We start from the raw sequence: 112,260 nt of genomic DNA on the forward strand, positions 1-112,260 counted from the left end.
ACAACGATTACGCGGAACTGCTGCTGGAGATCAACGACGCCATTGAGGCGGCGGCGCACAGGAAGGCAAAGGCCGTCATCATCCGGCGCGTCAAGCGGGCCCTGGAGGAGAAGTCCCAGGGCTGACGCCCGCCAGTCCGCCGTCCCCGCTCCCAGGTTTCCAATAGATTGGGGTCAAGGTGTTGGGACAACGTCTCCCTCAATCTTTGCTTTGGGTCTCCAGCCAGCCTATTCTGTATTCGGGAGGGGACAGTGCTTCATCACATCACGCTTCATCTTGCCCGCTGCAAGGAGTTCCCGGAGGGGAGCGCCCGACACGGCTATGAGATCACCGCGCCCCTGGATGGGCAGGGACGGCTGGATCAGGAGGAATGGGCACGCCAGCGGACCCACTGCCGGGTTCGGCGCTTCTGGCCGAATGAAGCGGACCGGCAGGGCGTCCTGGTGCACCGGCCGGGCGGGGCCGGTGGGGCCACCTGGATGATGGACTACAACCAGGACCGTCCCGGCGACGAGGAGGCGGGCTATCGGCTCAACCAGCATCGCTTCGTGGAAGGCGAGTACGTCACGATCCAGGACGAAGACGAGAAGCCCCATACGTTCGAGGTCGTCGCGGTCCGGCCGGCCGGTCATCCCGTCACAGCGAAGGAGAAATGATCATGGGGCGTTTGGCTCTTCTGTGCAGCGCCCTGCTGCTGAGCCCGTTGGCTGCCTTGGGGCAGGAGGGGTGGGTGCAGCGCGGGATGACCTTCGCGCAGACGAATTGCGCCCAATGCCATGCCATCGGCCGGTTCGGCGACAGTCCCATCCCCGAGGCGCCGCCCTTCCGGACCCTGCATACCCGCTATCCGGTGGAGGACTTGGCCGAGGCGTTCGCGGAGGGCATCACCACGGGTCATCCCTCGATGCCTCAGTTCCAGCTCGACCCGGCACAGATCAACGATCTCATCGCCTATCTGCAGTCGGTTCAGCGCTAGGGGGAACACCTGAAGTTCCTGAAGCTGACCTGGACGATGCGTCCACCGCCGATGCCAAATAGCTTGAGAGGCGAAAATTCAAAGGGAGAGAGACGTGTCGAGATTCCCAGGAGGGCGCCGCCCCAGCGATCCTTTGAAGGCGGCCGAGGCTGCCTTCAAGAAGGTGACGACCAAGCCGGTTGAGGCGCCTTCCAAAACTCCGGCCATCCCGGGTGTGAAGGAGACCGTCACCCTGCGGATTGACCAGGATGTGCTCGAATATTTTCAGCAGGATGGTCCGGGATGGCAGGACCGGATCAATGCGGCTTTGCGCAAGGCGGCCGGCAAGTGAGGGACTGGACTGTGAGCAGAGCAACCCCGGTCCCCGGCAAAATAACCATGATGGCACTCTTGCTGGCGGGCGCTGCAGCGGGAGCGGCCGCCCAAGAGATCAAACCTGTTCACTACACCTGTGCGGATGGGACCAAGCTCCAGGCCATGTTTTCTCCCCCGAGCACCTCACTGGGATCAGTCAAGCTGATCGATGCTGGGTCCTCGACGGAGACGACACTCCCGCAGGCTCTCTCTGCGGATGGAGGTCGATACACCCAGGGCGAGGTCGAGTTCTGGATCAAGGGGAACGGCGCCACTCTGACCCGAGCCGGAAAACCGACAACCTGCCAGACTCGCGGTTAACCGAACCCTCCGCACCAGCCGGATCAGCGTCCGTACATGGGCGGTGAGCAGAGCCTTGCACGACCGCGCCCGCAGACAGAGTTTGCCACTTTCCCCGACTTTCGGGATCACCGGCTCGATCATTCGGCAATCTCGTTGAGACTGACAGGAGGCTGACAAAATACAACAGCGGGAGGTCAGGGGACATGCACCATTCTCCAGGTCGATCCGGCGCCGATGAGGCGCGGAGAGACAGGAGACAACACCATGCGCACCATCACCATGATCGTCGCTGCCCTTGCTGCCCTTGGCAGCGTGTCCGCCGCCCAGGCGAGCAGCCTCGGGCGGCCCTGCACCACGGCGCCCCAGAGCCAGTGGCTCTCGGTCGAGGCCCTCAAGGCCAAGGCCGAAGCCCAGGGCTACAAGGTCCAGAAGGCCAAGATCGCGAAAGCCTGCGGCGAGATCTACGCTCTCGACCGGAACAACGCCCGCACGGAGCTGTTCGTCGACCCCACCTCCGGCGAGATCGTCGCCAAGGAGTGACGCCATGACCGCGAGCAAACATGCGGTCGAGTCCGCCGGCGCAATGCCGGCGGTTGCCGCCTCCTCAGCCCAGGCGAAGACCGTCCGTGTTTGGGATCCGTTCGTCCGCATCTTCCATTGGAGCATCGTGGTCCTGTTCGCCGCCGCCTTCGCGACCGGGGACGAGATCGAGTGGCTGCACATCCGCATCGGCTATGCCATCGCGGCTCTCGTGGCGCTGCGGATCGTCTGGGGCTTCGTTGGAACCCGCCACGCCCGCTTCGGCGACTTCGTCCGTTCGCCGGGCGAGATCGCGACCTATTCGGGTCAGGCGCTTCGGTTCAGGGCACCGCGCCATCTCGGCCACAATCCGGCGGGCGGCGCCATGGTCGTGGCCCTGCTCGTCCTGGTCGCCGGCATCGCGGCTACCGGGTTCGCCATGATTACAGATGCATTCTGGGGCTCTCAATGGCTCGAGGACCTGCACGAGGGGCTCGGCTACACCACCATGGGGCTCATCGCCCTTCACGTGGCGGGCGTGGTCTTCTCCAGCCTTGAGCATGGCGAGAACCTCGTGAGGGCGATGATCACGGGCCGCAAGCGGGCTTCGTGAGCCGCTTGCCTTACGACGGGCTCGGCAGCCGGATCTCCGCGAGAAGGCCGCCGAGCGCCGAGCGCCGCAATGCCAACGAGCCGCCATAGGCCTCGACCAGATCACCGACGATGGCAAGTCCGAGCCCGGTGCCCGGACGGGTCTCGTCCAGGCGCCCTCCGCGGGCGAGCACGGTACCAATCTGATCCTCCGGCACGCCAGGTCCGTCGTCCTCGACCAGCAGCGTTACGGCATTGGCTTCGCGTCGGCCCTCGATCCGCACCGTGCCGATAGCCCAGGTCGCCGCGTTCTCGGCGAGATTGCCGAGGATCTCCGTCAGGTCCTGAGCATCCATCCGGATCCCGAGATCGTCCGTGATCCTGATCTCCCACGACAGTCTCTGCCCCTGCGGGGTTCGCCGGAGCACGCCGACCACCTGCTCGATGACAGGACGCACCGGCTGCACCGGCCCCGATCGCCCGCGAAGGCCAATCCGCGCCCGCACCAGCTCCCGTTCGACGTGGCGGCGCATGCCGGCGACGATGGTCGCGATCTCGTCGGCAAGGCGGGTGTCGCCACGGGCCCGCAGTTCCTCCGCATCGGCGCTGAGAACCGTCAGAGGCGTCTTCAGGCCATGCGCCAGGTCGGCCGCCCGCGCCCGGGCCTGGGCGATGGCCTTCTCCTGCGCGTCGAGCAGGTGGTCGACCTCGGCGGCGAGCGGCCGGACCTCGTCCGGAAAGGCCGTGCCGAGCCGGGCTGCCGTGCCCGAGCGCACCTGCGCCAAGCGACGGCGCACCATGTCGAGCGGACGCAGGCCGACACCGACCTGAATCCAGGCGGCAGCAATCAGCACCGCAGCCAGAAGCGCCAGGGAGGGAACGAGGTCGGAGGCAAAGGCACGGCCGGCGGCATGAACCTCCGCGCGGTCGAGGGCCACCGCGACGCGGATCGTTCCGCCCCCGAGGCTTGCCGGCAGGGCAATCCGGCGCTCGACCGCCAGCAGGGAGGCGCCGGCGGGACCGGGGATCGTGTGCTCGTGGATCTCCGCCGCGGCGGGCATGTCGGGCGGCAGGGTCAGGGTGGCATCCCAGAGCGAGCGGGAGCGCAGCACCGTTCCCTGGGGTTCCTCCGTGATCTGCCAGTAGAGGCCGCTGAGGGGCTGGGCGAACCGCGGCTCGGCCGGCGGGGCGCTGGCCTCGAGCGTGCCGTTCGCGGCCCGGGCGAGGCTGCTCACGAGCTGGTTGAGGTGCGAGCCGAGCTCGGCCGTCATGCGCCGCTCCACATGCCACTCGAACAGCAGCAGCAGGCCGAAGCCGGCAATCGCCAAGGCGAGGACGATGGAGACCGCGCCGGCGGCGAGCAACCGCAGCCTGAGGGAACCCTGTTTCACGAGGCGTCCTGCTCCGGCACGAGATAGCCGAAGCCGCGGCGGGTCTCGATCAGGTCCACGCCGAGCTTACGGCGCAGGCGGCCGACGAGCACCTCCAGGGCGTTCGGGTCGCGGTCGTGGTCATGGGCGTAGAGGTGCTCCATCAGTTCCGTGGGTGGGATCACCCGTCCGGCATGGTGCATCAGGTAGCTCAGGCAGCGGTATTCCAGCGGCGACAGGTTGAGGGGAACGTCGTCGACCGTGACGCGCATCCTGCGGGTGTCGAGCGCGACCGGGCCCGACACGAAGACCGGGGTGGATCGGCCGGCAGCCCGGCGCAGGAGCGCCCGCACGCGGGCCAGCAGTTCCTCCATAGCGAACGGCTTGGCGAGGTAGTCGTCGGCGCCGGCATCGATGCCCTCGACCCGCTCGGCCCAGGCGCCGCGCGCGGTGAGGATCAGCACCGGCAGGGCACGCCCGGCGGCACGCCACTTCTTGAGCACGGCAAGGCCATCCATCTTCGGCAAGCCAAGGTCGAGCACGGCGAGGGCATAGTCCTCCGTGTCGCCCCGGAACCAGGCCTCCTCGCCGTCGGCAACACGCTCGACCGCATAGCCCGCCTCCGCTAGAACCGCTTCCACCTTGCGGGCGATGCGGGGATCGTCCTCGACGAGCAGGATGCGCATCAGTGGCCCTCCCGCTTGAGGATCGCGGCGGTGGCGGCGTCGACATAGACCTCCCACAGGCGTCCGTCCGGATCGATCACCTTGAATTCATAGACCCAGCGCTCGCGCTTGCGCTCGAACTCCACCCCGACCACCTCGCCGCCGAGGTCGGCCCGCACCCGCGTCAGGATCTCGGCGAGGGCGAGCGCCTCGCCGCGCTCGACGGCCCGGCGGGCCTGGTCGGAGTCGCGCTCGCGATCCGCCAGGGCTGCAGCCGGCAGAAGGGTTGCGGCTGCGAGGGCGAGGATCATGTCGCGGCGGGTCTTGCTCATGAGACGAGAATGCCCCGGTGAACCTGACAACTCGCTGACATGGATCAACAGGAGGCCGAAAGCCGCGCCTCGCTAGTCTCCGCTTCATCGATCCGGACACTCCGTTCGGATCAGGACCACAGGAGACCGACATGCGCACGATCATCATGGCATCGACCCTTCTCGCAGCAGGGCTCGCCGTTCCAGCATTGGCCGACGGATCCGGCAGCCGCTGTACTCCCGGTCCTGATGGCCGCATCGTCGCCGCGAGCGAGGTGAGCAAGAGGCTCGAAGATCTCGGCTACCGCGTCGACCGGATCAAGGCCGAACACGGCTGCTACGAGGTCCGCGCGGTGAACGACAGCGGCTTCCCGATCAACGCTGTCTATGCCTGGGCCACGGGCGAACTCGTCCAAGCGCGGCTTCACTGAACGGAGACACATAGAGAGCATTCGAATGACACAACAGGAGATCCAATCATGGTCATGAACACATCCCTTGTCGCCGCGGTGGTGGCACTCGGCCTCGCAGCGGGCTTCTCCGGGGCCGTTTCCGCGGCTGCTCCGCACGGGCACGTCGTGGAGCTGACGCTCAACAATGGCCACAAGTGGCAGACGGATGAGGCCCTGCGGATGGGAATGACCCGGATCCGTGAGGCATTGGACGCCGCGCTGCCGATGATCCACGCGGGCCGGTACAGCGCGGCCGAATTTTCCGCGCTCGGCGACCAGGTTCAGGAGCAGGTTGACTACATCGTGGCGAACTGCAAGCTGCCCGAAGAGGCCGACCTCCAGCTTCATGTGGCGCTGACCCAGGTTCTGGATGGCGTTAACGCCATGAAGGAGGAGAGCGGGCAGGAGCAAGGCGTTGTCGCTATCATGCAGTCCCTGAACGCCTATGGCGACCATTTCGATCACCCAGAATGGAAGCCGCTGGGGCATTGAAGACGGGTAAGGGGCCTGATTGTATCAGCCCCGGTCCCTTCGTCCGACGCATGGCTGGTCACCCCGGACTGCACCGGCCCTCAGACCTGCCACGTGCCGTGGTAACGCGCGAAGGTGCTCTGGCCTGAAGGTCCGAAGAGGACGACCTCATAGGTGTCGGGGTCTGCTCCTGGAACCTCCATGCCCGGCGAACCGACCGGCATGCCAGGAACGGCAAGGCCCTTGGCCTGCGGCTTCTCAGCCAGGAGGCGCTTGATCGCGCCGGCCGGCACGTGGCCCTCGATGACGTAGCCGCCGATCTCAGCGGTGTGGCATGAGGCGAGGTCTTGGGGCACCCCCAGGCGGACTTTCAACCGGTTGATCTCGGATGTCTCGACCACGTCCGCGGTGAAGCCCGCCTTGCGCAGATGCCCGACCCAGCCGGTGCAGCAGCCGCAGTTCGGATCCTTGGTGACGGTCATCCTCGGCAGCCCTTCCGCCGCCGCGGAAAAGGCGGCGGGAGCGATGGCAAGGCCGGCAAGGAGCGCCCTCCGGCTGATCGTTCGATGGGTCTTCATGGTGTTCACCCTATTCGATTCGGAAACAGACGGGGCGGCGTGTCACCGCCCCGATGCTTTCACTGCTTCGCATTCTCGGCGAGCCAGGCCCGCATCATGGCGATCTCGTCTTCCTGCGCCTTGATGACGGTCTCGGCGAGCTCGCGGATCTTCGGATCCTTGCCGAACGCCATCTGGATCTTGGCCATGTCAACGGCACCCTGATGGTGGGCGATCATGTTCCGGACAAAGTCGGCATCGACGTTGCCGGTGTACTCCATCGCCATCTCGCGGTGCATGCGCTCGTTGACTGCGTTCATGGCCAGCGAGGCGACGCCCTGGTCGCCGCGGGGGCTGCCCATCTGCATCGAGCCGGCTCCGCGGCCCGCCATGCCCGCCATGCCGCCCTGCATCATCGGGCAGTTCATCATCATGTTCTGATCCATGCCGGACATCATGCCTCCCGGGCGCGGGCCGCCCTGACCCATCATCCCACCCAGCATGCCTGGCATCATGCCGCTCGGACGCTGACCGTCCGGCGCGGTTGAGCCGCCTTGCCCGCCGGACGTTCCGCCCTCTGGTGCGGGCATGGCGCCCATCGGGGCCTGGGAACTGCCCGTCGGTGGGGCCATCTGGGCCTGCTCGGGATGGTGTGCGTTGTGGTCCGCGTCGGAGGGGACGGGCTGCTGGGCCAAGGCCGGCGCCGAAAGGCTGGCGGCAACGACAAGAGCGAGAATGGACGATTTCATGATGGTTCTCCTCAAGGAGATCGAGCTTGAACGACGGTCGGACGGGGCCATGCCAGTCAGGATCGGGGCGGAGGGGAGCTGGTCTCAGGAACAACGCCCTCCGGGAACACCACCAGGGTCCTCCACGGAAGCGCTTGGTGACCTGTGGGGATGCTCGCATCCGCCGATGCAGGAAGCCCGGTCGGGCTGCACGAAGCCAGTGCGCAGATGAGACGGCAATTCCCATCAGGAAGGGTCGGCTCCGGCTCGCAGCAATCATGCGGCGCTACCGTCACGCTGATGGCAACGCCGTCCATGTTCAGGTGGTCGCCGGCGGCCATGGAGGTCGCGCCCATTGAGCCCGCGACCAGGACTGCCGCGAGCAGGCAGCGGACAAGAAGTGAGGCCGTGAGCCGAATGGCGATCATGCGCGTCAGCCTATCGTCTCCGTTCCATCAGGCCTTGCTCCAGATCAATCCTTCCGAACCGGAAGGCGTTCCGCCTGCGGCCTCCGGTCCAACGCTGCCCGCCCCGGCGACCGCGGTTTCACAGCTGCACCGTCCGCAGCCGGATCGCGTTGCCGATCACGCTGACCGACGACAAGGCCATCGCGGCCGCCGCAATGATTGGCGAGAGCAGGATGCCGAAGAACGGGTAGAGCACGCCTGCCGCCACCGGCACGCCGAGCGCGTTGTAGATGAAGGCGAAGAACAGGTTCTGGCGGATGTTGCGCATCGTGGCATGGGACAGCCGCCGCGCCCGCACGATGCCGGTGAGATCCCCTTTCAGCAGGGTCACGCCCGCGCTCTCCATCGCCACGTCAGTGCCAGTGCCCATGGCAATGCCGACATCCGCCGCCGCGAGTGCCGGGGCGTCATTGACGCCGTCGCCCGCCATGGCCACGACCCGGCCCTCGCGCTTGAACTTCTCGACCACGGCGCTCTTCTGCTCCGGCAGCACCTCCGCCTCGACCTCGTCGATCCCGAGCCGACGGGCCACGGCCTTGGCGGTCGTCCAGTTGTCGCCGGTCAGCATCACGACCCGGATGCCCTCTGCCTTCAGGCCGGCCAGCGCCTCGGGCGTTGTCGCCTTTACCGGGTCGGCGATGGCGATGGCGCCCGCCACCTTGCCGTCAACGCCGGCGAAGATCGCCGTCGCGCCGTCCTCACGCAGCCGGTCGGCCTGTTCCGCCAAGGGAGCCACATCGATGCCATGCTCCGCCAGGAACTTGGCGCTACCGAGCACGATGCGTCGGCCCTCGACCGTGCCGTAGGCGCCCTTGCCGGTGGGCGAGTCGAAGTCCGAGACCGGAGCCGTCGTGATGCCTAGCTTTTCGGCCGCCTCGACGATGGCGATGGCGAGCGGGTGTTCGCTCGGCCGTTCGGCGCTGGCCGACAGGCGCAGCACCTCTGCCTCCGTGAAGCCCTGAGCCGGGACGATGGCCGTCACGGCAGGCCTGCCCTCGGTCAGGGTTCCGGTCTTGTCGACCACGAGCGTATCAACCTTCTCCATGTGCTCCAGCGCCTCGGCATTCTTGATCAGCACGCCGGCCTGGGCACCGCGCCCGACGCCGACCATGATCGACATCGGCGTGGCAAGTCCCAGAGCGCAGGGGCAGGCGATGATCAGGACCGCCACGGCGGCCACGAGGCCGTAGGAGAACTGCGGCTCCGGCCCCCAGATCGCCCAGGCGATGAAGGCCAATGCCGCCACGCCGATCACGGCGGGCACGAAATAGCCCGAGACCTGGTCGGCCAGTCGCTGGATCGGGGCGCGACTGCGCTGGGCCTCTGCGACCAGCTGGACGATCTGCGCCAGCATGGTGTCGTGGCCGACCCTCTGCGCCTCGATGACGAGGCCGCCGGACTGGTTTATCGTGCCGCCGATGGCCTTGGCGCCGACGTCCTTGGTCACCGGCATCGACTCGCCCGTGACCATCGACTCGTCGACCGAACTGCGCCCCTCGACGACGATGCCATCGACCGGGACCTTCTCGCCGGGCCGCACCCGCAGACGGTCGCCGACCTGAACGGTGTCGAGCTGGACCTCCTGCTCCGAGCCGTCCGGGAGGATCTTGCGGGCCGTCTTCGGAGCCAGATCGAGCAGGGCACGGATGGCGCCACTGGTGCTCTCTCGGGCACGCAGTTCCAGCACCTGCCCAAGTAGGACTAGCACCGTGATCACCGCCGCAGCCTCGAAGTAGACCGCGACCGAGCCGTCATGGCCACGGAACGCCGCCGGGAAGATGTCGGGCGCCAGCGTCGCGACCATGCTGTAGATCCATGCCACTCCGGTGCCCATGGCGATCAGCGTGAACATGTTGAGGCTGCGGTTCTTCAGCGACTGCCAGCCGCGCACGAAGAACGGCCACCCGGCCCAGAGCACCACCGGGGTCGCGAACAGCATCTGGATCCAGTTCGAGGTCTGCTGGCCGACGTAGTGGCTGAGCCCCGTCAGGTGGCCGCCCATCTCCAGGATGAACACGGGAAGGGTCAGGACCAGGCCGATCCAGAACCGGCGCGTCATGTCGACGAGCTCATGGCTCGGGCCCGCCTCGGCGGTGGCCACGACGGGTTCGAGCGCCATGCCGCAGATCGGGCACGAACCAGGACCGACCTGCCGGATCTCGGGGTGCATGGGGCAGGTGTAGATCGTGCCCTCCGGCACGGCTTCCGCCTTCCGGTCTGCTGCCGGTTCGACGTATTTCGCGGGGTCGGCCGTGAACTTCGAGTGGCAGCCGGAGGAGCAGAAGTAGTACGGCTTGCCCTCGTATTGGGCCCGGTGGGTGGTCGTGTGCGGATCCACCATCATCCCGCAGACCGGATCCTTCACCTTTGCCGCATCGGCCCCTGGTTGAGGGTGATGATGGTGTTCTGAATGGTCGTGGTGGGCATGGCCTGGATGGCCATTTGCTTTGGTGTCGCTCATGACGGCTCTCTGCTTGCTTCTCGATCCCGACAGGGAATCCTGAGGGTTCCCATCGTGGCAAGGTCAAGTCGGTGTGTCTAACCTAGCGGCCTGCTTGGCATTGAGGTGGATCAAGCCAGGTCCCGCGCCGCCCGGGCGATCGGAAGCTCCTCGTTGGCCGGGATCACGAAGGCGTCCACCTTCGACGGGGCATCACTGATCCGCACCTCGGACCGCGCGTTGCAGCCATGATCGAGGGTCAGACCCGTCCAGGCCAACCCTTGGGCGATGCGGTCCCGGAGGCCGGCCGAGTGCTCGCCGACGCCGGCCGTGAACACGAGGACGTCAAGCCCGCCCAGGGCAGCGACGAGCGAGCCAATCTCACGGACGACGCGGTAGGCGAACAGGTCGAGAGCCTCGGCCGCACGTGGGTCATCACTGGCTTCGAGGATGCGGACATCGTCGCTGATCCCGGACACGCCGAGGAGACCGGAACGGGCATACAGGAGGTCGGCCACTTCGTCGGTTGCCATGCCCCTGGCTTGGATCAGATGCAGGATGATGCCCGGGTCTATGGCGCCGGAGCGGGTTCCCATCATGATCCCGTCGAGCGCCGTAAAGCCCATGCTGGTTGCGATGCTTCGGCGGTTCCGCATTCCGCACAGGCTCGCGCCATGGCCGAGATGCGCCACGACCACGCGGCCGTTGGCGCGCTCACCCGCATGGTCCGGCAGGACATCGGCGATGTATTCGTAGGAGAGGCCGTGGAAGCCATAGCGAACCATCCCCCCGTCAACGAGGTCACGCGGAAGGGGATAGAGCTGCGCCAGACGGGGCATGGTCCGGTGAAACGCCGTGTCGAAGCACGCAACCTGCGGAAGCCCGGGCCAGGCTCTCGCGACCGCGTCAACGGCAGCGAGATTGTGGGGCTGGTGCCCGGGAGCGAGCGGGATGAGGTCCCTGAATTCCGCAAGAACGGTGGCGTTGATGACCGTGGGCGAGCTGAACCGCGAGCCGCCATGGACGACACGGTGGCCCACCGCCACGAGGTGAAGATCGCGGATCTCACCAACAAGGCCCAGAAGCCACGACGTGGCCGCTTCGTGATTTGCGTGCGCCGGAGGCCGCTGTCCTCCGAGGAGAGCCTGTTCAGGGCCGGTGACCTTCAGGTCGGTTTCGCCGCCGATCGCCGCGATCGTGCCACGGCAGAGGAGCGCGAGCTCGCCCGGCTCATACAACGCGAACTTGAGGCTGGACGAGCCTGCGTTCAGGACCAGGATGGCTGCGGTCATGGCGCTGGATCCTCGGCTATGAGAACCATCGTGGTGCGAGGCTCGAGAACGAGTTCGCCATGTCCGACCTTCACGGTGCCCGGGTAGGATGCAGCCGTATCGACGGCGACATGCCAGATGTCGCTTTGCCCCTAAAGGCGAGATAAGGAACTCAACAAAATCAAGGGCAAGCCTTTGCCGGTAAATGTGAGATTTTGCCGATAAAATCGAGATTTTTCCCCCTAAAAGTGAGACAGCGTTTACAGGGGTGTGCGGCTGGCTGCGATGGAGATGAAACGGGACCTGACAGAGTTCGCCAAGATCGCCTTGCTCCGGACCTATCACAAGGAAGCCCGTTGGCTCGCCACCGTCGATCGTATCGCGCCAGATACAGCACCGCTTTCACACGCAGGATCAAAGAGCACCGAACAAACCTGATCGGCATCTCGTCTTTAAGGGCAAAGAATCTTGCTTTTCGGCACCCAACGCGGCGAATCTCAAAGTTAAAGGCAAAGTGACAGCTACACTCGATTGGTTCAAGCGATGACACGCCCTAGCACCATTGACCTTAACCCGAGGCTTAGCCGCTTGCTGGGATATCTCCAGGGGTGACGGTTCATCACGATTTTTTCGTGCTCTAGGCAATGTCTGATCCACCCCTGGCGGAGTTTTGCAAGAGCCTGGGATCATCCGTATCTGGGTTGGGCGGGAGCATTCTTCTTCCGCCCTATACCATGATGTCTGGTTCTATGAACGCCTTCTCCAAAATTAATGTGGAGAGCTTCGGGTCCACTCGACCTAGACTTGAGCATGTAGTTCAAAGCCATCAGATACCCATCGACCACGATCGCCAGAGTCATCTGATCTGGCCTGAAATCTCAATGCAGTTTCGGTTAGAGTGTAAAGTCCGGCGGTGAAAGTCGCCTCAGGCGATGGCTTTTGACTGGTCGGGGGAAGCTGCGTCGATCGAACGGACAAGGCAAGTTCCAGAAATTAATGGCAATGCAATTAGCCACAGCCATAGGGCTCTCGGCGTTGAAGTGAGCGCATGGTATGAACTGCCTCAGACCCATCATCCTATCTGCAGATCTATCGGCAGGTGCCGAATAAACGCCTGCAATCGGCACCCCTGCCGAATAAAAGGGTATTTGAAATCATATGCTTATAAATAAGCCGTAAGAAAATCGGGAGGCGGCACCCTGCTTAAACGGGTGCAACTTTACCTGCGACTGATGTAGCGCCGCAATTCGAGCTTGGATTTGCGGGTCTATCCAAAAGAGCGAACCCAGCGGGCCGCTGAACTTGATGTCTGCATTATCTTGGATGTGAGGAATAATGACAGGTCTTCATGCATGACGAGCATCGAACCTCGATCAAGACCATTGGGTCCTGCTCCAGATCGCTCGTGGGCAGGGCATCCGGCGCGTCTACTTGCTGACAAACGAGCGGGATCTGTAAGTCTGCTATAAGACTTTTATCGGCACGCAAGGGTTCAGGTTGCGACGACAGCATCTAGCGATCCGGCATCCATTCCCGTGGTCAATTGTGTTCGCCATTACTTCGCAATGGCTTCGGTAACGGGAAACCGTGACTCATGTTACATCTCGGAAGTAAGTCGAATGTCAGCCATCCTGAGGTGAGCAGACGTTCATTCCGTCTGCTCAATTTCCCGGTTTGATCTATAGCTGACCCTAGTGATCTCACGAAAAAAGCTTGGTGTGATTCAGTTGGTTTTTTCAAAAACCCTACTCAGGAAGTGATCTCGTGCGGCTGGTTTGCATTTGTTGAACAACCAGCAAAGCAACCTGTCGAAAGGATCGAATGGCGGGTGTGTCCTTGCCACGTTGCCATCCGAGCGCAACATGGACTGGTTCCGGCTCATCCAATATCTGCAGGAAGCGGACACCTCTCGGACGAAGGTTTTTAGCGGTTTCCGGCACAACGGCGATTCCAATACCGGCCCCAACTGACGATTTGCATTTCATGATGGGACTGGCGGCCTCTGACAGATCAACGACTTAGCTGAGACTGGAGTGCAACGGACTGCATTTCATTTGAGACTATTCGCATTTCATGTGAGACTGCCTGACCAGTTCGTTGACTCCATCTGTCCGCATGAATGGATCTCGCATCATTGACCCGGACGACACGCGCTGGCTGGAGGCAGAGCGCCGCGATATGTTGTTGCGCGACCTTCTCAAAGCCTCCGGATGGAAGGTGACAGGTGAGGTTGTCAGGGCTGCGCGCGAACAACTCGGCATTCCCCGATCAACGCTCTTCCGCCTCGTCGCCCGCTTCCGTCAGACCAAGCGCGCCACGAGTTTACTGCCCCACTCGGCTGGAACTCCTGTGGGCGCGAAGCGGATCGACCCAAGAGTCGAGAAGCTGATTGCAGAGCAGATCGAGCGCTTCTGGCTCAGACGGGAGCGCCCGACCATGAGCGCTTTGATTGAGCGTGTACACGATGCATGCCGCGTCGAGGGCATGCGACCACCAGACCGCAGAACAATTCAGCGCCGCGTCAACGAACTTGACCTGCAGAAGACCGCGCGCAGGCGAGGGGAGGGGGATGTTCTCGCGAAGGTCACTCCCAGCCCAGGCTCCTATACCGCTGACCGTCCAAACGAAGTCTGGCAGATCGATCATACTGTGGTGGACGTGATTGTCGTGGATGAAGAACACCGCCGGCCGATTGGGCGACCTGTGCTCACAGTTGCGATCGATGTGTGCACCCGAATGGTGGCCGGCTTCTATCTCTCGCTCGACCCTCCTTCGGCCTCCTCCGTTGGTTTGTGCCTGCTGCATGCCGTTTACAACAAAAGCGCTTGGCTCAATGAGCGAGGCCTTGATCTGGACTGGCCCGTCGCAGGCCTGCCCCAAGTTCTTCACTGTGATAATGGCGCGGAGTTTCACTCGCGGGCCTTGAAGGCAGCCTGCCGCGAATACGGCATCAAGCTGCAGTACCGGCCACCCGCGGCCCCGCGCTTTGGCGGCCATATCGAGCGGCTCATCGGAACCATGATGGGCGCCGTGCACCTGCTGCCGGGCACCACCTTCTCAAACATCAAATTACGTGGCGATTACGATGCTGAGGGACGCGCCATCTTTACGCTGCGCGAGCTTGAGGTCTGGCTCGCGATTGAGATTGCCGGAAAGTACCATCAACGGATCCACACGGCGCTGCTGCGACCACCGATTGCCGTCTGGCGTGACCATCAGGGCGCGGTCGATTTCGACCTGCCGCCGGATCGCATGGCGTTCTGGACCGCCTTCCTCCCCGAGACCCGTCGCAGGCTCTCGAAGGATGGCATTCATCTGGAGAAGATCCGCTACTGGTCGGATGCTCTGTCCCGGGATGTCGGACGGGGGGCTGAATTACTGGTCAAGTACGACCCGCGGGACCTCTCCCGGATCTTTGTGCGCCAGCCAGGCGGGCGCTTTGTCGAGGCACGCTATCGCAACCTGGCCCATCCGCCGGTGACCTGGTGGGAGTGGAGGAATACGAAGAAGCGCCTCTACGAGCAGGGCCGGCGGGACCTGAGCGAAGAAGCTCTCTTTGCCTCTCTTGCCCACCAGCGGCAGATTGAGGATGCGGCGGCCTTGGCAAGCGCTGCGGCGCGCCGCCGGGTTGCGCGCAGACCTCCGAAGCGGGCGCCCGACGAGGTCCCGCCAACGCCGCTCAAGGGGATCGACACCGCGACTATGCGCGAGGGTGACGACGACATGGAGTTTTGGGGATGACAGTCGAGCAGCCTTCGCCGCCCCATCTCGCGCCTGGAGCTGCGGCCCTACTCGACCGTCCTGAGGACATCCGCATCAGAGCCATCCGAACGGAACGCTGGGTAGGCTTCGCGAGAGCCCGGCGCGTCCTCGAACTGATGCAAGGTTTGTGTGACCATCCGCCTTCGACCCGGCCACCAGGACTTGCCATCTTTGCCCATAGCGGTATGGGCAAGACGATGCTCGTCGAGAAATTCCGGCGAGATAATCCACCGATCGTTCACCCAGTCCATGGATTGGAGACGATCCCGGTTCTTGGAATTACGCTAACATCACGACCAAGTGAGCGTCGGATCTACGCACAGCTCTTGAGGGCGCTGGATGGTGGCCTCGAACAACGCGCGGTGTCCTTGGCCGAACTGGAGACGAGAGCGCTTAAATTGCTGAAGCAAGCCGATGTCCGTGTGCTCGTCTTCGATGAGGTGCACAACCTGCTTGCCGGCAGCCCACGCGAGCAGCGTGTCATCCTCCAGCTGTTTCGATTCCTCAGCAACGAGCTGAAGGCCTCGCTCGTGTGCCTGGGCATTGCCGACGCAAGAGAAGCCATTGCCGGCGACACGCAGCTGGTGCGCCGCCTCGACCAGCTTGCGCTTCCCCGCTGGCGGGCCGACGAGGAGTTCCAAGCCCTCGTGACAGCCGTCTTGCGGAGCGTACCGCTTCGACGCCCCTCGACCCTGTCCGCGCAGAGCCTACGGCACCTCGCCCGCATCACGGATGGGATCACGGCCCAGGTCTTCTCCACGTTGAACGAGCTTGCCATCGAGGCCGTTCGAACCGGAGCAGAGCGGATCACCGACGAGGCCGTTGAGGCGTGGCGGCCAGCTGTCGATAAGGAGGCTGCCTTCTCATGACGGGTGGCACTTCATGTGAGACTGAGAACGGCGTCAGTCTCACATGAAGTGCACAAATCGGCTTCCAAATCGACCGGTCCCAACATGAAGTCCAAATCGACAGTGTGGGTCTGCGTGAATCCGTTGCTGTTGCATAAGCGCACCTCAAGGGCATGCCAGCGCCTATGCTCCCTGCGCGGCTCAGAATCCAGCATGCGAAAGCATCTGATCTTGGGGGCTCAACGCGCCACACCGCGGTTTCATCCCGAAGCCCCTGAACCTACCTCAGCAATAGCGCGTCCAGAGAGTGCGATGCCCGCCCCTTGCAGAATAGTTTCGGCTTACCGATTCATGTGCCGGACTGCGGCGAGCAACGCACAGACGGCGACGACACCGCCAAGGATCTCATGGCTCCAGAACGCACTCCACTGCATGCCCAGGATCCAGGGGGCAAGCTCCATCCAGGCGGCCACGCCTGCCAGAGCCACGCTCATCTGCAGGCTCGACAGGATCGGTGCAATGATCGAAAGGAGCAGGATGACCAGGGTGCTGATCCACAGGCTCCATGTGGGCACCGGAAGGCTTGTGAAGCCGAGAACAACCGGCGCAAGCAGCGAGCACCCAGCTGCCGCCACCATCAAGAGGCGAATGCGCATTGTGATCGCGTGCGGAGCGGGATCCCCGCCCGAGCGGTCCATGTCTGCGTATTCTGACTTCGGCTTCATGCTCCCCTCCGAAGAATACCTCTTCATCCCGGGATGGTGCTCCCGTCGCTCACCTATCGATCGTCCTCGTCTCACTTGTCCAAGCCCGGCGGCGCCACAGAAGCAGTCGCTACAAGCGTGAGAAGCGTGGAGCAGGCCATCGCAACAGCTGCCGCTGCGAGCGACACGCTGCCGAGAAAGTGGCCAAAAGCTGCGGTGAGAATAACCCCGAGCAGGATAAGTCCCAAGGTCGGCGCACCAATGAAGAGCAGAAAGTCCTTGTTGGCGATGATCCAGGGCAGCGACCTCACCGTCGCGATCGTCTCGCGAGAGAGTTCCGCCATCCACCTCAGTTCCTCCCGCAACCGCGAATCCTGCGGCGGCACCGGCGTGATTGGCATCGGCTCCGTCTCTACGGAAGAGAGGGGCGGCACACGCCGGGCGGGATCGATGTGACGCGGGAGGGCTTCGATCCGCTCGCCCAGCTGACGGATCTGCTGGGCCTCGTCGCGCTGAGAGGGGGTAGACAACCCCACACGATCCGCCGTCACCCGGTCGGGACTGGCACTGCTTAGATCAACGGACATTGCTTTGTTCCCTTTCCTAACGCAGCTTCAGGTGATCGATGGAACTTAATTCTATGCCGAGCCGGCTCACACCCTGCTTGCCGCCCATGACGACGGCACACCAACGAGGCGCGATCCCACGACATTACCGGCTCGGGTGTTTTCCGTCGACCGTATAGTCCACCTTGATGACGTCCGAGGCGCGATGAGGGCGCAGCTGACGGATGTTGCGATCGTCGGTCAGCCAATCAAACCCGATGAACCATGGTTCGGACTAGTCGTGTCTGGCCTCCTGAACCGGTGATCGCCTTGCCAGCGTACGGCGGGGGGAATAGGTCCATCCTTGATCCCCGATGCGCGATCAGCCGTTCGATATCCGTCTCGAGCCGGGAACGGCTGATGCCCAAGAGAGCGGGCTGGCGTCTCGACAACTGGTCGAATGTGGTTTCGATGTGATCGACATCACGGTCGTAGCGCCACTCCTCATAACGATCTCGTACTTGGTGCCATAGTTGCAAGAAGCGGGATCGCACGTCGGCGTCTCGCCCTGAAAGCATCGTGGTACAATCCTGAGACGTCATCGCCATGATGGACATCGATTCCTCCATGCTCTTTCAACACATACGCTCGGGCCGAGCGTACTCCGGAGCCTTGTGTATCAGTTTGACGTGCTCGGCACCGATCAGGAATGGGAGGGCGGCATGAATCGCGAGCGCTGCCTCCCGGCTGCCGCTCCAGCCGACCACAATCCGTCTCCCCAGGGCCACCGTGTACGTTTGGCCATAAAGAGCTGGCAGGGCCTCTTCGCCGGAGACATCGTTCGCATGTGGAAGGATCAACACAGGTCAACCGGACTTGAGCAGGGCCATTTCGGGGACATCGAAGCCAATCTCATCGGTTCCCGGATCGCTTCGGGAGATGATCACAAGGTCCTGGAAGTGCGTGGCCCGGGCAATAATCGCCGCGGCATCGCCTTCGCAGACCTGCCAGTGCGCGTCAGGGACGCCCTCCTGCGCACGTAGGTCCTCGAACCAGCGCCGCATCGCAGCCGCACGGGAGAACTCCTCGGACGAAGCCTTCGCATAGACCGGGGACTGCTTCCCGAAGTACGCCTCCATCATCATGAGGCGGCGGATGGTATAGACCACATCGAGGCGAGCCTTGAACCTCCTCGCTAGAGCAAGGCCGGCGCTGATGGTCGCCAAGCCATCGGAGCGGGAAAGGTCTGCATCCCCCGGCTTGACATGCGCAAGGATGTGACGGACCGGGTGCTGTCCCACCGGCTGGTGTTCATCGACGGCGGGCATCTCGCGCCTCGCCCGGTAGGCCTTCATCCCGGCGGTGGAGATGGCAGGTCGACCGTCCCAAGTTGTGAGCAGGCGGCAGCAAACTCTAAGCTCGACATTGAGGTTCTCAATGCCGATTGTTCAAAGACAGATCCGAGCCGGAGTTAAGCCCCATGCCGACGCCTCTGCCACCGTTTGACCTCGACGTGCTCCGTACCTTTGTGGCTATCGTGGACCATGGCGGGTTTACCCGGGCCGCAGAGCGGGTGGGACGAACCCAGTCAACCATCAGCCTCTAGGTCAAGAAGCTGGAAGACGGGCTCGGCCACCGCGTCTTCGAACGGGAGCCGGGACGTGAGCTTCAGCTCACGCCGGACGGCGAGATCCTGCTGACCTATGCCCGCCAGATCCTTCGGCTCAGCGATGAGGCTCGTACCCGTTTGATGGATTCCGACGTCGCCGGAACAGTACGGCTTGGCACGCCGGAGGATTTCGCAACCGCGCATCTGCAGGACGTGCTGGCCTGCTTTGCGCGCGCCTATCCGCGCGTGGCGTTGGAGGTAAACTGTGACTTCACCGTCAATCTGCTCAGCGGGTTTTTGAAAGGCCAGTACGACCTCATCCTGTTCAAGCGCGAGCCGCAGGGGCCCGTAGGAGGTGTCGGGGTCTGGCGAGAGGTCCTGGTCTGGGTTACGTCGCCACGGCTCGTCCTCGACCCAGGCGCCCCCTGCCGCTCGTCCTCGCACCGGTTCCGGATGTTTACCGCAAGCGAGCGCTTGCAACCCTCGACGGGATCAAGCGGTCCTGGCGGATCGTCTACACGAGCCCGAGCTTGAACGGGTTGCAGGCTGCCGTGAGAGCAGGGCTCGGCGTAACCGTCTTGCCGAAGGAGATGGTTCCAGCCGGCCTTGTGCTTGTCGGGGCGGAGCACGAGCTGCCTCCGCTGCCAGATACGGAAATCGCTCTTTATCGCGCACCCGGCGTGCTGCCGCGAGCGGCGGAACTCCTCGGGGAGCACATCGTGCATTCGCTGGAGAGCGTGGCGGCGCCAGGCGGGATCGAGTCAGCGGAAGACGGCAAAGCATATCCTCGTTGACCGGTCCCGAAGCGGATGAGATAGCTCGACGGGAAAAGCACTGGATCCTTCACGTGGACATCATCTTCTTCCTGGGCGGGCTCGTCCTGCTGGTCGTCGGGGCCGAGATCCTGGTGAAAGGCGCCTCCCGCCTGGCGCTATCGCTGGGGCTGTCGCCGCTGGTGGTCGGCCTCACAGTCGTGGCCTTCGGCACTTCGGCGCCGGAGGTTGCCGTCTCGGTCGGGGCGGTTCTGGGTGGGCAGACCGACATCGCCATCGGCAACGTGGTAGGCAGCAACATCTTCAATGTACTGTTCATTCTGGGGGTGAGCGCGCTGGTCACCCCCCTGATCGTAAACCGGCAGGTGATCCGCCAGGAGGTTCCGATCATGATCGGCGTGAGCACGCTCCTCCTCGTAATGCTGCGCGACCGCGTGATCAGCACGGCCGAGGCCGCGCTGCTGTTGGCCCTGCTCGTCGGCTATACCGCCTTTCTCGTAGTCCAGTCGTGGCGGGCGAACCGGCGCGTGCCGGACGAAGGGCTAGAAGGCACAGTCGTGGACGGTTCCTCCGGGAGCGGGTCGCGGCTGGCGCAGGCGGCCATGATCCTTGTCGGGCTCGCCTGCCTCGTGGCCGGCTCGCGGCTGCTCGTCGCTGCCGCCGTGTCCTTCGCCATAGCCTTGGGGGTTAGCGACCTGATCGTTGGCCTGACCATCGTGGCGGCGGGCACGTCGCTGCCCGAGGTGGCCACCTCGATCACCGCCGCCGTCCGGGGCAACCGCGACATCGCGGTCGGCAATGTCGTGGGCAGCAACGTCTTCAACATTCTGGGCTGCCTCGGCCTGTCGGGCTTGGCCGCGGGGGGCGCGGGGATTACCGTGGCGCCGTCGATCCTCGCCTTTGACGCCTGGGTGATGCTGGCCACCGCCGTCGCCTGCCTGCCGATCCTCCTGACCGGCCGCGAGATTGCCCGCTGGGAAGGCGTGGTCTTCTTGGCCTATTACGTCTTTTACGTCGGCTACCTCATCCTTGCGGCCGAACAGCACGATGCCCTGGAAACCTACACCAGGGCGATGACGACGTTCGTGGTGCCGCTGACCCTACTGACCGCCGGCGTGATCTATGCGGGCTCCCGGAAACTGCGGCGGGGATGATCGGTTCGGACCGTCCCGCGCATCAGCCCAGGAAGGCCGCCAGAAGCGCACCCATGACAACGAGCAGGAAAACGGCGAGGGAGGTCCGGTCCCTCACCGTGACCTCCACCTTAGCGAGATTGTCTCTCCAAGCGGTTCCAGACCGCTCCGGGGAGCTGCGCATTGACGCGGAACCGGCTCGGACAGCGGCCTGGAAGGCGGTATGCGCTGCAGCCGCCGATCGCCGCATCGGATCCAGAAGATCCCCTTCCGGCAGGGAGGGGGGCTTCAGGCCGAGCGCAACGGCGCCGATCACGAGAAGCCCCGCGAGCGCTAGCGGCCACGTGCTTTCCAGCAGGCCGAGCAGCGTCGTCGCGGCGAACGGCGTCTTACCTGCGACGGTGGGATGCAGGACCATCGGCAGAACAAGCGCCGCGCTGGCGAGCGCCAGTACCGGCAGGGCAAGCAGGAGGGGCGGACGATCGTTGCCGGCCCGGGCGGCGGGAAGGAGCGCGAGGAAGCGCGCCAGCACCAGCGCCGAGGTCAGGGCGGACAGACCAATGAGCGTGGCGCCGAACGGCCCGGCGGGTCCCTTGATCGCTGACTTGGCGAGCGCGCCCGCCGTGAAGGGCAGTCCGGCGATGGACAGCGCCAGCACGAGGACGAGGGCGAGAAGCCCCCAGCGCCAGCCCTTGGCGCACCACGGCGCGAGGCCATAGGAAAGGAACAGCCCTCCCTTTGCCAGCCCGTGGCTCAGCGCGTAAAGCGCCACGGCCGGCAGGACCACCGCCGCGGGCACGCCAGCCGCAAGCGCCGCACCCAGGGCGCCCATCACCAGCCCCATCTGGCTGACCGTGGAATAGGCAAGCACTGCCTTGCCCCCCGGCTGGGCGAGCCCGAGCAGCGCGCCGCCGAACAGCCCTCCAAAGCCCAGTAGCGCCAGTGTCGTGCCTTCCACGGGGGCGGACACGCCGAAGGGCAGAAACGTCAGCAGGCCGAAGATGCCTGCCTTTACAATGGCGCCGGACAGGACGGCCGAGGCCGGTACCGGCGCGGCGGGGTGGGCCACGGGAAGCCAGACATGCAGCGGCATCAGCCCCGCCTTGATTCCGAATCCCAGGATCAGAAGCCACAGGATCGCTGGAGAGGACCCGGGCAGGCCAAAGCCGGCGCGGACGTCCCCGATCCATAGCGACCCGCCCGCCCCGTGCGAAGCCAGCATGAATGCGGCCAGAAGGGCCGTCTCGCCGATCACCGCAAGAACGACATATGCGGTCCCGGCCCGCAGTGAGGCGGGCTTCCGGTCGTGGATGACGAGGGGGTAGGCCATTAGCGAGACAAGGGCGAAGAAGACGTAGAAGCTGACGATGTCGGCGGCGATGAACACCCCCAGATTGCCGACCAGGACGACGTTCCAGAACAGTGCGAAGGCGGCCGGCCGCGAGTCCGATCCCATGGAGCGCACCGCATAGGCCCCCGCGCAGATCCACAGGACGGCCGCGCCGCCCAGAAACACGGCGCCCGTGTCGCTCAGCGCCAGGCCTCCGTCCAGCAGGATACCGGGGGTCCGGACGACTTGGTCGCGCGGCGCCAGAATCGCCGCGCACAGCGCCGGCACGGGAGCGAGGGGTAGCAGCGCGATCATGCGCGAGCCCCAGGCCGGCACTAGGCAGAACACCGCCAGGACGAGCGGCCAGACCGCCGCCAGCGGCAGGAGAAGCGCGAGATCCGCCGTCATTTCAGATACCCCATCTCGGCGATGAGCTTGGCCCAGGTCAGGGGGCTGAACGAAGAGGAGGCGAAGACGCCGGCTGCCAGGGAAGCCGCCGCGGTCACAACCGCCGGCAGCACCAGCATCCGGTCGCTGGCCGTACCCAGTTCCCGGAACGCCGCCTGTTCCGGCGGGGGAAGAAGCCAGGCGCGATAGAGCATCGGCAGGAAATAGGCGGCGTTGAGCAGAGACGATCCTGCTAAAACGGCCACGACCCAGGAGGCGTCCGACTGCAGCCCGCCAATTCCCAGATACCACTTGGAGATGAAACCAGCCACCGGCGGCACCCCGATCATCCCGAGCGCACCGATCGAGAAGGCCGCCATGGTCACCGGCATTCGCCGCCCTGCGCCGTCGAGATCGGCGACGGCCTTGATCCCCAGGCGGTTCGACAACGCGCCCGCGCACAGGAAGAGCGTGATCTTCATGATCCCCTGGTGCACCAGGTGGACCAAGCCCCCGATGACCGCGAAAGGCCCCACAAGGCTGGCGCCCAGCACAATGTAGCTGACCTGACTGACGGTCGAATAGGCCAGGCGCTTCTTGATCTCGGTCTGCATGACCGCGCGCAGCGAGCCGTAGAGGATCGTAAACGAGGCAAGGGCAGCCAGAGGCGGGCCGAGCCCGAGCTCGGCCACGGTCCCGATGCCGTAGACGTCATAGATCATCCGCACGATGCCGAATGCGCCCGCCTTCACGACTGCGACCGCGTGCAGAAGGGCGCTGACCGGCGCCGGCGCCGCCATGGCCGCAGGAAGCCAGCCGTGAAAGGGGACGAGCGCGGCCTTCACCCCCAGCCCGCCCACACACAGCACGAAGATCAGCGTCAGGGTCAGGGGCGGGACCGCGGAAAGGTCGGGCGGCGCAGTGAACTCGATCGACCCGACCAGCGTCTTCAGCCACAAGATGCCGACCAGGAACGCGGCGCTGCCCGCCAGCGTGTAGGCCAAGTAGATGCGGCCCGCACGCAGGGATTTCTCGTCCCCGTTGTGGACGACCAGCGGCCAGGTGGCCAGCGTGAGAAGTTCGTAGAACAGGAAGAAGGTGACGGCCGTCCCCGAGAGTGCCACCCCGGTGGCCGCAAGGACGCAGAGATTGAAGAAGCCGAAGAACCGGGCGAGGTTCGGCCCGCGCCCGAAATAGCCGATGGCATAGATGGTGGTGACGAGCCACAGAAAGACCGACAGGCTCACGAACAGCAGCGCCAGCGTGTCCACCCGCAGCAGGAAGTCGTGGCCCGGCAGGATGGTGTAGCGCCATTCCAGATCGACGCCGCTGCGGACCTGCCGCAGAAGATCGGCGACGATCAGGACCTTGATCAACGCGACGAACAGGTTCGCGGCATTGCGCCAGCCCGCCAGGCGTTCGGGCAGCGCGAAGCTGATGATCGCCGGGATCAGCGGCAGAAGCACGAGCGCGAGGGGCACGGCCGTCATCATCGGCCAGGCTCAGCGGGAAGGGGACCTGCGGCCGCGGGCGGAGCCGACAGAGAAGATAGCTCGATCAGCATCATGCCGGCAAATCCCAAGGCAACGGCCAGCGCCGCCAGCGCCAGCGGCGCCGCGACCCGCAGGGGCGCCTCGGCCTTGACGACCGGCGCGGCGCTTCCGCTGCACGCCACCGAGAGCGGCCTGAACAGGTAGACGGCCCCGAGCAGGCCGCCGATCACGAGAACGGCCGCGTAGACCACACTGCCCTGTTCGATAGCGGCGTGCAGCAGAAGGAACTTCGCGGTGAACCCGCCCGACGGGGGCAGCCCCGTGAGCGAGATCGCCGCCAGCGCGAAGGCGGTGACCGACAGGGGCATCGCGCGGGCGAGGCCCGCCAGGTCGCTGATGCGCTCGCCCGCGACGGCCTTGAGCATCAACCCCGCGGCCAAGAACATGGCGGCCTTGGCGAGCATGTGGGCGACCGCGTGCACCAGCACCGCGGCCCAGGGCTCGGCGGGATTAGGGGCATTCGAGATCAGGGGAAAGGCCAGGAACAGATAACCTAGCTGCGCCACCGTCGAATAGGCCACTAAGGACTTCAGCCGCTCTTGCCGGATCGCCTGGATCGAGCCGTAAAGGATCGCAAGCGCGCCCATGCCCCCCAGAAGATGCATCGCCGCTGGGCGGACGACCTCGGCGAAGGCCTCGAACCAGAGCCGCAGGATGATCACGAAGCCCAGCTTGACGACGACCGCGGACAGCAGAGCGCTGGCTGGGGCAGGGGCGGCGGCATGGGCGGGGGGCAGCCAGCCGTGCAGCGGAAACAGCGCCGTTTTGACCAGAAGTCCCGCGGTCATGACGGTGATCGCCAGCAGGGTTGGCAGATCGGGCCGCGCGTGGATCGCCAGCAGGGTGGCATCCACCGTGTCATAGTGGGCTGCCAGCAGCGCGACCCCCAGCAAATAGGCCAGCGAGCCGACGAGCGCGATCAGGAAATACTGCAGCCCGGCTGCGAGCGAGCCCATCGCGGCCATCGCAACGGCGGCCAAGCTGACCATCTCGATCGTCACATACAGGTTGAACAGATCCGTCGTCAGATAGCCCGCGTTCGAGCCGCCCCACATCAGATAGAGCAAGGGCCAGAAGGTGTGGGCGCGCGCCGTCTCGCGCCCCGATTTCGGCGAGAATTCATGCCATGCGTAGAGCCCGACCGCCACGAAACAGAGGGATGTGGCGGGCACCAGAAGCCGCGCGACGCCGTCAGCGCGCAGCAGGATGCCGAGCGGAAGCTCCCAGTCGCCGACCAGGTGGGCCGCGTCGGGGGGAAGGGCCACGAGCCAGGCCGACAGAGCCAGCATCGCCGGGCTGGCGGCCAGGATCAGCCAGCGTCCGCCCCGCCCAACGACGAGCGAGGCCACCATGAAGGCCAACGGCGCGGCCACAAGCAGGTCGAGCGGGCTCATGGACCCTGGTCTTTCGGCTGGTCCGATGCGGTTCCCGCGGCGCGGCGCTCCTCGGCCAGGCGCGTGATCATCGCGGCCCCCACTGCGGTCAGGGCGACCGACACCACGATGCCTGTGATGACAAGCGCCTGCGGATAGGGATCGGTGACGCCCTCGCCCCGCCCCAATCCCCCTAGGATTAGGAAGATGCCGGCGCCGATAACGTTGACGGCCAGAAGCTGCCGAAGAGGATGGCGCAGGCTAATGAAGCCGAAAAGCCCCAACCCGACCAGCGCGGCCCCTGTCAGCGGGAACAGATGGCCAAGCGACGTGGATATCGTCACAAGCCTGTCTCCGTCGTAGCGGGGGGGCCGGCGACGAGCAGCGCTAACGTCACTCCGATCGAGAGCGCCAGGGAATATTCGATGGTCACGATCAAAGCCTTGGCCGTGCCCTCCGGGTAGGCAAGGAACCGCCCCAGTGCCGCGCCTGCTAGACCGATGGCCAGGAACACGAGCGGCCCCGCCACCAGGGACCAGCGAAGCGCCGAATTGTCGCTGCGCGGCAGCCCGATGGCGCCTCCCATAGCTGCGAACAGGAACCCGCCGGCCAGCACCGTGCCCCCCTGGAAGGCCCCGCCCGGATCGTCGGAACCAACCCAGACGAGATAGGCGGCCATCACAAGTGCGACCGGAAGCAGGAGCCGGCCGAATGATCCCGCCACGTTGAGCGCGGCAGGGTCAGTCATCCGCAGGGCTGCCGGGGCACGCGGCCAGGCGGCCGGGGCCGCCAGCGACCAGATGGCGACCAAGGCGCCCAGCAGGACAAAGGATTCGAGCAGAGTGTCATAGGCGCGAAAGGCCAGCAGAACTCCCGTCACCGGGTTTTCCACCCCGATTAGCGGCATGAGCCCGTCGATGACCGGGGCTAGGCCATCATCCGGCGCGATCGAGAGGACCGCCGCGGCCAAGACGGCCGTGAAGACGGAACAAGCCGCGGCCGCCCCTAGCCTCAGCCAGGGCTTCGCCGGGCCGCAAGATATCTCCTCGCCAAGCGCAAGCAACCGGCTTCGAGACAGAACAAGCAGCACGCCCGTGACCCCGGCGCCGATCGCGATCTCGGCCAGCGCGACATTCACCGCCCCCAGCGTCAACCAGGCCAATCCCATCAGGTTACCGAAGACGACGAAGAAGGCAACCGCCGCCAGGAAGTCGCGCATGAACAGCGCGACGCAGGCCGTTCCGAGGATCATGAGGCAGAGAATGAGCTCGAAGGCGGAGGTCATGATCCGTCGCGGTCCTCCTGCTTGGCCATGCGAGCCATCAGTTGCGCACTTGTGCCAGCGGCCAAAATAGCGAACAGCCAAACCGCGGCGATCTTAGCGGCGACGGCAACCGAGCCCCATTGCAGCGCCGCCGCCAGGGCGACGAAGCCCAGCCCGACATTGTCGGCTTTGGTCAGCGCGTGCAGGCGCGAGGCTGCGTCGGGAAAGCGCAGAAGCCCAATCGTTCCGGCCGCGTAGAAGAAGAGCCCCAAGAACAGCAGCAGACGGACGGCCAAGTCGGTCCAGGTCACGAGGACTCCTCCGTCCCCTGCGCACGGTCGGGTCGTTCGGGCCGCGCCCCGGCCGACGGGCTGCCGCGCACGAAAGCGGATACGAGGACCGCCGCCAGAAGCGTTCCCGTCAGCGCGGCGTCCAGCATCGCCGGGTCCCGTCGGGCCGTCCCCAGCGCGACGGCTATCCCAATCACGCCGGTGCCCACCAGCTGGGCTGCCATGATCCGGTCCACGCGCGCCGGACCTTTCCAGCAGCGCACCAGCGCCGCCGCCACGGTCACCAGCAGGATCACCGCGGCGAAGGTGAACGCGTCATGCATTAGGGGTCCCAGCCAGTTCAATTCGCCGGTCGAAGAGACCGAGCACGCGACGCTGATCCCTCTCGAATTCGAGGGGATCGAAGCTGGGACCATGAAGAAGGTGGAGATCCATCACGCCGTTGGCCGGACCGGCCGCCAGTGACCCGGGAAGGACGCTGATCATTCCGCCCAGAAGGGAGTTCGCCGCCGCATGGTCGATGGTCAGCCGAAGCTTTGTCCAGACCGGCTCGACCGGCAGGCGCGGATGGATCGCGCGCCACGCGACGTCGAGCCCGCCCCGGAGCCCCTGGACGCAGAGCCAGCCGAGAAGCGGAACGAGGCGCCACGCACGAATCCCTGCCTGGTCGACGGGATAGAGCGTCAGGCTGAGGAAAGTCGCTGCCACCGCTGCGATTGCCCCGAAGACGAGCGAGGCCGGATTGGCTTCGACAAGCACCCACCACAGGACAAGAAGTAAGCCGACCCGAGAGAAGAACTTGTAAACACGCATCAATTCTCCTGTCGCTGGGGTCGGCTAAGAATCAGGCACCTTTTCCAGGATACTCACGCTGTTCGGAAACTCCAAACCTCCATCGAACTGAACCCGTCCGCCGGGGCGGGATCTCGCCTGCCGGCACCCGCTGCCCACGCTGGTCATGGCCGCCGCTGCTGTAGGTGGTCTAGTGGTCTGCTAAGGCCGCCGAGGCCCTGATGCGTTCCTCCAAGGCCTCGAGCTGCCGGACATACGGCTTCCGCCGCTCCTCGTGCCGCAGTTGCAGCTTCCGGATCGTGGCCTGCTTTAGCGCCTCCTCCGAGGGAGTGTTCCTGACCGCCTCGATGTCGCGTTGATGCATGAAGTCGACGTCGGCTAGGTCAGCCAGGGACGATTGCAGCAGGGACTGGAGTTCCGCAGGGTAAATGCGTACGGCAGGGAGCCCGGCAAGGGTGGCCATGTGTCTTCTCCTGTGTCTGCGTGGTGTCGAGATGCTGGAGCCGATGAAGCCAGCCCGGGTACCATCCAGCCCATAAGGGCAGCGTTTAATGGGCCTCTCCTCGGCTCATTCGGGTTCTTGGGTGCTCGGGGGTCCTTCCGCACACGAGCGTGATCTGGAAGAAAGCGCGAAGTTCGTTCGCCCTGAGCTCGCGCCGCAGCCGCCTGTAGGACATGGCGACTCCACCCCGCTTCATGTCCATGACCAACCGGCCTAGGATGTCCTCGTCCCCGGGCTGCTCGAAATCGGCAAAATGCAAGCTCCAGGCGTATGCGGCATGGTTCTCGACGGGCAGCCTGAGAACTCTCGCCGCCCACAAGCCCGTCAGGATGTTGCGGCGGGCGATGAGGTCCGTTTCCGTGTCGCGGTCGACGCAGAGAGGACGACCGCATTTTGCAATCTCGCGCTGGTTGGGGCGCATCGGCTGTCTCCTTTCGTTGATCCGGTGTGCACGGCCTGCCGATCGGTCCTGGTCCTGCCTCCGCCGGCAGGCCGTGCGTTCCGGGGCGGTTGGGAACTTCTCGAGTGGGCTCCTATGCCGCCACGGACGTGTCATCCTTGCTGCTCTGCCACCCGATTGCCGTAGCCAGGGCCGCGAGGCCGAGGCTGGCGGCGACATGCGCCCAGAAGGCCATGACGGAAGCGGTGAAGCCGAGCATCCAAGGCGCCACGAAGAGCCAGGCGACCAGGGCGAGGAGCGCCCATGCCGCCTGCCGTCTTGCCACCAGGACCGCGTAGGCTCCGCAAGCTGCCGTCAGAGCGGCGACCGCCCACAGGCTCCAGGCCGGGACGGCTTCGGCCGAGAGGCCTGGAGCCCAAGGCACGACGAAGAGGAGGGCGGCCGCACCGAGAACCGAGTACCCGATGACCGGAATCTTCGGAGGAGGTGAAATTCGCATCGTCGTGCTCCATGTCGACCTGCCACATCCACATCGGTGCGGGTGATGGCAGAGCCAATATAGCAATGGCGCAGCAGCAGATTGATGAGTTCTGCCAATATCCTGCATCGGAAAGCCGGAGGAGGGCGGCGTCCGCCACGATACTGGTGCAGCACGATAGGGGTAGTCTCCAACTCAGCCGGCTTTTGATCAGGATTGCCCATCGGCGCACGGATGGTGATGTGAACGGTCATGCCAACGCCTCCGCCGCTCATTGCCCTCGGCGTCCCGCACACCTTCGTGGCCGAGCTGCTGGCGGAGCACATCGTTCGCTCCGCTGGGTATCCGGGGCCTTAGGCCGCCACCGGGACGGAGTCTCGACCTATTGCCGAATATGGCGAATGATCGAGGCCCATGACGCCGGCGCGTCCGAAGGAGAGGTACGATGTGGGAGGATGTGATGCTCTTCGCCGCCGTCGGCTTCGCGGCGCAGGTCATCGACGGCGCCCTGGGCATGGCCTACGGCGTGACGGCGACGGCCGTGCTCCTGAGCCTGGGCGTCACGCCTTCGGTCGCCAGCGCCAGCGTCCATGCCGCCGAGGTGTTCACGACCGGCGCGTCGGGTGCCGCCCATTGGCGGCTCGGCAACGTCGACCGGGCGCTGTTCCGCCGTCTGGCGACCGCCGGGGTGTGCGGCGGCATCCTGGGAGCTTACCTGCTTACCTTCCTGCCCGGCGCCGTGGTCCGACCCCTGGTCAGCGGATACCTCCTGATCATGGGCGGGCTCATCCTCTGGCGGGCATTGCGAGGGCGATCCGAGGGACCGGAGGATGCACCCTTGAAGCCGCCCCTGAGGCATGTCGGTCCCCTTGGCCTCGGCGGCGGGTTCCTGGATGCGATCGGAGGCGGCGGCTGGGGCGCCATGGTGACCTCCACTCTGATCGGGCATGGCGTGGCGCCGCGCCTGGCGATTGGGTCCGCCAACCTCGCCGAGTTCTTCGTCACAAGCGTCATCACAGCCACCTTCGTCGTGACGATCGGGCTGGAGCTCTGGCCGACGATCGCCGGCTTGGTGCTGGGCGGCGTCCTGGCGGCGCCGTTCGCGGCGCTGGTCACGCGCAAGGTTCCCGACCGTCCGCTCATGCTCCTGGTCGGAGCTGTCATCGTCTTTCTCAGCCTGCGGGGCCTGCTGCAGGCGTTGCGGTGAAGCGGAAGCCGACGGCCTGTCGGCAACATTCGCTCGAGACCATTGATTTTCCCGATGGAGATCATCGTCGCCGGGGAGCTTGAAGCGCTCCCCACCCGATCCCCAACTGCTCGGAGCGGGACGGACTTCGCGGCATCGAGAAGGGGGCACGCTCTGTCAGTCTTCATCGTGCCCGCGCCTGATCCCTCAGGACCGTCTTCTGCGACCACGTCCCACTGGAGGAGCTACCATGGCTTACATCGATCTGAATGAAATGACGCGTCCTGAAGCTGTCCTGGCCGACTACGATACGCGGCATGGGGTGACCGCCCGCCGCAATATGCTGGTGGGGCTGTGGGCTGCCGAGTGTCTCGGACTGTCCGGGGTCGAGGCCGAGGATTACGCCTGGAGCGTTCACTTCGCTGATCTGCAGCACCCCGGCGTCGACGATGTCGTCGCCAAGATCGCTGCGGACTTTTCCACCCGCGGCGTTGCGATGAAGGAGCGCAGCATCCGTGAGCAGTTGCGCGAGCTGGAACGCCGTGCGGAGCTGCAGATCGCAGCCGGCCTCCATCGCTTCTGATCGTCAGGAAAGGATCCGATCGATGAACGCGTTTTCTCCTCTCGATGCAACTTGGACAGGCCAGGCACACCTGGGGATGGACTGGTGCCCTGACGAGGACACCCGGGACAACGTCGTTGCGCGCCGCAATGTGCTCGCGGGGCTATGGGCCGGATCCCTCATGGGCCTGAGCGGGCCCGAGCTGACGGCCTACGTGTTTGCGGTGCACGCCGCCGACCACCAGGTGGCCGGCGATGAGGACATCGTGGCGAAGCTTACGGCCGATCTGCACCGCTCCGGATTGCCGGATCATGCGGCGCAGGTGCGTCCGCGTCTGGGCGCCTTCCATCGTGATGCGTTGAGACAGACGATGACGACGGACTGAACGGTCGCCCGCCTCGTCGACGGTGGCTCACGGGGAAAGGGGGGCATGGGCTCCATCCCGGGCTTTGCGCGTTAATCCTCCGGTTCCAAGAGCCCATGTCGGCAATCCGCCCCTGTGAGGCATCGCGATGGACAAAGCTAAGAGCTTCAACACTTGGTATTGGGTTGCCGCTTTTCTCGGCATCCTGGTGATCCAGTACGTCTTCAGCACCGCTCAGCAGATCGCGCCGATCCCCTACAGCCAGTTCCAGCAACTGCTCAGGGACGGCAAGGTGGCCGAGATCGGCATCTCCGACCGCTTCATCCAAGGGCGGCTGAAGGAGCCGCTTCCCGGCGGCCAGAGCCAGTTCGCCACCACCCGCGTCGATCCGGACCTCGCACAGGAGCTGCAGCAGTACGGCGTCGCCTTTACAGGCCAGATCGAGAGCACGCTGCTCCGGGATATCCTGTCCTGGGTGCTGCCCGTGCTGGTCTTCTTCGGCCTTTGGGCCTTTCTGATGCGCCGGATGGTCGGGAAAAGCGGCTTGGGCGGCGGGCTGATGCAGATCGGCAAGAGCAAGGCCAAGATCTACGTCGAGGCCGACACGGGCGTACGCTTCGACGATGTCGCTGGCGTCGATGAGGCCAAGGATGAGCTGCGCGAGGTCGTCGAGTTCCTAAGGAACCCGGACGAGTACGGCCGCCTGGGCGGGCGCATGCCCAAAGGCGTGCTGCTGGTGGGCCCACCGGGAACCGGTAAGACGCTGCTTGCCAAGGCGGTGGCGGGCGAGGCCAAGGTTCCGTTCTTCTCCATCTCCGGCTCGGAGTTCGTGGAGATGTTCGTCGGCGTCGGCGCGGCGCGGGTTCGCGACCTCTTCCAGCAGGCCCGCGAGAAGGCGCCGGCCATCATCTTCATCGACGAGCTCGATGCCCTCGGCCGTGCCCGCGGCATCGGTGGGTTGGCGGGCGGGCATGATGAGAAGGAGCAGACCCTCAACCAGCTCCTCGTGGAGCTCGACGGCTTCGACTCGCGCGCTGGCCTCGTGCTGCTCGGAGCCACGAACCGGCCCGAGATCCTCGACCCGGCCCTGCTGCGTGCCGGGCGCTTCGACCGGCAGGTGCTGGTGGACAGGCCGGACAAAAAGGGCCGCGTCCAGATCCTTGAGGTTCACATGCGCAAGGCGAAACTGGCGCGCGATGTCGATCCCGAGAAGGTGGCGGCGCTCACGCCGGGTTTCACCGGCGCAGATCTCGCCAACCTCGTCAACGAGGCGGCGCTGCTGGCTACCCGCCGCAGTGCCGATGCCGTCACCATGGCCGACTTCAACAATGCGGTCGAGCGGATCGTCGCCGGCCTTGAAAAGCGAAACCGCCTCCTGAACCCGCGGGAGCGCGAGGTCGTGGCCTATCATGAGATGGGCCATGCGCTCGTCGCCATGGCCCTGCCCGGGGTCGATCCGGTGCACAAGGTGTCGATCATCCCGCGCGGCGTCGGCGCTCTTGGCTACACGATCCAGCGGCCGACCGAAGATCGTTTCCTCATGACCCGTGAGGAGCTGGAGAACAAGATGGCGGTCCTGCTCGGCGGACGCGCCGCCGAGCTGCTTGTCTTCGGCCATCTGTCGACTGGAGCGGCGGACGATCTAGCGCGCGTGACGGACATCGCCCGCGCGATGGTGACCCGTTATGGCATGTCGGATAAGCTCGGGAATGTAGCGCTGGAGAAGGACGAGCGCTCTTACTTGAGCCCGAATCCGCTCGCCAGCGGGGCGCGCGAGCGCTCCTACTCGGACGCGACCGCAGCTGCGGTCGACGAGGAGGTGAGGGCGAATGTCGACCGGGTCTTCGACCGGACGGTCGCTCTCCTGCAGGATCGCCGCGAGCTTCTGGAGCGGACGGCGCGCCGTCTGCTGGAGAAGGAAACCCTCGACGAAGCCGAACTGAAACAGCTGGCCGGCCCGGCACAGGTCCAGCCAGTGGGATCAGTCGTCGAAATCGAGCGGAACCAGCGTGCGCGAGGCGGACGGGCCACGCCGGGGTCGGATCACGCATGACCGTGGTTACGGATAGATCCTAGAGGCAAAGGCTGCCTGTCTGATAGACACGAAGGTGAGTGGATTCTCTCAAGTCCGCGCTCGTGCGCCGACGTATGGGGAATGCTGCGGCTCACGGACCGTCAGAGGGGACATCAATGTGCTCCGTTCGTCCCCAATTGCACCACCGCCGGCACTGCGGCGTCCGAGGGCGTCCCGACAGCTACGAGGCGCTCGGAAGGATATTCATTCGGGCACTGACCGAGACTTGAAAGCCAGGAACGTCCTTCCCACCTCTTGGTCACCGGGGTCCGGGCCCCTCTGGCAGCCTTCCCGAGGCTGCGATGTCGGACTCTCTCACCTGAGGAGCAGCATGGTGCATGCTCCGCATCTGGGAGACGACTGTGACGTCCTACACCTATACTTCACCCTTCAGCGATGCCTCATTCCGCGTGGATGAGACCCGCGCGCGCCTTGATGCGCTGGCGCGGTTGCTCGATAGCGCCGTCCGTGTGCCGGGGACGAACGTTCGCCTCGGCGCAGACGCGCTCCTGAACCTCATTCCGGGTGTCGGCACGCTGACGTCGAAGGGCGTGTCGGCCTACCTGATCTGGGAGGCGCGTCGCCTCGGCGTGCCGACGGGCACGCTCCTGCGCATGTGCCGGAACGTCGGGGTCGACTTCGTGATCAGCGCAATCCCGCTTGTGGGCTGGGTCGGCGATGTGTTCTACCGCTCGAATCTGCGCAACATGGCGCTCCTGCGCGAGCATCTCGATCGCACGCACCCGTCGCAGCCGGTCGACGGCACCGTTTTCCGGCCCGGCTCATGAGCCGGGTTCGCGTAGCCGGGCGGCCGTTGCAGTTGCCCGGCATTGACGAGTGAACTTGAACACGACCGATAGATCGAGGCGAAACGACCTCCAAGACAATGACCCTTCTTCTCACAGGCCTTGAAATCGCCGCCATGGTGGCTGCCCTCGTGGCGGCGTTCCTCTGGTGGCAGTCCTGCCGCCGCACGGTGCGGCGCGTCAGCCGCTACGAGGAGCTGGACGCCGCCGACCTCAACCGCCTCGTCGTGGCGATCAACCGCAACCAGCTCCTGAACGGGCGGGCGGCACTCGCCTCGGCCGTCGCTGCCTTCCTGGCCGCCTCGTCCTTCGCCGCTGCCGCCATCCTCCCGTAAGGGGGGCGGCAGCTCACCATCCCCGCAACAGGATCGGACACGGTCTTGTCCGACCGGTCCCTGGATCAAAGTGATGTCCGTCTCATGCCCTGGGGCCGATCAAGATCCTACGCATGATTTCGCGGCAGTGGCTCCTCTCGCCCTTCTGACAGCTGAGGGCCGGATGCGTCACGTAGGGGTCGAGATCGAGTTCATGGGCCTGACCGCCAATGCCGCCGCGGATGCCCTTGCGCGTGATCTCGGAGGATCGATCTCCTCCGAGGATCCGCACGCGTTCAGGATCAATGGAACCCGGATTGGCAATCTGTTGGTTGAGACCGACCTGCGGTACGCTCATCCGGCGCGCTATCCCAACCTCCGCCTGAGGCTGCCTCCGAGGGCCGCTGCCTGGCTCGGAACCCTTGTCGAGCCCTTCGTCCCGCGCGAGTTGATTACAGTCCCTCTACCCGTCGCCCGATTGCCGGAGGTCGACGCGGCCGTCGCAAGCCTGCAGGCGGCCGGAGCCCGCGGGCGCGGCGTGGTGCTGTGGGATGCGCTCGGGCTGCACTTCAACATCGATCCGCCGTCCCTCGATGCCGAGACGGTGACGGCCTACCTAAAAGCCTTCCTCCTCCTTAGCGACCACTTCCGGGGCGCCATCGCCCGCGGAAGGCGGCGGCTCGCCCTGATCCTCCCTCCCGACTATCCTCACGACTACAAGCGTCTTGTCCTGCATCCGGACTACCGCCCCAGCGTCGCGGATCTGACCAGGGACTACCTGGCCGCGAACCCGACCCGCCGGCGGGCGCTCGACCTGCTGCCGCTCCTCGCTCATTTCGACCGGGAGCGGGTGCGCTCCCTGCTGCCGCACGAGAAGATCGGTCCCCGGCCCGTGTTTCATTACCGCCTGCCGCTGGCTTATCCGGGCGATCCCGCCTGGAGCATCTTGCCGGACTGGAGCCGCTGGCTGGACGTGGAGCGCCTGGCGTCGGACACTGAAAGGCTGGCCGCGATGGCACGCGACGCCTTGAGCCGTTCAGCACGGTTCCCTCCACCTATCTGACCGGATGGCTCGAAGGGGCCTCGGTTGCATACGCGCGACGATCCTCACCTCGTCCCCGACACGCATCCCCAATACTCAATTGAAAGCGCACGTCCTCAGGGTCGTACTGTCTGGTGGACGCGAGCGCATCCTGCATATGGCCGGCCCGTCGAGCGGTATCGGCCGCTGTTGGGCCCTCAACCAGACCACTGCCGCTAGCTGTGTTCGCGATCCGCAAGCCAAGCTCAGACATAGGGCGATCCATTGTCCGACGAGGGGTATTCAGGGTATCGAGCGTCGCGACTTGATCCTGCTCCGTCAGGGGGATCCGCCCGCGATAGCAGCCGTACAGTTTGCTGCCAGCCGACACTAAACCTCCTGCTCCTGCCTCTCGTTAGGCTCTCAGTGCCATTCCGAATGGGATGCTGAGGCGGGTTGAATGAAATGTCTCGTCTCTGGTGGCATCTCACACAAGGCTTGTCTCTGCTTTTGGCCTCTAAATGGGCTCCATTGAAGAGGCTCATGGTAAAAGTCATCAAAATGCCAAGGTCTCCGCTCGTGATCTCGGTATGAGCAAAGAGCCGAAGCAACCACGTCAACGTGGCAACACCAAACCGCAGAAAGATGAGGGTGCAGCAGCGCGCTCAGACACTGCCCGTAAGCCTCGTGTTGCTTCGAAGCGGAAAGCTGAGATGGCTCTGGACGTCCTGAGCGGCGGGGGATCCAGCGGTGTGATGATAGCGGCAGAAGGCGATGATGTCTCCACTCGTCCGTTAATCCAAGGTGAAACTCCCGCAAGAGCCCGCAGCCTCATCATGGAAGGCTCTCCGAACGCGGTGGATCAGCAAGCACCCTGTAGCGAGTGTGGAAAGGAACCCCTGCCACCCGTGCAAACGGTTGCATTTGCGGATGCCCCTGCCTCCGGGAAAGCCGATCAGGACCCTTTCGATAATCCACCTCTGCCCAATGGGAGTGCGGAGATGCGTGCCGCCCTAAAGCAAGAACCAACCCAGCATCAGCCAATAGCCCACGAGCTTAAGTCGGATCGCCGAGAGGATAGCAGAAGCTCCTTCCGTGCCGGCCTCGAAGATACGGCTCAACAAGCTATCAGAGTGTGGGCCCCACGCTTTCAGGCTGCGTCAGAACGGGCGAGAGGTGCCTCGGGACGTGTGAAGGTCTGGGCCCAAGAGAGAGCAGCGCGCAGGACACGTAAGAGCGATGAGGCTCAGGGATCGACGAATCCAGTCTACCTCCTTGCCGCCATCACCCTTGGTATTCCGGCTTTGCTGCTGATCCCGCTGGTAGGGCTGAACCCAGGCGTCCAGGAAGGAACCTTCGCGACTGTTGTGGCGATCCTCGTCGGCTCTGCCTTTGTCACGGCTGCGGTGTTCGAGATCAAAAGGCTTGCTGATCAATCCTCGGACGAAGAGGAACACTGAAACGCAGGGCAACCCTCCTTCCAGACTGAAATGGCGGTAGGCCGGAGCACATGTCTCCGGCCTACCGTTAGCGTCAGGCAGTCTGAGGGTTGGGCGTGGCCGCGCTCAGGGCGGCGATGCGGTCCTTCAGCGCCAGCTTCATCTTCTTCAGCCGCACGACCTCACTCCTGTTAGGCAAACGGGACTTGAGTTCGCGGATGAGCTGAAGATCCACTTTTTCATGGAGATTCTTGAGACGCTGGATGGTACGGGACTGCATAGGGCTCTCCTCTTGTGAGTTGTTCTCACGAGAGCGCTCGCAGCCGTGGCGATGGAACTGGCCCTTGGCACCGAGCGCGCTCGGTGCGGCCCGACATCACGACCGGCATTGCTGATCGTCAGAGGGGCCCGGTCCGCACGGATTCGAGAGTAGGGAGCCAGAGTTCAGGCTTCAAGAGGGCTTGCGTTGCATTTTCCCTGAGTTCCTCCGGCCCGCCCATCAGCGGGCTGTGGGTGACGTCGTCCCACAAGCCTCCACCCGGCCCGGGGTTGAGGACGGACCCGGCTCATTCAGCCTTCGCTTCAACTGGGTGGACGACGGCCAGCGTTGTGTGATGCAGGCGCACGCAGTTTCGACCCGCGGCCTTAGCTTGGTACAGGGCGTTGTCGGCAGCCTCGAGCAGGGTATCTGCAGGCGTTGAGAGCGAAGGCCGCGCCGAGGCGATGCCGATGCTGACGGTAGCCAAGCCATGGGAGTTGCGCTTGTGCTCGATGCCCATCAACATAATGGCCTCGCGGATCTCCTCGGCGATCATCCGGGCGCCAGACGGATCCGTGTCCGGCAGCAGGACGGTGAACTCCTCCCCACCATACCGCGCGGCCAGATCGCGCGGACGCTCCACGTGTTCCTTAAGCGTGCTCGCAATCGCGCAAAGAAGATCGTCGCCTTTGCCATGGCCATAGTGGTCGTTGTAGGCCTTGAAGAAGTCGGCGTCGACGTAGAGCAGCGACAGCCAGGACCCGGTGCGGATCGCCTGGCGGCGCTCCCTTTCGAAGAACTCCCGAAACGTGCGGCGGTTGGCCAATCCGGTGAGGTCGTCTGTGCTGGCCAACTGTACGAGCTTCGCCTCGGCGCTCGTGCGGCGGCGCAACTCGCGCTGGAACAGGTAGGTCAGGCCCATCACGGCGGCGCAGAGCAGGAGCGTGAGCCCGCTCTGGATGAGGGCCTTCTGCCTCCAGGGAGCTAGGAACTCGTCCACGCCCTTCGAGACGGTCAAGAACAGGGGAAGCCCGTCGATGCGCTTGAAGGTGTAGAGTCGACGGACTCCGTCGAGCGCCGCCGTTCCGTCGAAGGTGCCCGAGCTCTCCCGGATGAAGCGCTGCACGTTTGGGGTGTCGCTTAGGTCCTGATTGATCTGGCGTTCAAGATACGGCTGCCGGACCAGCACGATGCCATCGTCGCGAAACAGGGTGATCGATCCGTCCCGACCCATGTCCAACCCCTTCAGCCGGTCGTGGATCTTGGACAGGGATATCCCGCTGACCACCACGCCTCCGAAGCTGCCATCGGGCTGCGACAACCGCAGGCTGAGAGCGATGGAGAGTTCATTGCCCCTGAGCCTGCTTGCAAACGGGGGTCAGCACAAGATCTGTTCCTGATTATACGCCGGCATTATCAACCAAACACAGCTTTTCCTTTGCAGCGAAACTTTTGCGTGAGATTCTGATCACGTTATCGACGGGAGGTCGCGATGGAAGTGTCTGTGCGTGAGGTACTGGCGAGGATCACCACCGTGCCGGACATGGTCCGAGCCTTCCGGAACGAGGACCATTGCCGGCGATTGCTCGAGGCGATGGTCTGGCCCAATGGGAGGATTTGCCCCGCCTGCGGCTATCGCCGCTCCATTGCCCTGATGGGCCGGGAGAATGGGAAGCGTGCACGGCCCGGGCTGTATCAGTGCTCGGACGTCACCTGCCGGTTTCAGTTCACCGTCACCACCCGCACGCCCCTGCACGCGACGAAGCTTCCCCTTCGGGTCTGGCTGTCCGGCCTGTGGCTGATGCTGCAGTCGGACAAGGGCATCTCGTCAATCCGCTTGGCGGAAGCGCTCGGCGTCAGCCAGCCGACCGCCTGGCGCATGGGACATGCCCTGCGCCTAATGGTTGGGCGCGAGCAGGCCCTGGATGGTGTCGTTGAGATCGACGGGCTCTATGTGGGTAGCAAGCCGCGGCGGGAGAAGAACTATTCTCCACCCGGGCGTGGACGCAAAGGCCAGCCGAAAACCTTGAAAACACCGGCGCTTGTGGCCGTGCAGCGGCCGCCGGATGTAAGCGTCGGTGCGCCGTCTGGGGAGGTTCGAGCAGCGGTGATCGAGGATCTCTCAGAGTCCGAAGCCGATCGGGTTCTCACGGAAGCCGTCGATCCTAGCGCCCATCTGATGAGTGATGAATGGAAAGCCTTCGTGTCCTTGGGCAGTGCCTTTGCAGCTCATGACACGGTTCACCATAAGGCTCGCGAGTACGCGCGTGGTCCGGTTCACATCAACTCAGCCGAGGGCTTCAACGACCGGATCCGTCGCACGGTCTCTGGCGTGTTCCATCACATCAGCCCGCATCACGCGGATCTCTACTTCAATGAAATCGGCTTTCGGTGGTCACAGCGTGTGGTCACCGGACAAGCGCCACGACGAACGCGCAAGGGACGGCCGGTGACCAGAACCCTGTGGGCGAGAATACCGCCTGCCCTGCAGCTCCCAGCGGTGTTTCGCTTCGCCATCGGACGGGAGATGCGCCGAACGAAGGCTGGCGGGATCGACCTTCTCTCGAAAGTAGCTGTCTTTGGTTGATAATGCCGGCGCTCAATCAGGAACACATCTTGCGCTGACCCCAGAGAAGACCAGAACATTTCCCGCAATCATTGCCCGGATTGACAATTGGTTAGGCCAATTCAGACAATGCTTGCCAAGTGCTGCGTGTTCGTCTAGCTTTTTGGTATAACCAATAAGAACAGCATAACAATTCAATGGAGGAGACAAGAATGCTGAAGTCGATGATTCGTGGCTTGGCCACAGCCGCCGTGATGATCGCTGCGACCGCAGCAAGCGCTCAGACCAACTTTACCCTTTCGACGCCTGATCCGGACAATTCCGAGATCACTCTGGCAGCCAACAAATTTGCCGAGCTCGTGTCGCAGAAGACAGGCGGCAAGGTCACGGTCAAAGTGTTCCCGAACGGCCAGCTCTATGGCGGCGATCCTTCAGCGGCGGTGAAGCAGCTCGCGGGCGGATCGCTCGATATGCTGCTTCTCTCGACCTCGCTCTATGCCAATTTCAACCCGAAGTTTACGGCGATTTCAGTTCCGTACCTCTTCACCGACACTGCCCAGCTCCGCTCCTACCTCTCGGGGCCGATGGGGCAGGAGCTTGTTGCCGACTTGAACAAGATCGGCATTCAGGGGCTTGGCCTGTGGCCGCGGCCGTTCCGGCAGATGACCAATTCCCGCAAGCCGATCACGAGCCCGCAGGACTTGGCCGGTCTGAAGTTCCGTGTGCCGAACAATCCTCTCTGGGTCGAGTTCTTCAAAAAGATGGGGGCGGCTCCGACTCCCATGGCCTTTGCTGAGGTTTACAACGCTCTGCAGCTGAAGGTCATCGACGGGCAGGAGAACCCGATCAACATTCCGGTCACGGCTAAGTTCTACGAGGTCCAATCCTACGCCACCATGAGCAACCACATGGCGGATGGTTGGGTGCTCGGCATCAACCCCGCCAAGTATAAGGCGCTTCCTGAGGACCAGAAGGCGGCTATCAAGCAGGCCGCTGTCGAGGCCGAGGCCTGGAAGGTTGAGAACGATGCCGCCGATGAAGGCAAGTCAATCGCGACACTGACCGAAAAGGGCATGAAGGTCGAGCGCCTCACGCCCGAGCAGCAGAAAGCCTTCGCAGCTGTTGCCAAGGAGTTGTTCCCCACCTTCGCACAGTTAGTGAAGGATCAGGCTTTCTTCGACCGCACCATTGCGGCTGTCGGCAAGCAATAAAAATCGACTTCATCCAAGAGCGCTGGCCGCACTTGCGGCCGGCGCCGATTAGGGAGTTGGTGCCATGGCTCATCAACCGTCACTTCTTGGCAAGTTTGTTAAACTCACAGCCGATTTCGCGGCTGGAGCGACGGCCGCTGGCATCTTGATCGTGGTGCTGGTGCAGGTTGTGAGCCGCCTGATTGGCAGTCCCGTTTCCTGGTCAGAAGAGGCCACCCGCTATCTCTTTGTCTGGATGGTTTTCCTTGGGCTGGCGGCAGGTTTCCGGACCGTCGAAAGCGCGAGGGTCGTGGTGTTCATCGCCGCAATCCCAGGTGTGTTCCGGCGACTCGCTGTCCCGATCTATGTCATTTCTTCGATTTTGTTCTTTGTTCTCATGGGATGGACTGGGCTCAGCCTTGTCAATCTACAGATCATGATGAACGAAGAGACGGCGACTTTGCCCATTCCGATGTGGGTGATTGGGCTGATCATGCCGATCTCGGCCATTCTGGCCATTCTGGCCATTTTTGAATCGCTGAAGACGAACCGGGATCTCATCGCGCTTCCGGAAGTCGGTGTCCCTCCGCAGGTTGACCTTGAGGAGCCTGACGTTTACGTTTCGAAAGGGCATTCGTCATGAGCATTGCGCTTCTTCTTCTCTTTCTCGGATTGTCAGCCCTCGGTGTTCCTTTGGCGGTGGCGCTTGGTCTTGCCAGCGCCGCGGTCATCATGATGTTCACCTCAACGCCGATCGATCTGCTGTCGCAGAGCATGTTCTCGGCGATGAACTCCTTCCTGCTCGTGGCGGTGCCGCTCTTCATCCTCGTCGGACACTTCATGGAGCGGGGACGCGTGGCTGAGCGCATCTTTGACTTCGCCGAAGCGATGGTCGGCTGGATGCCTGGCGGCCTGGGTCACGTGAACGTGGTCTCCTCCGTGATCTTCGGCGGTATCTCTGGATCGTCTGTCGCTGATATTGCATCGGTGGGTGCTATCGAAATCAAGGCCATGGAGCGGCATGGTTTTCCGAAGGGCTATGCGGTCGGCATGACCCTGGTCACTTCAACGCTATCCTCCATCATCCCCCCATCCATCTTGGTGGTGATCGCAGGCTCAATCGCTAACGTGTCGATCGGAACGTTGCTGGTGGCTGGCTTGATCCCTGGCCTGTTCATCGCCTTCGTGTTCATGGTATTTAACCATTTCTACGCGGTGCATTACGGCTACAACCCGCCTTCGCCGTTTAATTTCCGCCTCGTTGTAACAACAGGGCTTCGCGCCATCCTGCCGATGCTCACGCCTGTCATCCTGCTCGGCGGCATCGTCAACGGGTTCTTCACACCGACCGAAGCTGCCGCTATCGCGGTTGTATATACGATGCTGCTGTCGGTGATCGTTTATCGCACGATCCCTCCCCTCGAGATCTGGAATATCCTCGTTGAGACTGCTCGCGCGTCCGGTACGATCCTGTTCATCGCAGCAACTGCAAAACTCGCAGCCTGGGTGTTCGCCTTCGACGGGTTGCCGGTTCAAGTCGCCGAGTTCCTGGCCGGTATCAGCACCGGTCCGACGATGGCGTTGTTCCTGATCTTCTTGTTCCTGATCGTGGTTGGAATGTTCATGGATGCGATTGCGGCCATGTTCATCCTCATTCCGGTGTTGCTGCCCCCCGCTCTCAAGATGGGCATCGATCCGATGCACTTCCTGATCGTGATGGTCATCACGCTCACCCTGGGCTTGGTGACGCCGCCTGTCGGCGTGTGCCTCTTCGCGGTTTCGCAGGTAGCTAAGATGTCGATCGAGGATGTCATCCGCGGATCCATGGTGCCGGTGCTGATCCTGACCGCCGCAATCCTGGCGCTGGTTCTGTTCCCAGTTCTGACCTTAGGGCCAATCAGACTCCTCGGACTCTACTGACGGCTCCGTAAATCACAGAGGGCCGGGGACGTCAGCTTCCGGTCCTTCATTCTTCCCGGCGAGGGCAGGGGGAGTTTTTCAGGGCGATTCCAAACCTCACGTGCGCCGTATGGATCGCCGCAACTGATGTGCAGAAAGTAGTGTCGCATGACTGAGGCCTTGTCCCGTACTCCGGCACGAATTGTGTTCCTCGACCGCGAGACACTCTCGCCTGAGACAAAGCTGCGGACGTCTTCCTTTCCGCATGAGTTGATCACCTATGGCAAGACTGCTCCGGGTGAGGTCGCGGACCGAATTGCCGATGCCGACATCGTGATCACCAACAAGGCGCCTGTGAGACAGGAAGCGATTGCGCAAGCACGCAATCTCAAGCTGGTTGCCGTCGCCGCTACCGGATACGACGTGGTTGATGTCGCGGCCTGTGCGGAGCGTGGGGTCGCCGTGTGCAACATCCGCAACTACGCGGTGAACACCGTGCCTGAACACACCTTCGCGCTAATCCTGGCCCTGCGACGCAGCATCCTGGCTTACGCAGATGCGGTCCGCCGGGGGCGCTGGCAGGAGGCAGGACAGTTCTGTTTCTTCGATCATCCAATCCGCGATCTTGCCAGCTCCACTCTCGGCATTATCGGCGACGGAGTGCTGGGACGGGCCGTTGCCGATATTGCCCGCGGCTTTGGCATGCGGGTGCTGTTCTCCGCCTACAAGGGCTCGACGGGCATGGGGCCGCTCTACACCCCCTTCGAAGACGTACTGCGCCAGAGCGACATCATCACACTTCACTCTCCGCTCATGCCTTCGACCCGCAACATGATCGCGGTATCTGAATTCTCTCTCATGGAGCGCCGGCCACTCCTCATCAACACAGCACGGGGTGGACTCGTAGACGAGCAGGCCTTGGCTGACGCGCTCACCGCCGGTCAGATCTCCGGCGCCGCCTTCGATGTAGTCACAGCGGAACCGCCGGGGGCCGATCATCCATTCATGCGCCTGCTCGACCGGCCCGACTTCATCCTCACGCCACATGTGGCTTGGGCCAGCAGCGAGGCCGTCCAAGGGCTCACGGATCAACTGTTCGAGAACATCGATCTGTTTTGGGCGGGGAAGCCGAGAAATCTTGTGACCTAAAAATTGGTTATACCAATCGTACATTGCGCTTGCTTGCGTCACGTAATTGGTATAACCAAATGAAATCCCTGTTTCGTCGGCACAATCCGACCGTGCATTAAGGAGCCTCTATGTTTCTAGGGAAAGAAGTTCGCCTCAACCGGATCGTGAACCCCAAGTCGGGTCGCATGCTCGCCATCACGGTTGATCATCCGATCACCCGCGGAATGATGCCCGGGCTGGTGGACATCCGCTCCGTGATGCGCAAGGTCGTGGCCGGTAAGCCGGACGGCATCACCATGCACAAGGGCATCGCCGAGAAGGTGTTCGCGCCTTATGCCGGACAGGCTTCGATCATCCTGAAGGCGAGCGCCTATTCGGTGCAATACCATCCGACCTATGACACGCCGGTCGCTGACGTGGAGGAGGCGGTGCGCTTCGGCGCCGACGCCATTTCGGTGGGCTGTATCGTGGGTGGTCCCGACCAGGCCCAACAACTGACCTTCCTCGGCAAGATTTCCAAGGACGCAGCTTCGGCCGGCATGCCACTCGTCGCCCACATCTATCCGAAGGGCGCGCTGATCAAGGACCAGCACGACGCTGAGGTGCTGGCCTATGCGGTCCGCGCTGGTGCAGAACTCGGCGTCGACATCATCAAGACCATGTGGTCTGGTTCGGCCGAGAGCTTCCGCTCGGTGGTCGATGCCTGCCCGTCCATCGTGGCGCTCGCCGGTGGCGAGATGGGCGAGACTCTGGAGGACTATTTGCGCATGACCCGCCAGGCGCTCGATGTCGGCATGCGCGGCGTCACCTATGGCCGGTTCGTGTGGTCTCACCCGCACACCTCCGCCGTGATCAAGTCCCTGTCCGCTTTGATGCACGAGGATGCCAGCGTCGAGGCGGCTCTCAAGGTTTATGATCGCGCTCTCGAGGAAGAGAAGGACCTCCAGAAATGAAGGCAGCCGTTCTTCGCGCTCCCGACGACGTCGTCTTGCAGGATGTCGCAACTCCGTCCGCCGGACCCGGCGAGCTGATCCTGAAGGTAAGGGCCGCGACTGTGTGCGGGACGGATATCCGCATCCTGCGCGGCCGCAAGACCAAGGGCGTCCGCTTCCCGTCCGTTCTCGGCCACGAGTTCGCGGGGGAGGTGGTTGAGGTAGGGGCAGGCGTCTCGCAGTTTTCCTGCGGTGACCCGGTGTCGGTTAATCCTGTCATTCCCTGCCGCAAGTGCGCCTATTGCAAGACCGGCCGGGAGAATGTCTGCCAGAATCGTCAGGCGATCGGATACGAGTTCGACGGGGCTTATGCCGAGTACCTGAAGGTGCCGGCGCTGGCGCTCGAGTCCGGCAACGCCGTGCGTATCCCGCAGGGGATGCCCTTCGAGGCGGCGGCTCTGGCAGAACCGCTGGCGTGCTGCATCAATGGTCTGCGCAATGTCGGCATTGAGCTCGGTGACGTGGTGGTCATCCTCGGGGCAGGGCCGATTGGCCTCATGCATGCGGCGCTCGCGCGCCGGGCCGGGGCACGCCTGGTCATCGTCAGCGAGCCCAATGAGATGCGCCGCCAGGCTGCCCTCGAGCGCGGCGTCGACATCGCCTGCGATCCGACCAAGGAGGATCTGGCAGGGGTGATCCGCGGGGTGACGGACGGGCTCGGCGCGGACGTGGCGATCCTGGCCATCGGTGTTCCGGCGCTTGCCAACGAGGCATTGAAGCTCGTGCGCAAGGGCGGCCGCGTCAACCTGTTCGCGGGCTTCTCGGCGGGTGACATGGCGACGTTCGACGTCAATCTCGTGCATTACAACGAGATCGTCGTGACCGGAGCCAGCGCGCTGCGCCGGCAGGACTACGAGACAGCTCTCAACCTGTTGGCAGGCGGGCTCATCGATGCCAACTCGCTTGTGACCCATCGCTTCGGACTGGCGGATGCCGTCGAGGCGCTGAAGGAGGCCGAGAGTGGGCGAGCCCTTAAGGTGGCAATCCGCAATGACTGAAGCCTTCCTCGGGGTCGATGCTGGAACAAGCGGGATCAAGGTTTGTGCCTTCACGCGCGAAGGCCGCTTGGTGGCGAAGGCACACCGGGCGGTTCCCGTGGTCACACCTTATCCGCTCTGGGCCGAAATCGACCTCGACCGCTACTGGGCGGCCACCGCCGATGCCGTTCGAGAGGTTGCCGCCCGCGTCCCCACGATCGTCTCGATCGGGCTCGCCACAACCTGTCCGACGACCATCGTCCTCGACGAGAAGGGGCAAGCGATCCGGCCGGGCATCCTTTACCTTGATGGCCGGGCTCAGGCGGGTCTCGAAAACGTGGTCGGTGCCGACGCTGACGCCGATGTGCAGCAGACCGGCAACCGGGCCAGCACATCCACCTGCTGGGCTGCCAACCTGGCCTGGATCCGCGAGAATGAGCCCGCCGCTTGGGCCAAGGTGCGGCGGGTTACCATGCTCAACGGTTTCCTGGCTCGCCGCCTCGGTGGCCAGGACGGCATCGAGCCGACGCAAGCCTCTTATTCAGGTCTGATGCGCATTGCGGATCCTAGGCCGTCCTGGAGCCGCGACCTCTTGGCCAGGTGGAGACTCGACGCAGCGCTCCTGCCGGAAATCAGCTCCTGCACCGATATGATCGGGCGGGTGACGGATGAAGCTTCCTCCTTGACCGGGATTCCTGCCGGTACCCCTGTAGCGCTTGGCGCTGCCGATACGGCAGCGGCTTCCTTCGCGGTCGGCCTAACGGACAGCGGCGAGGTTTTTGAATCCGTCGGCACGTCCGGGGTCATTACCTTCTGCCTTGACCGCCCGGACTTCGAGCCGTCGTTCCTGCATCGCCATCATATCGTGCCCGGCCGCTGGCTCGCCCACGGGGCGATGTCGACGCTAGGCGGTGCGTTCGGTTGGCTCAACAACAAGGTCTGGCCGGAACTCAAGACCCTTGCCGAGCTGGAGCGCCTGGCGCAGGAGTCGGTTCCGGGAGCCAATGGTCTCTTGTTCCTGCCCTACCTTGCCGGCGAACGGAGCCCCATCTGGGACGCAGAGGCGAGCGGTAGCTGGCTCGGGCTACTCCTCCGACACAGCCGACAGGATATGGTCCGCGCCGTCTTTGAGGGGACGACCTTCGGCCTGCGGCAGATTCTGGAGCGGGGTTCCGCCAAATGGGGCAAGCGCCCGGAGCGCATGCTCAGCGTGGGCGGCGGAGCCCGAAACAAGTTCTGGGGACAGATGAAGGCGGACGTGCTGAAGCTCGACTATATCATGTCTGACATGCCCGACGCTGCAGCACTGGGAGCGGGCCTGCTCGGCGCCATAGCGGCAGGGCTGTTCACGGGCAGCGACGATGGGGAGCTTCCATTGATCTCGGCCAGCGCAACGGCGATCCGGCCCGGGTCCCAACGGACGATCGAGACCTACGACCGCATGTTCACGATCTTTGACGCAGCCTACCCACAGCTACGCGACTTGATGCACGCCCTTGCAGATCGTAGTTCTGGCCCCTACGCGGACGAGGAGGCAAGGCCCCGTCTCGGGGCGCGGGCCACTGGGTAAAAGGAACTACGGTTTTAGATGACCGATGGCGAAGACGATATCCTTGCACGTGTCATTGACATCGCAATGGAGCTCAGGCCCGACAGCAGCGGGCGGATCAAGCTTCCCACAGAGCGTGAGCTGGCCGACCAACTCGGCATCCAGCGTCCCACTCTGCGGGACCGGCTGACCGTTCTCGAAACGCTCGGGCTGCTCCAGCGGGTCCAGGGCAGCGGGACCTATCTGGCGCTGCCGAACTCCCGGTTCCTGCAGTTTTACTTCGGAGTGGCGCTGAAGCTCGGCTTCATCTCGATCGATCAGATCCAGAATGCCATGGAAATGATCGGCCGGGAGATGGCGGGAGCCGCGGCAATCCAGGCCAGCACCGCTGACCTTGAGGCGCTCGATGACCTCATCGACCAGATCGCCGCATCAGATTCCTTGGAGGATGTGGTCGATCTCCAGTTCGAGCTCCACGCCAGCCTTGCCCGGGCGTGTCGCAACCCCGTGATTGTGATCGTGATCGATGGCCTGTCATCCGTCATTCGGTCTGTGATTGCGAACAAGGTGAGGATCATCTCGATGGTCCGCGGTGCATTCGAGCGAAACGTCGAAGCGTACCGCGCACTCGTGCAAGCCCTAAGGGATCGCGAACCGGAGCTCGCCCGTGAGGCTATTCAGGAGTGCTATTGGTTGTGGCGGCGGGAAGAGTCGAAGATCTCGATCCTCAACATCAGCGAGTGAGAGCCTCGAAAAGGCACGAGCGCCGAACTCGTGCGTGTAGAATAGTGTTTACCTAATCCGCAAAGTCCGTCTCAACGGTAGAGTGGAACGACAATGACTGAGCCTAGACCATGCCCCGTGTGCAGAAGGTTCGAATTAGGGATCAATTGCCTTGAATTGTACGGGCAATACGAGGCGCATTATGTCTGCCTCAGCTGCGAAAGCGAAGTCGCACCCCAAGGCCCTTTGTCAGAACCGTGCGGGACAGCGGCAGAAGCAGTGGGAGCGGCTCTTCACGCCTGGAACGACTTCGTGTCCAGTTTTCCCGGTCAACGGCACGTCGCCTAGTTGTTGCTGATGTCAGCAGCATCCAGTGACAGCAAAGCTGTGATTTGCCTCACAAAAACTGCAGAAGCTTGCCTTTAGGGCTCGCCCGCGTTCTCAGTCGAGCTTGTTGCCAGCGCGTGCGAGATGCGCATTCAGAATGCGTTCGGCCCTGATCTGGTTCGCGTAGGCAGTCGCATTGACGACGCGCATGACGACGCTGAGGATCGCAGTTACGAGCATGATTGTTGTCCCTCTACAGAAGCGTTCAATGAGCCTCCTGTCACGAATAGATAACGTTTCTGCTGTAGTGCGGTAGATAGGTCAGCACACATGACATATGCGCTGTAGGCATACTAGTTCGATTTGGCCGGGTTTTGCCTTCAGTGGACGCATGAGACATATGGCGGCGTTATCGACTTTTGCGGTTGAACTTTCTAATATTCTGAATGTCTTAGGTTCCATAATGTTGTTACCAGTCTTTTTTCTTGTAGCCGCAAAGGTAGAATGTCCTGATCCTGCAAGAAGAAATGTTATTACTCTTGAGTAGCCGAGCTGGTGCTAATGAGCCTTTTACGAAAGCGACGGTACCAATGAATCCTGCCTCGGGTTAGAATCCAGCTTCTCAGTCAGACGAGAGAAAACCCAGGGAACGGCAATGACTATCATGAGGAGCTTCGCGTTGGCTGCGATCGCTGCCACTCTGGCAGGTGGTGTGACTGCTGCACAGGACAGAGTCATCAAGATCGCTACGGAAGGCGCTTATGCCCCGTGGAATTTCACAGGTGCGGGCGGCAAGCTCGAAGGCTTCGACATTGATCTCGCCAACGAACTTTGCCGCCGCATCAAAGTAAAGTGCGAGATTGTGGCCCAGGACTGGGACGGGATCATCCCCGCTCTTCAGGCGAAGAAATACGATGCCATCATGGCCGGCATGAGCATCACCGACGAACGCAAGCAGGTCATTGACTTCGCAGGCCCCTATGCTGACTCGCCAAATGGTTATCTTGTGGCGAAGGATTCGCCACTCGCCAAGATGCCGGGGACAGGGCAAACCTATAATCTGGTAAGCCAGCAAGCGGAGGCCGAGAAGGCAATTGAGGCGACGAAGCCGCTGCTCAAGGGCAAGACGATCGGCGTTCAAGTCTCCACCACTCATCCCGTCTTCGCCGAGAAGTACCTGAAGGGTACGGCCGACATTCGGGAGTACAAGACCACCGAAGCCCATGACCTGGATCTTCTGGCAGGGCGGATTGATGCGGTGCTGGCGGACGCTACTGCGATTATCGGCACCCTCGGTAAGCCGGAATTCAAGGACTACGCCCTCGTCGGGCCTGCTGTCACCGGTGGCATTCAGGGCAACGGGGTCGGCATTGGTCTGCGCAAGGAGGACGCCGAGTTAAAGCAGAAGCTCAATGAGGCAATCAACGCGGCCACTCAGGACGGCACCATCCAGAAACTCTCGATGAAGTGGTTCAAGATCGACATTGCCCCGAAAACCTGAGGATAGCAGCGCGATACACACTCATCGGCTCAATTAGAAACGCCAATGACGCCGCCTCAGCTTACGCCGTGTTCCGCCATGGGGTTCAGGACATGAAGCGATCAATAGAATAGGGCTTTGGGTCAGTGAACGTTTCCCGGTCAGTCATCATCTCGGCCAGCAAACGCCCGGTGACCGGCCCAAGGGTCAAGCCATGATGATTGTGGCCAAAGGCGCACCAGAGACCTTTGTGCTTTGGAGCAGCGCCAATAACGGGACGCATATCAGGCAGACAGGGGCGGGCTCCCATCCACGGCTGTGGATCAACGCGCCCCTCAAGCGGGAAAATCTCACGTGCGAGGGGTTCTGTCCGGTCCAGTTGCCGAGGCGCTGGCGCCGAGTCACGAGCAGCGAACTCGACACCCGTGGTTAGGCGGATACCGCGCGTCATCGGCGCCAAAAGAAAGCCGCCGTCCACGTCGACCACGGGATGGTGGAGGACAGCACCGGCCTGTGGCCGAAGATGCATGTGGTATCCGCGCTTGACGACCAGCGGAACGCGATAGCCTAGGGGACGGAGGACCGCGTCGGACCATGGTCCGAGAGCAATTACGACATTGTGGGCGCGGACTAAGCTATCCCGGCTGCAGACCGTCCATTCGATGCCGTCCTGCTGAAGCGTTAGGGCGTCACCTTGAACGAAACGGCCGCCGCGTCGCAGAAACAGGTCAGCGTATCCTTTTACGAGACCGCCGGGGTCAGGAACCGTCGCCGGATCCCGCCAATGAATTCCACCAATGAGGGTCTCGGATGTGTGAGGCTCGCGCTGACGAAGGCTCTTGCCGTCGAGGATATCGAAATGCAACCCATAAAGCTCAAGAGCCGCTGCATGCTTCGCTGCTTGGTCGAGAGACTTCCGACTGCGGAATGCCTCGATCCAGCCCGTCCGGCGCAATTGCCCCAGAAGCCCGGCTTCTGCCATGAGGAGTTCATGCTCTGAAACTGACCGCTCGATGAGAGGCAGCATGTCGGCCGCTGCCTTTTCCAAGGATCCGGGGGCGGATTCGCGCCAGAATTTCCAGAGCCAAGGGAGGATCCGAGGCAGGAAGCGCCAGTCGGAACGGACGTCTGCGGAGCGGTTCAGGGCATAGCGGAGGACAGTCCTGAGATCGCGGGGGAACCCGTAGGGGATGACGCTCGACCGTTCGATCAGCCCAGCGTTGCCGTGACTCGTTTCCTCACCCGCGCCGCGTCGGTCAATCAGGACGACATTGCGCCCCCGCATCTGAAGATGCAGTGCGGCGGAGACGCCCACGATGCCAGCTCCCAGCACGATGACATCGGCGCGGATTTCAGGATGCAGCTGTGTCATCGGCTTAGGACGCGTGCGAGCTCACGCGGTGGATCTCAAGCGCCATCTTCACGTCTTCGATGCCAAGGCCCATGGATCGGAAGAAGCTAGCTCGATCAGGGGAGGGGGCCTGCGCCTTGCCGCAGGCAAGTTCACCCAGATCGCCGCGGATGTCGTCGCGGGACCACCCGTTCTCGGAGGCCAGCATCATCTCACCCGCAATGAGGGGAGTTGTCGACCGATCATCGCAATAGACATTCATTCGCGCCAAGGCATCCGGCGGGATTTCATGGGCTCGCGCGACATTCGTGCTGATCGAGGTCACAAGCATCCCCGGCCTGATATGCTCCATCAGTAGAACCGGGGTGCCGGCGGACGTACAAAGCAGCACCACATCGGCATCGGCCACCGCGAGAGAGCGGTCGTCAACGATCTCAGGGACCGGTCGGAGTTCACCAAGGCGCGCCTCAAGGATCTCCTTCTTGGCAAAGATGTTGCGTGAATGAATGCGGACCCGCTTCCACGACCGAAGCGGCAGGACGTGACGCAGGTGAGCCAGGGCAATGGGGCCGCTGCCGATGATTGCCAGATTGGCGGCATCAGCTCGGGCGAGGAGGTTGACCGCCAAAGCCGTTGTTGCGGCGGTTCGCTCCGTCGTCAGCGCCAGCGAGTCGCAGAACAGCAAGGGTTGTCCCGTCTCAAGGCTCATCAGCATCGTCGTGGCCGTGACCTTGCCGCCGGACGGGGTGACCACATAAGGCGAAACCTTGACTCCGAAGACACCGTCCTCCGGCAGAACACCCGAGTAGGTGATGAAGTCGCCCCGGTTGTCGGGCAGAAGGGTGAGGACCTGCGGCGGCTGAGTTACACGGCCTTGTCCGTGCGCCTTAAAGAGGTCGCGCATCGCCGCGACGGCGTCAACGCGCCTCATCCGGTCTTCGACGGCAGCAGCATCGAGCCAGGCAGGGGAGTGCTGTGTCATGCTCGGCTCTCCGCGATGACACGCTTTTCAGAAGACTGAGAGCGAATAAAGACTTCGGGGTTGTAGGGAGTATCGGGCTCGAGCGGATACATCGGTCTCGGCACGCGCGTGAAGGTGAACTTCCTCAAATCCGGAGAGGCCAGCGCCCCGCTGTCGCACACCAGAACCCGGCTTGCGATCGGCTCGAATGCGGCCCGGAAATGCTGCATGGATTTGACACCAACGATCCTCTTGGCGCGAGGGTCAATGCCAAAAGCAAGGAATTGCTGGAGGTCATGACACTGATGAGGCTCGGTAACGATGACGACCTGAACGCGCCCAACCTCGATCACCGCCGTTGGGCCAAAGGACATGCGGACACCCGCATACATCGGTCCATCACAGGTGTAGTTGCCATCGGATACGCTCATCAGCGTGCCAGTGAGGTCAAGCGGTTCGCCACCGAAGGACGCGTTCACTTTGCCACCAAGGCGGATCGATACCGTTTCACCGGGCTTCCTGCTCTGCAGCTGCGAGGCAGTCTCGCGGTCCACGATCGGGCAGACGCAGGCGTCTGCGTCTGCCGCAATCAGGGCCCGAAGCAGGTTTGTGCCGTCGCCGTACCCTCCAGCTCCGGGATTGTCGGCATAATCCGCGATGACCACCGGCCGGTCATCGCCCGCAAGCGCGGAAGCTACTGCCTCCTCAGGCGACAGGAAGCGGTTGACGAGATCATGGCGCATGTCCCACATGGCCTTCGCCATCTCTTCGGCAACCAGCCGGTGGGGCTCCGGATCTCCGGAATAAGTCACCGTGATGGTCGGGCCGATCTCATCGATATCGGCATAGGGGAAGGCGCCGTTGACGCTCACCGCGAGAACGTTGGGCTCGCTTTCATAAGCCCGGGCGCGGCCCATCACGGCGACAAGCGGCCCGACATCCGTGCGGCCGCCATTGGCGTCCTCCAGCATGGGCGGGCGCACGAAGAGAGTGTGGGGCTTGATTTCGCCAGCCATGGTCCGGTGCAGCAACTCGCCCGCATGCCGGCCGGCCACGCGCATGTCGATATGCGGATAGGTCTTATAGGACACGAGAATATCGGCCAGTTCGCACATGCGCCGGGTGACGTTGGCATGCAGATCTAAGGTCGCGGCGATCGGAACATCCTGACCGACAACCGCGCGGAGACGTCCGAGAATCTCCCCTTCGCCATCGCCTGAATGGGTTGTGACCATGGCGCCGTGGAATGCGAGCAGAATCCCATCGAGCCGTTCCCGCTCCCGACGGGCGGCGTCCTCGACGACTTTCAAGATCTCCTCGAAAGCCTCCTCGGTGACACAGCCTGCCGGATTAGCGTGGGCGCTGATGACATGAACCAGTTCCCAGCTCTTCTCGCGTGCAACATCCAGGAAACCCGCGACCTCGGTATTCGTCCCATCGAGCGCACGCAGGGCCTCGTCACCGTGGAGCAGGATCACGTCGGCGAAACGGTCCAGAGACGTTAGGCGCACGCTGAAGGAATTCGACTCGTGCATGATTTGTGCCGAGAGAACGCGAAAGGACATCGTCCGACTCCAGGTTTGAAGGAGGGCAGGGGACGAGTACCGCTGGAGCGTCTGCTCCCGCGGTACTTGTCCTCTTGAAAAGAGGCAGCGTGCCCCGCCGGCTGAGTCGAGCGGGGCGCTTTCAGAAGGGCTGATACTTATTACTTTGCGGCTAGGTCGCGTTTGAACCACTTCTGGGACAGCCGCGAGATCGTGCCGTCGGCCAGGGCCGATGCGATCGCCTCGTCGAACATGACCTTCAGGTCTTGGTCGGCTTTCCGCAAACCTGCTGCAACACCCCGCCCCATGAAGCCGCCGGTAAAGCCGGGACCGGCAATGACGAAGTTCTCAAAGCCCGGCTTGCTCAAGGTGGTGTCGAGGGTCGTCGTGGCCGCGGCTACGGCGTCGACGCGCTCAGCGGCAAGATCGAGATCATGCTGCTCTGTGGTCTTGTACTCGCGGATTTCCACGCCCTGGAACAGGCGCTCCATCATGGTTGCGAGGGTGGTTGAGCCTTGGACGCCCACGACTTTGCCCTTGAGGAGCGGCTTGATTTCGTCAGCAGCCTTCTGGGCCGCCGCAGCATCCGCGCCGATATCGAAGACCTTGTCGTTCGGCACCTTTGCCAGGGGAGAGTCCTTAGGAACGAGGAAGGCGCCAGGGGTGCGGGCATACGGCCGCGAGAAATTGATGGTTTCCAGCCGCTTATCGGTGATCTGCATTCCGGCCATGATGGCGTCGTACTTGCCAGCGCTGAGGGCCGGAATGATGCCATCCCAATCCTGGGCCACGATCTCGCACTTCACCTTCATCCGCGGGCAGAGCTCGGCAATGAGATCGATCTCGAAACCTTCGAGCTTGCCGCCAGGGCCGGTGAAATTCCACGGGGCATATGCGCCCTCCGTGGCGATCTTCACGGTTTCCCATTTCTTTGCTTGCGCGAAGGCGCTAGCTGTGGCCGCAAGAAACCCCAGAGCCGCAATGCCGAATACCTGAAGACGCTTCACTGAGCCGCTCCCTTTTCTGAGTTGTTACAGAACCTCCATGCGATCAGCCGCGGCCTCCGCCAGAGACCCAGACCTTGCTCTAGACAGATGGGCTCACGCAATCGAGAATGTCTCCGGCTCTACTGTGAGGAAATCTAACAATGGCCGCACGCCGTCTCCCCCCTCTCAATGCTCTCCGAGCCTTTGAGGCCGCAGCCCGCCGTCGCTCGATCTCCCGGGCCGCGGAGGAGCTTGGAGTGACGCATGGGGCTGTCAGTCATCAGATCCGGACTCTGGAGGCGTTCGTTGGGACCGACCTCCTGGAGCGAGCGGGCAATCGGTTCAAGCTGACGGTGGCAGGCGAGCAGCTCCTTGCCCCTCTGAGTTCCGGATTCGACCTCTTGGCGACCGCCGTCATCAGCTTGGATCGGCCGAGTGTTCGGGGTGACGTCACGGTAAGTGCGCCTCCCGCGCTGACATGCCTTTGGTTGGTGAAGACAGTCGGCGATCTATTGAAGCAGTATCCGGACCTGCGGCTACACCTTCGACCCTCGAACAGCCCCAAGGAAGTAATCGCCTCCGATGTCGATCTGTGTATCCGCTATGGCGATGGAATCTGGCCGGGTCGACGCAGTGAGCGACTGACCGACAGCGATCTTTTCCCGGTCTGTCGGCCGGATCTCTTCGAAAGTGGTGACATCGGCGAGCTCGCGGACACGCCTCTGCTATGTGCCGCAAATAGTCACGAATGGGATCTCTGGCTGGCAACGGTCCCGCAGGGGAGCATACTTACGGGGGGACGGCACTACCTGGGGAATCATCTCGCGATGATCGAGGCGGCCGTGGGCGGTCTTGGGCTTGCCATGGGAGACAATGTCACCTGCCAACGCTACTTGGAATCCGGGACGCTTGTTCGACCGTTCCCGGAAAGCGTTCGCGCCCCAGCCTCGTTTTTCCTGATCGATGCAGGCGATCATGAACGTCGACCGGCGGTAACTGTGGTCCGGCAATGGATCCTCGAAAGCTTCAATCGGAAAACCGCTCTTGCCGCCTAGCTCAGATGCGCGGCAGAGACAGTGGTTTTCGTTCCATAAGATATGTTATGCGAAATAATATATTATATGGGTGGATTCTATTCTGAAGTGCGAATTCCGTTACAAACAGAGGGTTTGCACTCGGAGGCTAAATGACCCTGCCCTACATCCGCCTGAGCTTGGCTGAGCGGCGCGAGATCGCCCGCATGCACGCAGCCAAGATCCCGATCAGTGTGATCGCCGACCGCCTGCAGCGGCACCGCTCGACCATCTACCGCGAGATCAAGCGGAACTGGGTTTACGATGAAGAGCCGTTGTATCGCGGCTATTTCCATGTGGCCGCCGACATGCAGGCTCGAGCCCGGCGTCAGCGTCTGGGCAAACTCTCCCGCAGACCGGTGCTCGCCGTCTACGTCATGGACCGCCTCAAAGCTGGATGGTCGCCAGAGCAGATCGCTGGCCGGCTACGGGTATCCGGTGCGCCTGAGCGGCTGTCGCACGAGACGATCTACCGGTTCGTCTACAGCTCTCAAGGGCAACGGCTCGGACTGTACCAGGATCTGCCCGTGGCACGGCGCCGGCGGCGAGCGCGCTATCAGCGCAAGCCTCGCGGTCTCGTCGTTCCGGCGGGCAACACCATTGAGCAGCGCCCGGCGGAGATCGCAGTCCGTACCAGCTTTGGCCACTGGGAGGGCGATCTGATGATGTTCCGCAGGAAGCTGCGGCAAGTACAATCTCACTTCGCTTGTCGAGCGCCAAAGCCGTTACACGATCCTGACCCGCAACCGAGATCGCAACTCAACTGGGGTCATGACTGGCATGATCGAGAAGCTGAAAGCCCTGCCGGAGACGGCGCGTCTATCGATCACGTTCGACCGCGGGACGGAATTTGCCTATTACCCGTTGCTCAAGCAGAAGCTCGGCATGGACAGCTACTTCTGCAAGCCGCAGGCCCCCTGGCAAAAGGGTTCGGTCGAGAACACCAATGGCCGGGTCCGGCGCTTCCTGTCACGGGACACGGACATTGCCGCTTTGCCTGAGGAGGCTCTGCTTCAGATCTGTGATCGGCTCAACGCGACCCCACGCAAATGCCTGGGCTATCGCACGCCCCACGAGGTCCTGATGAACTCTCTGGATCCGAGGTTGCCGGGGCTGCGCAACCCTAACCAACTCCGCCCCGGCAGCCCCTGACCGACCGGAGACCGATGACGCCCTAACCGTCGCACTTCGGCTTGATTCCACAATAGTACATGCCTTGGTTCGCCCACACTGCCTTAGCTCCCGTGAGTGAGTGAACATCGGCCAAGCCTACAAGGACGTATCTCGGCACCAAACTGCATATGGCCCCAGAGCTACGCCGCCTCGATCGCGCCGACCTCACGCTCACGCCCCTTGCGACCCTCTGCAATAGAAACGCGAACGACTTGTCCTTCAGTCACAGCACCAAGTCTCGCCCGCTCGACCACCGAGATGTGCAGAAACAGATCTTTGCTCTCGCCCTCAACTGAGACGAACCCGTACCCTTTGTCGGCGTTGAACCACTTCACTATGCCGGTAGTTGTTGGTGAGCCGCCGCCCGATCGAGGGGCACCCGACCTGCCCTGCAGCCCCCGTCGTGGCGGCTCAGGCGCGGCGGTACTAGGATCGACACTGACGACCTCATTGACCTGCGTGCCCTTCTGTCCTGGGCCGACCTTCACCCCTAATGTCGTGCCGGGCTCCAGGGCCGTATAGCCCGCCGCCTCGACCTGCCTGATGTGCAGGAATGCCTCACCCGAGCCATCCGTCAGCTCGACAAAGCCGAACCCCTTCTGTGGGTTGAACCACTTGACCCGAGCAGCAACCTCGCTGCCGGAGGTCCAGGAATTTGCTTGCTGGCGAACAGGCTGCTCGTACGATGGTGGAGGAGCGTAGTCGCTCCATAGATCAACAGATTGAGCGTCAAACTGACGTCGACGATCACGATGTTCGTTGCCCCGGCCCATCAGAGCACCTTCTACCAGTTGCCTGCGGCCCAAGACGTAACGCCCATAGTCCTCCTAAGCAAGACGCCCATGCGCTCCAAAGGGGCCTATGAAACGATGATTACTGCCATTTCTCTTCGGGACCACGCGCCGCCTTCGGCAGACCAGCTCTACAGCCATCTGTCTACCTGCTGTTGAATAGACGGATAGCTCCGCTAGCTCATCTACCAAGGGATCAGGACAGTTCCGGCCGTTGCACTTCATCTCGTTTCATCGAAGCGCGGAGGAAACATCCGAGCTTGGATCTTGCCGAAAGTTGGAATAAAGCTCGCCCATTCATCCTTATGGCTTTCATGATGACGGGCAAAATTCATGCCCTTCGGCACGCTTCGTCTCAGAGAGCGATCTTCGGTTATCGTAGGAAATAATCATTGCCCGGCATTGCACGTCAGTTCGAACCCCATATCACCCGTAGCGGTGGAGCGCCCTCACAATATCGGTTCCGGATTCAGTGTTCGCAGTGCCGCCAAACCGACATCTACGAAGCGAGCAAATATACGAACGATAGTGTCCTCAAAGGCTACTTCAAACAGCGTGGATGGTTGCTAGGACGTGACCGCTCCTATGATCTGTGCTCTGCCTGCCTGGCAAAGCCGCAAAGCATTCAAGCCCCATCAAAGACGTCGGAATCTCGCCACGTTGATCCGGGAGCACGGGAACAGCCGCAAGATCACTCTGTGACAGCGAGCAAGCGCCACCGGGATACAGCCGATATTCTGGCTCGGCACCTCGGCGACCCCAAGGCGCTCGCGGCAGAGGTCTTTCGCCCTAAAGAGGTGCAGCAATCGCGCCCATCTACCTCTGACACATCGCGTCAGCCCGTTCCAGGTCCTGCCCTCTCACTGGAGGTAGAGCAGGCTCTCACCGGGATGGCGGCAGATCTAAAGGCTCTTCGAGCTACCATGGAACTCATGGCAGAGCAGATGGGCAGATTGGTTGCTCTTGGCGGTCAGCAGATCGAAACCACCGCACGTTTGGCACCTCTGATCGTTCAATCGGCCGAGAGGATCACCAGTCGTGTGCAGGAGGCTTTCAGCGCTGTCGGATCTCCTCCGAGTTCGCCCCCGCAACCAGCAGAACCTGTGGGTACCAAAGGTGAGCTGACGTCACACTCTGCCCAGGACCACAGTCAGACACCCACTTCGCTAGCAGAGTCGGATCTTGGAAGCGGCGCAACAGAGCCACTCAGGCAAGCCCCGCGCCCCAAGACGAGCGAGAAGCAAGCGGGCAAGACTGCCGTCAATTCCGTTGTGGTGAAGTCCATTCCAGACGCCAAGCGTTCGGACCGGTTCTACACCTCAATCCGGCTGCCGCGAGCGTTGTGGGACAGCGCCGGCTTTCAACCAGAAGACCGTCTGCTGCTTGAGTGGAACGGCAAGACGTTGAACATTGAGCGTGCCGTCGAGGGAGGCGTGAAGCCTAAATCAATCGGAGAGGCTAGTGTTATCCTGCAGTCGTGGAAGCTCGGCAACCTGAACTTCGAAAAGCCGAAAGTTACAGAAGCTGATGCCTCTCTGCGCCTGATGGGAAGGCCATCGAGATCTTGAGCGCCCAGCGAGAGATGGCTTTCACTTCTGCGCCCGAGCAGAGCATCAAAGGCAATCCCTAAGCCATGCAGCTGACGCAGCCCATTCATGAGGCATGCTGCATTGCAATGAGGCGCCATGCGGCTGATATCAGCAACGGCTGATTTCAACGCGGCAGTGCTTTTTTCCTCCCGGCACCGCCGTTTCGGCCGTTCCCTCTGGAAGGTTTTGACGTTTTTGTCGGACCTCACCTCTTGCCGGGCCTCTGGCCCGGCTTTTTTCTGTTCAGGCCGATCCCGCTTGTTAGCGGCCTTCTAACGAAAAGCCCAAGATCACGCATTTCGACTTTAGTTTGCCCTCCACCGAGGGCGTTGACTTCATGCTTGCACATGGCTTCGGAGTTCTGCCGCATCATTCCAGCAGCATTGTCGTCCTGCGACCGAGCCGATGCACAGCACTGATCGCAAACTTCCTGTCAAAAGGCTTGTTATGAAAATTACCATCGTGTTCGGAAAGACACCATTCAGCCCTCCTTCCCACGATCAAACGCCCACGGATTGATCGTGATCCGTCTGCCTCATCAATGAGAGCCCCGGACACACCTAAGACGCCGCCACATAGCCTCCCGCAAGACTCTCAACGCGAACTTTTTAGCCACGAAGCTTATAACCTCGGATCGGCGCGACCTGTCCCGTCGATACGTACGGTCGTGGTGGTGCGGCTCCTGCGTAACGAATGAAGTTGAAAGCCTCATAGACTTAGTTAGCCCAATGGGGAGTCCGATTGTGTCTTTGAGACTTGCCATGCAGGAAGCGTCTGCCATTTGGCTGGAAATCCCATCGCTGCGAGATCAGCCAGCGGGCAAGAGGCGACCAAACTCATAAGATGCTTCCGCCATTCCGAGCCAGGCGCAACGATACCAATCAGGTATCCAATCGTAGCAAGCGTGTTGTAGAGTCGCCGTGTTGCTTCAGGGTTCATTGCCAGTTTCAGAGCACCAGGGGCGTTTGGGATGGTCATCGTGACCGTGAACTGCTTATTCCATAGTCGACCATGATGAGCGCAGATATTGCGCACGTAAGTGAGGTGATGAGCGAGGGAAACCAAAACTTTTTCATCAAGGCCATAGGGTCTCGCAATAGCTTGGCGGTCAGCTCGGAACTTCAAATTACCGAGCCACTTCGAAAGCTGACCTAAAGACATAACTTCCGCAGCCATCCATACGGGCGGTTGCTCAGGATCATCATATTTTTGGTTGTAGTGGATGATGAAGGTGTCTTTAGAACGCTCAATTTCATCAAGAAGGCTGGCCAGTGCCTTTGCATAGTGATGAGGGCGGTCATAGATGTTGGGATCGAGGTACCCATGAGGCCCGTACTTCACGGCTAGATGGTAAGCCCATCCACCTCGTAAGGAAACCTCAATTCTCTCTACCGCATCCATGACGAGCAACCGTAACTGCCGGTCAAAGACGTAGAGGGCTATGGCATCCTCAATTGAAGTCCCGGCCTTGAAGCGATGATCGCCATTGACCGCGGCGGCTTGCTCGAATGGGAGCCAATAAGCCCGAAGACGGTAATAACTCACGTGCCGAAGATAATGTTCAGCTTTCGCACGGTCAGGGATGACCATGCCTCTGCGCTCCAAAAGAGCTATTTGCTCACCTATAGAGAGGGACGGCTTCGTAAATTTCATATCGTCACGGATAGGACGAGAAACAGCCATTGAAAAGAAGAAACCCGCCAGGGTGCGCAGTTCGAAACCGAAGTTCCGTCCGAGGCGTGGCGGGTCTTATTGTTCATAGATATGGCCCAGAGCCTCTTAGAAGGCAATACACAGAGGTCAAAAATAACAAAAATCTGGATACCGTACGATCGGTCACCTTTCCTGATATGCAACACTTAGATACCCAAGATTCTTCAGGCCTCCGGCCAGACCATATTGGCTTAGTGTACCTGCGCCTTAGAGTAGAAAGTCCTAGCGAGGGCCCGAGTCACGCTCCGCTACCAAACTTGAGGTTTACTCCTGTGAAACCGCTGAGTTTCCCGTGGGGTCTATTACGTGTCTCTGCTGGAGGTTAGATGCTGCGAGCGCGGGTCTTCATCCGGCTTTTGCTTTTTAAGGCGTACGCCCGGTCCCTCCCCGTTCTCAGCAATGAAGATAATACCGGCCGCCTCAAACGCTCGTGCTATGGCCGCAAGATTATTGATAGAGGGAATTCTGCGCCCCTTCTCGAAATCACGAATAGTGCTTTCACTGAGGTTGGCTCTCTGTCCGAGTTGACCTTGCGACCAATCTAAAAGCCCTCTTGCAGCACGAGATTGCTCCTTGGTAATCATGACTGTAGCACGTTTTCCAACAAAAATAAACGGAAACCGTTGACAGGATCTTGCCTCAACGGTATTCTTTTACGACTACCGATTTCCGCTTATTGGAGCAACACGCCATGTCTGACATGGATCGTGAGGGGCACACTTATGCCTCACGCACAGCTGAGTTCGAGAACCTTACTTGGGCGCAGCTCGAGACCGCCTTCGCGGCCGTGCTGGCCGATGCCCGTGTCGCGGCCACTCGCCTCGGGCAACTGGAACAGACCTGGGCACAGCACAAACCACGCTTGCCGGATGTGCTTATGACTACCCGAGTCGATGCCTTCTTTGACCTGTGTCACGACAATGAGGTCGGCTACTACTATACCGTCCGCGACATTCCCGCCTTGTACGAGGCCGCCAAAGCCTCGCCCCATCTCTGGCGCCGCGTGCAAGCGGTTGTGACTGCCCTCCATCGCTATCATCAGGACACTACCCAGGCAGCCGACAAAATCGGGCTGACGACAGCTTACCAGGAGACTGCTGCGCATCAGCAGTCTCTTGTGGACGTTGCTAACGCAATTCTTCGCCGGCCGGCGACCTCGAGGGCGGTGCTGATCGCCAAGGCCAGGGTTCTCGTCGCAAGCCGGGGCCTCGACCTGACCCAAGATCCCTGGTCGCTATGGCCTCTTGACGAGCGCGCGCTCCTTGTTCTGGTGCAGGACCTGCTCGAGGACGCCTCTGCTCCTGGGGCTGGCCGGTCATGAGCTTTGAGTTCTGGTTTGCCGCAGTCATTCTGCCGCTGATCGTCTGCTGCCTGGGTTGGGGCGCCGTGCTCCTCAACGAGTGGCATTGCAGACGGCGGGATGCATGCGGCCGGTCAGCAACGCCTCTCCCCTCCCTGGGAACCGAGGATGCCAACCTGGTCTCTCAGGCCGCCCTGCGAGCAGCAGCCCACCTTGGCCTTCCCGATCCGGTCCTGGCTCAGATCCTGGGCCCCTCTGTCGCAGAGATCGAGCAGGCCAGGGAGAACCAAGTACCCCTGATCCAAGATCGACTGACGCTCGTCCGCATGGCTCCGCTCCTGCGCCTGAGTCGGGTTCTCGACCATGGCCTCGGCGGCAAGCCGGAATCAGCCGCGAGTTGGATGACAAGCCACAACACTGCCTTTGGCGCCCGCCCCCTTGATGTCCTGCAAGCACCAGATGGACCACAGAGAGTGCTCGATCATGTGCAGGCCCTGCTGGGATCGTCATGACCCGGATGGCCTTCATTTCCTCCCGCTCAATCTGGAGCTCTCATGCGGCTGACCTTTCGGGGCTTTGACGTGCTGTTCGTCGACGTCGAGGCGTCGGGCCTGAGTTCTGCCTCGTTCCCGATCGAGATCGGCTGGGTCCTCGACGATGAGGCAGAGCCTGAGAGCTTTCTCATCCGACCGCACGCGACCTGGCATTTTGATACCGGCTGGTCAACGCAATCAGCGGCCATTCACGGCATCAGGCCGGCCATGCTCGATGCCGATGGCTTGTCCGTCGAGGAGGCTTGCACCCGCTTGGATGCGGCTACCTCCGGCCGGCTTGTCGTGTCGGATGCCCCTCAGCATGATGATTGGTGGCTTGGCCGCCTCTACGCCGCAGCAGGTCGGAGGAAGAGCTGGCCTGTGGGCGATGTCGAGCGCCTATATGGCGGGTTGGCCCAGGAGGCTGAACTCAACCCACAGGAGGCAGCGCGGCTACTCACCCTCGTGGAGCAGATCTACCCGCATCCGCATCGGGCTGGTCCTGACGCCCTGCGCTTGGCCAAAGCCGCCCGGGTCCTCAGCGATCCGGCGTTTCGGGAGCAGATTCATGGCCAATGAGATCGGATGAGATCTTCCTCTTCTGGTTTTGCTCCTGTTCGTCAGTGCCTACTCGATTCCACGAAATCTCTGAGGAGTTTGTTTCCGATGAAGCGTGTCAACTACGCCCTCCCCGGCTATCCGGAGCTGTTCTTCACCACCCAGGTCGAGGGATTGCTGCATTATAACCTAAAGAACGCTACCGTTAAAGCTGAGGGTCCTGTTGAAGCGATCCAGGTGTGGTGGCAGGATATGCAGCTCTGGTGTGCCGGGCAGGCTGATTGCGCCCTCGTGAACAGGGTCATTCACGCCGACTATTCGGATATTGCCATTGTCGCTTTCGGCAGCAGTCCAGAGGTTCTGGTCGCCTTCATCGTTCAGTGGCTTGGCCTTGACTGGCTGGAGTGGGTCTTACTGGACAGCCCGCCAAACACTCCTCCGGCTGCGGATCTGAAGGCAATCCTGGATCGGCTAACAGCCATCGAGGATACACTCTCCAAGAACTACCAGCAGACTGCTGCAGTCGCCTACCGTCTCTGGGCGGCAAGCCAGGCTCTCCAGAGCAAGCCTGTGCCGCTACCAAGTGGTCCCGAACCTGAGCGGGCCTGGGATGAGGCGCCAAACAATTAGCCCGCCGATGAAAAGCAGCTCTGACCCTTTGATCAATACGATCCGGCTTCCGCTCCGGTTCCTTCCGTGCTTATTCGACATCCCGATCAGAAAACCAGCCAGGAGATCTCCGGCATGACCCGCAAGTCCTTCGGTGAAGATGACTTCGTCCACAGCGCCACGCTGCAGAATGTCAGCGCCAATCTCGATTTGGTCCGGCGTCTTGAGCATCTCTCGTTGGCGGAACTGGGCAAGCGCACCGGCCTGAGCGATCGGCATCTGGACAGCCTGATCCGCATGAGGTCGAACGTCACTGTGCTGGTGCTTGAAAAGATTGCCGACAGCCTGGGCATTCCGTTCCTCACCTTTATCGGGACGCGTCTCGACACGGGCATCCCCGGCGGGTCGTCCGGCTTTCTGGATCGTCTGAGGAATGAGCAAGCGTCGTTAGAAGAGACAACGAGGGACCCATCGCCCTTCTCTTCTCGCTCCATGTCCGATCGACGACAGCAGATCCCTTCAGGTCTCACACCTGACCTCGCTCATCTGCTTCAGCATCTAATCTCACAACAGGAACAGCTGGCTCAGAGCCAGATCAATTTGGCTCTCCAGGTGGAGGAGCTCTCCAAAGCAATCAACCCGCGCGCTACTGAACGTGGGAGTTCCTCAACGCACAGCGCGCGAACCTTAGCCCGAACGGCTGGAGCAGATCCTAGCCTAGTTTCTCCGATGCAACCGAAGGCAGCCTCAGTCAAATCATCAGCCTCAACAGAGGTCAAAAACATGCGCGCAAAGGCGGCCCCCAGACCCAAGTCTGAACCGGTGGCATCCCAGAGGCGCAAGAGCCGAAAGACTTCATCATAGACGTGTTCTGTTATGGCAACTAACATTACATTTGCACCTTTCGTTTGCGATGTGAGGCTTGCGCCATCGCCTGATGCGCGCGGCGCCACGCGGACCAGGCGATCACAAAGGCAGGCTCGATCCGGCGTTGCTGGAGGCGTGTGGCCACGCGGCGGATTTCCTGGACAGACCATCGCACCAGCGCTGCAGCCTGGCTTCGTCGCTTCTTTTTTGGGGTGACGTGAGAGTGTTGGCGCGCTGGCGCACCACGGCCATCATGGCAAACGCCAGCATCACCAGCGACACATGCCGATGCCAGCCGTGACACGAGCGGGTCTCGTTGTGGGTGAGCCCCAACTCGGTCTTGGCGGTCTCGAACGCATCCTCGATCGCCCAGCGCTGCCCCTCCACCCGCACCAACTCTTCAATCGAAGTGCCAGCCGGGCACCAGGTCGAGAAGAACGCCAGGTCCCCATCAGAGAGGTTGCGCCGGATCAGCAGACCGCGTGTCCACAGGCCGGTGAGGTCATCGCTGTATTCCTCCGCCTCAAGATCGGCGAGTTCGATGTAGGCCCAGTCATACAGACGTGCCCCCTTGGTGCCGTCTCCCGCCGACAGGCGCTTCCATGCTCCAGGGGCGAGTTCCTGTGCGATCTGCTCGGCCGTGCCGGCAACGTCGGGTTTGCCGATCCAGGAGGAGAACTGATCAGTGGCATGAACGCCAAGCACGTAGCCCTTGCCGGCCCGGCGCAGCTGCATTTCGACCGCTCTCACACCATAGATCGTGTCGGCCGCGACCCAGTCGAAGGGAACGCCCGCTGCTAGAGCCCGCGCGATCATCTGTGCGGCGATCTCGGTTTTGGTGACGAAGCGAAGGCTGGCGGGAACATGAGCGGCTTGCCGCCGGATGGTATCGTTGGTCCAGTCCTTGGGCAGATACAGCTGACGGTCGATGAAGGTGCAGCCCGTGTCGGACACATAAGCGGCAAAGACGTCGATCTGGCAGCTCGTGATCTTGCCGGCTGATCCGGTGTACTGGCGGGCCACGCCACACGAGTGCTGGCCCTGCTTGAGAAAGCCAGTCTCGTCGAGGACCAGCACCGCCCCGGGTGAGGCGAGCGTCTCAAGGGCATAGTCGCGCACCATGTCCCGCAGAGCATCCGCGTCCCAGTGGCTGCGGCCGAGCACCGCCTGCTGGCGCCAGGGACCCGGATCACCGGCGGCTTCGGCCCGCATCCACCCCGTCTTACGCCGCTCAGGGCCGAGCAGCCCATCGAGAAAGGCGGCCGCCGAGGCCGCGATACTGGGATGGGCGAACAGGGACTTCAGGTGAGCTTTGACCTGACGCAACTCCACACACCAGAGCTCGAGCATCTGCTCGATGGCCACACCCGTCATGGCAGCCTCCTGTGTCAGATCAGGAGATTATGAGCCCATGAGTGGCGGGTGCAACTGTAGTGCTAAAGCAACATTTGTGGGCTAGAACCTTGTAGCCTGAGTCACAGCGTCTACCGACCCCGCCCCTTATCCTGCAACATCTTCCGCCGGATAATAAGCATTCTAGCACGCTGTTCTTCCTTGAGCTTTGCGCTCTTCTCGGCAGACTGCGCCTCCTTGGAAGCTATCTCCTGGTCTCTCTTTCGCTTCCTCTTCTTCTCGATCTCCTCGACCTCGTCCGACGCGCTGTTCTCGGCGGGTATAGGTTGCGGCAATGGAGGCGGAGACTGCTCCGGAGCCTTCAAGGGCGTTATCGGCGTCTTTACCGGAACTTGCTCCTTCCGAGGCAAAGTTCTTTCCATGCTGGAAGCCAGCGGCTGTGTCCGACTTGGTAGCCCCGTCTGTTTCTGTAGTACTTCCTGTTTCAGTGGTACTTCAGCCCTGAGCACCGCAGCTTTCTTAGTGGGCACCTGCGACATGCCCGTTAAAGGCCCCTGCGTCTGCGCCTGACCGGGCGACAATGACTGCTGTCGGGCAGCAGGCCTGACCTGAGCGTGGACGGGGAACTTTGGCTGTTCGTGCTTCAAATGAAGTGCCTTCGGCGCGGACGCTTTGGCAGACGGAGGCGCTTTCGTGACCGGCTCAGGCTTCCTGCCCGCATTCTTTGGATTGAAGAAGTTCGGCCCGAGAAGCCGGTCGACTGCCGAGAGCGTGCTCTTTGGCTTCTGCGGCTCCGGCGGTCGATCCGAGAGGCTTGAGTACTTTGGAAACCACTTGGCAGTCATCTCCGTCACTTCCTCAAGGGTCATGACCTGTCTCGGTTCCTCGTCCCGGACTTGGTTCTGAGGCGCCATCACATCCACCAGCTCACTGAACAGTTGCTTTTGGAACGCATGCAGGAAATTCGAACGGATATGGGCAATCTTGAGCGCCTGTTGCCGGTAATCGGCCCTGACCCTATCGGTGATCGCTTTGAAATGCTCACCCTCTGTCGCCCTGATCTCGGCAGCGACCTCTATGAGAATTCTGTCGATCTTCGTGCGCCCGGTTGGCTTTTTCAGTCGGGCCCTGGACACCATCTTGTCGGCTACGAAATCGGAAGCCCGCTTGGCTACAAGGGCGGACAGCAGAAAGCCGTGAAGGTCGGTGGCCTTGCGCATGAGCCCCTCGAACCTGGAGGTTTCCGGATGCCCTTGGCTGTGAAGGGTGTGAAGGAAAACCCGGTTGGCGTAACTGGCGCGGACGACGAGTTCGGCCGCTTCCCGGCACTCACGATGCAAATCGTCGACGGCAGCAGTCCATTGCTGACGCGCGGCCTCAAGGCCCTGCTCGGTCATCTGGCCCTTACGCTCCTTAGCGTAAATCTTCGGATCGATACGCTCCTTGGCCTTTTGGGAAAGACCCATCGCTTTGTAGGAGCGATGGTCGTATCGCTTGGAGATTCCCGCCTGTTCCAGGTGATCGTTCAGAATTTTGCTGTATCGCCGCCGCTCGGCACTGATCCAGGACGAGTGATGAACCTCTCGGTTTCGCTTCTGAATAAACGGGTGACGGTGTCTCGTTTGCCGGCGAGCGGTTTTATAGGTTTCGACAATCTCGAAATCCCAGACTGTCTCGCCTGTCGCGGGATGAACCATTCGTTTCGCCGGCCGCTCACTGAGGGCAATGTGCACATGGAAGTTCCGACGGTCATTGTGCTTGTCGGGAGCGTGGATCACGGCCCAATACGGTAATCCGAGGCGGTCGAACTCCGCACAATACTCCTTTACAAGTTCTAGCCGCTGAGCGGGGGTGACCTCATGAGGGAGTTCAGCGATGATCCTCGTCTGGACACGACCGCCGCGCCCCAGTGAAACTTTGATCGCCCCATCCGTCTCGAAGTCTCCGATTGAATGGGCAAACTTGAGAAGTGATATGGCGTCCTCGTCCCGCAGCGTCACATCGAAAGGTGCCACGTCGGTGAGGCAGTGCTGCAACGCCTGGGCTAGGGGCGCAGGGACATCCTTGCCTGCCGCGAGATGCTCGCGCACGGCATTCCAGAAGTCAGCTCCTCTGAAAGGGTTGATGGTAAACTTGTGCCCCCGAGCGCTTTGCTCGACCTTTTCAAGCTTCTTCCAGAACTCAAGCCGCTCCTCCTTCGTATCAGCGATATTCCCAAACGACGAGACGATGATTGCGTCCTTTTCATCGACCCGCTCGGAAGCAGATACGCGTTCGATGTAGGCCTGACCGCCGGCGGCCTCCTCCTGCCCGAAGCTCATGGATTCAGGATCAACAAACGCTTCCGCGGCTCCGTCTCGTTCAATGTAACTCCCATGCTGATCTGCACTCCCGGAAGGGGCACGACCGGCGTAAGCGGCCACAATGCGATTGCTCTTCGAGACTGACGTCACCGAGAAGTGAAAGGTCACGCCGCCGGTATCGGGCGCCTCCGGACGCGGCGCCGTTTTGAAAGCGGATGACTGGTTGAAGTCTCGTGCCGTCCTCAAGCCTGGACTGTGAAAAGCCTCAACGAGTGCCGCAAAATTCCGGGGCGAGCTGCTTCGCCTCTCCAGTCGCTCGAGCGCGCGGCGCTCAGCTTCAGCGATCCGGCCAGCGATAGACAATCCACGAGCGAGGTCGCGGCGGACGATTTCTTCGGCTTCGTCTTGGGTCATTGAATGATTCGTGAAATACGGGACACGATCATTTTATAGCCGATATCCGAATTATTTTGGATGCTACCCCTCTTTTAAATACGGATTCAGGACCATACCCGGCGAGCTACGCCCCCTGCTCTGCACTTGCACGCCAGCAAACAATCGCCTCACGAACCATTTAAGAGACTGGCGATTGATCCTCCCTTCCCGCCCTTAGAGCGCGGAAAATTTCTTGTTGTGAGAACAACCGCACCCTGCACTCCCAATTGTGCGGCGCTCCATCGCCATGTTTATTCGTGTGGTGCCAACACCCTGCAACGTACGCAGTTGGCTGGGTGGGCCAAACTGAGCCAGAGAGCGGCAGATGCCGGAATCGCATGCGGGCGCCTGTCGTCCGCCCGTAGCCGGAGCGTTCTGTGACGGCAAGTACTTGCATAGTACTCACGACGGATGCGCTTCTTCGCGAAACGAATGCGAGGGAACGGGCGTTCAGCTCCGGCTGCCCTCGCTCCTCCGCGGCCACGATCCCCCTGGATCGTGCGATTTGGCCTCAGCCAAAGCGCGCCGGGACAGTCTCGCAGAGCCCAATGTTTTACACGTCAGTTTTCGGAGAACCGGTAGGTGCTCCAAAACTGGGGTATTGGGCCCTAAAAATTATCCTGCCCCTTAACCCCCCTTTGGACCCCACCTGTAGGGGGTCTGTTAACCTCAGAGGTGTTCCGACAGCCGCAGGCTATGCCCGTCGGCGGGGTAGGGTCATCCGGGACGTGAAACGGGGCCTGCGGCCCCTCCCGAGCCGAGAATGGGCCTCGGACCATGTCCTGCCAGGATCGGCCTCCAAGCCCTTCCTAGCGGGTTTGGGGACGCGCACATGTGAAAAGCGCGGCCCCGTTTGCCGCTGCAATGTATTCCGGTAGTACAAACTGGTGTGACTACGCTCAAGCGCGAACGCGGGGGAACACCCGCTATTATGGGTCGAGCGTAGCGCCAAGCTAAGAAACTGTATTCCGACCAAGCACAGAGACATGGCGTTCTTTAAACGCTCAAACACGCGGTTTTACTTTGCACGCGCGGAGTCTGGCAGGGGAACTGGTGTGTCCCGACAGATGCACTGGAGAGATTAGGTGGCCGTCGGCACCAAAGATACAGCTGTGAAGTCATTGGATAGCGGGAAGAATGGAGAACAGGCTATTCTTCCTGCTGCCGTTCGCTTGGCCATCGGCCTACATGTCTCTCCGGACTTGTCGCGACCGTTGAAGCAAGATGGCTAACTAGACCATCGGAAGCTCCAACCCGGCAGGATCCAGACTGCCGAAATCCACATCTCGACCGAGACGACGTCACTATTCATAGAGCCGATATCATTCACCTGGTCCGGCTGTTCGTGAATCGCGGTCGCCTTCCGAATTGCTCCACGTGAGCGCGATCAGAAGGTGTCACGATTTGGGAAGGAAGTTTAGAACAAGCCTCATTCTTTCCCTTGAACCTGCCCATCATCAGAGCCGCGCTAGATTTCTCCTGTGTCACCCGTACACAGGCCCCCTGCCTCATTAGAGCTTGCACCGTCACGGCACCGTTCAACTTTGTCTTTCGCTTGAGTCTCGCTGTCAGAGAAGAATGCTCTGAGCCCCTGTGAGCAACCCGAGAGCACCAAATTCAGTCACTGGATCCGGGCAAGAGCATCACGCATCACATAACCCGTCCGATCAAGTCGAGCGTTTCTTCTGCAATGGAGCGCCTGCCTGTGCTCCACATCTTGACCACCTTGCGCCCCGCAAGTTTCCAAGCATCTCCAAACTTTCAGCGACCAATGATCGTTCGATAATCGGCTGCGCGAACCATCCCCTGCGCTCAACCATTCGCTTGCCTGTCACTTTTCCGGCTTCCCGGTCAGAGCTGCCGAATACATACTCGAGGACCGACCGAGATATGCAGATTATTTCGCTTTACAAACTTACAGTTCGCAAAGATAAGAAGCTGGAAGTACCAGCTCGAGCGACCTGATGGGAGCCAGATTGTCCCATGCGCTGTCGTTGCCTCGGGCAGGCTCACAGGGGCGCACGCGAATGAGCAGGCTACGAGAATTCGGCAAAGTTTACCCCTGGGGCAGCGAGCGACCCACCGTTGCTAAAGCTCGTGCACAAATGCGAAAGGCGAAACTACTTAAGGATCTCGAGGCTAGTGAAGAGATAGCGAGGCAGAGGATAGAAAAGGCAAAACAGGCAACGAGCGAGAAGATCAAAGAGGCCGAGTTGGTGATAGAGATGGTCACCCAGTATCAGGCAGAACGTGCTCTAAAGCCTGCAAGAGATGGATCCCGCGTCTATTCAAACGTTACGTCTCCCAGCACTGGCTCACGTCATTCTGGCATCTTAACTTTCACAACTCAAAAAAATCCCGATATCTTGCGTCCCTCAGGCGATAGACATGTTTCGCTGCACAAAACTGAAGCGATCATAACGCAGGACGATCTCTTGCCACCGCGCAACACACTTGCGCACGAGCCTCAGGCTAACTGCGCTTCAAAACAACATGCAATCAGCAACAACGATGTTCAGGCTTCCCCACTTTCCCAAGCGGGTCGGTCAACCGGCGTCTTCCAACCCACTTCCCATCGGTCATCTGAAAAGAACGCAGAGGCATTCACCTGTCATGCTAATCAGATCCACAATGTGACTGCGGAGGGTGAGCCGCCCGATTTCGATCCGCCGGTTCCGGTCAAATGCAGGAAATCCTCACCACAACAAGATGAATTACATTGCCTGAGCCCTGGCATCCGAATAGAGAATCCTGCTGTTGCAAAGATGATCGATGAAGGCACTGCTCCTCAAGAATTCCAAAGACTCGAGAACCGGAAGCGCGTGCTGGAAGAGGCGCTGGACGACCTCTACGCCCGTTATGACGGGGAACAGTCCAGTTGGACGACCGAAGTAGAATCCCAAAAAGAGCAGTTGGAACAGGAGCTGTATTCCATTGATCGGATGTTAGGTGAGGCCCGCGCTCAAAAGCCGAGGCCTACGAACTCACCCATGCTCACCGACTAGAAAGACACCTGACCGACCGGGCCCAGGATTAGCCGACAAGCACCCTATAGCCCGCCAAATTCCGGCGCCTCGGTTCTGTTGCCACTATAACTTGCTCCGCGGTCGATTTTCTCATCTATCACCAAGAGATCATAGATCTCAACAATCAGGAACATCGCGCGTGGCTCTTGCGGCCAATATGCTCCCATTCGGGCAGTATCATACGAGATGAGATACGCGTAGCATTCAGATTCACTTTCTCGTTGCCCTTATTATGGACGCGGTCTGCATGCAGCTCACGATCAGGGGATACGAACGCGCGCGACCTGTACAACAGGCCAGCTCACACTACGGATGCTGTCGCGATAATACAAGCCTGCAACATTGAGACTGCAAGTTCGCCGTCCTGTCTTCGAAGGTTGGCGATCTGCGTCAGCCAATAGCAGCGCCGAGCTACGGCGGAGTGGGCAGCATCCTATGCTTTGGTCAAGATGGACGCTCGTTCGACCAAGCGCCCACAGTACGTCTCAACCACCCAGTCAGGTTGCGCTAAGCCCAATTATTGAGCGCACAAGAAAATGTTACGAGACAAAAACGGGATTGATATTGCGCAGTACACATTATGGAGCAACTCCCTTGTCCTAACATTCCACTGAGCAGTCGGAAGATGGAAGCATTGTGCCAGACCATGTGTTTGATCACGCCAACGTTCAATTGGTATCCTACACAAGGTCCAGCCGAGTTTCTCGATCCGAGCGATGTCGGATGCCTCTTCCAAGGGCGAGCGAAGTCCCGTGAAATAGAAACACACATCGTAACGGTCAAGTCCACGTTGTCTCTGATCGGTTCTCCGGAACCCTGCGATAAAGCGGGGAAATTTGTGAACAGTAAATTGTCCTGAGTTCAGCCATCTGTGGACTGCTCGAAAGGCCAAATCAAGCTCGTCGTTTGACTCAACATTCGGTTCGGTAATCGGCCGAATGACAGAGGTCCGCTGCAAAGACTTCCAGTAGTCCCGGAAGGCGTGTGCTCCGTCGCTGTCACTATCGGCCAGTCGCTGGATGTCGAACGAATGATAGACCACTGTTTTTGACCGAGAGCGAGTGGCGAGCACGTTCACCCGCTGAGCCGCTCCGGGGTATGAAAGGAGCCCCAGGTGGGCAGCGAACCGGCCATGGCGGTCTGGACCATAGGTTGTCGAGACCAGAATGACGTCGCGCTCATCACCCTGCACATTCTCAAGCGCTTTTACGAACAACTTCTCATTCCCATCGCGCCCTGCCAGATCAGCCTCTGAGAGCCCTGCGTTCGAAAGTGCGTCAGGCAAGAGCGCTAGGATAAGATCACGTTGCTTCTCGTTCATCGTGATGATACCCACCGAACGCGGGGCCGGGCCGGAGTTACGACTGTCCAGCCGCGACCGATTCTCCTTTGCGAGTTCGAGTGCATCAGAGATCAGGGCTGTGGCCTCAACGAGATTGTCTCGACTGCCACCGCGCTCATAGACAGCGTTGGGCACGAACTTGAAGTACGCGCCAAGAGTACCATCGCGGACGGGCGAGGGTAGTATGTCGAGCTCACCCTGATAGAACCGTTTGCTTGAGAATAGGATGAGGCTCTCATGCTCTGATCGATAATGTTGTCGCAACATGATCGAAGGCAACCCGCATGAGATGACGTGACCGAGCAAACTTCCGGCCATATCCGTACCGGCCGACATTTGTTTAGTTCGATTGAACAGCCTGCTTGGCGACATCTGCTGTGAGTCGCCAATAACGATCACCTGATTGGCCAATGCCGCGACAACTGCAGCATGCGAGAGGCGGATTTGCGAAGCTTCATCAATGATAACGACGTCAAACAAGAAGCGCTTTGGGATTTTGAGCGCTGCCACCGCTGGAGTCGCAATGACGAACTCGGCATCTGTAGGTAAGGAGGGCCCGTTTTCACTAAGAAGTATCGGTGAGGGAAGCTCACGAGCGGACATTGGCCATCGGGACGCAATTACATCAAGCGCAGCGGTCTTCTCTGCCGAAACGAGAACACGCTTTCCATCCCTTAGGAAATTGGCCACCGTATTGATAATGGTCTGCGTCTTGCCCGTGCCGGGCGGTCCTTGAACGATCAACGACTGTCCTGCTCGCGCAGCGGTGATCACCTTATCCTGGCTATGATCTGCACCGACAATATGGAGATTTGGTGTTGCTGGCTGAATGGCAGGAATATCCAAGCGCCCGCCTGCGAGGACACGGAGCGCTCCCATGTTCACTAGCTCCGGACGCAACGAGAGATCAAGCGCTCGATGCATAGCCGCGCTCTTACCAGCATATAAATTAAGGTTGGCGCGAGGCTTGTAGCCAAGAACAGTGAGTTCGCCTGCATTGCTTGGCTCAGCAACAACGAGAGCCTGGGACAGGGGCTTTGTTGGATCAATTACAATGTCAACACCCCTTGCGGCTGCGTGGAGTAAGAATGTCTCATTGGGTTCTAAAGGCCCCGAGGGCAAAATTATAAGATCATTCGAGATAGTAACAGCCAATGTGAAGAGAGGCGCGTTGCGGGCAGTCCCGTCAGACTCCCTCCAGGCGATAGCTCCGATAGCCAAGCGCAGGGTCTCAACGCCCTGCTCACTGGCGATCGCCTCCGCTTTCGCCCGGAGCGAGATAATACTCTGTCGTAATTCTGGCGCGCTTCTCTGGGACTCCTGAGCGAGCAGCAAGGGAGCCTGACCGATCTGCAAAGTGCGGCTTTGGTGAAAGAAGGCTGTGTAGAGAAAGTCTGGATCGATGTTGAATTCGATCGAACGTCCTCGGGTGCCCTGCGGAAGGGAGATCATCTTGTTGCGTAAGCCTAAATCCGTCAGAGCACAGTGAGCATCGTTCACGAACTGGGTGGTCAGGCCTAGGGTGTGGGGTCTTTGCATCTTAATTCTCGAATCATGAATTAAAAACTCATACTCTGAATTAGATACAATTTCTCGCACCCTATGCCTATTGGGATTGAGACCTGCTGCTCAGGCTGCTTGGGCTGCCCGGTGGGCAGTGGACTCTGTACAGCGCCTTGCTTCCCGATGAGCGTTTTCTCGGGACGCCCTCAACGCGAGGTTCTTCGCTCACACCCCTGATAACGCTCGCGATCCTCGGCACTCGGGACGGCTACTCAAACTTTAACTAGATTTGGTTTTTTGCGGCTGGGCTGCGGCAAGCGAAAAGACATAGCCGATCGGAGGCGTTTGAGCCTGGGATCGGGCGATTTGATTAACCCTCGCAAGAGCGTTCCCTCTGCCACATCAGCACGGAATGGCCCGGTGATGCGAGCCAGTCTGGTGAACGCGATTCCTTGATAAGTTCAGGTGTAACGAATCCGCTGCGCGGGAGCAGTGGAAGCAGCGTGGATAGCCTTGGCCCTGAACTCCAGGCACGCCCACCTCCAACTATCTCAGCGGAGAGGAAATGCGAGAGGTCAAACCTCTCGCAAATGCCCCTTACCGTCGGAGGATCGCAGCCAGCCCTCTATTTGGCTGCGCGTTTGAACATTCCATCGGCCTCAGCCTGAGCGTGCGCGAAGACGTTGTATGTATGGTGATGCTCGGCAGTGACTTCGACAAAGATACCGCCAATGCTGTCCACGTTCAGAGCCAGCGATGAGAGTGCAACAGCATCTTTAGCCGACAGCTTCATTCCTTCAAAATCCTTCCCGTAACGCCCCGAATTGTAAAGCTGTAAGGTGGCCGCCAAGACAGACATTTGGATTTCCTTGGGAGTGAAGCTCGCCAGCTTTTGCAGGCTCTCACTGAAATCCTCGCTTATCTGCTGCAGCAGGCTATCATCCGGATCGGAGATAGGAACAGCATCATGGACATGCAATTGGTCTGTCATAGTACTCACCTTTCTATTTTCTGCATTTCCATGCTGTCTTCAAGTTCTCTGGGAGGTCAAAGCTGGATGGAAGGCCTTCGTGGTTAAATACATCCATTCAACAAAGTCCTTCTCCGCGGCTGAACTCTTAAAGACACTCAGCGCGAAACGGGTTGCATAATCGCGATATGTAAGGCTTCGCATGGTCTTGAGAGAAATATACTCAGTTTGCATCCTCTGCCAAACGGAGGATATGCAGCGCTCCATTCTGACACTGCAGGCCTTTACAGCCGCAATGAGCTTCGCGAGTTCTTTGTACTCTAGAGCATCCCGGATACCGTCGAACTTCCCTTCGTGCTCATTGAAGACAACGATGTACTTGGCGATCGGCAGGTGCTCCTGTTTCGCCTCTGCCAATCGGATCAGGTCGCAGGCATCAATGAGACTCTGAGCTTGCGCTGTAACCGGGATGACGAGCCAAATCGGGGGCGCCGTCCTAAGAATACGCCCCGCATTGGTTTCAGTTGCCCATTCCCAGATTCCTGGCAGGACATTCGCTCCAACGTCCACAAGGAGATTGCCTTCGCTGAGACCCTCACCGAGACGCTCCCAGTAATTCAGGGCCGCGTCCTGATCAGAACGGATAGACTGAAGCGTCGCGCCAATGCCGAGTTCTTCTACATCGTCATCGGGCTCCAGAAAGCGGGCAAGCTTTGACTTTGCTGCAGCGCCTTTTGCTGTTGCTGTGTCAGCAGCCATGATCTTGAGCGGTTCACCACATTCTTTGAATGTATATTGCAAGACCTGTGACACCAGTGTTTTTCCCTGACCACCCGTGCGCGTACCAACTATAATGGATTGTTTGCCTTCGTGGCCGTGAGCGAGCTTACTCATTTTTTTGCCTTTGAGATGTGCGGTTTAGTATCGGTCGAATATCGGCGCTTAATGAATTTGCGTTCCGTTTTTGAGATTTGGAACGTTCCTTGCACTATTGTTGCCAGCATTTCAGGCGCCCAACGCGAATCATAGTTCGCTGAGAACTATAATTCGGATTAGCGATTTATATATTAGCGTAATGTTCAGCTACTTCGCAAGACAGTAAGGCTGCTCCCACGACATAAGTATCGTTGCGAGAGTCGCCCAAGGCCTGAGCTCTGCTTCTCAAGGTGTGCCGACTTTGAGGGTGGTCGAGTCGTCAGGGTATTCTCCGGCTCAAGCGGTTTTGCGGAGGGCGTGACCTTTCCCTTGCCGGAGACCTTCAGACCGCTATGGGGGCTCAGGCACTCGCAGGGAGCTTCCAGGGGACGAGCGAGATGTAGTTGAAGGTGATGAAGAGCATGGTCAGAGACTTCTGCACGGCAATACGCATTTCCTCCGGTTCTTTGGTGCTGATGTCATAGATCAGCGAGCAACTCTGGCCTGTCCGGTCGGCTCGGGTTTCAGTCCACATCAGCTCGATGTCCAGGAGCCCGGGCGTGTGCGTCACCACATAGCCGCCGATCCGATATGAGACGGGGACATTGAGAGCGAAGGTCGTCTGCTTCTCTTCTCCTTCTAGGTTGACGTCGCCGATGCCGGCGGCATGTCCCTTGGCGCTTGGTCCGCGCCTTCTGAAGACCCCGGTGAAGGAGATGCGGGAGCTGGGCACCACCGGAACTAAGTCGATCAGCCGGCGGGCGTCTTCTACCGGGAAGGTAGGGCCGTCGGCCACCAAGCGGTCCAGGATGGCGTGCGCCTCCAGCCTGGCGTTCAGGTCGATGTGATGTTCGTGCATGATGGTATGGCAGGTCAGTGATCAAGCTGCACTCCATCGGAGTGTGGTGATGCGGCCTGATGATGAGAGGATCCGATCCTGAACTCCTGTGTTCAGATCAGACGGTTCTTTTCCGGGGATTGTTTGTTCTATTCCCTCAAGAGACACTTTTTTCCCAACTCTCACCTGAGAGGTCGTCGAAGACGCCCGCTCGCAGAGACTGACCCTACGCCAGCACCTATTCGCCTTCCTGTGCATCGAACTACGAGAGCGCCGGTTTCGGAACGGCGCCGACCTCCATCACGTCTGCGATGGTGAGTGCGTGATGGTCGCCGGCTTGGTGCTCGTGCGCCATAAGCCGGGCTCGGCCAAGGGCGTGATGTTCATGACGATCGAGGACGAAACCGACATCGCCAACATCATCGTGTGGCCGTCGCTCTACGACAAGCAGTGCCGGCTGATCCTCTCGTCGGGCATGATAGCGGTCCGCAGACGCTACCAGCGCGAGGGCGGCGTGACCCACCTCATCGCTGAGCACCTCGTCGACCTGTCAGACCTTCTGCGCAGCGTTGGCGACCGCGACGATCCCTTCAGCATGCGCAGCGACGAGGCGAAGGTTGGCACGCGCGACCGCCTGCGCGAGGGATCAAAGGAGGTCGCGCCCGCGCCGCCAATCGACCTAATCGAGGAGAAGAGCGAAGCGTCCGCCATTCGCGTCGCGACCCGGGACTTCCGTTGATCCGCCTCGCCATGCCATAGGTGTCCGTCATGCAAGAGCCCGACCCCAGACAACGCACGAAACTCCTCAAGCTTGGAACGCGGCAGTGCCGCTTCATCGTCTCGGAGGACCTGCGCAGCGCCGTCTGCTGCGGAGCCCCGACGCCGGAGGGGTCGAGCTGGTGCGACTGGCACCGGCGTCTGGTCTACGTCCCGGCGCAGCCCGTCAAGGTCCGGCGCGAGGTGCTGGCGTCGTAAGCCGGACACGTCTGGCGCGGCCGCCCGATTCCGGGCCGAAACGCCAAAGTGACAGTTTATGCGCTGTCCTCTCAAAGGCGCACCCTTGCAGCCCTCTAGTCCATGGTCGGTAACGACCCTATCAAGTTTCTGAGATTTGAATTTAGCTGCTGTCGCACCTCGACCATCGGCTGTCGCCAAAGGTCACTAAGATGCCTAACGGCATAGTCGACATCCCACGGCAGCGCAGATCGCCCTTCCACAGAAGCGAATGGGCCATCCGTTTCCGTAAGGATCCGATCTCGTGGAGCCCGCGAGGTCAGGGCTCGCCCCTTTTCAGTGCCGAGCATAGTCGGGCCGATGCTAAACCAACAACCCATCTCAATAGCACGAGCGAGTTCCCGGTGAGTGCCCGAGAACCAGTGCAGAATTGGAACCCCTGCCCCTGGCGTCGCACCGAGCGCGTCCAGAACCGCAGACGCAGCCCGTCGGCTATGAATGGAAAGAACCCTGCCGCCGGCGGCGCTGCAGCATTTTAGAATATGATTAAAGACGAAGGTCTGGTCTGCCCAATGGGGTTTTAATTCAGGCCCACCATCAAGTCCGATCTCGCCGACATACCGCGTCCGAGGGAGCAGTTTCTCAAACAAGGGCAGCTCGGCCTTCCGCTCATGCGCGAGTTGTGGATGCAAGCCTAGTGCTGTCCTGATTCGGGAGGCGCCATCCGCTAGAGCCGCGGTCCCTTCCCAAGCCGATGGCGTCGTTGTGACGGACAGCACATACATATTTCGCGCCCCGCACTCCCGCGCAATGCGATGAGGGTCAGGATATAGGTCGAGATGACAATGGAAGTCGATCACGTCACACCGTAGATGCGGTGCAGCGCCTTCAGCTCGTCTAGGCCGCGTTTCACTAGCGTCTTTAATGGGCCGGGATTACCGACGACACGCGAACTGAGCGAAGCACCAATCCAGCCATCGAAGCCGTCGGCTTCAACCTGAGCGATAGCTATTGCAACGGAGCGGACGTCGTCAAAACCAGCGTGCTCTGCATCATCCTGGCCTATCGGTTCATAGACATACGAGGTGGTATCCGGCACGCCCCAGGCCACAAACGCCGCCCGACGAACCTGGCATGGTACGCACCGTCCGCACTGCCTGTAATTGAACCTCTGGAAGCGGCCACAACTCGTCGAGCTTGCTGCCTGGGCCCGCAGAAACGCCTGATCCGCGCACCCTGCAAGCATTTCGCCCTTGGTCTTGAGCTGGTAGGGATTCTTTACATCAACGCGCAAATCAGCGGCATCGAGAACTCCTTGCAGCTTAGCTAGAAACTCAGGGTGAGCGGTACGGGTGCTCAAGCTACCTAACCGGGCACCGGTTAGCGGCGGGTTGATCGCGATAAATCCGTTCTCGCATACGTACAGCGGAACGACATCTCCATCGTGGTAACGACGTAGCGCTGTCGCGGCCAAGACCCCGAACGTCAGGAAGATTAGCGATCGCGCCCTCTGCGACGACTCCTCGTTTCCTGGGATATGGGCATTGTGATTGAGCTGCAGGTGGGTCAAGCCTCCGCCGATACTGGAGGCGAAATCAACCTGCTTTTCCGCGTCGCCCCTCACGATCTGGCTGACTGCGAGCGGCCGCCTGCCGGCGGCCACCAAGTCGACCGCGCCGACCAAACTGTCGAGCCCGCCCGACAGCAATACCACACAGTCGTCCTCCGGGAACGCAGGGTCCCGGGGAGGTGCCGGAAGCATTCCGCCATCATGAAAGCGCAGCTGCCAGCGATCCGTGGTCAAAAACGCCAGAGCTTCAGTGATGGCCGTGGCTTGGCAATTCCAAAAACTTGGATCGGTAACCGCCACCTCCAGCTCGAACTCGCGGGTCCAGCCATCCGGGCTTCGGTCACGTTGGCCTGCCAAGTCAGCGGCTACCACGGAAAGCGCTAAAGAGAGAAGATCCCACGCACGAGGCGCGACCATAAGCTTGCGCCGGAGGATCTCACTTCTCGCCGCATCGCCGGCACTACCGCGGTCTTCTGCGCCTGGTTGTCCATAGAGTATTACACGGAGCGATTCCTCACCTGCAGGCACCTCAAATGTTTCCGGACCGCAAACCAACCTCATTCCGCGTATCCCTCGAACACGACAAAAGTTTCTCGCAAGGCATCCCGGACAACTCTGTTGACGCGCCCCGCCGATAAACTTCGCCCTGCTGCGCGCAGTTTCCGGAACGACGCTGCTACGGTCTCTTTTACGAAATCCCGCACTTGCTTCAGCCGCGAAAGCGCTGCCGCGGCACTTGGAGCCTTCTCAATGATCGTCTTTCCCACATCAAGTTCGAACCGGCGGACGACATCAAATGCGGCGAAACGCTCGATAGCGAAATTTCGCTGATCATCGTCCAGACTCAGCAGGTCGGCGTCTGGGAACCGGGTGAGCAACTCGGACAACGCATCGCGAATTGCAGCACGCGACGCCTCCGCGTCTTGCGTACCATCGATAGGACGCACGGCCTCGACGACGGCGTCCATCACCTCCTGCGCGGAACGCCCAGCGAGCAACGCTGGATTGAGGGGACTTCCCGGCGCGGCGGGCGCTCCGGCGGCGACGCTCGATAGGGCTCCATGCAACGCCCCAGCAGTTCCTGCGGTCCCGCCAAACCGCCGCGTAGCCGTTCCTGAGCCTCCGTAGCCGGTTCTGACATAGTGGCCAAGCCCACGACGCATGTCCCTGCCGTCACCCGTCCGGGCAAATTCGCCCAAGCTCCTGCGCGTCCCGAGAAATCGTGCAGGCGGAGCGACGGGAATAGGCCTTATAGGCGGTTCATGGCTTGGCGCGCCGTCAGCTGGAGCTTCCGGTGCGGCGTCGTCGGCCGGCGCCGTGTCGTCTCCGGCAGGCGGTTCGACCGCCGGCAAGTCTGGTACCCATGACGGGACCATCGGCACGCCGGGCCCCGGTCCTCCGCTAGACTGCGACGTCCCCATTTTCCCTCTGCCTCTTGATGACTGTCTTCACGGGTCTGGAGACGGCTGCGCGCTCCCATGTATCGAGCACACTTTCCGCCCAGGGCTGGTCGCTGATCTTCGGGACGATGTTGGGCTGCACCTGCGCCGGCGGACGCTCTTTCAAGAAGGCCGCAAGACGGATTCCTTGGGGAGGATCCGCTTCAGACACCACGAGGCAGGCCTCCAGGATGGGCGGCACGCCCCACTCCTGCTCCTGACGCGCACGGTCGAGGAGCCTGTCCATCATGACCGTTATCTCCGATCGCGGGACCCTCACGAGGCGATCCTTGAGGTTTCCTGCCATTTCCGGATGTTGCAGGAGCGCGGCCAGCAGATCCGCTGCGTCTGACGACAGTCGGTCCTCCGGTGTGATGAGGGGAGCATGCTCACGGCTGACATAAAGCGCGCCGCGAAGATCGATGTCGGCTAACGCAGGTGGCAGCGTCAGCCATTCCTTGACAAAAGGCTCGTCCCAAGGTGCTTGCAGGCCGAGGTCATTACCGGCAGTGGCTTTCTCCTCCCATTCAGCAAGGAAGCTTGGCTTGCCGCTATCGCTCGCGCTGACCGCTGCAATCAACTCCGCATAGGCCTTAGGATTCCCGAGCCGCTCGAAGAGGAGAAGCTTGGCAAGCACAGCCTCATCGACGCCGACGCCCTGTGCGTTAGAGATCGCCATACGGATCGCCAGTGCATTCAGAAACCGCTTGATCAGGCGGGGATTACCGACAATGCCCGTTGCAGTAGTCATCAGCGGGGCAAGCCGATCTGCGGTGTCAAACTTGCCGATAAGTTCGTCTGGGAGGGTTTCGTGGAGCGATTGAACGAATGCGCGATCAACGCGCTTGCCCTGCCAGGTTTGGCGTAGCTGTTTACAAACTCCGGCGCGGATCTTCTCGCGCACGTCCTTGTCCAGACGGCTGTTCTCAACGAACAGCAACATCATGTAGGCGCGCACCTCCTGCGTCCCTAATGGAGGGACGCGGATAGGAACCTGGATCAGCTTGTCGAAGTAGTTGGTAACCAACAGGTCATCGCTCACCCCCTCGAAATGCTTACGCACCGCGTGCTTGATCATGTCGTTGTCGGCCGCGATCACGAAAGCTGTGTTGTCCAAGAAAAGGAACAGCCGGATCGCTTCCAACGTCGAGATTGTCGTTTCAGGCAGGCAGCGGTCGAGATCATCAATCAACACGACCAGAGTGACGCCCAGTTCTTTCAGCGCTTCCTCAAAGGTGTCCCTCAGCGCTTGGATCTCCTTCGGGGGTGACGTCTCTACCTTAGGCTTCAGGAGGCCCCCGGCTGCCTCTGCGGCCTCACCCGTCTTTTTCTGAGCGTCCTCGATTAGCGTCTCGTCAACATTACCAGACAGGACCCGCTGTCCAATGCCCCATACCTCACCGAGAAGCCCCATTGGCGGGAGCCCGAAGGCGACAGCCGCAGCGGAACCGGCCACAAGCTTGGCGGCGCGCAGCCACTTCACCCGCTTGAGCAGTCCCTTCACCGTGTCGACGGCTGTCTGCCGGGCTTCCGCCTCAGCCTCAAGTTTGGTGACAATGACGTCCATCAACGCGGCGCGGGCATCATCGTAACCCTGATACAGCCAAGCGTTAAACTCGACGAAGATGAACTCCGGGTCACCTTCTTCACGGGGGCGATCAGCCAAGGACGCTTTCGTGAGTTTTATCATCGAGGATTTGCCAATCCCCCAGGCACCTGAGACGCCGATCGAGATCGGACGCCCACGCGCTTGAATGATGATTTCTGCGACCGTGTCCGCGACACCGGAGAAGTTTAAGAAATCACGCGATGTTTCGTTGTCGGGCCACATGTCAGAACGATTTCGATTCTAAGTTACAAGTGTCTGTTCATACTCAGGTTAAAGTCAAGCTATCGAACTGCACCCCTAGTTTCATAGAGGTTCCTGTGATCAGTGCCGCTTTTGAAATGCGAATCCACAGCCTGAGACGTCGCGTCACCGCGAGGGGCTGATTGGTGAAAGGGCTATAATCTTGCCGTCACAGGACCAGGCCGGAGACCGGAGCGTCGCGGGCCACGAGGCGATCCGGATGCCCGCCCGTCTGACGTGCGGTGGGCTCCGCCAGGTCTCCGCCACCCGGCGGAACGCAGGCGTGTCCGGCACTGCGGTGACCACGATGTCGTCGGCGGAGACTTCGAACAGCAGCGTCTGGCCAAGCGCCATCCTGAGCAACGAATGCTCTGTGCGTCCCGGCTTGTCGACGAGCGGGCCCTTTGTGAATTCCGCGATGATGCGGCGGCCGTCGACGGTGGCGACCACGTCGCCTACGCCGGGCCGCGAGTGCACGCGGATAATCTTGTCGCCGCGCCGATAAGCGCCGGTCCAGGCGTTCCGGCCGACATGCGGCTCCTTGATCTGCTCCCATCCGGTGCCGGCCATGAATTGCCCGATGTCGAAGTTGACGGCGTCGCCGACCCTGATGCCAGACCTGTCGATCGCGACGATGGCCATGGCTCCCGAGCCGGGAAGCGACAGGATGAATGCGGCCGAGCGCTGGCAGAGCTTGGTCGTTCACAAACTCGGAGATCGCTGTCGTCGTCTTGTCGGCCATGTCCGAGCTATGCCAGCCTCTTCATGGTTTGAGAACGGCCGCGGCCGCATAAGGTGTCGATGCCCCGCAGGAGGATCCCGCCCGTGTGCAATCTCTACTCGAGCTACACCACCCAGGAGGCGATGCGCCACGCCTTCGAGGTCGCCCGCGACAGCGCCGGCAACGTGCCGCCCCTGCCCGCGATCTTCCCGGACCAGATGGCTCCGGTGGTGCGCATGGCCGACGACGAGCGCGAATTGATCCGGATGCGCTGGGGCTTCCCGCCGCCGAAGGTCGGCAACCAGCCGGTCACCAACGTGCGCAACGTCGCCTCGCCGTTCTGGCGCGCGTGGCTCAAGCCGCAGTACCGCTGCCTCGTCCCGCTCACCAGTTTCAGCGAATACAAGAACACCAAGCCGCGCAAGACGCCGGTCTGGTTCGCGTTGAACGAGAACCGGCCGCTTGCCGCGTTTGCCGGCATCTGGCGGCCCTGGACGGGTGTACGCGGCACGAAGGCCGAGTCGGTCGAAGGCGAGCACCTGCTCTATTCGTTCCTCACGTGCGAGCCGAATGGCGTCGTCGGACCCATCCACCCAAAGGCGATGCCAGTGATCCTGACCACCTCGGAGGAGTACGAGACCTGGCTTACCGCTCCGGCCGAGGAGGCGCTGAAGTTGCAACGCCCGCTACCGGACGAGGCCCTCCAAATCGTCGCCGAAGGCGCGAGATCCGACCAACCGGAGGACGGCGCATCTGCAGTGGCCCCGCATGCCTAAGGAGATCGAGTACGCTGTCGTCGGGCTGGTTACCGACACTATCCGAGCGCCCACGGCTGCGACCCCATCCTGGTCGTGCCGGGCTCGCCGCCGCGCATCCTCGATGTCGACGAGAAGCAGCACTTCAACGACTACCGGGCGGCGACGCTGAGGCGCTACCAGGACCACGTACTGCTCGCCTTCGACGTGGATCTTTGGATCGCACGGTCGGACCACTAGGCCAAACTCGAGGGCGGCGGATTCGGCCGGCCGATGTCGCCTCTGTTTCCCGGCAAGGGAGGCCGCCACCGCCAGCGGGCGTTCCGGGACGCCCTGACGGATATCCTCGCGCCACAGCGCGGCTGCGGCCGTCCGCCTGAGAGCGGGCAGGCACGGGGAGCGCGATTCCCAGATATATGCGCAGGATGACCGGTTCACCGGTGCCGGTTATTTTCCCCACGCGGGTTTCCTCAAAAGGCCGCATGCGCTCTGGCTGATGTTTGGGAGAGAGATCAGCTGGGGCTACTTTTCTCAGTGCCCGCAACCTAAGAAATGCTGGAGTGTCTCGGCTTCGGGTACCTTGCGCTTTCCTGCCAATCAACTCACATCCATCTCAGCTGCCCACCGTTGGCATTTGTAGGCGAGCCCCGGGAGCCAGCACGGATGCACTGCCCTCCCGGGCTCCTCGTCGAACTTTAGCGTTGGCTTGAGCGCATAAATGCGCGCCCGCTTTCATTGAGCTTCTCGATTAGATCCATGAGATGCCGAGAATGCTCCTCTCTGAGAACACTCGCGTATACGCCCTGGAGGAAGTGCCCGACCATCCTTGCAGTATGGCTGGGCGGAAGCTCTAGCGTATTGGGAAGCTGCAGCCCCCTGAACTGCTCGTCATCAATCATCGAAACAGGCTTCGTTTGCCCGCCCTTCCCCTAATCTATGTTAATAAGCCAACCCCACTCCAGCGCATCGGGTCTCAGCGTGGCCGAGGATAATCCAGCAAAAGAAGACCCGCCCAGGTTGAGCTAAGCGGGTTCCATCTGGAGCAGAGGTTCAGATTGGGAGACATGTCTGCAGATCCAAAATCCCTGGAGAATGGGAGCATATGGCCTCCGGCCAAGGAAGCCGATAAGCGGGCGTTCCATCGGATCAGCTGAGCGAACATTCCCGTCCTGACAGTCTCACTTAGTCGCTCGGTCCTTCTTAGCAGAGCCCTTACGTTTCGGCTTGGGAGTGAGCTCCGGGCCGGCGGCCTTGCTCTCGTCCCCTGCTACAGCGCCTTTTGCTGCCGTCTTCCCCCGCTTCTCACCCGGGCCTATACTCAGAGCAAGCTCTGAGCGCTTGGCCGAGTAGTTCGAGGCTACCATAGGTTACTCGGCGGGGAGGTCCCACCCTGCGCGATATTCGTTGGGAGTGAGGCCGAGGGTCCTGAGGTGCCGCTTAAGAGATTTGTACTTCCGACCGTCCTCAAGACTCATGAGATAATTCGGCGTGACAGATTTGCGGATTGGGACGGCCGGCTGTGGCTTCTCAGGCTCGGCCTGTGCGAGGCCAAGCGAAGCCTTAAGGGCGGCATGAACGGAAGCCATCACGTTCGGTAGTTCGTTGCGATGCACCGAGTTGTTGGCGACATACGATGAAACAATGTCTGCCATAAGGCTGGTAAGGTTCGGCTGCTGGACTTCGGTCTGATCTATTATTCTTCCGATGGTTCATAAAGTTCACTGTAGTTCAGGCGAAGCTGTTATCAGTCTGAAGCTGAAGGCGATGGAGGAGTACCGAAAGCCCGTTGCCAAAGCTGCCGTCTCCCCTGCCCGCACGATCCCGCAGGACCCGACGATCGAGTGCCAGTGCCGCCACCGCGCCACTATCAACAATGAGCCAACCGACCTGATCGGCCAGCGGCTCCGGTACACGAACTGCGGGGAGGATCCGCTGCCGTTCTGAGACTTGCCAAGGCTATGATCGAAACTAAATCGTGCGTGGCTCACACGGGGATTGCTGATGTCGCTGGTGCCGACTGACGAAGAAATTGAAGCGAAGGCTCGCGAGCTAACCGACAAGGATGGGCCTGGTTGGGCGGCTGTTGTGTCAGAGGAACACACCCAGCTCGAGACAGGAACCAAGGGCTACTGGCTCAAAATGGCCGAGGGAGTCCTCAGGGCCGAGCGCAGGTACGCGCTTTAGGCAACTCGCTTGCTTCAATCAAGGACGGACAAGGAACAAGTATCATGTTGCCGAAGGCGGCCTTGATTGCAGTAATGGCTTTGCTGACTTCAACTCATGCGTTGGCGCTGTCGTGCAATCCTCGAGATGTGACAGCTCGTATCCTGAGATCCCCCAACCCTAACGATATTCATCCTGATTGGCGGGGAGGGTCGAACATCGGCACAGCATGGACGCTCAGTGCTACTGGTCGGGTTCAGAGCGCCACAGGGACCTACCTAAAGGGGAACCTGTTATCCCCACGCGGGGGCGTCATAAACCGAGGTATCTTCATCTTACCATCCGAATGGGACTGCTCCCAGTAAGTATTCGCACGTCCGCTCAGATTGATGGGCCCGAAGGGACCTAACCCGAACGAGACCGTGTGAGCACTCAGATCCGGCCAAAATACTCTGGCCGATCGACTGTGCACAAGAAGGGGATGTGAGGAACCGATAGGGATTTTCGCCTTTAGGAATTTGCCCTGTCACTGCGTTCCGGACCATCATGCCAGAGATCGAGATCCCTGAGCCCTCTCCCCGAGACACAACCACGCTGTTCAAGCTCCGGCCGCGGCAGTGCCGCTATGTCATCTCTGATGATGGCACCGAGGCTGTCTTCTGTGGCGCAACGGCGCCGGAAGGCTCAAGCTGGTGCCCGTGGCATAAGCAGCTCGTCTACGTGAAGCCACAGGCCCGGAGCGGTAGGTAGCGACAGCCCACTTGAGCCACCATTACTTCAGCGCACAGCCACGTGTGCGCAGCGGGGCTGCTCAGCCAAGTAAGGCAGCCGGCAGGTAACGGATGACGCGCTTACTCTCCGTTAACCGTGCATCAAATCGGCGCTCTCGGGCTTGGAGCCTCTGCCAGCTGGAGCAGTTTTCCTAGCAATCAGAGTTTGAGGATGATCCAATGATCCGGAAGACGCTCTGCCTCGCTGTCCTGCTGCTGCCAATTCTAGGACGGCCCTCTGAGGCTGCCAGTTTCGACTGCTCCAAAGCGGAGGCTGCAGACGAGAAAGCAATCTGCGCCGATCGCCGGCTGAACGACCAGGATGTCGAGATGGCAGTCCTCTACACCCAACTCAAGCCATTGTTGGGCAGGGGCGCCCGCGGCGACATGGAGGATGAGCAGGCTGCCTGGCTCAAGCGGCGTGCCGGCTGTGGCGCGGATCGTGCCTGCCTGGGCAAGGCTTATGAGGATCGCGTCCAGCAGCTTAGACGAGGCTTTGAGGCTCTCGCCAAGCGCGGTCCCTTTTAGCCACTCGGCATTGCTGCCGATCACCATCCCGTCACAGTCCGGCGGCATCATCTCCAGCTCACGCACGGAGGGCTTCAATGGCAACAGAGCGGTTCACAGAGGAGGAGATCACTGCCCGCGCCCGGCAGCTCGCCAATGAGCAGGGACCTGGCTGGGAGGCTATCACTGGTGAGGAGCAGGTCGGGAAGGATTCTGCCGAACTCCGCTACTGGTGAAAGATGGCTCTGAAGGATCTCGAGGCAGAGCAGCCGACGGTCCAGGAGGTCGAGGCCAGCACGCCAAAGACCGGGGGGCTGGAGTGATCCCAGCGATTTAGGCTGACGGCTTTAACCATCGAGCTACAGGCGTGTATCCAGCCATAGGAAACGCGTGCACTTAAAGGATATTGAGCGTTCGGTTCCGAGGAGAATAGGCGGGCCCCATTACATAAGCTTCTGCGCCAGTCCGATCTTTGCTCTGCAATGACTCGAGCGAGTGCTCAATCAATCCGGTTCGGCGGTTAACTTGAGATGCTCGGGCAGCAAGCGCTCGTCTAGGAGACATGGCAAGAGCCTCATAGTCTGCTCGCCTGCTTAGAAACACCACCCAGGCACACCCTCGCTAGAGCTTGGCGAGTTAACAAACCTCTCCACAGATCCCACGCTAGATCCCGGACAGCTCGTGATGAACGGTGCGTAAGCTATCTTGTTCTACAAGCCTCGTATTCGGTAGCCGCGTCGTTGTTTGCGACGAAGCCAGGATTCCAGGGCCTCAGCAGCTCTATCTTCCGTTTGATGAAATTCGATCCGCTGGCGGCCGCGCTGGCCGATCCGCCCCCACTCCCGTACCAAGGTTGGGTCGCCAAAGAGAGATGGCTCCACGCGCAGAACATAAAAGCGCGATACGTTCTGTGACGGATCACAGCGTTCCAAGACGAGCACATTGAGCTTTTCCGACATGAGCCCAGTGTCGTGATCTGCGGACGCGCGGTCTAATGAAAAGCAGGAATCGTTCACAGGCCAACCGATTCACTGCCTTGATGAATCGTATCCGATACAATCTGTTCACGCTTGGTGGTGTCTGTCGAAGCACGAGGCCTACTCTCACAGGCTCAATAGGTCCGAAGCTAGGACGGCGGTGTATTGGCGTCATGCTGATTTTTTCCCATCAGTGGCGGCCACGCGCAATAGTGCCATGACCATGGGCCCGACCGAGAACTTACCCTCCCGCGCTCGTTCCGTGAGGTTTCGCAGGTAACCACCAGCACTTACGATCATCTCAGACCGTTGAAGCATCGCGGCAATTACGATTGCCGCATCTTCATCGCCCATAACGGAGCAAGCGTCTTCCCAGGCTGACGGGCTGATCCCCAATGCACCTCTCACCACGCCTGCCGCAGTGACCAGGTCGCGCCAGCTAGAGATCCCCTGCCCTCCCTTCGTGTACATCGCGATATCCGGACAGGCCTGCAGAATTAGGCTCAGGGAAAAAGCCCGAATGGGAGGCTTCTTGGTTTCAGGTTCTGGCGCCGAAGTTTCTTCCAGCCTCTTCTGGAGGCTTTGTTCAGAATCTAAAAGAGGGTTTGAGTTTGAATTCTGATAGTGGCGCTCAGTATGAGACTCATTGGCGCTCATATTTTGAGGTTTAAGCTGAATTTTCAGCCTCTTGTCCACATCGGCCCAAAGAGCCCGCAAATCAACAGCGATGGCTTCCAGAATAGACGTCCCTGCCGCCCGGGGGGGTGTCTCGTTCAGAGTTGCAAACCGCGCCAGAAGATCATCCCAAGGGCCCGTGAAATCCTCCTCAAGGGCCATCGCGATTGTCTTTCCAATGTCGCGCCTGAGGACGGTGATTTCCTCCCGCAGGAGGTAACGGGCTTTCCTCTCAGCTCGGGCTTGCTCGGCCAGGCTCTCGAACTCCGCAGATCGAGCGACAAGAGGTGAAAGGTCGAATCCGAAGGCCTGCTCGATAGTGCCCCCCTCCCCTTTTCGGGCGTAGCGTTTGCCGTTGGGACTGTCGCGACGGATCAGCAGGCCCGCTTGCACAAGTGCAGCCAGATGGCGCCGCAGGGTCGCAGGTGACATCCCGTTAGCCCGGAAAGTCAGGGCCTTGTTGGACGGGAAGACAATCAGGTCCGTCCCGAGCTGCAGGGTTGTATCCTGGTGGAAGGTCAGAAGCGCGCTGAGCACGCTTAGGGCCCTGTCTGAGATGCCGAGTGAGATCTTGGCCTCCCGAAGGTTGTCGAAAACCTTCCACTTTTCAGCAATGGCGTCTTTCGGTCCGGCCTCTGAGACCGCTCGAGCGGCGGCCATAGCCAGCGATAGGGGTCGCCGACCAAAGGGGGTGGTAGATTGGTGCGTTCGCATCGTCGTGGCCCTAAGTTGGGCCGCAGGTGTCCGTCGGCAGAAACCAGGGGCTTCTGCGCGCTTAGGTAAAGCATCAGTGCTCGGAGAAATTGGCGTTTCTCCGTTGACACAAGATTCGCTGTGTGGGATTCTCGGAACTGTTCGACGGTTCTGATCGTCCCATTATCTACGGCCTCCGAGGTTGGCGCTTCGGGGGCCGTTGCTTTTCCTACGTGGTCACTCTCGCGGCACTTCTCCTCTTCTGTGACCTACCAGCGGCATGGTCATGTTGCTTCCATCGCGTCCGCAGACTCCTGCATCCGCAAACCCTCAGAAACCGGCGGAGCACTGAGCTCGGTCAGGATCAGTTTCGAGGGTAAATTGTGCACGATTCGCCCGGCTGGTGGAGTCGGAGCTGCTTTCGACGTCAAGAGTCGATCGGGAATCCAGTGGGCAAGTTTCGCGGCATCCACACGAAACACGGCAAAGCGCGGGATTAGACCCCGCGCCTTGTTTTCTTGAACTCTTTGTAAAGCGCTTCGAGCCGACCTGCGATAAACTGGCCAAAATCCGGCTCCAACCGGTCGTTTAGGACGAGAGTGGTTCGGCCTGGCGCGGTTGAGATCTTTGCAATCGCCTTACCGTCAGGCGTGTGCCAAACCTCTGGCGGCTTAGGGCTTGCCCTCTTTTCCTTGACCGCCTCGACGAGTACCTCAAATCGCTGATCCCCTTCCGCCGTCTCAAATGGAAACGACTGAATTGCGGTCCGTGCTCGTTCGAGCGCCGCGTCAGACTGCAGCGCCTCTGCAAGTTCATCCCAGCGCACACGCCCGATCCCCGGCGCTGATCCGATGGCTTTGGCGATTTCCTGCGGAACCTTGTTTGCGAGACTGATCATGCGCGACAAGGCTGCTTTGTCGACGCTGAGAGCAGACATGATCACATCGCGCGAATATCCAGTCTTCTCGAGGGCGGACGCAAACAGGCACTTCTCAATGTAGGAGAGGTCAGCGCGTGCGCTGTTTTCCTGTCCCTGTGCGATGACAAGCTGAGTATCTGTCAGTTCCCGAACGACGGCTCGTACCTTTCGGCCAAGAGCTTTCACTGCGCGAAGTCGTCGGTGGCCGTACGCGACTTGGTAACGACCCTTGTTATCGGGATGAGGACGCACAAGTATCGGAACAAGTTGCCCGTCTTCGGCGATGCGTTGTTTCAGATCGGCGTCCTGCTCCGGCTGCGTCCCAAGACGATCAGAAATGAAAGCAGGGTCGATTGTGTCGGGATCGAGCTCAACGACGGCAAATCCGGCACTGAGTTTCTCTTCGATATCGCGGGCCCGATCGGCTTGTGAGGCAATCGTTGCAAGTGACTTTCCGAGAGTGCCAAAAGCGCCAGTTTTAGTGATCGTCGGAGCCGCAGGAGGGCGCTGCGGCATAGACCCCGGAAGGTCCGCTGCTTTAACCTGTTGCGTATCGGCGGCTGTTAGGGCTGGCTTCGACGGAAATTCAACATCCGGAACATCAGGGCCGGCTATATTCGCCAGAAGATTCTTGCGGGCCATCGGTTATGCCCTCCCCCAAGCGCGCTGGACCAGAGCTTCAATTTCTGCATTCACAAGATCAAGCGCCTCGATGGCACGATCATAGGTCGAGCGAGTGAACTGCTGACGGTCTACTTCATATAGGGTCTGTTTCGTGATGCCTGCGTCAGCGATTGCCGTGCTTTTGAGCATGGGATGAGTGAGCACCCGCTGCCCGAACATCGAGCGCATAAACCCAACCATTTGCGTCTGCGGTCCGTCGCCCGGTTCGTAGCGAGTGATCAAGTAACGAAGCCAATCATGTTTTGTGTTACCGCCAGCGGACGCAACGACATCGAGGAGCTCACGCATCATTATCAGGAACTGGTTCATCGACATCACGTCCAACATCTGCGGATGGACAGTGAGCAGAACCGAAGTCGCCGCGCAGATTGCAGAGAGAGTGAGGAAGCCGAGTTGTGGCGGGCAGTCGATAACAATTATGTCGTAGCGATCAGCAACAGTATCGAAAGCAGCGCTCAAGCGGGCGAAGAACATCAGGTCTTCAGCGCCTCGACCAGTCAGAGCCTTCGGTGTCTCATGCTCGAACTCCATGAGCTCGAGATTGCCTGGCACTAGATCAAGACCGGCAACGTAGGTTGGTCGGATGATCTCTGCGAGCTCCCTCCGCTCATCGTCGTAGCGAATGGCGCCGTAGAGCGTTTCATTTGGCCCGACGTCAAATTCCGGCTGCTGCCCAAACATAGCGCTCAAGCTCGCTTGGGGATCCAGATCGACGGCGAGGACGCGATATCCCTTAAATGCAAGGTACTGAGCTAAGTGAGTTGCAGTCGTTGTTTTTCCCGATCCGCCTTTGAAGTTCATCACCGAGATGACCTGTAGGTGCTCGTTTCCCGTGCGATGCGGGACGTAGCGTCGTTTTGACCGGGTGTTAGTGTCGAGATAGGCGCGGATCTCGTTCATGTCTTCTACGGAATAGAAACGTCGGCCGGTGCTGGAGACATCGGGGTTCCCCGCCTTACCTTCTTGGCTGATTTGGCGGAGATAGCCGTCGTTGATACCGATCAGTTTGGCGGCTTCTACGGGTGAGAAGCGCCTAATAGTTTTGGATGCAGAAGGAGGGAACAACTCTAATCGGTGGGCTCGGAGGCGTCTTGTTAGCTGTTCGGTGTCGGCCCCTATAAGATCGCGGATGTCATCCTGCTCGTGACGGGCCTCGTCGAGCATCTGAGCTGCAGCTTCCATGTCCATCTCCGCTTCGGGTGCCAACTTCGAATTTTTGGCGAGTTTTGAATTATTTCGAAGTTCAGTATTCGAGAAAGAACCTAATACAAGGTTAAAGTTTCCTTGTTAGCTTAACACGCTGGGTGTGTTGCGCAGAGGTTACAAGCTCGCTTACGGGCGCTTTTCACCGGTTATCTTAGCATTCTGCCTTGCAACAAAGATTCGTTCTTGAGCCCTATCGTTGTTCTTCCCAGAAAGAATTGTGCGGATATAACCGCGACCTAAGGTTCGGAGCCTGCGCGTCCCAAATGGTTAAGCCCGAAAGTATACAGGCTTGCTAGTTAGAGGGGCTCGTTCTTGTCCGAGTTCATTGATGATCGTAGTCAATGCAGCCGCATAAAGGTAAGGGCGATCCAGTCAGAAAGAATGACGAGTCTGCCAGCTTTGGGTCAGATCTGTCTGTCGCTGCGCCGGCGCGTTAGGCGATCAGTTATGCATGTACAACTGCTTTATGGGCGGGGTCCTTTGGGCCTGACTTGTTAGAAGCAAGTGGCTCGCCGAAGTATGTTGGAAGCCTTCGGTAAGGATCTGTTTGGGCCCCCCCTGGCTACGCCTTGGAGGGCCTGATCTCAGTGTCTAGCAAATACGGCTAGGGAACGAGAACAAGTGATGTGTCCTAGTTGTACATGTACAACCGGCGGCTCGAACTGAGCGCAATGCCCCCTAGGCCCTGGGGACCGTTAGGTGTCCATCTTCGCTGCCCTACGTCTACATCACTCAACAGAATACGCTTTCTGCATTTAAGAACTACAAATGGATGATGCTGTAGGGTCCTTGGCTTGATCGGATTAATGACGCCAAAGCCAGTTGCGCTCGACTAGCTTGCTTGACGGCTTAAGGCATTGATTGGCCCCAAGCCCTTCGACGGACGTGCGCCGCTCGGCTGCTATGAGGTCTAGCTGCCCCTGCCCTAGCGAAGGACAGCCCTGCCGAGACAGCAAACTCCCAATTCTGCTCGCTGATGCAAAACGCGAATTAGACTAGCGCCGGCTGACAGGTTCTACCCCGACTCTCACGAGAGTTGTACATGTACAACTCAAACTTCCTAGATCAGCCCTGTTTCCCTGACCTAGCGATGCGATCGCCTCCTCTTTTGGTTCAGAACGAAGCGCCATTCCATTTAGATTCCGGAACACATACGGAGTTGTATTGTACAACCCTCATCTCTCAGATGCCCCCGAGCGACGCTCGGATGACTTTCATGTGAAGCTGCTCGCCCAACTGCGGGCGCCGTGCCGTTACATCCGGTACCCACCTTGGAGGCAGTTGTACATGTACAACTGCCCTCTGGACCGCTGGCAGAATTCCATAACGACGGGGCTATGATCTACATCACCTACATAATCGGCATCCATCTAGAGGAGCGCGCGAAATCCATCGGCCCATGGAAGCGGTGCCGCGTACTACGGTGGCCCATCTCTATCGGAGTGATCGGGTCGACCTTTTGGTGCGGGCAAGAGATACATACGCAAACACAGCTACCCGGCCGAACGCCATCCTACTAATTCCGGATGATCTCGGCACCCCAGTGGCCGACGTCTGTGTCAATCACCGCTTCTACGACCGGCAGCTTTCCAATGATGGCGGTAATGCGCCCACGATCAGAAGAGGCCGTTTTGCGGCAGCCTCGAGTGGACTTCCGTGGCGGGAACGACCAAAAGGGCTGGTTACTTTATCGACTTGAGCGTAATCTGGGTCATCTGCAATCTCCTCTGCCACCCATATCCTGGCGGGGGCAGGTTCACGGTAAGCCTCTTCGTGCTCTTTAAGGTACAATCTGCAAAAGCTTGCTGCGATAGACTTTCGTCCGTGCACCGCGGAGTGGTCTTATGCAGCTATGCCCGAACGAAGCGCAATAACCCTCCTAATCAATGATAAGACTCTAACTTTACCGCCATTCGCCGATCGAACGAGCGCAGCCTCGCACTGGAGGCTGAATAATCCGGCCTGCCGTTCATCGAACTATCATGAATGCAATAGGAGACATTAAGCTGGCAGTGTTCACAGCCCCTCAGTTCACTTGGTGCCGCAGAGCCATAAAAGCGCCGGGTATGGTTTTAACTAACGGGGAGGGTTAACTAGAAGAACATGCTTCTCCCGATCCCGGCCTCCCATCGCTCCAGAACTGATCCAACTATGTCAGATCTTATTTCGGATCAATTTAGTGAATTGCATTACCAATGGCCGCTAGTTTGCGTCATGTGTGGATACTGGTAGGGCCAGCCCAACCTTTCGCGCTCGGTCGAGTTGCTTCTTCACGGATGAAGCTGACCACCTAAGACTCCCCCTTGGGGTTCGCTCTCGCATGCGCTCGAGCTGCACTCCGATCTCACGCAAAGACAGGCTCGGGTCGGTCATGGCGATACCTGCTATCAGCGTCATGAGACGGTCCTCAGGATTTGTGCGCGGGGCAGGGCGGAGGAGGACAGGGTCCGCCATGTGTTGTGAGACGAGCTTCCCAACCGCGCGACGGAGCCGGGCTACGGTCCAGGCTTGCCCGCTGTCGGCGAGCACGCGGACAACATCCTCCCACGGGTGCTGCGGGCGCATACGGCGAACCGTTGGCATCCAGCGATCCGCACTGGCAATCAGTTCATCGAGGTAGACCTTCTCGCGGGCGAGGGCGATCTTTCGAATGGCGTCCGGCCGGCGCTCGCGCATGCCCGGGTTCCCAGGCTTCTTGCCCCGCGCTTTGGCGGCCTTGATGCCGGCTCGCGTGCGCTCTGAGATGAGGGAACGCTCGAGCTGTGCCACCGCGCCAAGCACATGCAATGAAAATATTCCTTGCGGCGTCGAGGTATCGATAGGATCGCGCAAGGACCGGAAGTGAGCCTTCTTGGCTTCAAGCCTTTCGATCACCTCCAAGAGGTGGCTCACCGAGCGGGCAAGACGGTCAAGGCGGACAACGACAAGGACCTCGCCCGGGTTGATATCGCGGACGAGCCGCGCCAGTACCGGCCGGGCGCGGCTTGCGCCGGAGCCATGTTCCTGATGGATCTCAGCACACCCGGCCGCGCGTAACTCGTCGAGCTGCGCATCGTGCGCCTGATCCTCCGTCGATATGCGGGCATAGCCAATGAGCCGATTTTTCGAGAGGGGAGGGGCCATCAATCAGATTCAGGAGCTTGTTCGCAGCCATTTGTACACTTTCGTTCACTGCGAGCAACTGATCCTTTGCAGACGATCCATGAGAGATTTCGTTTACCAGCCGCGACGGGCAGGGCTTTTCACTGGCCGCCGAAAGTGGCTTAAAACAAAGGGTTTGGGCGCTCTGCGACGCCCGAAGGACCAAGCCGGGCGGTCGGCCCAACCCTCAAACGCCTTCGGTGGGCGTGGTGCCCGGACGCATTCGCGCGAGACGACGTGGATCCGTCCCTCAGACCGTAGCCATCGTTTGCATCGCTTCCCACACCCGAGCTATAGTTCCAAAGATCAATACCTTAGCTGTGGGAGGCACAAGCGTGGCATTCGGGGGCAGGGCACTGGAGTTCGACGACCCGACCCCGCTGGAGGTCCGAACCTACGCTCTGCCGGAGCTGCCCTGGGAGAGGGTCGCCGGCCGGCTCGAGCCGATCACCATCCGCCTCCTGCGCCTCGACGCCCGCCTCGAGGCCTCGGGCTTGGCCGCCGGCTGGCAGGCGCGCTGCGACATGACCGAAGCCGTGCGTGCCCTCATCCTCGACGGCCAGCTCGTCGATGTCGGCGACCTCGTCCTGCACGATGCCGGCATGGACGTGCGTCATCCCACCCACGAGCTCACCCGCGCGGCCGCCGCCCTGCGCGCCCGGCGCACCGCTCTGGCCCGGCCGGCGCCGTGGCCGCTCTCGATCGACGGCCTCGCCGCTTTGCGCGGCCTCAGCCCCACACGAGGGGAGGGGGAGACTACGCGGCCCAAGGGCAAGCCGGATCTGGACGACGACGAGGCCTACCCACCGTTTGCCAACGATGCCGATCCCTGGCAGGCGCACTGGGCCGAGATCGATGCCCTGCTCGCGCGCACCAACCAGGTGCTGGCCGGCGAGACCCCGCTGCCGAAGCGCCGCTCGCACCTGGTCTATGACCCTGACCTGGATGAAGCCGAGAACGAGGATCTCTGGCTCGATGTCGTGAAACGGACCGCCCACTGGCCGGCATTGGCCGCTGCCGCCGTCGCGTGGAACGCTTGGCTCGATCTCAACCTCTACACCCGTCTGCCCTGGCTCGGGCTGATCATGGCCGCCGCCGTCCTGCGGGGGCGCGGCCTGACCAGCCATCTGCTGCCGCTCGCCGCCGGCTTCAAGCAATCGAAATTCCGGCCGCGGGGCCGGGAAGGGGCGCTGGAGAAACTCGAGGGCTTCTGCACGGTGGTCGAGGAGGCGCTCGCCATCGCCCACAAGGATCTCGACCGCCTGATCCTCGCCCGCGAGCTGATGCAGCGGCTGACGAAGCAATGCCGCTCCAACTCCAAGCTGCCCGAGTTGGTTGAGCTGTTTCTCTCCCGCCCACTGGTGACGGTGCCGCTCGCGGCCAAGCTGCTGCAGGTCACGCCCAAGGCCGTCGACCTCATGCTCGCCCAGCTCGGCGGCGCCCTGCCGCGTGAGCTGACCGGCCGACGTCGTTATCGCGCCTGGGGCATCGTCTAGATTACCTGCACTCCTTTGAGGTCCCGTCATCCGCCGTTCATCCTTCGTCGGGTAATGCGACGCTGAGTTTTAAGGGACAGTTGCGTATGTTGATGTGGGCTACAGTTGTTGCTTTTCTCCTGTCGCTCATGGCCGTAGGCCCGCTGCGGGAGATCGCGCCATCCTGGCTTCAGACCGGCGCTGAGCTGGTGGCGGTGATCAGCCTCTTTGCCCTGGTGTGCCTGATGGAATCCAGCGGCAGCAATACTGATTGTTCCAAACCGGCCGCCTGAGCGGTTCTTCGGTCAGTTCCAGTGACGCCCGAGAACATCCTCCTCTCGGCTGCGGCCCCCCATTTTTGTAGAGGGTTCGTGCCTTGTTCGGCTCGCCGCCAGCGATGTTGGTGCTGGCGCTTCGCCCTCGTGAGTGAGCGGGCCATATCCCTTTCGCATCCGAGACGACGCCTATGCTGGAACGCTTGTTGAGCGACCCTCGGAGTGAGCGCGCGATCCTGACAGAGCAGGGACAATACTAGGCCAGCAGAAAAGGCGTGTCGGTCGAGGTTGCGCTTCCGGACGCAAAGGTGCTAGGAACTCTCCATCGACAGGGGTGCTCCGTATCGCCGGGGCTGAGATGACGGTGCGAAGCCGTCGGACCCTCAAGCTGATCTGGATAATACCAGCGGAGCGAGGACACGATGTTTTCCGGGGCACAAGTCTCCCTTTATCCCATGACCGACGATTTCGTCGGGGTCATTCTCAAAGCCATCACGGCGCTTGAGCCTTACCGGCCGGACTTCCGAATCGAAACCGACGATGTTTCGACGCTGCTCGTCGGTCCGCCCGATCAGCTTTTCCCGGCCATGCGCGATCTGTTCGTCACTGCGGCTGGTTCCGGTGTCCATTGCGTTCTGGCGGCCACTGTCTCGCGCGGCTGCCCGGGCGAACCGGACGATCCGATCTGCACGCCAATAAACGACGTGCACTATGGCCAGCCGCTTGAGGAGCGGATCGCGGCCGCCATCCAGCAGGTCGAGGCGGCGCCGAAGACAGGGCAGATCGTGGCGGCCCAGTTCTCGCTGTATCCGCTCGGCAGCGGCCACCACATGGACGAGATCTACGGCTGCATCGAGTTCCTGAAGAACTCCGGCGTCTTCGACCGGTCCAAGAACTTCTGCACCAAGCTGCGTGGCGATGCGGGGGCCGTTTTCGCGACGCTAAGCGAGGCCTTTCTGCGCTTTGGCGCACCGCAGGGCCATGTCGCCCTCGATCTCAAGGTCTCAGCCAACAGCCCGACCGCTGTTTAAGCCATCATCCATCCAGTCCACATCAGGAGACCATCATGTCCGATACGCGAGGTTGGACGCTGAGGGAGACCCTCATCGTCACCGTTCTCGGTGCGGTCTTTGCCGTGCTCTATCTGGGTTGGGTGCAGGTCTGGCTGATCGCTCAAGCGGTCTTCGGCCCGGTGACGATGGATGTGGTGATGGGCTTCTGGTTCATCGCCTCCATCGTGGCCGCTGCGATCATCCGCAAGCCAGGGGTCGCCTTCGCCGCGGAGGTGCTGACCGCAGCGGTGCAGATCCTGCTCGGCAGCCCCGCAGGCCTGTTGCTCCTGGTGACCGGTGCGGTCCAAGGCGCCGGCGCCGAGATCGTCTTCGCCGCAACCCGATGGCGCAACTACTCCTTGCCGGTGTTGATGGCAGCAGGCATCGGTGCCGCGATCTTCTCCTTCTTCTATACCTGGATCCGCTTCGACTATGGCGCCCTTCAGCCTGGTATCCTGGTTGCCATGTTCATCCTGCGCTGCCTGAGCGGCGCGCTGTTGGGCGGCTGGCTCGGGCACGTCATCGTGGAAGCGCTCTACAGGACCGGAGCCCTCGCCGGTCTGGCCATCGATCATGCGAAGCGATCCGCAATCGCCTAGAGCAGGATTCGCGGCCGAATGGCATGAGGTGACGGTTCAGTATCCCTTTGCCAAACGGCAGGCGGTTGGACCGGTCAGCCTTGGCATTCGGCAGGGCGAGCGTGTCCTCCTTCTGGGCCCCTCAGGCTCGGGCAAGTCGACGCTCCTGCTGACACTGACCGGCCTCGTGCCACACAGCATTCCCGCGACGGTCAACGGAGACGTCCGCCTTTTTGGGGCGAATGTCGGAACGAGGCAACCCTGGGCCTGGGCGGCGCAGGTGGCGCAGTACTTTCAGGATGCGGACCAGACGCTCTGCGGCATGCGGGTCGAGGATGAGATCGCCTTTGCCCTGGAAAACCGCGCCTTGCCGCCCGCGCGCATCGCGGAGCGCGTGAAAGAGGCGATGGAACGGGTCGGGGTGCCGGAGAGCTGGTGCAGCCGTCCGACGTCAACCCTGTCTGGGGGCGAACGGCAGCTCGTCGCCTTGGCCGCGACGCTCGTGCAGGACGCCTTCTTGTTCATAGCGGACGAGCCGACGGCGCATCTTGCGCCGCAGGCAGCCGACCGCCTTCACGCGCTGTTGACCGAGCATGACCCGTCTCGAGGCGTCCTCATTGTCGATCACCGGCTGGACGGCCTGATCCAGCAGATTGATCGCATGGTTGTCCTTGGCGAGAACGGTACAATCATTGCTGAGGGACCTCCGCGGACCATCTTCCGCGCCAAGCGCGACCTTCTAGCATCGGAAGGCATTTGGCATCCGGTCGCGAGTGACCTCGACGCGCGATTGGTGGCAGCGGGCCTTGCGCCTCGTGTGGCGCCTCTCTCCGTAGAGGAGGCTCTGGCGCATCTCGATCCCAGAACGGCCCCTCGTGGGCATGTCGAGAAAGCCCTTCCGGCTGTCGAGGCTTTCGTGGCTGAGTACGCGATGCAAGGCGTCCAGACGGCACCAGATGCTCCGGTCCTGGCACGGCTTGTGAATGCCGATTGTGCACCGTTCCTCGGCCCCACAATTCTGCGCAGCATTGATCTTGCCGTCCATGAAGGCGAGATCCTCGGTGTTCTCGGGGCGAATGGCGCGGGCAAGTCGACGCTCGGCCTTTGCCTGGCCGGTCTCCTGCCGCTAAAAGCGGGCAAAAGGATCGGCGCGCCCGGCGGCTACGCATTCCAGCGGCCGGAGAACCAGTTTACCGCCGGGACCGTCCGTGACGAGATCCTGGATGCTCTTCCCAAATCGATGGCTGCAAAGGCCAAGGCGGAACGGGTGGCAGCTGCCTTGCTGGCGTGGGGGCTTTCCGGACTCGAGAGCCGTCATCCCTTCGAGTTGTCCCAGGGTCAGAAGCGAAGGCTCGCCCTTGCGTCTCTCACCGTGTCCGACCACTGGCCGCTGCTCGTTCTGGATGAGCCGACGGCAGGCCTCGATATGCATGGCGTCTCCATGCTCATCAGCGAGATCCTGGCCTTGCAAGAGAGGGGGCAAACTGTTGCCGTCATCACCCACGACATGGATTTCGCCCTGCGTCTTTGCACCCGTTCAATCATTGTTGGTGAAGGCGGTATTCTTGCGGATGGTCCCACCCAGGACCTGATGCGGGACACGGCGCTCCTCCGGCGGGCAGGACTGGCCGAACCATCCTGTGCTAAGGCGCTGCAATGGCTGCAACGGGCCGTGTCATGCTGAAGGCGCTCAATCCGCTCAGCAAGCTTCTGGTCTGCGTCGTTGGATTGGCCGCGTCTGTCCTTGTCTTCGATGCGCGCTTTCAGATCGCACTGATCGTCCTGACAGGATTCTCGCTCGTCATTCTCAACCGCACGTCGCCACTGCTTCTTCTGGCGCTGATGGTGCCGTTCTGTCTGTTTGGTTTCGGATTCCTGACAACCAGCCTGCTTTTCCGGCAGGACAGTGATTTCGCCATGCGCATGGCGGGCGAGGCCCTCCTGACTTCTCCGGCGTTCTCGGCAGGCCTCACCCTGTTTCTGCGTGCCGTCGTCTGTGGGATGATCTCGGTTTTCTTTGCCCTGACCACCGATCCCGGCGCCCTGGTGCGCGCATTGATGGTGCATGCGCGATTGCCGCCGCGGATCGGCTATTCGCTCTTTGCGGCGATGCTGCTGGTTCCGGATCTTGCATCCGAAGCGCAGCAGATGCGGATCGCCCGCGCCATGAAATCGGGACGCCGTATCCGGCGGGTGCCGGGACCGGGAGAAATCATGTCTCTCGTGATCCCACTGCTGGCCTTTGCGATCCGCCGCGCCGGGCGAACGGCGATCGCGCTGGAAGCGCGCGGCCTCTCGCCTGACAGCCCGCGGACGGTGCTGAATGCTCCAGGCTTCAGGCGATCTGATGTCGTCTTCATGATTGCGGCGATTCTCGCAATCACCCTATGCGGCGCCGTGACGTTCACCGACATCAATGCATTCTTGTCACTGCCTCAGGTGGGTTATGAAGAACCAACTTGAATTTGAGTTGGGTCAGATCTCAGCTGACCTCGCCGAGGCAGTCCCTGCGTTGCGCGGCTTGCGTTTGCAGAAAATCGCCACACCACTGGGAGGACTTTCCAATTCCAATTACCGCCTGGACCTGCCCGGCGGCTCTCTGGTTCTGCGGGTGCCAAGATCGAACCCAGGACCGTTTCTCATCGACCGTCAGGAAGAGGTAAAGGCTGCATGCTTTGCCGGCGCGGCTGGGATTGGGCCTCCCGTGCTCTATGCCAATCCCCAGGGCGTGATGCTGACGCGCTTTATCGAGGAAGCGCAGCCCATGAGCATTGAAGCCTATCGGTCGGATCCGATCTCGGTGCAGCGCACGGCGCATGTCGTCGCCCAACTCCATCGGTCCGACCTCCGTTTCAAGCGACGCTTTAACCCTTTCCGGATCCTCGACGAGTACAGAGTCGAGTGCCGGCTGCGATCTCATGGCCTGCCCGTGCTGCCCTCCAGGCTGGAGGCAGCGGTGGAAGAGGCACGAGCAAAGATAATGGCTTCGCCAGTGTCACTCGTCCCAAGTCACTGTGATCTGGTGCCGGAAAACTGTCTCGATACCGGATCACGCATGGTCCTCATCGACTGGGAATATGCCCGCATGAACGACCCGGCATGGGATCTGGCCTATTTATGTGTCGAGGGCAGACTCGACGCGACCCAGGAGCACTTGTTGCTTGCGTCCTATGATGATTTCGCTGTGACCTATGGACGACTGCAGGTGTTCAAGCTGCTGACCTGCATCTTGAATGCTTTGTGGGGTAGGCTGCAGACAGGTCCCAAAGGCCACCAATTTTATGCTTCATGGACGCATGAGCGATTAGTTAGCGGCATCCAATTGGCTGAAGATCCACGATGGACGAAGTGGCTTGCCTGTGCAACCAAGAAGGCTGGCAGAAACCGCGGTACTGCGGACCGCCTCCTGTGAGAGAACTGCAATCCGGCATTCGGTAGCAGACTTGAACCAGTCCTTCACTAGCCTTCAATTCTACTCGCAGACCCAGCCCCTCCGCTCATTCTTGAAGCAGTCCAGTCGTTTTCGATCAAGCAAGCCTGAGATCGACGCTGATCAGTTCGTGGTCCGAAATGGCCGTCCCTTCCATATCGACGGCGCTCCAAGTCCGGCATCCGGTGACTTCAAGGCCGCGGACAAAGAGCCAATCGAGGCGGTTGAACGGAGGCGGCGGGGTTCCATCAGGACGGGTTCGCTGCGTCGCGTGTCCATCGTTGCAGCTGATCCAAGTGAAGCCTGCATCCGCCATCTCCGCAAAGAGCGGTTCACTGGCCTTGAGATTATGGCAGGTTTCCCACCCCGTAGCTAAATCGGACGGCAGAGAGGCCGTGTTGAAATCGCCGCCGATAACGGCCGGTGCATCGCCGATCCGCATGCGGAGCGCGTTCAGGAGCCGCCGCGTCTGGAGGGCACGGCTCGCCGGATCGCTCCGGCTTTCCAGATGAATCGAGATGACCCAAAGAGGAAATGGCGCTGACGCGACGCGCGCGGCGATCGCCATCCGTCCGCCCAGGCGGCGCTGGTCTGCATCGCTGTTGCTGAACCAGGTAGCGCCTTCATCGAGTGGAACGACGAAGATATCCGCAAGGCGGCTACGGCTCATGATCGCGTTTCCATGAAGGCTGAGCGTGTTGCTCTGACCCGCATGCCAGATCATTTCCCGGCTGTCGCCGAGGCCCAGTTCCACGAATTCGACGGCGAAGGCGAAGCCCTGCTGCAAGGAACTCGCGAGATCGTGCACCGTATGGCGGTTTCCGGAGCGCGCCATGCCGACATCCATTTCGGATAAAAGAGTGACGTCTGCTGCGACTGTTTCGAGAAGTCGGGACGAGGGCTTGTCGTATTTGCAGCGCTCCGCGTTCCAAGCCGCAATTCGAACTGTCGAGCCCAGCGGAATGGGAGAAGGCGGTGGTGTGACCTCGATCGCATGCAGGGCAGGAATACGGGCCGCAATCAGATCGTGAGCTTGCTTGGTCGCCGGTGCCTGTCGGGCGGCGGAGTGCTCAGCGGGGGGAGTGGGTGGAAAACTCGGGCAGGTTTGAAGAATGATGTCTTGCATGGCTCTGAAGGCAAGAAGGAACATGAGTGAAAATAACGGCAGCTTGCAGACATGTTAATCGTGACGGCCTGATGACACTCCAGCGTTCAGAACCCGGCCTCCCGGTCCTGTCATGTTTGCGTCATGCAAGTTTTGGAACGCTGTCACCAAGCGGTTCTATCGATTTTCCGTCAACGCCAGTCTTCCATGGCATGATTGAGAGACATCACATGAACCGCTTTCTTCTCACGGGCGCGACAGCGCTCGCGCTTCTCGTGTCCGGTGCCGCGCAGGCGCAGCAGCGCGTCAAGATCGAACTTTGGCAAGGACTGACGGGCGATCTCGGCAGCGCTGTCGAAGAGGTCTGCCAGCGCTTCAACGACTCGCAGAAGGAGTTCGAGATCTCCTGTCCGACACAGGGCTCTTACGATTCCGCCGTTCAGAACGCCATTGCCGCGTTTCGCGCCAAGAAGCAGCCAACCATCGTGCAGGTCTTCGATGCCGGCACTCTCGACCTAATGCTCTCGGAGGCGTTCATACCGGCGCGCAAGCTGATGGAGGAAAACGGCTACAAGATCGATTGGACGAACTATTTCCCCGGCATCGCCAACTACTATGCCAACTCGAAGGGCGAGCTCTATTCCTTCCCCTTCAACTCCTCGAGCGCTCTGTTCTACTGGAACAAGGACGCCTTTGCGAAGATCAGCAAGACCGAAGCCCCCAAGACCTGGCAGGAGGTCGAGGCTTCCGCCCGTGCGTTGAAATCGGCCGGCTACGAATGCCCGATGGCGATCAACTACGACACGTGGACGCTCCTGGAGCAGTTCTCCGCAATTCATGGCGAGCCGATCGCCACCAAGAACAACGGCTATGGCGGCCTTGATGCTGAACTGGTGGTCAACAGGACCAAGTTCGTCGACTACATCAAGTTCATGAAGAAGGGCCTCGACGAGGGGCTGTTCAAGATCAAACTGCCGGAGACCGGCGCCAACATCGTGCAGGCCTTCGCTTCGGGCGAATGCCAGATGACGATGACGTCGGTCGCCGATCATGGCGTCGTCGGCAAGACCGCCAAGCCTGAGATGAAGTGGTCGGTGGCCATGCTCCCGGTCATGGAGGGCACGAAGCGGCTCAACTCGCTGGTGGGCGGCGCCTCTCTTTGGGTGCTCAGCGGCAAGTCGAAGGACGAGTACCGCGCTGCGGCTGCCTTCCTGAACTTCATCGCCACGCCCGAATCCGAGCTCTTCTGGTCGACCCGCACCGGCTACATTCCGGTCACGAAGACGGGCTTCCAGCACCTGAAGGATCAGGGTTTCTATGAAAAGCCGCAATACGAGGGCCGCGAAATCGCCCTTGAATCGCTGACCGCGAGCGAGGTCACGCCTCTCAGCCGCGGCATCCGTCTCGGCGGCTTCATCCAGATCCGCAAGGAGATGCGCGATGCTCTGTCGGACATCTTCGCAGGCAAGGTTTCGGTGGAGGATGGCATCAAGTCCGCCGTCGAGCGTTCGAACGCGGTCCTGCGCCGCTTCGAAAAAACCTACGCCGGCAAGCAGCTTCTCTGATTTTGAAAAGCCGTAACGGTTTCTACCGGCGCGCTCCGAGCGCGCCGGCTCACCACTGGTTTGACCGGATCGTCGTTTCGGCTCGGGGGTAAATGTTTCATGGATCGGCGTGCAGTCTACAAGACAGCCTGGATCGGCAGCCTTCTTCTCGCTCCGCAGCTCCTGCTGGTTTTCACGTTCTTCTATTGGCCGACGGGCGCGGCTCTGTTTTGGGCCTTCACGCTGGAGCGGCCCTGGGGCGGGGGAAACGAGTTCGCCGGTCTGGACAACTTCCGCATGGTGTTCTCCGATACGGCCTATTGGGGCGCGGTGTGGCGCAGCATGGTCTTTGCGCTCGGCAGCACGGCTCTCGCCATGGGTCTTGCACTGCTCTTCGCGCTCTTCTGCGACCGCCAGCTGCGGGGCTACAAGGCATATCAGACCATGTTGATCTGGCCCTATGCCGTGGCGGCTCCGGCTGCGGGTGTTGCGTTCCGCTTCCTGTTCGCGCCTGAGGCCGGCATCTTTGCCGCTCTGAACAAGATTCATCCTGAATTCTGGAACCCGTCGATCAACGGGATCCATGCGATGATACTGATTGTCGTCGCCTATTCGTGGAAGTACCTCGCCTATAACTTCATTTTCTTCCTGGCAGCCCTGCAGTCCATTCCGCGCGCCCTCGTCGAGGCTTCGGCGATGGACGGATCGGGACCGCTGCGGCGCATGTGGGATATCCAGCTGCCCCTCTTGGCCCCGACACTGTTCTTCCTGCTAGTCATCAACATCACTGACAGTTTCGTCGATTCCTTCGGCATCATCGATCTGACCACCGGAGGCGGACCATCAAAGGCGACCACGCTGATGGTCTACAAGATCTACTTCGATGGCTTCAAAGGTCTCGATTACTCCGGCGCGGCTGCGCAATCCATCGTTCTGATGCTGCTCGTGATGGGGCTCACCTTTGTCCAGTTCCGCTTCATCGAGCGGCGCGTCCATTACCGGTAAGGAGAGCCTCGATGATCGAGCGAACGCCTGTCCTCAATCTCGTGACCCACGCGGTGCTGTTCATCGGGCTTGCCATTGCTTTCGTGCCCATGTGGCTCGTCTTCGTGGCAGCCACGCTTTCCCTGCAGGAAATCAACACGCCGCCGATCAGCCTGCTGCCTGGTAGCCACCTCTGGGAGAATCTCGCCGAGGCCTGGACGCGCGCTGATCTCGGCGTCAAGCTCACCAACAGCCTCATCATGTCGGTCGCCGTTGCGGCGGGAAAGATCGCACTCGCCTCGATTACCGCATTCGCCCTCGTCTTCTTCCGATTCCCAGGGCGGATGACTGCATTCTGGCTGATCTTCATCACCCTGATGCTGCCCCTCGAGGTGCGCATCGTTCCGACCTATGCGGTCGCAGCCAATGTGTTCTCTCCCTATCAGACGATACTCGACGTGACGGGTCTCTCGTGGCTCTGGCAGCAGCTGACCGGTGCGGAACTCGCCCTCGAATGGAACCTGTTGAACTCCTACACCGGTCTCGTTCTCCCTCTCGTCGCGACGGCCACGGGCACCTTCCTCTATCGGCAGTTCTTCCTGACCGTGCCCGAGGAGCTCATGGAGGCCGCCAAGATGGACGGCGCGGGACCCATGCGGTTCTTCCGCGAGATCCTGATGCCGCTCTCGATCACCAACATGGCGGCTCTGTTCACCATCATGTTCATCTATGCCTGGAACCAGTACCTCTGGCCGCTCCTCATCACCACGGACCGCACCCATCGCGGGACGGCCGTGATGGCCCTTCGACAGCTCATTCCGATGAGCGGCGACTCCACGGGCGGCGGCGTGCCCGACTGGAACGTCGCCATGGCCGGCTGCCTGATCGTGGTGGCTCCGGCTCTCCTCGTGGTGGCGCTGATGCAGCGCTTCTTCGTGCGCGGCCTCATCGCCAGCGACAAGTAATCTCTCATCGAACGGAGGCTTTCACATGGCCGATATCGACATTCGTAGCGTCCGCAAGGCTTACGGCAAAAACCAGGTCGTGCACGGCGTCGACCTCTCGATCCGCTCCGGCGAGTTCGTGGTGGTTCTGGGTCCTTCCGGCTGCGGAAAATCCACCCTGCTGCGCATGATTGCAGGGCTCGAGGCTATCACGGCCGGCGAGATCGCCATCGCGGGGGATGTCGTCAACAACCTGGAACCGCGCGAGCGTGGCTGCGCCATGGTGTTCCAGAACTATGCCCTCTATCCGCATATGACGGTCGCCGAGAACATCGGCTACGGCCTCAAGGTCGCGGGTCTCTCCAAGCCCGAGCGAACGGCGCGCGTCGAAACCGTGGCGAAGTCCCTCGGCCTCTCCGAGTATCTGGACCGCAAGCCCGGCCAGTTGTCGGGCGGCCAGCGCCAGCGCGTCGCCATGGGCCGCGCGATGATCCGGGAGCCGAAAGTCTTCCTCTTCGATGAGCCGCTGTCGAACCTCGATGCGAAGCTGCGCGTGCAGATGCGGATCGAGATCCGCAAGCTTCACAACCGCCTCGGAACCACATCCGTCTTCGTCACCCACGATCAGGTCGAGGCGATGACGCTGGCCGATCGCGTCGTCGTGATGAATGGCGGGCATATCGAGCAGGTCGGGACGCCTGAGGAAATCTACCGCAATCCGGCGAGCCGCTTCGTCGCAGGCTTCATTGGCTCTCCGCCCATGAACCTGTTCGACGGCCGGGTTACAGGGCCAGGTGAGGTGCAGGCGCACGGCATCGTTCTTTCCGTTCCCCATGCCGGGCTCAAACCTGGGCGGCCTGTCACCATTGGCATCCGCCCGGAGGAAGTGGTGCTCGGCGCAGCGGGATCGAACGTGGCGTCCATCGACGTGGATTTCAGCGAGGAACTCGGCTCGGTGCGCCTGCTGCATGGCCAGGTTGCGGGGGCCGATTTCGTGATCCAGGTGCCGGCCACGACCGCCGGGCCGAAGATCGGCCGCTTCTCCTTCGAAGTCCCTGCACGCGCTGTTCATCTTTTCGATGCCGAAACCGGAAACCGCATCGGTACTGCGGCCTCGGGCGCCCGGGCCGCTGCTTGATAGTTTGTCTCAAGAGGAGTTCTCTCAATGTCTGTAAACGTTCTCGGCACGGGTATTTCGGCGAAGCCCGGCAAGCCCGATCTCAGCGAATTCGCGCGGAACCTGGATCAATGCCAGGCCTTCGGCGTCGAAACCATCGAGCTGCCGACCTTCGACCTCGATCTCGTGGTCGGCGGTCGGATCCGCAGGGACCAGCTCGCTGCTCTCAAGGCGATCTGCGCCGGACGGGATGTGACCTATACGGTCCATGGTCCCCTCGCCATCAACTTCTTCGACGCGCCATTCCGCAATCAGCGCCACTTCGACATTCTGCAGGCCTCGCTCGAAATCGCGGGTGAGCTCGGCGCGGTTCACTACGTCATGCATTCCGGCCTGATCGGCGTGACGCAGCATGACGGCATCGAGGAGGCCTATGCCCGTCAGCGGGAATGGCTGGCCCGCGCGGGCGATGTCGCGCGCGAGCATGGCGTGATCCTCTGCGTCGAAAATCTTTTCGGCGGCTATGAGGGCAAGGTCCATGCGGCGAGCCCCTCGCGCCTCGGCCGCGAACTCGCCGCCGTCAATCACAGCCATATCATGGCGACGTTGGACTTCAGTCACGCCTATCTGAACCTCTCCTTCACCGGCGGCGATCTCGTTTCGGAATGCGCAGCGCTCGCGCCTTTCGCCAAGCATCTTCACGTGCACGATTCCTTCGGCCGCCAGGATGACATCTGGATGTTCACGCAGGGCGAGCGCCTGGCCTATGGTCACGGTGATCTCCATCTGCCGGTGGGCTGGGGTGATATCCCCTGGGATGCCCTGATGGCGTCCTGCACCTTCCCGCAGGGTGTGGTGTTCAACATCGAGCTGCAGGATCGATACTGGCATGTCGGCCAGGATTGCGTCGATGCGACCAAGGCTCTGGCCACGAAGGCGCGCACGGCTCTGGCCGCCGCAGCCTGACTTCTCCGGCCTCAGGCCATATGATCGTTGGTGCCGCGGCATTCCTGCCGCGGCCGATTTCGTTTTTCCTCCCACTCGGCTCAAACTTTTTCCTCCCATGTCCCTCCCTCGTTATGCACTCTACTTCACGCCTCGGCCCGATTCCGATCTGGCCCGCCTCGGCGCCGCGATGCTCGGCTACGATTGTTATACGGGGGCGGCCGTGGAGCAGCCTCACCTTCCTGCTATCACCCCAGGCGAACTGCATGAGGGCACGGCAGAGCCGCGCCGCTATGGATTCCATGGCACGCTGAAGGCCCCGTTCTCCCTGGTCGAAGGACGCTCTCTCGAGAGCCTCAAGCATGCGCTGCGCGCTTTCGCGGCCGAATGGCCCACACTCGATGTGGGAGCCGTCTCACCGCGCCGGATCGGCCGGTTCATTGCGCTTACGCCGGATACCCCGTCGCTGGACCTGCAGCTCTTCGCTGCAGAATGTGTTGCGGCCTTCGATCACTTCCGTGCGCCGATCAGCGATAAGGATCGGCAGCGCCGCGCCTCGCAGAATCTATCGCCGCGCCAGAGCGCGCTTCTGGAGCGCTGGGGGTATCCCTACGTCTTCGATCAGTTCCGCTTCCACATGACCTTGAGCGGGTCGCTGCCGGAGGAACGCGTCGGCTCATGGCTCGACGGTCTCAAGAGCTATGTTGGCGCCCAGCCGCTCATCATCGATGGCTTGACGCTCCTGGAGCAGACAGGTCCGGATGCCCGTTTCCGCGTCGTCGAGCGATATGATCTTGAGGGAAGACGATGAGTCCTCAGCCGCATCGGCGATGCGTGTGAATGTTACTTTCTGGCAATTGTCATCCAAGCGTCTTGCAAAGGTCATTCCGGTTTCATCAGGCACGGCTAATCGAGCGTCACAACGTGAGGCAAAACCATGCTTGTCATCGAAGACCTGTCGCGACGATTTGGCCAGAAGACTGCTGTCGATCGTGTTTCCCTCACCATCGAGCAAGGCTCCTTCGTCGGCGTCATCGGCCGCTCGGGCGCCGGAAAGTCGACCCTTCTGCGCCTCGTCAACCGACTTATCGACCCCTCCACCGGGCGCGTCATGTATGATGGCGTAGATGTGACGCAGCTTCGCGGTCAGTCTCTGCGAAATTGGCGCGCCCGCTGCGCCATGATCTTCCAGCAATTCAACCTGGTCGGGCGGCTCGACGTCATGACCAACGTCCTGATGGGCCGTCTCAGCCAGGCGCCCAGCCATCGCTCTCTGCTGAAGCTGTGGAGCGATGAGGACAAGGCGATGGCCCTGTCCGCCCTTGAGCAGTTCGACATGGCCGGATTTGCAGCCCAGAGAACCGAGCAGCTTTCCGGCGGGCAGCAGCAGCGTGTTGCCATCGCCCGCGCCCTGGTGCAGCAGCCGGACATCATTCTGGCCGACGAGCCGATTGCCTCGCTCGATCCGCGCAACACGCGCCTCGTCATGGATGCCCTGGCGAAGATCAACCGCGAGTACGGTATCACGGTCCTTTGCAATCTTCATTCTCTCGATCTGGCTCGCGCCTATTGCGACCGCCTCGTCGGCATGTCGGCCGGGCAGGTCGTGTTCGATGGCGGCCCCCTCGATCTTACCGATGACGTCAGCCGCCGGCTTTATGGTCTCGAGGCTGCCGATGTCGTCGAGTTCGAGCACATCAAGGAAGACCAATCCAGCCTTCCGGCCGCCTACGCGGCTTGAGGATGGTGCCGCGTCCCACGCGGCCTTTCGCTTCTCCCATCTGAACCCATGGAGACTTTCCTATGATCACCCGTCGCCTCGTTCTTGGCGCGGTTGCCTCGCTGACACTGGCGGGAGCGGCCGAGGCCCAGGATTGGAAATCGAAATATCCTGAGCTCGTCTATGCCATCATCCCCTCCGAGAACGCCTCGGGCGTGACCGATCGCTACGGCCCGTTCGTCAGCTACCTGTCGAAGG

The 112,260-nt window shown here is 61.2% G+C and carries 112 protein-coding genes, 2 pseudogenes and 1 riboswitch (2 of these 115 cut by a window edge); of the genes and pseudogenes, 63 read left to right on the top strand and 51 right to left on the bottom strand.

The annotated features are described in order from the left end of the window. The 7 genes from BLP10_RS15720 to BLP10_RS15750 all read left to right on the top strand — a co-directional run. Window positions 1-125, top strand: partial view of an MBL fold metallo-hydrolase RNA specificity domain-containing protein gene (locus BLP10_RS15720; protein WP_091136640.1) — the 3' portion only. 1,477 nt of this gene lie to the left of the window's left edge; 125 of the gene's 1,602 nt are visible here — the last part of the coding sequence; its start codon lies beyond the left edge, outside the window; it ends in the stop codon at window positions 123-125. Between the two features lie 126 nt (window positions 126-251). Further along, a complete protein-coding gene (locus BLP10_RS15725; protein WP_091136644.1) occupies window positions 252-656 on the top strand; it encodes a hypothetical protein in 405 nt (134 codons plus the stop codon). 2 nt (window positions 657-658) lie between these two features. Beyond that, window positions 659-976, top strand: coding sequence for a c-type cytochrome (locus BLP10_RS15730; RefSeq protein WP_091136648.1), 318 nt, complete (start codon window positions 659-661; stop codon window positions 974-976). Between the two features lie 94 nt (window positions 977-1,070). Next, window positions 1,071-1,307: a BrnA antitoxin family protein gene (locus tag BLP10_RS15735; protein WP_091136651.1), complete on the top strand. Its 237-nt coding sequence runs from the start codon at window positions 1,071-1,073 to the stop codon at window positions 1,305-1,307. A 47-nt stretch (window positions 1,308-1,354) separates the two neighbouring features. Further along, the gene (locus BLP10_RS15740) at window positions 1,355-1,651 is read left to right on the top strand and encodes an MliC family protein (RefSeq protein WP_091136655.1); all 297 of its coding nucleotides are present in this window, start codon (window positions 1,355-1,357) and stop codon (window positions 1,649-1,651) included. 246 nt (window positions 1,652-1,897) lie between these two features. Beyond that, complete coding sequence (locus BLP10_RS15745; protein WP_091136943.1) at window positions 1,898-2,173, top strand: PepSY domain-containing protein; 276 nt, start codon at window positions 1,898-1,900, stop codon at window positions 2,171-2,173. Between the two features lie 4 nt (window positions 2,174-2,177). Next, window positions 2,178-2,765, top strand: a complete 588-nt coding sequence (locus tag BLP10_RS15750; protein WP_091136659.1) for a cytochrome b/b6 domain-containing protein — start codon at window positions 2,178-2,180, stop codon at window positions 2,763-2,765. A gap of 10 nt (window positions 2,766-2,775) precedes the next feature. Here BLP10_RS15750 and BLP10_RS15755 read toward each other — a convergent pair whose 3' ends face one another. Genes BLP10_RS15755 through BLP10_RS15765 form a run of 3 tightly spaced genes read right to left on the bottom strand, consistent with a single transcriptional unit; the run spans window position 2,776 to window position 5,110 of the window. After that, window positions 2,776-4,134: a sensor histidine kinase gene (locus BLP10_RS15755; protein ID WP_091136662.1), complete on the bottom strand. Its 1,359-nt coding sequence runs from the start codon at window positions 4,132-4,134 to the stop codon at window positions 2,776-2,778. Further along, window positions 4,131-4,799: a response regulator transcription factor gene (locus tag BLP10_RS15760; protein ID WP_091136665.1), complete on the bottom strand. Its 669-nt coding sequence runs from the start codon at window positions 4,797-4,799 to the stop codon at window positions 4,131-4,133. Before BLP10_RS15760 ends, BLP10_RS15755 begins: the two co-directional genes overlap by 4 nt. Next, window positions 4,799-5,110: a PepSY domain-containing protein gene (locus BLP10_RS15765; RefSeq protein ID WP_091136668.1), complete on the bottom strand. Its 312-nt coding sequence runs from the start codon at window positions 5,108-5,110 to the stop codon at window positions 4,799-4,801. The genes BLP10_RS15760 and BLP10_RS15765 overlap by 1 nt, the downstream gene beginning before the upstream one ends. A 131-nt stretch (window positions 5,111-5,241) precedes the next feature. Here BLP10_RS15765 and BLP10_RS15770 point away from each other — a divergent pair, with 131 nt between their 5' ends. Both BLP10_RS15770 and BLP10_RS15775 read left to right on the top strand, forming a co-directional pair. Continuing rightward, window positions 5,242-5,520, top strand: coding sequence for a PepSY domain-containing protein (locus BLP10_RS15770; RefSeq protein ID WP_091136671.1), 279 nt, complete (start codon window positions 5,242-5,244; stop codon window positions 5,518-5,520). A 48-nt stretch (window positions 5,521-5,568) separates the two neighbouring features. Next, window positions 5,569-6,033: a hypothetical protein gene (locus tag BLP10_RS15775; RefSeq protein WP_091136674.1), complete on the top strand. Its 465-nt coding sequence runs from the start codon at window positions 5,569-5,571 to the stop codon at window positions 6,031-6,033. A gap of 80 nt (window positions 6,034-6,113) precedes the next feature. On the opposite strand, the gene BLP10_RS15780 is transcribed toward BLP10_RS15775, so the two are convergent. From BLP10_RS15780 to BLP10_RS24070, 6 genes are all read right to left on the bottom strand, one after another. Beyond that, window positions 6,114-6,590 carry a DUF411 domain-containing protein gene (locus BLP10_RS15780; RefSeq protein WP_091136676.1) on the bottom strand — a complete coding sequence of 159 codons (477 nt, stop codon included), beginning with the start codon at window positions 6,588-6,590 and terminating at the stop codon, window positions 6,114-6,116. A 59-nt stretch (window positions 6,591-6,649) separates the two neighbouring features. Further along, complete coding sequence (copM, locus tag BLP10_RS23960; RefSeq protein ID WP_342026200.1) at window positions 6,650-7,318, bottom strand: CopM family metallochaperone; 669 nt, start codon at window positions 7,316-7,318, stop codon at window positions 6,650-6,652. A gap of 56 nt (window positions 7,319-7,374) precedes the next feature. Next, on the bottom strand, window positions 7,375-7,725 hold the full coding sequence (locus tag BLP10_RS15790) for a hypothetical protein (protein ID WP_091136679.1): 351 nt from the start codon (window positions 7,723-7,725) through the stop codon (window positions 7,375-7,377). A gap of 118 nt (window positions 7,726-7,843) precedes the next feature. Then, window positions 7,844-10,225: a heavy metal translocating P-type ATPase gene (locus tag BLP10_RS15795; protein WP_091136681.1), complete on the bottom strand. Its 2,382-nt coding sequence runs from the start codon at window positions 10,223-10,225 to the stop codon at window positions 7,844-7,846. 110 nt (window positions 10,226-10,335) lie between these two features. Further along, window positions 10,336-11,496, bottom strand: a complete 1,161-nt coding sequence (locus BLP10_RS15800) for an acetate/propionate family kinase (protein WP_091136684.1) — start codon at window positions 11,494-11,496, stop codon at window positions 10,336-10,338. 1,724 nt (window positions 11,497-13,220) lie between these two features. Further along, window positions 13,221-13,460 carry a LysR substrate-binding domain-containing protein gene (locus tag BLP10_RS24070; protein WP_139165512.1) on the bottom strand — a complete coding sequence of 80 codons (240 nt, stop codon included), beginning with the start codon at window positions 13,458-13,460 and terminating at the stop codon, window positions 13,221-13,223. Between the two features lie 130 nt (window positions 13,461-13,590). On the opposite strand from BLP10_RS24070, the gene BLP10_RS15810 reads away from it, so the two are divergent. Then, window positions 13,591-15,216, top strand: coding sequence for a Mu transposase C-terminal domain-containing protein (locus BLP10_RS15810; protein ID WP_091136690.1), 1,626 nt, complete (start codon window positions 13,591-13,593; stop codon window positions 15,214-15,216). Further along, entirely contained in the window at window positions 15,213-16,106 is an 894-nt protein-coding gene (locus tag BLP10_RS15815; RefSeq protein ID WP_091136691.1) for a TniB family NTP-binding protein, read from the top strand. Before BLP10_RS15810 ends, BLP10_RS15815 begins: the two co-directional genes overlap by 4 nt. Window positions 16,107-16,426: 320 nt before the next feature. On the opposite strand, the gene BLP10_RS15820 is transcribed toward BLP10_RS15815, so the two are convergent. From BLP10_RS15820 to BLP10_RS15840, 3 genes are all read right to left on the bottom strand, one after another. Further along, on the bottom strand, window positions 16,427-16,810 hold the full coding sequence (locus BLP10_RS15820) for an SPW repeat domain-containing protein (protein ID WP_091136694.1): 384 nt from the start codon (window positions 16,808-16,810) through the stop codon (window positions 16,427-16,429). A 71-nt stretch (window positions 16,811-16,881) separates the two neighbouring features. Next, window positions 16,882-17,376 (bottom strand): hypothetical protein, encoded by a 495-nt coding sequence (locus BLP10_RS15825; protein ID WP_091136697.1) that lies wholly within the window; start codon window positions 17,374-17,376, stop codon window positions 16,882-16,884. 824 nt (window positions 17,377-18,200) lie between these two features. Next, entirely contained in the window at window positions 18,201-18,662 is a 462-nt protein-coding gene (locus BLP10_RS15840; RefSeq protein ID WP_091136704.1) for a hypothetical protein, read from the bottom strand. A 152-nt stretch (window positions 18,663-18,814) separates the two neighbouring features. On the opposite strand from BLP10_RS15840, the gene BLP10_RS23590 reads away from it, so the two are divergent. From BLP10_RS23590 to BLP10_RS15850, 3 genes and pseudogenes are all read left to right on the top strand, one after another. After that, entirely contained in the window at window positions 18,815-18,940 is a 126-nt protein-coding gene (locus tag BLP10_RS23590) for a helix-turn-helix domain-containing protein (protein WP_244510574.1), read from the top strand. Between the two features lie 144 nt (window positions 18,941-19,084). Further along, window positions 19,085-19,737 (top strand): annotated as a pseudogene (locus BLP10_RS24145) (LysR substrate-binding domain-containing protein). Window positions 19,738-19,790: 53 nt separating this feature from the next. Continuing rightward, complete coding sequence (locus BLP10_RS15850) at window positions 19,791-20,870, top strand: calcium/sodium antiporter (protein ID WP_091136948.1); 1,080 nt, start codon at window positions 19,791-19,793, stop codon at window positions 20,868-20,870. Window positions 20,871-20,892: 22 nt separating this feature from the next. On the opposite strand, the gene BLP10_RS15855 is transcribed toward BLP10_RS15850, so the two are convergent. The 11 genes from BLP10_RS15855 to BLP10_RS15905 form a co-directional block, all read right to left on the bottom strand. After that, entirely contained in the window at window positions 20,893-22,587 is a 1,695-nt protein-coding gene (locus BLP10_RS15855; RefSeq protein WP_091136707.1) for a complex I subunit 5 family protein, read from the bottom strand. Further along, a complete protein-coding gene (locus BLP10_RS15860; protein ID WP_244510576.1) occupies window positions 22,584-24,059 on the bottom strand; it encodes a complex I subunit 5 family protein in 1,476 nt (491 codons plus the stop codon). Before BLP10_RS15860 ends, BLP10_RS15855 begins: the two co-directional genes overlap by 4 nt. After that, window positions 24,056-25,513, bottom strand: coding sequence for a complex I subunit 5 family protein (locus tag BLP10_RS15865; RefSeq protein WP_091136710.1), 1,458 nt, complete (start codon window positions 25,511-25,513; stop codon window positions 24,056-24,058). Before BLP10_RS15865 ends, BLP10_RS15860 begins: the two co-directional genes overlap by 4 nt. After that, window positions 25,510-25,836: an NADH-quinone oxidoreductase subunit K gene (locus BLP10_RS15870; RefSeq protein WP_244510577.1), complete on the bottom strand. Its 327-nt coding sequence runs from the start codon at window positions 25,834-25,836 to the stop codon at window positions 25,510-25,512. Before BLP10_RS15870 ends, BLP10_RS15865 begins: the two co-directional genes overlap by 4 nt. Continuing rightward, window positions 25,833-26,777, bottom strand: a complete 945-nt coding sequence (locus tag BLP10_RS15875; RefSeq protein ID WP_091136712.1) for an MnhB domain-containing protein — start codon at window positions 26,775-26,777, stop codon at window positions 25,833-25,835. The genes BLP10_RS15870 and BLP10_RS15875 overlap by 4 nt, the downstream gene beginning before the upstream one ends. Beyond that, window positions 26,774-27,067 carry a monovalent cation/H(+) antiporter subunit G gene (locus BLP10_RS15880; protein ID WP_091136715.1) on the bottom strand — a complete coding sequence of 98 codons (294 nt, stop codon included), beginning with the start codon at window positions 27,065-27,067 and terminating at the stop codon, window positions 26,774-26,776. Before BLP10_RS15880 ends, BLP10_RS15875 begins: the two co-directional genes overlap by 4 nt. After that, window positions 27,064-27,369 (bottom strand): MrpF/PhaF family protein, encoded by a 306-nt coding sequence (locus BLP10_RS15885; RefSeq protein WP_091136718.1) that lies wholly within the window; start codon window positions 27,367-27,369, stop codon window positions 27,064-27,066. The genes BLP10_RS15880 and BLP10_RS15885 overlap by 4 nt, the downstream gene beginning before the upstream one ends. Then, window positions 27,362-27,859 carry a Na+/H+ antiporter subunit E gene (locus BLP10_RS15890; RefSeq protein ID WP_091136720.1) on the bottom strand — a complete coding sequence of 166 codons (498 nt, stop codon included), beginning with the start codon at window positions 27,857-27,859 and terminating at the stop codon, window positions 27,362-27,364. The genes BLP10_RS15885 and BLP10_RS15890 overlap by 8 nt, the downstream gene beginning before the upstream one ends. Window positions 27,860-28,028: 169 nt before the next feature. Beyond that, the gene (locus tag BLP10_RS15895) at window positions 28,029-28,301 is read right to left on the bottom strand and encodes a hypothetical protein (protein WP_091136723.1); all 273 of its coding nucleotides are present in this window, start codon (window positions 28,299-28,301) and stop codon (window positions 28,029-28,031) included. 85 nt (window positions 28,302-28,386) lie between these two features. After that, window positions 28,387-28,761 (bottom strand): ATPase inhibitor subunit zeta, encoded by a 375-nt coding sequence (locus BLP10_RS15900; RefSeq protein WP_175493938.1) that lies wholly within the window; start codon window positions 28,759-28,761, stop codon window positions 28,387-28,389. A gap of 112 nt (window positions 28,762-28,873) precedes the next feature. Then, a complete protein-coding gene (locus tag BLP10_RS15905; protein WP_091136727.1) occupies window positions 28,874-29,239 on the bottom strand; it encodes an SPW repeat domain-containing protein in 366 nt (121 codons plus the stop codon). Between the two features lie 424 nt (window positions 29,240-29,663). Here BLP10_RS15905 and BLP10_RS15910 point away from each other — a divergent pair, with 424 nt between their 5' ends. From BLP10_RS15910 to BLP10_RS15945, 8 genes are all read left to right on the top strand, one after another. Beyond that, a complete protein-coding gene (locus BLP10_RS15910) occupies window positions 29,664-30,425 on the top strand; it encodes a sulfite exporter TauE/SafE family protein (RefSeq protein ID WP_091136730.1) in 762 nt (253 codons plus the stop codon). A 229-nt stretch (window positions 30,426-30,654) separates the two neighbouring features. After that, entirely contained in the window at window positions 30,655-30,987 is a 333-nt protein-coding gene (locus tag BLP10_RS15915; RefSeq protein WP_091136733.1) for an ATPase inhibitor subunit zeta, read from the top strand. 22 nt (window positions 30,988-31,009) lie between these two features. Next, window positions 31,010-31,351, top strand: a complete 342-nt coding sequence (locus tag BLP10_RS15920) for an ATPase inhibitor subunit zeta (protein WP_091136735.1) — start codon at window positions 31,010-31,012, stop codon at window positions 31,349-31,351. Window positions 31,352-31,478: 127 nt separating this feature from the next. Next, window positions 31,479-33,383 carry an ATP-dependent zinc metalloprotease FtsH gene (gene ftsH, locus BLP10_RS15925; protein ID WP_091136737.1) on the top strand — a complete coding sequence of 635 codons (1,905 nt, stop codon included), beginning with the start codon at window positions 31,479-31,481 and terminating at the stop codon, window positions 33,381-33,383. A 359-nt stretch (window positions 33,384-33,742) separates the two neighbouring features. Then, the gene (locus tag BLP10_RS15930; protein WP_091136739.1) at window positions 33,743-34,192 is read left to right on the top strand and encodes a DUF4112 domain-containing protein; all 450 of its coding nucleotides are present in this window, start codon (window positions 33,743-33,745) and stop codon (window positions 34,190-34,192) included. A 98-nt stretch (window positions 34,193-34,290) separates the two neighbouring features. Next, a complete protein-coding gene (locus BLP10_RS15935) occupies window positions 34,291-34,545 on the top strand; it encodes a hypothetical protein (RefSeq protein ID WP_091136741.1) in 255 nt (84 codons plus the stop codon). A gap of 163 nt (window positions 34,546-34,708) precedes the next feature. Next, window positions 34,709-35,587, top strand: coding sequence for an amidoligase family protein (locus BLP10_RS15940; protein WP_244510579.1), 879 nt, complete (start codon window positions 34,709-34,711; stop codon window positions 35,585-35,587). A gap of 671 nt (window positions 35,588-36,258) precedes the next feature. Further along, complete coding sequence (locus BLP10_RS15945; protein WP_091136746.1) at window positions 36,259-37,005, top strand: hypothetical protein; 747 nt, start codon at window positions 36,259-36,261, stop codon at window positions 37,003-37,005. A 73-nt stretch (window positions 37,006-37,078) separates the two neighbouring features. On the opposite strand, the gene BLP10_RS15950 is transcribed toward BLP10_RS15945, so the two are convergent. Both BLP10_RS15950 and BLP10_RS15955 read right to left on the bottom strand, forming a co-directional pair. Continuing rightward, window positions 37,079-37,264, bottom strand: a complete 186-nt coding sequence (locus BLP10_RS15950) for an HP1242/YdcH family protein (RefSeq protein WP_091136748.1) — start codon at window positions 37,262-37,264, stop codon at window positions 37,079-37,081. Window positions 37,265-37,550: 286 nt separating this feature from the next. Then, the gene (locus BLP10_RS15955) at window positions 37,551-38,564 is read right to left on the bottom strand and encodes a sensor domain-containing diguanylate cyclase (protein ID WP_091136750.1); all 1,014 of its coding nucleotides are present in this window, start codon (window positions 38,562-38,564) and stop codon (window positions 37,551-37,553) included. Between the two features lie 171 nt (window positions 38,565-38,735). Between BLP10_RS15955 and BLP10_RS15960 the strand changes: the two genes are divergently transcribed. From BLP10_RS15960 to BLP10_RS16000, 9 genes are all read left to right on the top strand, one after another. Then, on the top strand, window positions 38,736-39,830 hold the full coding sequence (locus BLP10_RS15960) for an IS1595 family transposase (protein WP_091136753.1): 1,095 nt from the start codon (window positions 38,736-38,738) through the stop codon (window positions 39,828-39,830). A 191-nt stretch (window positions 39,831-40,021) separates the two neighbouring features. Then, window positions 40,022-41,020 (top strand): DctP family TRAP transporter solute-binding subunit, encoded by a 999-nt coding sequence (locus BLP10_RS15965; RefSeq protein WP_091136756.1) that lies wholly within the window; start codon window positions 40,022-40,024, stop codon window positions 41,018-41,020. A gap of 64 nt (window positions 41,021-41,084) precedes the next feature. Continuing rightward, window positions 41,085-41,642: a TRAP transporter small permease gene (locus tag BLP10_RS15970; RefSeq protein ID WP_091136759.1), complete on the top strand. Its 558-nt coding sequence runs from the start codon at window positions 41,085-41,087 to the stop codon at window positions 41,640-41,642. Next, the gene (locus tag BLP10_RS15975; protein WP_091136761.1) at window positions 41,639-42,919 is read left to right on the top strand and encodes a TRAP transporter large permease; all 1,281 of its coding nucleotides are present in this window, start codon (window positions 41,639-41,641) and stop codon (window positions 42,917-42,919) included. The genes BLP10_RS15970 and BLP10_RS15975 overlap by 4 nt, the downstream gene beginning before the upstream one ends. Window positions 42,920-43,066: 147 nt before the next feature. Continuing rightward, a complete protein-coding gene (locus BLP10_RS15980) occupies window positions 43,067-44,047 on the top strand; it encodes a D-2-hydroxyacid dehydrogenase (protein ID WP_091136764.1) in 981 nt (326 codons plus the stop codon). A gap of 110 nt (window positions 44,048-44,157) precedes the next feature. Next, a complete protein-coding gene (locus BLP10_RS15985) occupies window positions 44,158-44,982 on the top strand; it encodes a class I fructose-bisphosphate aldolase (protein WP_091136767.1) in 825 nt (274 codons plus the stop codon). Then, complete coding sequence (locus BLP10_RS15990) at window positions 44,979-46,019, top strand: zinc-dependent dehydrogenase (RefSeq protein WP_091136769.1); 1,041 nt, start codon at window positions 44,979-44,981, stop codon at window positions 46,017-46,019. Before BLP10_RS15985 ends, BLP10_RS15990 begins: the two co-directional genes overlap by 4 nt. Then, window positions 46,012-47,568, top strand: a complete 1,557-nt coding sequence (locus BLP10_RS15995) for a xylulokinase (protein WP_091136772.1) — start codon at window positions 46,012-46,014, stop codon at window positions 47,566-47,568. Before BLP10_RS15990 ends, BLP10_RS15995 begins: the two co-directional genes overlap by 8 nt. Window positions 47,569-47,586: 18 nt before the next feature. After that, a complete protein-coding gene (locus BLP10_RS16000; RefSeq protein ID WP_091136775.1) occupies window positions 47,587-48,291 on the top strand; it encodes a FadR/GntR family transcriptional regulator in 705 nt (234 codons plus the stop codon). Between the two features lie 420 nt (window positions 48,292-48,711). On the opposite strand, the gene BLP10_RS23875 is transcribed toward BLP10_RS16000, so the two are convergent. Then, the gene (locus BLP10_RS23875) at window positions 48,712-48,837 is read right to left on the bottom strand and encodes a hypothetical protein (RefSeq protein ID WP_280141111.1); all 126 of its coding nucleotides are present in this window, start codon (window positions 48,835-48,837) and stop codon (window positions 48,712-48,714) included. A 439-nt stretch (window positions 48,838-49,276) separates the two neighbouring features. Between BLP10_RS23875 and BLP10_RS16005 the strand changes: the two genes are divergently transcribed. Continuing rightward, window positions 49,277-50,098 (top strand): lysine/arginine/ornithine ABC transporter substrate-binding protein, encoded by an 822-nt coding sequence (locus BLP10_RS16005; RefSeq protein ID WP_342026201.1) that lies wholly within the window; start codon window positions 49,277-49,279, stop codon window positions 50,096-50,098. Between the two features lie 85 nt (window positions 50,099-50,183). Here BLP10_RS16005 and BLP10_RS16010 read toward each other — a convergent pair whose 3' ends face one another. The 4 genes from BLP10_RS16010 to BLP10_RS16025 form a co-directional block, all read right to left on the bottom strand. Beyond that, window positions 50,184-51,449: an NAD(P)/FAD-dependent oxidoreductase gene (locus BLP10_RS16010; RefSeq protein WP_091136780.1), complete on the bottom strand. Its 1,266-nt coding sequence runs from the start codon at window positions 51,447-51,449 to the stop codon at window positions 50,184-50,186. 4 nt (window positions 51,450-51,453) lie between these two features. After that, a complete protein-coding gene (locus tag BLP10_RS16015; protein ID WP_091136782.1) occupies window positions 51,454-52,410 on the bottom strand; it encodes an ornithine cyclodeaminase family protein in 957 nt (318 codons plus the stop codon). Further along, window positions 52,407-53,954, bottom strand: coding sequence for a M81 family metallopeptidase (locus tag BLP10_RS16020; protein WP_091136784.1), 1,548 nt, complete (start codon window positions 53,952-53,954; stop codon window positions 52,407-52,409). The genes BLP10_RS16015 and BLP10_RS16020 overlap by 4 nt, the downstream gene beginning before the upstream one ends. A 140-nt stretch (window positions 53,955-54,094) precedes the next feature. Beyond that, window positions 54,095-54,940, bottom strand: coding sequence for a transporter substrate-binding domain-containing protein (locus BLP10_RS16025; protein WP_091136787.1), 846 nt, complete (start codon window positions 54,938-54,940; stop codon window positions 54,095-54,097). A 140-nt stretch (window positions 54,941-55,080) separates the two neighbouring features. On the opposite strand from BLP10_RS16025, the gene BLP10_RS16030 reads away from it, so the two are divergent. Both BLP10_RS16030 and BLP10_RS16035 read left to right on the top strand, forming a co-directional pair. Beyond that, window positions 55,081-55,974, top strand: coding sequence for a LysR substrate-binding domain-containing protein (locus BLP10_RS16030; RefSeq protein WP_091136789.1), 894 nt, complete (start codon window positions 55,081-55,083; stop codon window positions 55,972-55,974). Window positions 55,975-56,105: 131 nt separating this feature from the next. Continuing rightward, window positions 56,106-57,144, top strand: a pseudogene (locus BLP10_RS16035) (IS30 family transposase). A gap of 161 nt (window positions 57,145-57,305) precedes the next feature. On the opposite strand, the gene BLP10_RS23880 reads toward BLP10_RS16035, so the two are convergent. After that, window positions 57,306-57,938 carry a cold-shock protein gene (locus BLP10_RS23880; protein WP_091136791.1) on the bottom strand — a complete coding sequence of 211 codons (633 nt, stop codon included), beginning with the start codon at window positions 57,936-57,938 and terminating at the stop codon, window positions 57,306-57,308. A gap of 410 nt (window positions 57,939-58,348) precedes the next feature. Between BLP10_RS23880 and BLP10_RS16045 the strand changes: the two genes are divergently transcribed. Then, the gene (locus BLP10_RS16045; protein WP_091136793.1) at window positions 58,349-59,524 is read left to right on the top strand and encodes a hypothetical protein; all 1,176 of its coding nucleotides are present in this window, start codon (window positions 58,349-58,351) and stop codon (window positions 59,522-59,524) included. A 741-nt stretch (window positions 59,525-60,265) separates the two neighbouring features. Here the strand turns inward: BLP10_RS16045 and BLP10_RS16050 are convergent. Continuing rightward, window positions 60,266-61,135: an Abi family protein gene (locus tag BLP10_RS16050; protein ID WP_244510581.1), complete on the bottom strand. Its 870-nt coding sequence runs from the start codon at window positions 61,133-61,135 to the stop codon at window positions 60,266-60,268. A 425-nt stretch (window positions 61,136-61,560) separates the two neighbouring features. Next, a complete protein-coding gene (locus tag BLP10_RS16055) occupies window positions 61,561-61,842 on the bottom strand; it encodes a helix-turn-helix domain-containing protein (RefSeq protein WP_091136798.1) in 282 nt (93 codons plus the stop codon). A gap of 107 nt (window positions 61,843-61,949) precedes the next feature. On the opposite strand from BLP10_RS16055, the gene BLP10_RS16060 reads away from it, so the two are divergent. The 5 genes from BLP10_RS16060 (at window position 61,950) to BLP10_RS16080 (ending at window position 65,122) form a co-directional block, all read left to right on the top strand. Continuing rightward, a complete protein-coding gene (locus tag BLP10_RS16060) occupies window positions 61,950-62,579 on the top strand; it encodes a hypothetical protein (protein WP_091136801.1) in 630 nt (209 codons plus the stop codon). Further along, on the top strand, window positions 62,576-63,070 hold the full coding sequence (locus tag BLP10_RS16065; RefSeq protein WP_091136803.1) for an antitoxin Xre/MbcA/ParS toxin-binding domain-containing protein: 495 nt from the start codon (window positions 62,576-62,578) through the stop codon (window positions 63,068-63,070). The genes BLP10_RS16060 and BLP10_RS16065 overlap by 4 nt, the downstream gene beginning before the upstream one ends. Window positions 63,071-63,112: 42 nt before the next feature. Continuing rightward, complete coding sequence (locus BLP10_RS16070; RefSeq protein ID WP_091136806.1) at window positions 63,113-63,670, top strand: 3'-5' exonuclease; 558 nt, start codon at window positions 63,113-63,115, stop codon at window positions 63,668-63,670. Between the two features lie 87 nt (window positions 63,671-63,757). Further along, a complete protein-coding gene (locus tag BLP10_RS16075) occupies window positions 63,758-64,279 on the top strand; it encodes a hypothetical protein (RefSeq protein WP_091136808.1) in 522 nt (173 codons plus the stop codon). Window positions 64,280-64,393: 114 nt separating this feature from the next. Further along, window positions 64,394-65,122 (top strand): helix-turn-helix domain-containing protein, encoded by a 729-nt coding sequence (locus tag BLP10_RS16080; protein WP_091136811.1) that lies wholly within the window; start codon window positions 64,394-64,396, stop codon window positions 65,120-65,122. A 102-nt stretch (window positions 65,123-65,224) separates the two neighbouring features. Here BLP10_RS16080 and BLP10_RS16090 read toward each other — a convergent pair whose 3' ends face one another. Continuing rightward, the gene (locus BLP10_RS16090; protein WP_425286961.1) at window positions 65,225-66,499 is read right to left on the bottom strand and encodes an IS701 family transposase; all 1,275 of its coding nucleotides are present in this window, start codon (window positions 66,497-66,499) and stop codon (window positions 65,225-65,227) included. Window positions 66,500-66,609: 110 nt separating this feature from the next. Beyond that, window positions 66,610-69,195 carry a MobA/MobL family protein gene (locus BLP10_RS16095; protein WP_091136816.1) on the bottom strand — a complete coding sequence of 862 codons (2,586 nt, stop codon included), beginning with the start codon at window positions 69,193-69,195 and terminating at the stop codon, window positions 66,610-66,612. A gap of 2,048 nt (window positions 69,196-71,243) precedes the next feature. Between BLP10_RS16095 and BLP10_RS16100 the strand changes: the two genes are divergently transcribed. Next, window positions 71,244-72,221: a hypothetical protein gene (locus BLP10_RS16100; protein WP_139165515.1), complete on the top strand. Its 978-nt coding sequence runs from the start codon at window positions 71,244-71,246 to the stop codon at window positions 72,219-72,221. A 538-nt stretch (window positions 72,222-72,759) separates the two neighbouring features. Here BLP10_RS16100 and BLP10_RS16105 read toward each other — a convergent pair. The 4 genes from BLP10_RS16105 to BLP10_RS16120 all read right to left on the bottom strand — a co-directional run bounded on the left by BLP10_RS16105 (window position 72,760) and on the right by BLP10_RS16120 (window position 77,831). Further along, window positions 72,760-75,123, bottom strand: a complete 2,364-nt coding sequence (locus tag BLP10_RS16105) for a DEAD/DEAH box helicase (protein ID WP_091136821.1) — start codon at window positions 75,121-75,123, stop codon at window positions 72,760-72,762. A gap of 589 nt (window positions 75,124-75,712) precedes the next feature. After that, entirely contained in the window at window positions 75,713-76,078 is a 366-nt protein-coding gene (locus BLP10_RS16110; protein WP_091136823.1) for a hypothetical protein, read from the bottom strand. 39 nt (window positions 76,079-76,117) lie between these two features. Continuing rightward, window positions 76,118-76,951, bottom strand: coding sequence for a hypothetical protein (locus tag BLP10_RS16115; protein ID WP_091136826.1), 834 nt, complete (start codon window positions 76,949-76,951; stop codon window positions 76,118-76,120). Window positions 76,952-77,333: 382 nt separating this feature from the next. Further along, window positions 77,334-77,831 carry a hypothetical protein gene (locus BLP10_RS16120; RefSeq protein WP_175493940.1) on the bottom strand — a complete coding sequence of 166 codons (498 nt, stop codon included), beginning with the start codon at window positions 77,829-77,831 and terminating at the stop codon, window positions 77,334-77,336. Between the two features lie 304 nt (window positions 77,832-78,135). On the opposite strand from BLP10_RS16120, the gene BLP10_RS16125 reads away from it, so the two are divergent. Continuing rightward, on the top strand, window positions 78,136-78,549 hold the full coding sequence (locus tag BLP10_RS16125; RefSeq protein ID WP_091136828.1) for a hypothetical protein: 414 nt from the start codon (window positions 78,136-78,138) through the stop codon (window positions 78,547-78,549). A 29-nt stretch (window positions 78,550-78,578) separates the two neighbouring features. Beyond that, complete coding sequence (locus BLP10_RS16130) at window positions 78,579-78,785, top strand: GcrA family cell cycle regulator (protein WP_091136829.1); 207 nt, start codon at window positions 78,579-78,581, stop codon at window positions 78,783-78,785. A 95-nt stretch (window positions 78,786-78,880) separates the two neighbouring features. On the opposite strand, the gene qatD is transcribed toward BLP10_RS16130, so the two are convergent. The 5 genes from qatD to BLP10_RS16155 form a co-directional block, all read right to left on the bottom strand. Continuing rightward, the gene (gene qatD / locus BLP10_RS16135; RefSeq protein WP_091136831.1) at window positions 78,881-79,624 is read right to left on the bottom strand and encodes a Qat anti-phage system TatD family nuclease QatD; all 744 of its coding nucleotides are present in this window, start codon (window positions 79,622-79,624) and stop codon (window positions 78,881-78,883) included. After that, window positions 79,621-80,751, bottom strand: coding sequence for a Qat anti-phage system QueC-like protein QatC (gene qatC / locus BLP10_RS16140; RefSeq protein ID WP_244510583.1), 1,131 nt, complete (start codon window positions 80,749-80,751; stop codon window positions 79,621-79,623). The genes qatD and qatC overlap by 4 nt, the downstream gene beginning before the upstream one ends. A 140-nt stretch (window positions 80,752-80,891) precedes the next feature. After that, window positions 80,892-81,755, bottom strand: a complete 864-nt coding sequence (gene qatB, locus BLP10_RS23965; RefSeq protein ID WP_091136835.1) for a Qat anti-phage system associated protein QatB — start codon at window positions 81,753-81,755, stop codon at window positions 80,892-80,894. Beyond that, the gene (locus BLP10_RS16150) at window positions 81,736-83,604 is read right to left on the bottom strand and encodes a KAP family P-loop NTPase fold protein (RefSeq protein ID WP_091136838.1); all 1,869 of its coding nucleotides are present in this window, start codon (window positions 83,602-83,604) and stop codon (window positions 81,736-81,738) included. Before BLP10_RS16150 ends, qatB begins: the two co-directional genes overlap by 20 nt. A gap of 144 nt (window positions 83,605-83,748) precedes the next feature. Next, window positions 83,749-84,264 (bottom strand): hypothetical protein, encoded by a 516-nt coding sequence (locus BLP10_RS16155; RefSeq protein ID WP_175493941.1) that lies wholly within the window; start codon window positions 84,262-84,264, stop codon window positions 83,749-83,751. A 183-nt stretch (window positions 84,265-84,447) separates the two neighbouring features. On the opposite strand from BLP10_RS16155, the gene BLP10_RS16160 reads away from it, so the two are divergent. After that, window positions 84,448-85,119, top strand: coding sequence for an SOS response-associated peptidase (locus tag BLP10_RS16160; RefSeq protein WP_091136840.1), 672 nt, complete (start codon window positions 84,448-84,450; stop codon window positions 85,117-85,119). Between the two features lie 1,346 nt (window positions 85,120-86,465). Here BLP10_RS16160 and BLP10_RS24085 read toward each other — a convergent pair. After that, window positions 86,466-86,750: a Ros/MucR family transcriptional regulator gene (locus BLP10_RS24085; RefSeq protein ID WP_425286962.1), complete on the bottom strand. Its 285-nt coding sequence runs from the start codon at window positions 86,748-86,750 to the stop codon at window positions 86,466-86,468. A gap of 112 nt (window positions 86,751-86,862) precedes the next feature. On the opposite strand from BLP10_RS24085, the gene BLP10_RS16175 reads away from it, so the two are divergent. The 4 genes from BLP10_RS16175 to BLP10_RS23610 all read left to right on the top strand — a co-directional run bounded on the left by BLP10_RS16175 (window position 86,863) and on the right by BLP10_RS23610 (window position 88,774). Next, complete coding sequence (locus BLP10_RS16175) at window positions 86,863-87,042, top strand: hypothetical protein (RefSeq protein ID WP_091136846.1); 180 nt, start codon at window positions 86,863-86,865, stop codon at window positions 87,040-87,042. 765 nt (window positions 87,043-87,807) lie between these two features. Continuing rightward, window positions 87,808-88,011 (top strand): GcrA family cell cycle regulator, encoded by a 204-nt coding sequence (locus BLP10_RS24090; protein WP_091136851.1) that lies wholly within the window; start codon window positions 87,808-87,810, stop codon window positions 88,009-88,011. Window positions 88,012-88,211: 200 nt separating this feature from the next. Continuing rightward, complete coding sequence (locus tag BLP10_RS16190; protein WP_091136853.1) at window positions 88,212-88,559, top strand: lysozyme inhibitor LprI family protein; 348 nt, start codon at window positions 88,212-88,214, stop codon at window positions 88,557-88,559. Between the two features lie 77 nt (window positions 88,560-88,636). After that, entirely contained in the window at window positions 88,637-88,774 is a 138-nt protein-coding gene (locus tag BLP10_RS23610; protein WP_244510587.1) for a hypothetical protein, read from the top strand. 474 nt (window positions 88,775-89,248) lie between these two features. On the opposite strand, the gene BLP10_RS16200 is transcribed toward BLP10_RS23610, so the two are convergent. The 5 genes from BLP10_RS16200 to BLP10_RS16220 form a co-directional block, all read right to left on the bottom strand. Beyond that, entirely contained in the window at window positions 89,249-89,497 is a 249-nt protein-coding gene (locus BLP10_RS16200) for a WGR domain-containing protein (RefSeq protein WP_091136957.1), read from the bottom strand. Between the two features lie 189 nt (window positions 89,498-89,686). Then, complete coding sequence (gene repC, locus BLP10_RS16205; RefSeq protein ID WP_091136856.1) at window positions 89,687-90,904, bottom strand: plasmid replication protein RepC; 1,218 nt, start codon at window positions 90,902-90,904, stop codon at window positions 89,687-89,689. A gap of 475 nt (window positions 90,905-91,379) precedes the next feature. After that, window positions 91,380-92,444 (bottom strand): plasmid partitioning protein RepB, encoded by a 1,065-nt coding sequence (gene repB / locus BLP10_RS16210; RefSeq protein WP_091136858.1) that lies wholly within the window; start codon window positions 92,442-92,444, stop codon window positions 91,380-91,382. A 3-nt stretch (window positions 92,445-92,447) separates the two neighbouring features. Continuing rightward, window positions 92,448-93,668, bottom strand: coding sequence for a plasmid partitioning protein RepA (repA, locus tag BLP10_RS16215; protein WP_091136959.1), 1,221 nt, complete (start codon window positions 93,666-93,668; stop codon window positions 92,448-92,450). Between the two features lie 2,226 nt (window positions 93,669-95,894). Beyond that, window positions 95,895-96,815: a recombinase family protein gene (locus tag BLP10_RS16220; protein WP_091136861.1), complete on the bottom strand. Its 921-nt coding sequence runs from the start codon at window positions 96,813-96,815 to the stop codon at window positions 95,895-95,897. Between the two features lie 353 nt (window positions 96,816-97,168). Here BLP10_RS16220 and BLP10_RS16225 point away from each other — a divergent pair, with 353 nt between their 5' ends. The 7 genes from BLP10_RS16225 to BLP10_RS16255 all read left to right on the top strand — a co-directional run bounded on the left by BLP10_RS16225 (window position 97,169) and on the right by BLP10_RS16255 (window position 103,625). Beyond that, window positions 97,169-98,329: an RHE_PE00001 family protein gene (locus BLP10_RS16225; RefSeq protein WP_244510590.1), complete on the top strand. Its 1,161-nt coding sequence runs from the start codon at window positions 97,169-97,171 to the stop codon at window positions 98,327-98,329. Window positions 98,330-98,415: 86 nt separating this feature from the next. Further along, window positions 98,416-98,601: a hypothetical protein gene (locus tag BLP10_RS16230; protein WP_091136863.1), complete on the top strand. Its 186-nt coding sequence runs from the start codon at window positions 98,416-98,418 to the stop codon at window positions 98,599-98,601. Window positions 98,602-98,903: 302 nt separating this feature from the next. Beyond that, window positions 98,904-99,015: riboswitch (TPP riboswitch) on the top strand. Next, a complete protein-coding gene (locus BLP10_RS16235; RefSeq protein ID WP_091136867.1) occupies window positions 99,006-99,614 on the top strand; it encodes a YkoF family thiamine/hydroxymethylpyrimidine-binding protein in 609 nt (202 codons plus the stop codon). Its footprint overlaps the riboswitch before it by 10 nt. 35 nt (window positions 99,615-99,649) lie before the next feature. After that, window positions 99,650-100,234 (top strand): ECF transporter S component, encoded by a 585-nt coding sequence (locus tag BLP10_RS16240; RefSeq protein ID WP_091136870.1) that lies wholly within the window; start codon window positions 99,650-99,652, stop codon window positions 100,232-100,234. Window positions 100,235-100,262: 28 nt separating this feature from the next. Next, on the top strand, window positions 100,263-101,897 hold the full coding sequence (locus BLP10_RS16245; protein WP_210183630.1) for an ABC transporter ATP-binding protein: 1,635 nt from the start codon (window positions 100,263-100,265) through the stop codon (window positions 101,895-101,897). Beyond that, the gene (locus tag BLP10_RS16250) at window positions 101,870-102,676 is read left to right on the top strand and encodes an energy-coupling factor transporter transmembrane component T family protein (protein ID WP_244510592.1); all 807 of its coding nucleotides are present in this window, start codon (window positions 101,870-101,872) and stop codon (window positions 102,674-102,676) included. Before BLP10_RS16245 ends, BLP10_RS16250 begins: the two co-directional genes overlap by 28 nt. Further along, entirely contained in the window at window positions 102,660-103,625 is a 966-nt protein-coding gene (locus tag BLP10_RS16255) for a choline/ethanolamine kinase family protein (RefSeq protein ID WP_175493942.1), read from the top strand. The genes BLP10_RS16250 and BLP10_RS16255 overlap by 17 nt, the downstream gene beginning before the upstream one ends. A 115-nt stretch (window positions 103,626-103,740) precedes the next feature. On the opposite strand, the gene BLP10_RS16260 is transcribed toward BLP10_RS16255, so the two are convergent. Continuing rightward, window positions 103,741-104,769 (bottom strand): endonuclease/exonuclease/phosphatase family protein, encoded by a 1,029-nt coding sequence (locus tag BLP10_RS16260; protein ID WP_139165516.1) that lies wholly within the window; start codon window positions 104,767-104,769, stop codon window positions 103,741-103,743. 209 nt (window positions 104,770-104,978) lie between these two features. Here BLP10_RS16260 and BLP10_RS16265 point away from each other — a divergent pair, with 209 nt between their 5' ends. From BLP10_RS16265 to phnD, 8 genes are all read left to right on the top strand, one after another. Then, a complete protein-coding gene (locus BLP10_RS16265; protein WP_091136881.1) occupies window positions 104,979-106,313 on the top strand; it encodes an extracellular solute-binding protein in 1,335 nt (444 codons plus the stop codon). Between the two features lie 99 nt (window positions 106,314-106,412). Continuing rightward, window positions 106,413-107,297 (top strand): ABC transporter permease subunit, encoded by an 885-nt coding sequence (locus BLP10_RS16270; RefSeq protein WP_091136885.1) that lies wholly within the window; start codon window positions 106,413-106,415, stop codon window positions 107,295-107,297. Between the two features lie 11 nt (window positions 107,298-107,308). Continuing rightward, a complete protein-coding gene (locus BLP10_RS16275; RefSeq protein WP_091136888.1) occupies window positions 107,309-108,241 on the top strand; it encodes an ABC transporter permease subunit in 933 nt (310 codons plus the stop codon). A 25-nt stretch (window positions 108,242-108,266) separates the two neighbouring features. Continuing rightward, window positions 108,267-109,358, top strand: a complete 1,092-nt coding sequence (locus BLP10_RS16280; RefSeq protein ID WP_091136891.1) for an ABC transporter ATP-binding protein — start codon at window positions 108,267-108,269, stop codon at window positions 109,356-109,358. 27 nt (window positions 109,359-109,385) lie between these two features. Next, the gene (locus tag BLP10_RS16285) at window positions 109,386-110,303 is read left to right on the top strand and encodes a sugar phosphate isomerase/epimerase family protein (RefSeq protein WP_091136893.1); all 918 of its coding nucleotides are present in this window, start codon (window positions 109,386-109,388) and stop codon (window positions 110,301-110,303) included. 97 nt (window positions 110,304-110,400) lie between these two features. Further along, window positions 110,401-111,093, top strand: coding sequence for a DUF1045 domain-containing protein (locus tag BLP10_RS16290; protein ID WP_091136895.1), 693 nt, complete (start codon window positions 110,401-110,403; stop codon window positions 111,091-111,093). Window positions 111,094-111,219: 126 nt separating this feature from the next. Further along, window positions 111,220-112,023 carry a phosphonate ABC transporter ATP-binding protein gene (phnC, locus tag BLP10_RS16295; RefSeq protein WP_091136897.1) on the top strand — a complete coding sequence of 268 codons (804 nt, stop codon included), beginning with the start codon at window positions 111,220-111,222 and terminating at the stop codon, window positions 112,021-112,023. Window positions 112,024-112,085: 62 nt separating this feature from the next. Further along, window positions 112,086-112,260, top strand: the beginning of a protein-coding gene (gene phnD, locus BLP10_RS16300; RefSeq protein WP_091136900.1) for a phosphonate ABC transporter substrate-binding protein. It continues 728 nt past the right edge of the window; only the first 175 of its 903 coding nucleotides appear in the window; it begins with the start codon at window positions 112,086-112,088; its stop codon lies beyond the right edge, outside the window.

The sequence above is a fragment of the Microvirga guangxiensis genome (assembly GCF_900102135.1).
GTDB classification, from domain to species: Bacteria; Pseudomonadota; Alphaproteobacteria; order Rhizobiales; family Beijerinckiaceae; genus Microvirga; species Microvirga guangxiensis.

Excerpts from the sequence above, each read along its gene's own strand:
- BLP10_RS15730 (WP_091136648.1), top strand. The coding sequence starts at position 659 with ATGGGGCGTTTGGCTCTTCTGTGCAGCGCCCTGCTGCTGAGCCCGTTG.
- BLP10_RS15740 (WP_091136655.1), top strand. The coding sequence starts at position 1,355 with ATGATGGCACTCTTGCTGGCGGGCGCTGCAGCGGGAGCGGCCGCCCAA.
- BLP10_RS15745 (WP_091136943.1), top strand. The coding sequence starts at position 1,898 with ATGCGCACCATCACCATGATCGTCGCTGCCCTTGCTGCCCTTGGCAGC.
- BLP10_RS15750 (WP_091136659.1), top strand. The coding sequence starts at position 2,178 with ATGACCGCGAGCAAACATGCGGTCGAGTCCGCCGGCGCAATGCCGGCG.
- BLP10_RS15760 (WP_091136665.1), bottom strand. The coding sequence starts at position 4,799 with ATGCGCATCCTGCTCGTCGAGGACGATCCCCGCATCGCCCGCAAGGTG.
- BLP10_RS15765 (WP_091136668.1), bottom strand. The coding sequence starts at position 5,110 with ATGAGCAAGACCCGCCGCGACATGATCCTCGCCCTCGCAGCCGCAACC.
- BLP10_RS15770 (WP_091136671.1), top strand. The coding sequence starts at position 5,242 with ATGCGCACGATCATCATGGCATCGACCCTTCTCGCAGCAGGGCTCGCC.
- BLP10_RS15775 (WP_091136674.1), top strand. The coding sequence starts at position 5,569 with ATGGTCATGAACACATCCCTTGTCGCCGCGGTGGTGGCACTCGGCCTC.
- BLP10_RS15780 (WP_091136676.1), bottom strand. The coding sequence starts at position 6,590 with ATGAAGACCCATCGAACGATCAGCCGGAGGGCGCTCCTTGCCGGCCTT.
- copM (WP_342026200.1), bottom strand. The coding sequence starts at position 7,318 with ATGAAATCGTCCATTCTCGCTCTTGTCGTTGCCGCCAGCCTTTCGGCG.
- BLP10_RS15790 (WP_091136679.1), bottom strand. The coding sequence starts at position 7,725 with ATGATCGCCATTCGGCTCACGGCCTCACTTCTTGTCCGCTGCCTGCTC.
- BLP10_RS15795 (WP_091136681.1), bottom strand. The coding sequence starts at position 10,225 with ATGAGCGACACCAAAGCAAATGGCCATCCAGGCCATGCCCACCACGAC.
- BLP10_RS15800 (WP_091136684.1), bottom strand. The coding sequence starts at position 11,496 with ATGACCGCAGCCATCCTGGTCCTGAACGCAGGCTCGTCCAGCCTCAAG.
- BLP10_RS24070 (WP_139165512.1), bottom strand. The coding sequence starts at position 13,460 with ATGAAATGCAAATCGTCAGTTGGGGCCGGTATTGGAATCGCCGTTGTG.
- BLP10_RS15810 (WP_091136690.1), top strand. The coding sequence starts at position 13,591 with ATGAATGGATCTCGCATCATTGACCCGGACGACACGCGCTGGCTGGAG.
- BLP10_RS15815 (WP_091136691.1), top strand. The coding sequence starts at position 15,213 with ATGACAGTCGAGCAGCCTTCGCCGCCCCATCTCGCGCCTGGAGCTGCG.
- BLP10_RS15820 (WP_091136694.1), bottom strand. The coding sequence starts at position 16,810 with ATGAAGCCGAAGTCAGAATACGCAGACATGGACCGCTCGGGCGGGGAT.
- BLP10_RS15825 (WP_091136697.1), bottom strand. The coding sequence starts at position 17,376 with ATGTCCGTTGATCTAAGCAGTGCCAGTCCCGACCGGGTGACGGCGGAT.
- BLP10_RS15840 (WP_091136704.1), bottom strand. The coding sequence starts at position 18,662 with ATGCCCGCCGTCGATGAACACCAGCCGGTGGGACAGCACCCGGTCCGT.
- BLP10_RS23590 (WP_244510574.1), top strand. The coding sequence starts at position 18,815 with ATGCCGACGCCTCTGCCACCGTTTGACCTCGACGTGCTCCGTACCTTT.
- BLP10_RS15855 (WP_091136707.1), bottom strand. The coding sequence starts at position 22,587 with ATGACGGCGGATCTCGCGCTTCTCCTGCCGCTGGCGGCGGTCTGGCCG.
- BLP10_RS15860 (WP_244510576.1), bottom strand. The coding sequence starts at position 24,059 with ATGATGACGGCCGTGCCCCTCGCGCTCGTGCTTCTGCCGCTGATCCCG.
- BLP10_RS15865 (WP_091136710.1), bottom strand. The coding sequence starts at position 25,513 with ATGAGCCCGCTCGACCTGCTTGTGGCCGCGCCGTTGGCCTTCATGGTG.
- BLP10_RS15875 (WP_091136712.1), bottom strand. The coding sequence starts at position 26,777 with ATGACCTCCGCCTTCGAGCTCATTCTCTGCCTCATGATCCTCGGAACG.
- BLP10_RS15885 (WP_091136718.1), bottom strand. The coding sequence starts at position 27,369 with ATGCATGACGCGTTCACCTTCGCCGCGGTGATCCTGCTGGTGACCGTG.
- BLP10_RS15890 (WP_091136720.1), bottom strand. The coding sequence starts at position 27,859 with ATGCGTGTTTACAAGTTCTTCTCTCGGGTCGGCTTACTTCTTGTCCTG.
- BLP10_RS15895 (WP_091136723.1), bottom strand. The coding sequence starts at position 28,301 with ATGGCCACCCTTGCCGGGCTCCCTGCCGTACGCATTTACCCTGCGGAA.
- BLP10_RS15900 (WP_175493938.1), bottom strand. The coding sequence starts at position 28,761 with ATGCGCCCCAACCAGCGCGAGATTGCAAAATGCGGTCGTCCTCTCTGC.
- BLP10_RS15905 (WP_091136727.1), bottom strand. The coding sequence starts at position 29,239 with ATGCGAATTTCACCTCCTCCGAAGATTCCGGTCATCGGGTACTCGGTT.
- BLP10_RS15910 (WP_091136730.1), top strand. The coding sequence starts at position 29,664 with ATGTGGGAGGATGTGATGCTCTTCGCCGCCGTCGGCTTCGCGGCGCAG.
- BLP10_RS15915 (WP_091136733.1), top strand. The coding sequence starts at position 30,655 with ATGGCTTACATCGATCTGAATGAAATGACGCGTCCTGAAGCTGTCCTG.
- BLP10_RS15920 (WP_091136735.1), top strand. The coding sequence starts at position 31,010 with ATGAACGCGTTTTCTCCTCTCGATGCAACTTGGACAGGCCAGGCACAC.
- ftsH (WP_091136737.1), top strand. The coding sequence starts at position 31,479 with ATGGACAAAGCTAAGAGCTTCAACACTTGGTATTGGGTTGCCGCTTTT.
- BLP10_RS15930 (WP_091136739.1), top strand. The coding sequence starts at position 33,743 with ATGCTCCGCATCTGGGAGACGACTGTGACGTCCTACACCTATACTTCA.
- BLP10_RS15935 (WP_091136741.1), top strand. The coding sequence starts at position 34,291 with ATGACCCTTCTTCTCACAGGCCTTGAAATCGCCGCCATGGTGGCTGCC.
- BLP10_RS15940 (WP_244510579.1), top strand. The coding sequence starts at position 34,709 with ATGCGTCACGTAGGGGTCGAGATCGAGTTCATGGGCCTGACCGCCAAT.
- BLP10_RS15945 (WP_091136746.1), top strand. The coding sequence starts at position 36,259 with ATGGCTCTGGACGTCCTGAGCGGCGGGGGATCCAGCGGTGTGATGATA.
- BLP10_RS15950 (WP_091136748.1), bottom strand. The coding sequence starts at position 37,264 with ATGCAGTCCCGTACCATCCAGCGTCTCAAGAATCTCCATGAAAAAGTG.
- BLP10_RS15960 (WP_091136753.1), top strand. The coding sequence starts at position 38,736 with ATGGAAGTGTCTGTGCGTGAGGTACTGGCGAGGATCACCACCGTGCCG.
- BLP10_RS15965 (WP_091136756.1), top strand. The coding sequence starts at position 40,022 with ATGCTGAAGTCGATGATTCGTGGCTTGGCCACAGCCGCCGTGATGATC.
- BLP10_RS15970 (WP_091136759.1), top strand. The coding sequence starts at position 41,085 with ATGGCTCATCAACCGTCACTTCTTGGCAAGTTTGTTAAACTCACAGCC.
- BLP10_RS15975 (WP_091136761.1), top strand. The coding sequence starts at position 41,639 with ATGAGCATTGCGCTTCTTCTTCTCTTTCTCGGATTGTCAGCCCTCGGT.
- BLP10_RS15980 (WP_091136764.1), top strand. The coding sequence starts at position 43,067 with ATGACTGAGGCCTTGTCCCGTACTCCGGCACGAATTGTGTTCCTCGAC.
- BLP10_RS15985 (WP_091136767.1), top strand. The coding sequence starts at position 44,158 with ATGTTTCTAGGGAAAGAAGTTCGCCTCAACCGGATCGTGAACCCCAAG.
- BLP10_RS15990 (WP_091136769.1), top strand. The coding sequence starts at position 44,979 with ATGAAGGCAGCCGTTCTTCGCGCTCCCGACGACGTCGTCTTGCAGGAT.
- BLP10_RS15995 (WP_091136772.1), top strand. The coding sequence starts at position 46,012 with ATGACTGAAGCCTTCCTCGGGGTCGATGCTGGAACAAGCGGGATCAAG.
- BLP10_RS16000 (WP_091136775.1), top strand. The coding sequence starts at position 47,587 with ATGACCGATGGCGAAGACGATATCCTTGCACGTGTCATTGACATCGCA.
- BLP10_RS23875 (WP_280141111.1), bottom strand. The coding sequence starts at position 48,837 with ATGCTCGTAACTGCGATCCTCAGCGTCGTCATGCGCGTCGTCAATGCG.
- BLP10_RS16010 (WP_091136780.1), bottom strand. The coding sequence starts at position 51,449 with ATGACACAGCTGCATCCTGAAATCCGCGCCGATGTCATCGTGCTGGGA.
- BLP10_RS16015 (WP_091136782.1), bottom strand. The coding sequence starts at position 52,410 with ATGACACAGCACTCCCCTGCCTGGCTCGATGCTGCTGCCGTCGAAGAC.
- BLP10_RS16020 (WP_091136784.1), bottom strand. The coding sequence starts at position 53,954 with ATGTCCTTTCGCGTTCTCTCGGCACAAATCATGCACGAGTCGAATTCC.
- BLP10_RS16030 (WP_091136789.1), top strand. The coding sequence starts at position 55,081 with ATGGCCGCACGCCGTCTCCCCCCTCTCAATGCTCTCCGAGCCTTTGAG.
- BLP10_RS23880 (WP_091136791.1), bottom strand. The coding sequence starts at position 57,938 with ATGGGCCGGGGCAACGAACATCGTGATCGTCGACGTCAGTTTGACGCT.
- BLP10_RS16050 (WP_244510581.1), bottom strand. The coding sequence starts at position 61,135 with ATGGTCATCCCTGACCGTGCGAAAGCTGAACATTATCTTCGGCACGTG.
- BLP10_RS16055 (WP_091136798.1), bottom strand. The coding sequence starts at position 61,842 with ATGATTACCAAGGAGCAATCTCGTGCTGCAAGAGGGCTTTTAGATTGG.
- BLP10_RS16060 (WP_091136801.1), top strand. The coding sequence starts at position 61,950 with ATGTCTGACATGGATCGTGAGGGGCACACTTATGCCTCACGCACAGCT.
- BLP10_RS16065 (WP_091136803.1), top strand. The coding sequence starts at position 62,576 with ATGAGCTTTGAGTTCTGGTTTGCCGCAGTCATTCTGCCGCTGATCGTC.
- BLP10_RS16070 (WP_091136806.1), top strand. The coding sequence starts at position 63,113 with ATGCGGCTGACCTTTCGGGGCTTTGACGTGCTGTTCGTCGACGTCGAG.
- BLP10_RS16075 (WP_091136808.1), top strand. The coding sequence starts at position 63,758 with ATGAAGCGTGTCAACTACGCCCTCCCCGGCTATCCGGAGCTGTTCTTC.
- BLP10_RS16080 (WP_091136811.1), top strand. The coding sequence starts at position 64,394 with ATGACCCGCAAGTCCTTCGGTGAAGATGACTTCGTCCACAGCGCCACG.
- BLP10_RS16090 (WP_425286961.1), bottom strand. The coding sequence starts at position 66,499 with ATGACGGGTGTGGCCATCGAGCAGATGCTCGAGCTCTGGTGTGTGGAG.
- BLP10_RS16095 (WP_091136816.1), bottom strand. The coding sequence starts at position 69,195 with ATGACCCAAGACGAAGCCGAAGAAATCGTCCGCCGCGACCTCGCTCGT.
- BLP10_RS16100 (WP_139165515.1), top strand. The coding sequence starts at position 71,244 with ATGAGCAGGCTACGAGAATTCGGCAAAGTTTACCCCTGGGGCAGCGAG.
- BLP10_RS16105 (WP_091136821.1), bottom strand. The coding sequence starts at position 75,123 with ATGCAAAGACCCCACACCCTAGGCCTGACCACCCAGTTCGTGAACGAT.
- BLP10_RS16110 (WP_091136823.1), bottom strand. The coding sequence starts at position 76,078 with ATGACAGACCAATTGCATGTCCATGATGCTGTTCCTATCTCCGATCCG.
- BLP10_RS16115 (WP_091136826.1), bottom strand. The coding sequence starts at position 76,951 with ATGAGTAAGCTCGCTCACGGCCACGAAGGCAAACAATCCATTATAGTT.
- BLP10_RS16120 (WP_175493940.1), bottom strand. The coding sequence starts at position 77,831 with ATGCACGAACATCACATCGACCTGAACGCCAGGCTGGAGGCGCACGCC.
- BLP10_RS16125 (WP_091136828.1), top strand. The coding sequence starts at position 78,136 with ATGGTCGCCGGCTTGGTGCTCGTGCGCCATAAGCCGGGCTCGGCCAAG.
- BLP10_RS16130 (WP_091136829.1), top strand. The coding sequence starts at position 78,579 with ATGCAAGAGCCCGACCCCAGACAACGCACGAAACTCCTCAAGCTTGGA.
- qatC (WP_244510583.1), bottom strand. The coding sequence starts at position 80,751 with ATGGTCGCGCCTCGTGCGTGGGATCTTCTCTCTTTAGCGCTTTCCGTG.
- qatB (WP_091136835.1), bottom strand. The coding sequence starts at position 81,755 with ATGGGGACGTCGCAGTCTAGCGGAGGACCGGGGCCCGGCGTGCCGATG.
- BLP10_RS16150 (WP_091136838.1), bottom strand. The coding sequence starts at position 83,604 with ATGTGGCCCGACAACGAAACATCGCGTGATTTCTTAAACTTCTCCGGT.
- BLP10_RS16155 (WP_175493941.1), bottom strand. The coding sequence starts at position 84,264 with ATGGCCATCGTCGCGATCGACAGGTCTGGCATCAGGGTCGGCGACGCC.
- BLP10_RS24085 (WP_425286962.1), bottom strand. The coding sequence starts at position 86,750 with ATGGCAGACATTGTTTCATCGTATGTCGCCAACAACTCGGTGCATCGC.
- BLP10_RS16175 (WP_091136846.1), top strand. The coding sequence starts at position 86,863 with ATGGAGGAGTACCGAAAGCCCGTTGCCAAAGCTGCCGTCTCCCCTGCC.
- BLP10_RS24090 (WP_091136851.1), top strand. The coding sequence starts at position 87,808 with ATGCCAGAGATCGAGATCCCTGAGCCCTCTCCCCGAGACACAACCACG.
- BLP10_RS16190 (WP_091136853.1), top strand. The coding sequence starts at position 88,212 with ATGATCCGGAAGACGCTCTGCCTCGCTGTCCTGCTGCTGCCAATTCTA.
- BLP10_RS23610 (WP_244510587.1), top strand. The coding sequence starts at position 88,637 with ATGGCAACAGAGCGGTTCACAGAGGAGGAGATCACTGCCCGCGCCCGG.
- BLP10_RS16200 (WP_091136957.1), bottom strand. The coding sequence starts at position 89,497 with ATGTCGGAAAAGCTCAATGTGCTCGTCTTGGAACGCTGTGATCCGTCA.
- repC (WP_091136856.1), bottom strand. The coding sequence starts at position 90,904 with ATGCGAACGCACCAATCTACCACCCCCTTTGGTCGGCGACCCCTATCG.
- repB (WP_091136858.1), bottom strand. The coding sequence starts at position 92,444 with ATGGCCCGCAAGAATCTTCTGGCGAATATAGCCGGCCCTGATGTTCCG.
- repA (WP_091136959.1), bottom strand. The coding sequence starts at position 93,668 with ATGGAAGCTGCAGCTCAGATGCTCGACGAGGCCCGTCACGAGCAGGAT.
- BLP10_RS16220 (WP_091136861.1), bottom strand. The coding sequence starts at position 96,815 with ATGGCCCCTCCCCTCTCGAAAAATCGGCTCATTGGCTATGCCCGCATA.
- BLP10_RS16230 (WP_091136863.1), top strand. The coding sequence starts at position 98,416 with ATGTTGATGTGGGCTACAGTTGTTGCTTTTCTCCTGTCGCTCATGGCC.
- BLP10_RS16235 (WP_091136867.1), top strand. The coding sequence starts at position 99,006 with ATGTTTTCCGGGGCACAAGTCTCCCTTTATCCCATGACCGACGATTTC.
- BLP10_RS16240 (WP_091136870.1), top strand. The coding sequence starts at position 99,650 with ATGTCCGATACGCGAGGTTGGACGCTGAGGGAGACCCTCATCGTCACC.
- BLP10_RS16250 (WP_244510592.1), top strand. The coding sequence starts at position 101,870 with ATGGCTGCAACGGGCCGTGTCATGCTGAAGGCGCTCAATCCGCTCAGC.
- BLP10_RS16255 (WP_175493942.1), top strand. The coding sequence starts at position 102,660 with ATGAAGAACCAACTTGAATTTGAGTTGGGTCAGATCTCAGCTGACCTC.
- BLP10_RS16260 (WP_139165516.1), bottom strand. The coding sequence starts at position 104,769 with ATGCAAGACATCATTCTTCAAACCTGCCCGAGTTTTCCACCCACTCCC.
- BLP10_RS16265 (WP_091136881.1), top strand. The coding sequence starts at position 104,979 with ATGAACCGCTTTCTTCTCACGGGCGCGACAGCGCTCGCGCTTCTCGTG.
- BLP10_RS16270 (WP_091136885.1), top strand. The coding sequence starts at position 106,413 with ATGGATCGGCGTGCAGTCTACAAGACAGCCTGGATCGGCAGCCTTCTT.
- BLP10_RS16275 (WP_091136888.1), top strand. The coding sequence starts at position 107,309 with ATGATCGAGCGAACGCCTGTCCTCAATCTCGTGACCCACGCGGTGCTG.
- BLP10_RS16280 (WP_091136891.1), top strand. The coding sequence starts at position 108,267 with ATGGCCGATATCGACATTCGTAGCGTCCGCAAGGCTTACGGCAAAAAC.
- BLP10_RS16285 (WP_091136893.1), top strand. The coding sequence starts at position 109,386 with ATGTCTGTAAACGTTCTCGGCACGGGTATTTCGGCGAAGCCCGGCAAG.
- BLP10_RS16290 (WP_091136895.1), top strand. The coding sequence starts at position 110,401 with ATGTCCCTCCCTCGTTATGCACTCTACTTCACGCCTCGGCCCGATTCC.
- phnC (WP_091136897.1), top strand. The coding sequence starts at position 111,220 with ATGCTTGTCATCGAAGACCTGTCGCGACGATTTGGCCAGAAGACTGCT.